At 37.4% G+C, this 115343-nt stretch carries 87 protein-coding genes and 1 tRNA gene (2 of these 88 cut by a window edge); 39 read left to right on the top strand and 49 right to left on the bottom strand.

The genetic code is table 11. The annotated features are described in order from the left end of the window. Nucleotides 1–597: the 3' portion of a LytR/AlgR family response regulator transcription factor gene (locus GD597_RS02795; protein WP_171606289.1), read on the top strand. It extends 123 nt beyond the left edge of the window; the window shows 597 of its 720 coding nt (coding positions 124–720); its start codon lies off the left edge, out of view; the stop codon is at nucleotides 595–597. Between the two features lie 227 nt (nucleotides 598–824). On the opposite strand, the gene GD597_RS02790 is transcribed toward GD597_RS02795, so the two are convergent. Together GD597_RS02790 and GD597_RS02785 are read right to left on the bottom strand one after the other, a co-directional pair. Then, nucleotides 825–3206, bottom strand: a complete 2382-nt coding sequence (locus tag GD597_RS02790) for a glycoside hydrolase family 127 protein (RefSeq protein ID WP_171606288.1) — start codon at nucleotides 3204–3206, stop codon at nucleotides 825–827. Between the two features lie 12 nt (nucleotides 3207–3218). After that, complete coding sequence (locus GD597_RS02785; protein WP_171606287.1) at nucleotides 3219–5597, bottom strand: glycoside hydrolase family 127 protein; 2379 nt, start codon at nucleotides 5595–5597, stop codon at nucleotides 3219–3221. 281 nt (nucleotides 5598–5878) lie between these two features. Between GD597_RS02785 and GD597_RS02780 the strand changes: the two genes are divergently transcribed. After that, nucleotides 5879–6235 carry a hypothetical protein gene (locus GD597_RS02780; RefSeq protein WP_171606286.1) on the top strand — a complete coding sequence of 119 codons (357 nt, stop codon included), beginning with the start codon at nucleotides 5879–5881 and terminating at the stop codon, nucleotides 6233–6235. Nucleotides 6236–6390: 155 nt separating this feature from the next. On the opposite strand, the gene GD597_RS02775 is transcribed toward GD597_RS02780, so the two are convergent. From GD597_RS02775 to GD597_RS02745, 7 genes are all read right to left on the bottom strand, one after another. Further along, the gene (locus tag GD597_RS02775) at nucleotides 6391–8202 is read right to left on the bottom strand and encodes a T9SS type A sorting domain-containing protein (protein WP_171606285.1); all 1812 of its coding nucleotides are present in this window, start codon (nucleotides 8200–8202) and stop codon (nucleotides 6391–6393) included. A 358-nt stretch (nucleotides 8203–8560) separates the two neighbouring features. Further along, the gene (locus GD597_RS02770; RefSeq protein WP_171606284.1) at nucleotides 8561–9193 is read right to left on the bottom strand and encodes a response regulator; all 633 of its coding nucleotides are present in this window, start codon (nucleotides 9191–9193) and stop codon (nucleotides 8561–8563) included. A gap of 43 nt (nucleotides 9194–9236) precedes the next feature. Further along, nucleotides 9237–12380 carry a ligand-binding sensor domain-containing protein gene (locus GD597_RS02765; protein ID WP_171606283.1) on the bottom strand — a complete coding sequence of 1048 codons (3144 nt, stop codon included), beginning with the start codon at nucleotides 12378–12380 and terminating at the stop codon, nucleotides 9237–9239. Nucleotides 12381–12409: 29 nt separating this feature from the next. Beyond that, on the bottom strand, nucleotides 12410–12931 hold the full coding sequence (locus GD597_RS02760) for a hypothetical protein (protein ID WP_171606282.1): 522 nt from the start codon (nucleotides 12929–12931) through the stop codon (nucleotides 12410–12412). A 320-nt stretch (nucleotides 12932–13251) separates the two neighbouring features. Continuing rightward, a complete protein-coding gene (locus GD597_RS02755) occupies nucleotides 13252–14640 on the bottom strand; it encodes a carboxylesterase family protein (RefSeq protein WP_171606281.1) in 1389 nt (462 codons plus the stop codon). Nucleotides 14641–15053: 413 nt separating this feature from the next. Beyond that, on the bottom strand, nucleotides 15054–18572 hold the full coding sequence (locus tag GD597_RS02750; protein WP_171606280.1) for a T9SS type B sorting domain-containing protein: 3519 nt from the start codon (nucleotides 18570–18572) through the stop codon (nucleotides 15054–15056). Nucleotides 18573–18744: 172 nt separating this feature from the next. Continuing rightward, nucleotides 18745–18818, bottom strand: a tRNA-Arg gene (locus GD597_RS02745). A gap of 57 nt (nucleotides 18819–18875) precedes the next feature. Here GD597_RS02745 and ung point away from each other — a divergent pair. The 5 genes from ung (at nucleotide 18876) to recF (ending at nucleotide 26115) form a co-directional block, all read left to right on the top strand. After that, nucleotides 18876–19550: a uracil-DNA glycosylase gene (gene ung, locus GD597_RS02740; RefSeq protein WP_171606279.1), complete on the top strand. Its 675-nt coding sequence runs from the start codon at nucleotides 18876–18878 to the stop codon at nucleotides 19548–19550. Between the two features lie 15 nt (nucleotides 19551–19565). After that, nucleotides 19566–20300, top strand: coding sequence for a lysophospholipid acyltransferase family protein (locus tag GD597_RS02735; protein ID WP_171606278.1), 735 nt, complete (start codon nucleotides 19566–19568; stop codon nucleotides 20298–20300). A 513-nt stretch (nucleotides 20301–20813) separates the two neighbouring features. Then, entirely contained in the window at nucleotides 20814–23444 is a 2631-nt protein-coding gene (gene gyrA, locus GD597_RS02730; RefSeq protein WP_171606277.1) for a DNA gyrase subunit A, read from the top strand. 10 nt (nucleotides 23445–23454) lie between these two features. Continuing rightward, nucleotides 23455–24759 (top strand): hypothetical protein, encoded by a 1305-nt coding sequence (locus tag GD597_RS02725; RefSeq protein WP_171606276.1) that lies wholly within the window; start codon nucleotides 23455–23457, stop codon nucleotides 24757–24759. Nucleotides 24760–25032: 273 nt separating this feature from the next. Beyond that, complete coding sequence (gene recF / locus GD597_RS02720) at nucleotides 25033–26115, top strand: DNA replication/repair protein RecF (RefSeq protein ID WP_171606275.1); 1083 nt, start codon at nucleotides 25033–25035, stop codon at nucleotides 26113–26115. Nucleotides 26116–26136: 21 nt separating this feature from the next. Here the strand turns inward: recF and GD597_RS02715 are convergent, their stop codons facing one another. Further along, on the bottom strand, nucleotides 26137–29349 hold the full coding sequence (locus GD597_RS02715) for a CheR family methyltransferase (RefSeq protein WP_171606274.1): 3213 nt from the start codon (nucleotides 29347–29349) through the stop codon (nucleotides 26137–26139). A gap of 419 nt (nucleotides 29350–29768) precedes the next feature. Further along, nucleotides 29769–31670 (bottom strand): molecular chaperone DnaK, encoded by a 1902-nt coding sequence (gene dnaK / locus GD597_RS02710; protein ID WP_171606273.1) that lies wholly within the window; start codon nucleotides 31668–31670, stop codon nucleotides 29769–29771. A 279-nt stretch (nucleotides 31671–31949) separates the two neighbouring features. Between dnaK and GD597_RS02705 the strand changes: the two genes are divergently transcribed. After that, complete coding sequence (locus tag GD597_RS02705) at nucleotides 31950–32612, top strand: YdeI/OmpD-associated family protein (RefSeq protein WP_171606272.1); 663 nt, start codon at nucleotides 31950–31952, stop codon at nucleotides 32610–32612. Nucleotides 32613–32640: 28 nt separating this feature from the next. Here GD597_RS02705 and GD597_RS02700 read toward each other — a convergent pair whose 3' ends face one another. Together GD597_RS02700 and GD597_RS02695 are read right to left on the bottom strand one after the other, a co-directional pair. Continuing rightward, nucleotides 32641–33144 (bottom strand): DUF4255 domain-containing protein, encoded by a 504-nt coding sequence (locus GD597_RS02700; RefSeq protein ID WP_171606271.1) that lies wholly within the window; start codon nucleotides 33142–33144, stop codon nucleotides 32641–32643. 190 nt (nucleotides 33145–33334) lie between these two features. Continuing rightward, nucleotides 33335–34501, bottom strand: a complete 1167-nt coding sequence (locus GD597_RS02695; RefSeq protein WP_171606270.1) for a glycosyltransferase family 2 protein — start codon at nucleotides 34499–34501, stop codon at nucleotides 33335–33337. A 502-nt stretch (nucleotides 34502–35003) separates the two neighbouring features. Here GD597_RS02695 and GD597_RS02690 point away from each other — a divergent pair. Both GD597_RS02690 and GD597_RS02685 read left to right on the top strand, forming a co-directional pair. Then, nucleotides 35004–35909 carry a glycosyltransferase family 2 protein gene (locus GD597_RS02690; protein ID WP_171606269.1) on the top strand — a complete coding sequence of 302 codons (906 nt, stop codon included), beginning with the start codon at nucleotides 35004–35006 and terminating at the stop codon, nucleotides 35907–35909. A 37-nt stretch (nucleotides 35910–35946) separates the two neighbouring features. Beyond that, on the top strand, nucleotides 35947–37071 hold the full coding sequence (locus tag GD597_RS02685; RefSeq protein WP_171606268.1) for a glycosyltransferase family 4 protein: 1125 nt from the start codon (nucleotides 35947–35949) through the stop codon (nucleotides 37069–37071). A 100-nt stretch (nucleotides 37072–37171) separates the two neighbouring features. On the opposite strand, the gene GD597_RS02680 is transcribed toward GD597_RS02685, so the two are convergent. Both GD597_RS02680 and GD597_RS02675 read right to left on the bottom strand, forming a co-directional pair. Then, nucleotides 37172–38041, bottom strand: coding sequence for an SMP-30/gluconolactonase/LRE family protein (locus tag GD597_RS02680; RefSeq protein WP_171606267.1), 870 nt, complete (start codon nucleotides 38039–38041; stop codon nucleotides 37172–37174). A 187-nt stretch (nucleotides 38042–38228) separates the two neighbouring features. Next, the gene (locus GD597_RS02675) at nucleotides 38229–40046 is read right to left on the bottom strand and encodes a sensor histidine kinase (protein WP_171606266.1); all 1818 of its coding nucleotides are present in this window, start codon (nucleotides 40044–40046) and stop codon (nucleotides 38229–38231) included. A gap of 371 nt (nucleotides 40047–40417) precedes the next feature. Here GD597_RS02675 and GD597_RS02670 point away from each other — a divergent pair, with 371 nt between their 5' ends. Beyond that, entirely contained in the window at nucleotides 40418–41884 is a 1467-nt protein-coding gene (locus GD597_RS02670; protein ID WP_171606265.1) for a CCA tRNA nucleotidyltransferase, read from the top strand. Nucleotides 41885–42043: 159 nt separating this feature from the next. On the opposite strand, the gene GD597_RS02665 is transcribed toward GD597_RS02670, so the two are convergent. Then, on the bottom strand, nucleotides 42044–42799 hold the full coding sequence (locus tag GD597_RS02665; RefSeq protein ID WP_171606264.1) for a C40 family peptidase: 756 nt from the start codon (nucleotides 42797–42799) through the stop codon (nucleotides 42044–42046). A gap of 74 nt (nucleotides 42800–42873) precedes the next feature. Between GD597_RS02665 and GD597_RS02660 the strand changes: the two genes are divergently transcribed. Further along, complete coding sequence (locus GD597_RS02660; protein ID WP_171606263.1) at nucleotides 42874–43440, top strand: RNA polymerase sigma factor; 567 nt, start codon at nucleotides 42874–42876, stop codon at nucleotides 43438–43440. Then, nucleotides 43441–43848 carry a hypothetical protein gene (locus tag GD597_RS02655; protein WP_171606262.1) on the top strand — a complete coding sequence of 136 codons (408 nt, stop codon included), beginning with the start codon at nucleotides 43441–43443 and terminating at the stop codon, nucleotides 43846–43848. Here the strand turns inward: GD597_RS02655 and GD597_RS02650 are convergent. From GD597_RS02650 to GD597_RS02600, 11 genes are all read right to left on the bottom strand, one after another. Then, the gene (locus GD597_RS02650; protein WP_171606261.1) at nucleotides 43835–44338 is read right to left on the bottom strand and encodes a cupin domain-containing protein; all 504 of its coding nucleotides are present in this window, start codon (nucleotides 44336–44338) and stop codon (nucleotides 43835–43837) included. The two genes, GD597_RS02655 and GD597_RS02650, sit on opposite strands and share 14 nt — an antisense overlap. A 140-nt stretch (nucleotides 44339–44478) precedes the next feature. Then, nucleotides 44479–44826: a preprotein translocase subunit YajC gene (gene yajC, locus GD597_RS02645; RefSeq protein ID WP_235954164.1), complete on the bottom strand. Its 348-nt coding sequence runs from the start codon at nucleotides 44824–44826 to the stop codon at nucleotides 44479–44481. Between the two features lie 36 nt (nucleotides 44827–44862). Continuing rightward, nucleotides 44863–45327, bottom strand: a complete 465-nt coding sequence (locus GD597_RS02640; protein WP_171606260.1) for a DUF1573 domain-containing protein — start codon at nucleotides 45325–45327, stop codon at nucleotides 44863–44865. A 43-nt stretch (nucleotides 45328–45370) separates the two neighbouring features. Continuing rightward, nucleotides 45371–46300 (bottom strand): transcription antitermination factor NusB, encoded by a 930-nt coding sequence (nusB, locus tag GD597_RS02635; protein ID WP_171606259.1) that lies wholly within the window; start codon nucleotides 46298–46300, stop codon nucleotides 45371–45373. 213 nt (nucleotides 46301–46513) lie between these two features. Further along, a complete protein-coding gene (gene hisB, locus GD597_RS02630; protein ID WP_171606258.1) occupies nucleotides 46514–47683 on the bottom strand; it encodes a bifunctional histidinol-phosphatase/imidazoleglycerol-phosphate dehydratase HisB in 1170 nt (389 codons plus the stop codon). A gap of 121 nt (nucleotides 47684–47804) precedes the next feature. Further along, entirely contained in the window at nucleotides 47805–48209 is a 405-nt protein-coding gene (locus tag GD597_RS02625) for a c-type cytochrome (RefSeq protein ID WP_171606257.1), read from the bottom strand. Nucleotides 48210–48215: 6 nt separating this feature from the next. Further along, nucleotides 48216–49517: a PQQ-dependent sugar dehydrogenase gene (locus GD597_RS02620; protein WP_171606256.1), complete on the bottom strand. Its 1302-nt coding sequence runs from the start codon at nucleotides 49515–49517 to the stop codon at nucleotides 48216–48218. A 41-nt stretch (nucleotides 49518–49558) separates the two neighbouring features. After that, on the bottom strand, nucleotides 49559–50626 hold the full coding sequence (hisC, locus tag GD597_RS02615; RefSeq protein WP_171606255.1) for a histidinol-phosphate transaminase: 1068 nt from the start codon (nucleotides 50624–50626) through the stop codon (nucleotides 49559–49561). Between the two features lie 93 nt (nucleotides 50627–50719). Further along, complete coding sequence (hisD, locus tag GD597_RS02610) at nucleotides 50720–52021, bottom strand: histidinol dehydrogenase (protein ID WP_171606254.1); 1302 nt, start codon at nucleotides 52019–52021, stop codon at nucleotides 50720–50722. A gap of 18 nt (nucleotides 52022–52039) precedes the next feature. Further along, complete coding sequence (gene hisG, locus GD597_RS02605) at nucleotides 52040–52900, bottom strand: ATP phosphoribosyltransferase (RefSeq protein ID WP_171606253.1); 861 nt, start codon at nucleotides 52898–52900, stop codon at nucleotides 52040–52042. Between the two features lie 437 nt (nucleotides 52901–53337). Then, nucleotides 53338–55332 (bottom strand): hypothetical protein, encoded by a 1995-nt coding sequence (locus tag GD597_RS02600; RefSeq protein ID WP_171606252.1) that lies wholly within the window; start codon nucleotides 55330–55332, stop codon nucleotides 53338–53340. A 278-nt stretch (nucleotides 55333–55610) separates the two neighbouring features. On the opposite strand from GD597_RS02600, the gene GD597_RS02595 reads away from it, so the two are divergent. Beyond that, complete coding sequence (locus GD597_RS02595) at nucleotides 55611–57212, top strand: T9SS type A sorting domain-containing protein (protein ID WP_171606251.1); 1602 nt, start codon at nucleotides 55611–55613, stop codon at nucleotides 57210–57212. 167 nt (nucleotides 57213–57379) lie between these two features. Here GD597_RS02595 and GD597_RS02590 read toward each other — a convergent pair whose 3' ends face one another. Continuing rightward, on the bottom strand, nucleotides 57380–58555 hold the full coding sequence (locus tag GD597_RS02590) for a class I SAM-dependent rRNA methyltransferase (protein WP_171606250.1): 1176 nt from the start codon (nucleotides 58553–58555) through the stop codon (nucleotides 57380–57382). A gap of 244 nt (nucleotides 58556–58799) precedes the next feature. On the opposite strand from GD597_RS02590, the gene GD597_RS02585 reads away from it, so the two are divergent. Both GD597_RS02585 and dnaJ read left to right on the top strand, forming a co-directional pair. Then, nucleotides 58800–59372 (top strand): nucleotide exchange factor GrpE, encoded by a 573-nt coding sequence (locus GD597_RS02585; RefSeq protein WP_171606249.1) that lies wholly within the window; start codon nucleotides 58800–58802, stop codon nucleotides 59370–59372. An 87-nt stretch (nucleotides 59373–59459) separates the two neighbouring features. Further along, on the top strand, nucleotides 59460–60632 hold the full coding sequence (dnaJ, locus tag GD597_RS02580) for a molecular chaperone DnaJ (RefSeq protein ID WP_171606248.1): 1173 nt from the start codon (nucleotides 59460–59462) through the stop codon (nucleotides 60630–60632). Between the two features lie 252 nt (nucleotides 60633–60884). Here the strand turns inward: dnaJ and GD597_RS02575 are convergent, their stop codons facing one another. From GD597_RS02575 to GD597_RS02560, 4 genes are all read right to left on the bottom strand, one after another. Beyond that, on the bottom strand, nucleotides 60885–61892 hold the full coding sequence (locus tag GD597_RS02575; RefSeq protein ID WP_216368500.1) for a glycosyltransferase family 2 protein: 1008 nt from the start codon (nucleotides 61890–61892) through the stop codon (nucleotides 60885–60887). 98 nt (nucleotides 61893–61990) lie between these two features. Continuing rightward, the gene (locus GD597_RS02570) at nucleotides 61991–62707 is read right to left on the bottom strand and encodes a DNRLRE domain-containing protein (protein WP_171606247.1); all 717 of its coding nucleotides are present in this window, start codon (nucleotides 62705–62707) and stop codon (nucleotides 61991–61993) included. 107 nt (nucleotides 62708–62814) lie between these two features. Continuing rightward, nucleotides 62815–63741: a glycosyltransferase family 2 protein gene (locus GD597_RS02565; protein WP_171606246.1), complete on the bottom strand. Its 927-nt coding sequence runs from the start codon at nucleotides 63739–63741 to the stop codon at nucleotides 62815–62817. Between the two features lie 11 nt (nucleotides 63742–63752). After that, nucleotides 63753–64502 (bottom strand): class I SAM-dependent methyltransferase, encoded by a 750-nt coding sequence (locus GD597_RS02560; RefSeq protein WP_171606245.1) that lies wholly within the window; start codon nucleotides 64500–64502, stop codon nucleotides 63753–63755. A 195-nt stretch (nucleotides 64503–64697) separates the two neighbouring features. Between GD597_RS02560 and GD597_RS02555 the strand changes: the two genes are divergently transcribed. The 4 genes from GD597_RS02555 (at nucleotide 64698) to GD597_RS02540 (ending at nucleotide 68231) form a co-directional block, all read left to right on the top strand. Next, nucleotides 64698–65552, top strand: coding sequence for a glycosyltransferase (locus tag GD597_RS02555; RefSeq protein WP_171606244.1), 855 nt, complete (start codon nucleotides 64698–64700; stop codon nucleotides 65550–65552). Nucleotides 65553–65630: 78 nt separating this feature from the next. Then, nucleotides 65631–66374 (top strand): class I SAM-dependent methyltransferase, encoded by a 744-nt coding sequence (locus GD597_RS02550; protein ID WP_171606243.1) that lies wholly within the window; start codon nucleotides 65631–65633, stop codon nucleotides 66372–66374. Nucleotides 66375–66486: 112 nt separating this feature from the next. Continuing rightward, a complete protein-coding gene (locus tag GD597_RS02545; protein WP_171606242.1) occupies nucleotides 66487–67221 on the top strand; it encodes a hypothetical protein in 735 nt (244 codons plus the stop codon). Between the two features lie 92 nt (nucleotides 67222–67313). After that, a complete protein-coding gene (locus GD597_RS02540; RefSeq protein ID WP_171606241.1) occupies nucleotides 67314–68231 on the top strand; it encodes a glycosyltransferase family 2 protein in 918 nt (305 codons plus the stop codon). 109 nt (nucleotides 68232–68340) lie between these two features. Here GD597_RS02540 and GD597_RS02535 read toward each other — a convergent pair whose 3' ends face one another. Together GD597_RS02535 and GD597_RS02530 are read right to left on the bottom strand one after the other, a co-directional pair. Further along, entirely contained in the window at nucleotides 68341–72216 is a 3876-nt protein-coding gene (locus tag GD597_RS02535) for a T9SS type B sorting domain-containing protein (protein ID WP_171606240.1), read from the bottom strand. A 128-nt stretch (nucleotides 72217–72344) separates the two neighbouring features. Beyond that, complete coding sequence (locus tag GD597_RS02530) at nucleotides 72345–73127, bottom strand: menaquinone biosynthetic enzyme MqnA/MqnD family protein (protein WP_235954163.1); 783 nt, start codon at nucleotides 73125–73127, stop codon at nucleotides 72345–72347. A 314-nt stretch (nucleotides 73128–73441) separates the two neighbouring features. Here GD597_RS02530 and purB point away from each other — a divergent pair, with 314 nt between their 5' ends. Then, a complete protein-coding gene (gene purB, locus GD597_RS02525) occupies nucleotides 73442–74788 on the top strand; it encodes an adenylosuccinate lyase (RefSeq protein WP_171606239.1) in 1347 nt (448 codons plus the stop codon). A 140-nt stretch (nucleotides 74789–74928) separates the two neighbouring features. Here the strand turns inward: purB and GD597_RS02520 are convergent, their stop codons facing one another. Continuing rightward, nucleotides 74929–75975, bottom strand: a complete 1047-nt coding sequence (locus tag GD597_RS02520; protein ID WP_171606238.1) for a PorP/SprF family type IX secretion system membrane protein — start codon at nucleotides 75973–75975, stop codon at nucleotides 74929–74931. A gap of 53 nt (nucleotides 75976–76028) precedes the next feature. After that, on the bottom strand, nucleotides 76029–76658 hold the full coding sequence (locus tag GD597_RS02515; protein WP_171606237.1) for a WbqC family protein: 630 nt from the start codon (nucleotides 76656–76658) through the stop codon (nucleotides 76029–76031). 279 nt (nucleotides 76659–76937) lie between these two features. Between GD597_RS02515 and GD597_RS02510 the strand changes: the two genes are divergently transcribed. Further along, nucleotides 76938–77387 carry an LEA type 2 family protein gene (locus GD597_RS02510; RefSeq protein WP_171606236.1) on the top strand — a complete coding sequence of 150 codons (450 nt, stop codon included), beginning with the start codon at nucleotides 76938–76940 and terminating at the stop codon, nucleotides 77385–77387. Between the two features lie 161 nt (nucleotides 77388–77548). On the opposite strand, the gene sat is transcribed toward GD597_RS02510, so the two are convergent. Next, complete coding sequence (gene sat / locus GD597_RS02505) at nucleotides 77549–78700, bottom strand: sulfate adenylyltransferase (RefSeq protein ID WP_171606235.1); 1152 nt, start codon at nucleotides 78698–78700, stop codon at nucleotides 77549–77551. Nucleotides 78701–78736: 36 nt separating this feature from the next. Further along, nucleotides 78737–79345, bottom strand: a complete 609-nt coding sequence (gene cysC, locus GD597_RS02500) for an adenylyl-sulfate kinase (protein WP_171606234.1) — start codon at nucleotides 79343–79345, stop codon at nucleotides 78737–78739. A gap of 1151 nt (nucleotides 79346–80496) precedes the next feature. Here cysC and GD597_RS02495 point away from each other — a divergent pair. Further along, nucleotides 80497–82323, top strand: a complete 1827-nt coding sequence (locus tag GD597_RS02495; RefSeq protein WP_171606233.1) for a hypothetical protein — start codon at nucleotides 80497–80499, stop codon at nucleotides 82321–82323. A gap of 789 nt (nucleotides 82324–83112) precedes the next feature. Here GD597_RS02495 and GD597_RS02490 read toward each other — a convergent pair. Then, on the bottom strand, nucleotides 83113–83541 hold the full coding sequence (locus GD597_RS02490) for a hypothetical protein (RefSeq protein ID WP_171606232.1): 429 nt from the start codon (nucleotides 83539–83541) through the stop codon (nucleotides 83113–83115). Between the two features lie 304 nt (nucleotides 83542–83845). Between GD597_RS02490 and GD597_RS02485 the strand changes: the two genes are divergently transcribed. Beyond that, nucleotides 83846–84292, top strand: a complete 447-nt coding sequence (locus GD597_RS02485; RefSeq protein WP_171606231.1) for a tellurite resistance TerB family protein — start codon at nucleotides 83846–83848, stop codon at nucleotides 84290–84292. A gap of 80 nt (nucleotides 84293–84372) precedes the next feature. Here GD597_RS02485 and GD597_RS02480 read toward each other — a convergent pair whose 3' ends face one another. Beyond that, entirely contained in the window at nucleotides 84373–84663 is a 291-nt protein-coding gene (locus tag GD597_RS02480; protein ID WP_171606230.1) for an isoamylase early set domain-containing protein, read from the bottom strand. 434 nt (nucleotides 84664–85097) lie between these two features. On the opposite strand from GD597_RS02480, the gene GD597_RS02475 reads away from it, so the two are divergent. Then, the gene (locus GD597_RS02475; RefSeq protein WP_171606229.1) at nucleotides 85098–86315 is read left to right on the top strand and encodes a GAF domain-containing sensor histidine kinase; all 1218 of its coding nucleotides are present in this window, start codon (nucleotides 85098–85100) and stop codon (nucleotides 86313–86315) included. A 5-nt stretch (nucleotides 86316–86320) separates the two neighbouring features. Here the strand turns inward: GD597_RS02475 and GD597_RS02470 are convergent, their stop codons facing one another. After that, nucleotides 86321–86707, bottom strand: coding sequence for an SRPBCC domain-containing protein (locus GD597_RS02470; RefSeq protein ID WP_171606228.1), 387 nt, complete (start codon nucleotides 86705–86707; stop codon nucleotides 86321–86323). A gap of 375 nt (nucleotides 86708–87082) precedes the next feature. On the opposite strand from GD597_RS02470, the gene GD597_RS02465 reads away from it, so the two are divergent. Next, nucleotides 87083–87457, top strand: coding sequence for a hypothetical protein (locus tag GD597_RS02465; RefSeq protein ID WP_171606227.1), 375 nt, complete (start codon nucleotides 87083–87085; stop codon nucleotides 87455–87457). Between the two features lie 184 nt (nucleotides 87458–87641). Further along, nucleotides 87642–87866 (top strand): CDGSH iron-sulfur domain-containing protein, encoded by a 225-nt coding sequence (locus tag GD597_RS02460; RefSeq protein WP_171606226.1) that lies wholly within the window; start codon nucleotides 87642–87644, stop codon nucleotides 87864–87866. A gap of 74 nt (nucleotides 87867–87940) precedes the next feature. Here GD597_RS02460 and GD597_RS02455 read toward each other — a convergent pair whose 3' ends face one another. Further along, the gene (locus tag GD597_RS02455; protein ID WP_171606225.1) at nucleotides 87941–89749 is read right to left on the bottom strand and encodes a M61 family metallopeptidase; all 1809 of its coding nucleotides are present in this window, start codon (nucleotides 89747–89749) and stop codon (nucleotides 87941–87943) included. Between the two features lie 318 nt (nucleotides 89750–90067). Continuing rightward, nucleotides 90068–92563: a DUF4114 domain-containing protein gene (locus tag GD597_RS02450; RefSeq protein WP_171606224.1), complete on the bottom strand. Its 2496-nt coding sequence runs from the start codon at nucleotides 92561–92563 to the stop codon at nucleotides 90068–90070. Nucleotides 92564–92900: 337 nt separating this feature from the next. Here GD597_RS02450 and GD597_RS02445 point away from each other — a divergent pair, with 337 nt between their 5' ends. Beyond that, nucleotides 92901–95099: a B12-binding domain-containing radical SAM protein gene (locus GD597_RS02445; protein WP_171606223.1), complete on the top strand. Its 2199-nt coding sequence runs from the start codon at nucleotides 92901–92903 to the stop codon at nucleotides 95097–95099. A 223-nt stretch (nucleotides 95100–95322) separates the two neighbouring features. On the opposite strand, the gene GD597_RS02440 is transcribed toward GD597_RS02445, so the two are convergent. The 4 genes from GD597_RS02440 to GD597_RS02425 are packed head-to-tail and all read right to left on the bottom strand — an operon-like array spanning nucleotide 95323 to nucleotide 97727. Then, on the bottom strand, nucleotides 95323–95889 hold the full coding sequence (locus GD597_RS02440) for an NUDIX hydrolase (RefSeq protein WP_171606222.1): 567 nt from the start codon (nucleotides 95887–95889) through the stop codon (nucleotides 95323–95325). A 33-nt stretch (nucleotides 95890–95922) separates the two neighbouring features. Then, nucleotides 95923–96450 (bottom strand): YfiT family bacillithiol transferase, encoded by a 528-nt coding sequence (locus tag GD597_RS02435; protein WP_171606221.1) that lies wholly within the window; start codon nucleotides 96448–96450, stop codon nucleotides 95923–95925. A 42-nt stretch (nucleotides 96451–96492) separates the two neighbouring features. Continuing rightward, on the bottom strand, nucleotides 96493–97254 hold the full coding sequence (locus GD597_RS02430) for an ABC transporter ATP-binding protein (RefSeq protein ID WP_171606220.1): 762 nt from the start codon (nucleotides 97252–97254) through the stop codon (nucleotides 96493–96495). A gap of 14 nt (nucleotides 97255–97268) precedes the next feature. After that, nucleotides 97269–97727, bottom strand: a complete 459-nt coding sequence (locus GD597_RS02425) for a GNAT family N-acetyltransferase (protein WP_171606219.1) — start codon at nucleotides 97725–97727, stop codon at nucleotides 97269–97271. A 146-nt stretch (nucleotides 97728–97873) separates the two neighbouring features. Between GD597_RS02425 and GD597_RS02420 the strand changes: the two genes are divergently transcribed. The 9 genes from GD597_RS02420 (at nucleotide 97874) to GD597_RS02380 (ending at nucleotide 110745) form a co-directional block, all read left to right on the top strand. Beyond that, the gene (locus GD597_RS02420) at nucleotides 97874–98134 is read left to right on the top strand and encodes a hypothetical protein (RefSeq protein ID WP_171606218.1); all 261 of its coding nucleotides are present in this window, start codon (nucleotides 97874–97876) and stop codon (nucleotides 98132–98134) included. Between the two features lie 221 nt (nucleotides 98135–98355). Next, a complete protein-coding gene (locus GD597_RS02415) occupies nucleotides 98356–100836 on the top strand; it encodes a YfhO family protein (RefSeq protein ID WP_171606217.1) in 2481 nt (826 codons plus the stop codon). A 535-nt stretch (nucleotides 100837–101371) separates the two neighbouring features. Next, nucleotides 101372–102718: a sigma-54-dependent transcriptional regulator gene (locus tag GD597_RS02410; RefSeq protein ID WP_171606216.1), complete on the top strand. Its 1347-nt coding sequence runs from the start codon at nucleotides 101372–101374 to the stop codon at nucleotides 102716–102718. 295 nt (nucleotides 102719–103013) lie between these two features. Continuing rightward, nucleotides 103014–103091 (top strand): potassium-transporting ATPase subunit F, encoded by a 78-nt coding sequence (locus GD597_RS22180; RefSeq protein ID WP_171606509.1) that lies wholly within the window; start codon nucleotides 103014–103016, stop codon nucleotides 103089–103091. 3 nt (nucleotides 103092–103094) lie between these two features. Then, on the top strand, nucleotides 103095–104798 hold the full coding sequence (gene kdpA / locus GD597_RS02400; protein ID WP_171606215.1) for a potassium-transporting ATPase subunit KdpA: 1704 nt from the start codon (nucleotides 103095–103097) through the stop codon (nucleotides 104796–104798). 149 nt (nucleotides 104799–104947) lie between these two features. Then, complete coding sequence (gene kdpB, locus GD597_RS02395; RefSeq protein ID WP_171606214.1) at nucleotides 104948–106993, top strand: potassium-transporting ATPase subunit KdpB; 2046 nt, start codon at nucleotides 104948–104950, stop codon at nucleotides 106991–106993. Nucleotides 106994–107004: 11 nt separating this feature from the next. Further along, nucleotides 107005–107574: a K(+)-transporting ATPase subunit C gene (locus GD597_RS02390; protein ID WP_171606213.1), complete on the top strand. Its 570-nt coding sequence runs from the start codon at nucleotides 107005–107007 to the stop codon at nucleotides 107572–107574. A gap of 309 nt (nucleotides 107575–107883) precedes the next feature. After that, entirely contained in the window at nucleotides 107884–109005 is a 1122-nt protein-coding gene (locus GD597_RS02385; protein WP_171606212.1) for a sensor protein KdpD, read from the top strand. Continuing rightward, complete coding sequence (locus GD597_RS02380; RefSeq protein ID WP_171606211.1) at nucleotides 109006–110745, top strand: ATP-binding protein; 1740 nt, start codon at nucleotides 109006–109008, stop codon at nucleotides 110743–110745. 16 nt (nucleotides 110746–110761) lie between these two features. On the opposite strand, the gene GD597_RS02375 is transcribed toward GD597_RS02380, so the two are convergent. Together GD597_RS02375 and GD597_RS02370 are read right to left on the bottom strand one after the other, a co-directional pair. Beyond that, on the bottom strand, nucleotides 110762–112237 hold the full coding sequence (locus GD597_RS02375) for an ATP-binding cassette domain-containing protein (RefSeq protein ID WP_171606210.1): 1476 nt from the start codon (nucleotides 112235–112237) through the stop codon (nucleotides 110762–110764). Nucleotides 112238–112404: 167 nt separating this feature from the next. Next, on the bottom strand, nucleotides 112405–113328 hold the full coding sequence (locus GD597_RS02370; protein ID WP_171606209.1) for an AraC family transcriptional regulator: 924 nt from the start codon (nucleotides 113326–113328) through the stop codon (nucleotides 112405–112407). Nucleotides 113329–113477: 149 nt separating this feature from the next. Between GD597_RS02370 and GD597_RS02365 the strand changes: the two genes are divergently transcribed. Together GD597_RS02365 and GD597_RS02360 are read left to right on the top strand one after the other, a co-directional pair. Next, a complete protein-coding gene (locus GD597_RS02365; protein ID WP_171606208.1) occupies nucleotides 113478–114983 on the top strand; it encodes an aldehyde dehydrogenase family protein in 1506 nt (501 codons plus the stop codon). A 69-nt stretch (nucleotides 114984–115052) separates the two neighbouring features. Continuing rightward, on the top strand, nucleotides 115053–115343 hold the 5' portion of the coding sequence (locus GD597_RS02360) for a DUF779 domain-containing protein (protein ID WP_171606207.1). 84 nt of this gene lie beyond the right edge of the window; 291 of the gene's 375 nt are visible here — the first part of the coding sequence; it begins with the start codon at nucleotides 115053–115055; its stop codon lies beyond the right edge, outside the window.

Raw genomic sequence — 115343 nt, 5'->3', positions numbered from 1 at the left:
GAGGTTTTAAAACAGGTTAAAATTGATATTCTTTTTATAGATATTCAAATGCCCGGTATTAGTGGGCTACAATTTGTAAAATCTCTGGTACCAAAACCTCTGGTTATTTTTGTTACTGCTTTTGAAAACTATGCATTAAATGCATTTAATGTGGATGCCATTGATTACCTGGTAAAACCAGTGGTATTTGAACGTTTTTTGCAAGCCACCAATAAAGCATTATTATTTTTTGGAGCCAGCAAACCGAGCAATGGATTTGAACGACAAGAAACTGAATTTATTTTTATAAATGTAGAGTACCAACTGGTAAAACTGGTACTGGCAGATTTGTTATATATAGAAGGATTAAAGGATTACATAAAAATTTTTATACGAGGTACAGACAGGCCTTTACTTACCAGACTTACTTTAAAAAGCCTTGAGGATTTACTACCTACCTCCAAATTTATTAGAACACACCGCTCGTATATTGTGCCTATTGCCTCTATCCAAATCATTACCAAGGATTCCCTGATTTTACATAATAACCAGCTGGAATTACCAATTGGTGATGCTTACCGGGATAATATAAATTTATTAGCAGGCCGATACATTTAAGCACAAATATTATATTATTTAAAAAGCTTTTAATACCAGCAACATATCCCTGATTGGGCATTCTTGCGTCGCAATCCTTTCATCTTTTACCTAAATATGAGGCCTTTATTAAACAGTGCCCTTTCAACATTTTATAAAAGGTAATAACCTGTTGCCTCACTATATACAGTACAAGTGTGCGACGCAAGCAGGCTATATGCTTATTCCATAGCCTGGCTAATAACTATTTACTCCACTATCCATTCATGTATTCCAGTTGCATTATCAACCGGCAATTGAACTTCCAGTTTTAAAGCTGTAGTGGTAACTGGTTTAAATTGTACACTATTATAGGCATCTTTTGCAATTTCATAACTGCTTGTGTTGGTAACGGGTATCCATTCGCCATTGCTTTTATAATATATTTTCCAGGCTGCGGGTATACGGCAACCACCCCATGGGCCATCATCGTACCAATACACTTTGCAGGATGATACGGTGTGAGTTGTATCAAAATCGTAAGCCACCCATTCGATGGTATTTTGCTTTGGCCACCAATGAAAATAGGGAATGCTCTGATCTTTAGAATCGGCAGGCTCAAACTGATCGTTCAAAGCCAATATGCTTCTTGATTTGATAGAAGCCGTAACCTTGCTGGTATAGGCAATGGTGGGAGCGGGTTTTGGCCGGGCTGCGGCTTGTGTATATGGAATCCATACTTCCATTTCTCCTGGCCCACGGTTATCCCAGGCATAGTAGGGTATAGCAGTTATGTTTTGTTTGCTGCTTATAAGCGTATTACTGTTTAGCTGGCGTTTGGTACCCTGGCCCTGCATGGTAATTACATTTATACCATTCAGCATGTTTGCCTTATAGCTTACCTGTAAGGGGGCGTTTTTCTCTACCACAATATTTTGAACCATGCTGTCTTTATTGTCCATCCCTTCCAAACAATACATAACCGGGCCATACTGAATGGCAAAACGGCCAATATCAGCTTTTACGTTTTCATTGGCAAAAATACGTTGGGCCTGCATGGGAAATTCGAAAGTTAGTTTATCGGCTTTCTTCCATGTACGGTTAATAACAGCATAGCCCTTTTCAATAGAATAGGTAATTGGTTTACCATTTAAATAGATGATAACTGCTTGTTTTTGCGCATTGGTAGTATACAGTTTACCCGGAACAGGATTGGCATTCACCCATCCGGGAATCCTGATATGTAAGGCAAAAGCACTTGAGTTTTCTGGGTTTATTTGCAATGCTACTTTGCCATTCCAGGGATAATTGGTTGTTTCGGTAACCTGTATTTTCCCTGAGGTTAATTGTATGGTACTGCTATTGCTCATAAACAGGTTTACAAAAAGATCGTTTTTGTTTTGGGCAAACACATAACCTGGAACAGAGGGTAAAAACCTGGTCATATTTGAAATACAGCAAGCACAGGAAAACCAAGGACTGCGGTCGTGCTGACCAACCGAAGCCAATGGATTGGGATAAAAGAAATGTGTTCCATCCAATGCCATTCCCGAAAGTAATCCATTATAAAGTGTTCGTTCCAAAACATCAATATACTTGGCATCGCCATGTAACAGAAACATGCGGTTATTCCAATAAACATTTGCTATGGCAGCGCAGGTTTCAGCATAAGCACTCATGTTGGGCAGTTCGTATGCTTCTCCAAAAGCCTCGCCGGCATTGGTAGCCCCAATACCACCGGTGATATATAATTTTTTAGTTACAACATCCTCCCAAATGGCATCAATAGCTTTTAAATAGGAGGAATCTCCTGTTAGTGCTGCAACATCAGCCATTCCACTGTACATATAGGCAGCACGTACTGCGTGGCCAACGGCTTCGGTTTGGTCAACCACTTTTTTATTTGCCTGATTGTACGATTCTCCTTTGGGGCCACGGATATCCAAAAAGAATTTGGCCAGGTCAAGGTATTTTTTGTTGCCTGTAATACGATATAATTTAGCCAATCCAATTTCTACAATTTGGTGCCCGGGATAAATCTCCACTTTGCCATATCCAAAATCATTACATAACAGGTCAGCATTTTTTAAGGCAATATTTAGCAAATTGGTTTTGCCGGTTGCGTTATAGTGGGCAAACGCAGCTTCAAATAAATGGCCTGCATTATATAATTCATGGCTAAGTACTGAATCGTTAATCCAGCGCTTTTCGCCAACCCATTCATGTTGTACCAGTGGTTTAATGGTTCTAAATGTATACAGGTATCCGTCAGGCTCTTGGGCTGCGGCAATGATATCAATAAGAGAGTCGAGATAGAGTGCAAGCCTGGGATTGGGTTCTACCTGCAAGGCATAGGAGGCACCTTCAATCCATTTATACACATCTGTATCATCAAAAGTAAAATCAGAACAAAGTTTATTTTCCCTTTTACCGGCAGCTGCTAAAAAATTATTAATTCTGCCATGCTGCCTGCACATTTGCAAAATATAAGGAATGGTGATCTCTGCATTGATTTTCATTTTAGGTTTCCAGAAATTATCATTCACAGCTACCTGGGTAAAAGGAACAGGTTGTATAGGATAATCTTTTTGCTGGGCATATAATGACAATGAACTTAATGTCACAGCCGCAATTAAAAATAGTTGCTTCATATTATTGAATACTTATTTTGACGTATTGATTAATTGGCTAAAATCACCCTTAATTATTTTGGCGCCATATACCGGACCCGCAGCATTGTTTTTTCGGGGAACTAATTTTATCCGGATACTGCTTTTAGAATTTGATAATGCCAGGTCAATAGGGTAGGGTATTTCATAAAATTTACTTTCTTTATATTTATTGAGGTCTTCTGTACCAATCAATACATCATTTGCATAAATGTCAAAAGTTCTGCCGCGATTATCCATTCCCCAATAAGTTAGCAACAGGGTGTTTTGCAAATTATTATCCACTTTCATGTTAAAGGCAATAAAACCGCTATCATCTGCAATACGCCAGTTTCTGTTATGTTCGTATCCTGTACTTGTTTTTTCAGCTATCAGGTCATGATCTCTTTCAGGCTGCATTTCTCCTAATCTTAGCACATCAACTGTTTGCAGGTCAAGCAATTTTTGCCTGCTTTTTTCTGCTTCATATAATTTTTGCTGAACCATCCATTGTTCAGGCGTAAAAACATCCCAATACACCGTATAATATTCATCAGCAGTTTTATTAAAAGGTATAAGTGCCATTTGCTTATCCATTACTGTTGATTTGGAAATAAATGAGATGTCCTTTTTTCCAGTTGCATTTTCAAGCCATTTGTTTGGATTGGCTTCATTGGTAACAAATACAGGTATATCAATCGGGTTTGGTTCTTTATCTCCAAATAATCCTGCCAATAACACAGGACCATAATAAATTGCCTTTCGCCCATCATTATCAGGCATGGATTGAGAATATAAATCAAGTGCAGTTTGTAATTCTATTTTATCATTATTGGCCCATTGTCTGCTTAATATCAGGTACCCTGTACTATCCAAAATGGGTTGTTGAAGCTTACCATTTACTTTTAATGTCACTGTTTTTGCCCAGGCTGGCTTACGAATACGTAAAGGAAATTTAATAGCTTTTTTTGTGTTTATAGTTATAGTTGTAAAATCATTAAGCGGTAATGAGGTTTCCATTTTAAGGGTAATATCCTGCTCTTTCCAGGTTAGTATCGATGGTATAAACAGGTTTATAAATAAACTGCCATCATTACCCCGTGCATAAATATTAGAGCCATATTTCACGTGGTTTTCCATTCCTGTGCCTACACAGCAGGTAAACGTATTGTATTCGTCACTATATTCTTTTTTCCCACCCATTCTCAATGATACAAAATAGGTTGTCATACCAGTTTGGTGGTTCTGAGATGCAAGAATATGATTATACAAGGCTTTTTCATAGTAGTCCATCAATGTTGCAGATGGTGCCGTAGCAAACAATTCGCCTGTTAACTTTAGCATATTGTAAGTATTACAGGTTTCAGTAGTATTGTCTGTTAGCTTATTGTTTAATTTATCGGGTTCACTTAAGTACTCGTAGTTACTATTACCACCAGTAGCATAAGAATGATGTTGTACAATAGTTTGCCAGAAAAATTGGGCAATATTATTGTCTTTTACATCTCCTGTTAACTGGTAACGTCGGGCACTGCCTATTACTTTAGGAATTTGGGTATTTGAATGTTTCCCTGGTAAAATGTCTTTTTGAATGGCCAATGAATCCATAATTACCCTATCATAAAATTTATACGAAAGATCGAGGTATTTCTTTTCACCTGTTATGGCATAGGTATTCACCAGTGCATCGTTCATTCCTCCATATTCAGTGATTAACATTTTTTGAAACAAAGAATCGTTCAGCTTTCGGGTAATATGGGCTGTCCAATCAGCAATTCCCATATTTATTGCCAAAGCCTTTTCGTTATGCGCGTATAAATAAGCATCTAATAGTCCACCCATAATTTTATGTACGGTGTACCAGGGTGACCAAGCGCCATTTAAATCAAAACCACGGGATTTAATAAAGCCATTTTCTACGCTCTGCCAAAGACTATCTTCATTGGGAATAGCCCCAATATAGCCAGTTTTTCTTGCTTTCTGACATTCGTCCAATTCGGATACTATATAGTTTATCCTGCTTAAAAAATCTTTATTGCCTGATGCAGCATAATGCAACGATAAGGCTGATAAATAATGCCCCAGTGTATGCCCCGCCAAACCAGATGATTCCCATCCACCATACCTTTCGCCCTTTGCAATTAAGCCAGCATGTGTTCTAAAATCAGCCAATAACCGGTCTGGATCTATCTTTAATAAATATTGTACATCCGCTTTTTCAGCCTCGGTAAATAAACTGGGTAATAAGTTAACATCCTTCAATCTAAAAGCATAGGCTTTTATTGCAGTCACCGGTTTTACTTTCATTCTGCTATCATTCCATTCAGGGGTATAAGTTTGTGCCTCAACCACACAAAAACATATGCTACATAACACCAACAGTATGATTCTCATTTATTCCAATTTATTTTATTTACAGGTATTACAGTAAGTGCATAAAGTTGCTCAATTATTTTTGAATTACCTGTTTGTTACCACAAAAAATATAGTTATTTATCTAAGAATAATAGCGGCTGTTAGTAAAGTCAATAAAAAAATCCTGTAGATATTTTACTACACCAATCCCATATTTTTAACTGCTTAAATAATAGCATATTACTATAAGCCGGCTTATATCTCGGCATTAATTTTACAAGGTTAATGGTGAAATGCCATCTACCCTAAAATCCTAACCTATGTATACCCTTATTATTCACGACAAGGATGCTATGATCGACAATCCTTCCTTTCCACATGATTTGAATGAAAAAACCGAAACGGTTATCAGTGCAGCTAATTTAGCCGAAGCGGAAGAGCTATGCAAAGCTATCAGGTTCGATAAAGTTTTCTTTTGTTACGATATCCCCAATAAAGAAGCCATTGAAATTATCTATAAAGAATTTCAATTAAACTATAAAGTAAAAGTGTATTCACTGGCTGGCATTATACGCCACCATAAACCCAAGGTAGAAGAGAAAATGCAGGAGCCCAAACTACACGCAGTATTTCTTAAAGAAACCAAAGACAATAACAGTAAGCTTTTCCTTAATTAAATTTATTAGCCAGACTTCAATTAAATAGCAACTTTACTTGCGTCGCACACTTGTACACCTACACAACAGGCAACAAAAAAACAGCATTAAACCTTCCACAAATAAAAACTGCCTGTAAAAACAGGCAGTCTTCATTTAAAGTGTTCTCAAGGTTGTTATTGTTTCACTACTTTTTTCGTTATTATATTTTCTCCATTTTTTATTTGTAATAAATATATTCCAGTTGGTAAGGTTGCCACATCAATGGTTGAAATTGAAAAACCATTGTTATATACTTTATTCTTTTGCAATACAATCTTTCCTTCTGTGTTTACCAAAGTAAAATTATATTCTCCCGCCAACTGATTATTAAATTCCAGCGTTACAATACTTCTTGCCGGGTTGGGGTACAATTTAATATCCCTGTTATTATTTAGAACTTTACTACTTATATTTTCACTATTAGGAGCAGCAGCTACTATACCATTACAGATAATTGCAGCATCATTACAGGTATTACTATTGCTGTAATTAAATGAGGCCCAAACTAATGGTAAAGCTGTACCAGTTGGGTTGTTTCTGTTATTACGAATGGCCTGACTAAGAAATATCGGCGTATTAGAAGGTAATATACCTGGGCAAATATTGCATGTACGGCCATTATAATCGGTTCTCATCATATGAGAATCACTAAAAGTGGGGTTTAAAGAATCTCTTTCAGATGAAAAATAGGCTAGCCCATCACCTGGAATTAAATCCTGATTATCAATACCAAAGCCTACATTATAATTCATTCGGTTATACCTATACCAATTAAGTCCAAGACCTGCCTGTGTAGTTCTGTACATCATTTCATAAATGCCATTGTTGATAACAACCGGGCCAGCAAGATAATATTGGTTGCCGGGTACCTGAACAAGATCGTAACATCTGCTGCTATATATATTTGCACCATTTACTGCCCTAAGTATATTTTGAGAAATAACTGCACCATTTGCTATGTTTAATTGTGCAAACAGCATATGAGAAGTTACTGGAGCAACTGCTGCAAAATTGGTAAAACCACCAATAGCCAGGGTACCAGTTGCAGAAAATCTTACTGCCTGAAATTCATCATCGGTAAAAGCATTATAAGTGCTACTCCAAATTACACCTCCATTTTGTGTTAATGCAAAAGCAAGTCCATCAATACCATTAGCTCCCACTGGGTTATCCTGCATGGTACCTACTACATATATCAATCCGGTAGGGCCTTCGCATAACTGTTTTGCTATACATACCGCAGAATTAAACTGGCCACCACCCGGGTCAAAATTATAACGGCGTGCCCATAAAATAGTACCATCTACCAGCACCCTGGCAACAAAACAATCCGTAAACGCATTACCCCGTTGAGATTGGCCACACATAATCCATGTGGGTTGGCCATTTACTACTACTACAGATTTACGAATGCACCAGGCAATATCGGTAGATTGATCCAGATCTATACGACGGGCACTGATGACATTGCCCAAATCATCTAAGCGGGTAAACAAAATATCGCTGGTACCCGCAATACCTGTTGCTTCTGTTAATGGGTTATTTGTTACTGCACCTACAGCTACATATCCGCCAGTGCCTTGTTTGTTATCTACCTCTGCAATACTGTTACCACTGGCATTATACCACCTGTTACCAATGCTTGCAAATTGATGTGCCACATTGCTAAATAATGTTAAGCCCAAAGTGCCAATACTTGTAAAACGCAGCCTGTCGCAGGTATTGTCTGGCACAGGCAAGGCAGGGTTGTTATAAGAAGTGCCAATACCCACATTGTAAAAATTTTGAGAAAAGTTAATATAATTAACCCTGGAAATTAGTCCGCTGTTAAAGCGCTCATCACGCAGTTTTGGCACTGCATAATTTAGGTTATAACGTTGCTGAAAGTATTGTGCCTGTAATGCATTTAAAAAAAACAGGCAGCAAATTGTAAGTAATTTTTTCATAATTAAACATTTTAAAGTAGTGAATGATTTTATACCACAAATGTCTCCTGTAATACAAGGGGCTGCAATACCACTTTAATGTGTTTAAATATCCCATTTTCAATATTTTGTACCATAATCATGGTACAAGCACCAATTTGGGCAATAATTCTTGAACCAGCTGTCCATTAATGCCCGGCCTGGTTGTGTCACTCACTTGTACTGCAACGGCATGGCAACTGATAGTTTGATATAGCCTGGTGTGTTTAAAAATCTTATAATAATTGATTTGTATTTGGAAAGCTGCAATTGGTTATACAGCACAAGAGTGCGACGCAAGCGGTGCTGCACTACCTACCTGAGCCGGGTTAATAATGAATTACAAACTGCGGTTTGGGTAAATTTTTGCAATTGCCTCCTGAGCAGAATGAACATGGAGTTTCTCGTAGATGCGCTTTATATGTGTGCGAACGGTTTCTATAGAAATGGTGAGTTCTGCGGCAATCATTTTGTAACTAAAACCCTGCATTAATAGTTGCAGAATTTGCTGCTCGCGGCTGGCGAGTTTATCAATATCGTTACTTCGGGCAGGTGTTTTGGGGAATAAAGCCAAAATTTTACGGGCAACTGCAGGGGTAATAGGAGCCCCACCTTCGTGTACTTCTTTTATGGCTTCTATAACTTTAGCAGGTGGCGATTTTTTTAATAGATATCCATTGGCCCCGTTACAAATGGCCTGAAAAATATTTTCATTATCATCAAAAACGGTAAACATAAGTACCTGCGTATTAGGGCTGTTGCCGCGTATAATGCGCAAGCCTTCTAACCCATTGGTGCCGGGCATATTAATATCCATTATCACTACATCTGGCTGAAATTTGGTAAGGTGGGTGGCAATTTGGTTGCAATTTTCAAATGCACCAAGCAAGTTATACTCCTCGGTGCCATTTATTAAAATACACAGGGTTTCCCTGAAAGCAAAATCGTCTTCGTATATCAGAACATTTATCATGCAGGTTGTAAAGATAATATACCCCGCCAAAATTTTATGCTGTTTATGCCATACCAATGGTAAGTATCACCTGGGTGCCTTTGCCAATGCCCGTTTTATATTCAAGTCTACCCTTTAAACTGGTAGCCCTTGCCTGCATATTACGCAATCCATTACCAGAAGTTATGATGTCCGGATTAAATCCATTACCATTATCTGCTACTGTTGTAATAATGTTACGGCCATTACGCTCAATGGTAATAGCGGCCTGCGTGCAATTGGCATATTTGGTTAAATTGTTGATGGCTTCTTTGTATATAAGAAAATAATCTTTGCGCATTTGCATGGGCAATCTAAGGTCACCTATATCTTCGGCTACCTTGAATGTAAATGCAATATCTTTTATCTCCAGCATTTCAACGGCATATTCCCTCATACGGATCAGCATATTATTAAAGCGGTCGTTATCAGGATTTACCGACCAAACGATATCATCCATCAAATCAATCATTCTTTTAGAAGTGTCGCCAATACGGGAAAATATTTCATCAGGTTTTAGATGAGCTGTTGTTTTTCCATCCTGGGCAATATTGCTAAGCATGGCAATACTGCTTAATGCAGAGCCAACATCGTCGTGAAGATCTTTTGCAATACTGCTTCGTAATTTATATAACTGTAATACCTGCTTTAATCTAACCCTATAAATTATGTAAGCCAGTAAACAGCATGTAATGCTGCAAAGGGCATAAAACCACCAGGTTTGCCACCATGGTGGTGAAATTATCACCTCAATAGTTGTTAATCTATTATTCCACAGCCCATCATTATTGGCACCCTTAACTTTAAAAGTATAATGGCCTGGCTTAATATCCGTATAGCTTGCAATACGCAGATTGCCAGAATAATTCCAGCTATGATCTACACCTTCCAGCATATAAGCATACTGGTTATTGGAAGTATTTGTATAATTAAGCGCAGCAAATTCAAAAGAGAAAAAATTTTGATTATAAGGCAGTATTAATTGTTGCTTTTGCTGGTAATTTGAAACTATTGAAGTATCTCCCAGTTCCTCAATGTTTTTATTGAATACTTTAACCTGAGTTATTACTACCGGTGGTATATAGGTATTTGGCCGAATGGCAGCCGGGTTAAAATAAACCAAACCATTATTGGTGCCAAAATATAGTATACCCTTGCTATCTGATGCTACACTATTAGTAACAAACTGATCAGTAACAAGTCCATCTTTTGCTGTATACACATAAAAATGCTTTTGAGTGGGATTGTATTTGGTTAATCCATGATTGGTAGCAATCCAAATTTTACCAGCAAGGTCTTCTATCACACTTCTAATGCCGTCATCAGACAGACCATTTCTGGTTGAAAAACGAACAACACTATCTCTACCCCCAAAAAAACAGTTTAATCCTTCTTTGGTACCCACCCAAATATTTCCTCTGCTGTCTTTTAGCATAGAAGTAATATTATAATTGCTTAATCCGGTAACTGCGTTATAGGTAGTATAGGATTTGACAATTTGTTTATGGTGTATAACCTGTATGCCATTATCGGTACCACACCAAATACTGCCATCAGGATTTGAAATTATTGATCTGATGGTATACTCAGGTAAAATAGCAGCAGAATTGTTTATATACAAGGGTTCTAAAAGATTGTTCTGCCTATTATACCTGCAAAGCCCTTTGTAGGTGCCAATTAAAATATTGCCCCTATTATCTTCACCAAAAGCATATACATTATTGCTGGGTAAGGAAGTATATTTTGCTTGATTAATACAAATCCAACCCGATTTATACTGCATTTTGGCAGATGCAGGTACCACAAAAAAACCACCCGACATAGTGCCAATATACAAATCGCCACTTTTACTTGTAAACATGGTATTTATCTGATCAAATCCACTTGAAGCCAATACGGGAGAAATGATTTGTTGTGACCAGTTATTGTTTTGGTCGCAGTTTAATACATTAAGAGTATCTGTATCTGAGGCTAGCCATAGCCTGTTTTGGTTGTCAGTGGCAATAGCAAGAATAAACCTGTTTGCGGTAATAAAATGCGATAAAGCATAGCTATCATTAAATATTTCTTTTGCAGGTATATATTTAGATACCCCTTTTGATGTGCCAATCCAGATTAACCCAGCCCTATCCTGGTACAGGCAATAAACATTGGAAGATGCCAGACTACCCGTATTTTGGGAAGCATGCACATATGTGGTTGTTTGAAAAGTGTTTTTATTGTTAATAGGGGCGCATTTAACCAACCCCAAATCATTTAAAGCCAGCCAGCAATTGCCCTTAATATCTGTTATGGCATCATTTATTATCCATTCTTCTTTGGCATTGTTGGAAACGAAAGGCAATAAATGCTTTACAGTGATTTTTTTGGTTGCCGGATTATAATTTACTTTATCCAACATCGCATAACCAGCTATCAAAACAGCACCATCTTTGCCAACAGATATGCGGTTTACATTGTTATTGCTGATACTGTTTGCATCTGTATTACTATGGATAAACCTATAAAAATTCCCAATTTGGGGGTCTAATATATTTAAGCCATTTGTGGTACCTATCCATCCAAAACCCTGCTTATCAAACACAATTGAAAAAACCTCATTGGCAGCAATACTACTGGTATCGGATGCTGCATTTTGGAAATGGATAAAGGTATATTTTCCATTATTTATCTCCAGCTTATCTAGTCCACCCCCATAAGTACCTATCCAAAGTTGGCCCTTAGTGTCTTTTGCCAGAGCAAAAATCTGATTGGAGGAAATAGAATTAATATTGGTACTATCATGTAAAAAAACATCAAAGCGGTTATTAACCGCATTGTAACGGCAAAGTCCATTATTGGTACCAACCCAAATATCACCGTTTACATCCGAACAAAGTGCATATACTGCATTGCCGGCAAGAGAATGGTTATCCCCGGTTTGGTGCCTGTAAACATGGCAATTATATCCATCGTATCGCGTAAGACCTTCTTCTGATCCAAACCACATAAAACCTTTGCTATCCTGCGTTATAGCGTTTACAACCCTATCGGGTAAACCCTGTTCATATGTAATATTCTCAAACTTAAAAATTGAAGATTGTGCTGTTGCATTAATACAACAAAACAAGCCAAACAAGTAAAAAACTAGTAATGGTAATTGGCGCTGCAGGTTTGAAATAAAATTCAATGTGAACCTAATTTTAATGCTTCAATTATTTATTCCTCGGCAAATGCAATTGCCCCATCTGCAGAAGTAAAACCCGAACTGGTATATGGAATATAATCAACAAAACGCCTGTTTGTATTTATTACACAAAACTTTTTTGGACAACAGGCACGTAGCGGACAAGGGTAGCAATATCCGGCTGCATACCAATTTACAAACCCAACACTTGCACTGGATGGAGAGGCTAAGGCCAAACCCGTACCTCTTGCCACATCGCAACCCAGCATTCCATTTAATAGGTACACCGTATCACTGGTAAAACTATTCAACACCCTTAACAGGTCCTGTTTCGAATACATACCACCTTCGTAGTTTTTGGTACCAAGAGAATCTATCATAAATTTCTTAAGGTTACTAAGACTGATGGAGTAACCTGTACTGCTTGCAGCAGCGGTGCTATTGGCAATAGCAGTTTCATTTGGATTATTCATGCTGCCAAAAAAAATAAATGCACTAATTGCCAGTATTGCAACAAAATTTTGTTGAAGGCCTTTGTAAAATTGCTTTTTCATACAGTTTTTTTATAAAAATATAGATAATTATTTCAACTATAAACACTTATGAAGTAATTAAACAATTTAAGATAAGCCACTTATGCCCAATTATTTACAAAAGCAATGTATGGGTTTACCCAACAAATCATTTCATGGCCTCCTGCTTGCGTCGTACACTTGTACTTCCGGTACCTGTAGCAGCAATATTATCTACCCGAATTTGCTGCCATGAAAGTGGAACCCTGAACCGAGCGTGGCAAGTAAAGCTTATTAGTATTTTAAAAGTTGGGTACATAAACCAAATTGTATTGATTAATGCCTGCTTTATAATGACCCAACTAGTTTTTTACCAATTTCAAATTTCGGATATCCTTACCGGTATTTAATTCTATCATATAAACGCCACTTATATAATTACCCATATCTAACTGCAGTGAATTTACGCCAGTTACAACAATTCCATCCAGCTTCCCTACAATTACACCCGAAGCATTGGTAATACTTATTTGGAACTTATTGCCTGCAACACTGCTATTAAAATAAAGATTGGTAATTTGTTGTGCAGGGTTTGGGATTATATAAAAGCTTTTTAAACTAATTGTAACATCTGCCTTATTGGCGTGGACCATCACTGCTGAGTGATTTACAAAAGTTGTATTTAGGTTATGCATGATGGCTGTATTGCTTTGTTGCAATTTGGTATTGTTATAAATAACCTGTTTGCAATCATTGCATAGTGTGCTTTTATAGAAGTGAGAAAGCCTGTTATAAAAAAATGAATCAAGCCCCTCATATACTTCACCATGGCTAATGCCTGGTTGATAATCCAATTCATAGCAACCACCCAAATGATCTAACCTTTTGGTAATATCTGAAGAGCCTGAGGTTGGAGCAAAATATACACATCCATAGGGATTACCGGTAGCAAATGGAATTACATCATCCAAAGTTCCCTGAAACATGGCCACCGGAATAATGTTCTCAGCCGAAATAAAACTGGTATCTGTTACCCCACCAGCCACAGAGCCAATAGATTTAATTGAAAATGTATTGGTAAGATTATTTGAACTGCGTGTTAAACTACCTAGTCTGGCAGTAGTGCCAGGGAAAGTTTGATTAAATGCTGCTTCGCTAACAAACTGTGTAAATAAACATATAATGGCTCCAGCACTTCTGCCATACATAAATATGTTGTTTTTATCAATTTTATAGGTATTGGCATTATTTACCAGGTACCTTATAGCGGCATGCGTATCCTGTAAACTTCTATAGGCGGCATCTGGTAAACTGTTATTATCCGGCGTACAGGTTTGCTCCCAACCAAGACGGTAGTTTATACTGGCACAAACAAAACCTTTTCGGGCAAAATATTGGGCTTCTGTTTGCATAGAAACCGCTGTTCCACCAACAAAACCACCACCATGTACCAACACAATTAAGGGACGTTTTTTAAATGGATCAGCTGCATTGTCAGGATAATAAACTGTAAGGTTTAAATTACCAGTAACACCATTCCAGTCAGTGTTTCGGCCATAATTCACATTTGCTGTTCTAATCTGATTGTCCTGAAAAAAATCAGTCGTATCAAACCTAAGTGTATTACAATATTTTGCTTTGGCTATATCCTGTGCCAAAGCGTTCACCTGAAGCAGTAACATTACCAATAACAAGTATATAAAAACAGAAATTTTTTTATTGGCATATGCCAATAGTTTAAGGGTAAACATGATGGTTGGTTTATTAAATTAAAAAACTAAATGATTGGATAGAAAATCGGTTTAGAAAATAAGTGGAAAACCTGAATGAGTTAGGGGGGATGATAATCTTTCACAGTTCTACAGCACATGCAAGGTACTATTAATAAAAACAGTGTTGTATTATATTATGGTCTTTAAAGGGTATTTACCTGCTTTATTTTTTTAGCCAGGCAATGCTTCATTGTGGCGGCATTTCTTGCGTCGCACTCTTGTACTTCCGGAATATGTATCAGCTGTTTTTTATGGTAATAATTTGCTGCCATAAAAGTGGAACCCTGAACCGAGCGTGGCAAGTAAAGCTTAATTATTAATACGCTGCCCGTACAATAGCATGTATTTTAATTCCGGATCAGTTGCACTGTAGAATAACTTTAGGGAGCATTTTATCGTAAGATAGTAATAGTACCTTTTCGGGTATAGTTTGTACCCTTGAAAACAAATTTTGCAAACCAGACATAAGTGGCTGCGCTTTGCGGTTCTTTACCAAATACGGTACCATCCCATTTAGTTCCAGGAGTTTTGCTTTGAAATACCAGTTTGCCAAACCGGTTATACACATTCATCTCATAATTACTGATGGCATTTATATTCCCGATAGGGCCAAAATTGTCGTTCAATCCGTCATGATTTGGCGTGAATCCAGAGGGGAAATAAATATCACCACAATCGGCTACAATATTTATGGAAGCATTTGCAGTACAGCCATTTTGGTCGGTTACATTTACTGTATAAAGCCCTTCGGTAATAGCAGAAAATGAAGGGGATATTGAATTATCCTGCCACAAATAGCTGATAAAACTGCCTGGATAAAGATGAATAATATCTCCTGAACAAATGGTAGTATCATTCCCCAATGTGATACTGAGTGTGTTTGTTTTTGAAATAGTTTCGGATGCATTTGCCATACAGTTATTTGCATCATTTACAGTAAGCTGATAAGTACCAGCAGCCAGATTATTAAGGTTAGGGGAGTTGCTATTTATAGGTAACCACTGGTATTGGTATGGCTGGGTGCCACCAGTAATATTGCTAATAATACTACCATCCTGCGCATCGCAATTTTCGGCCGTAGAAATTAAATTTATACCAATGGGTAAAGGTTCATTTATGGTAATACTTTGTTGTACTGTACAATTGTCTGCATCGTTAATATGAATGGTATAAATACCTGCAGAAAGATTGGTAATGGTATTGCCACTAAAATTTTCTCCTAGATTATTATCCCAATTTACCAAATATGGTAGATTACCTCCGGATATAACTGCATTCGCTGTGCCAGTTTTGGTAGCTGCACAAAGCGCATCGGTTGCAGATAGTTGTACTGTAATTCCCTGTGAAGGGGCTATATCAATAGAATCATTTTTAGTACAGCCATTCTGATCTGTAATTAACACAATATATTTCCCTGCTGCCAACGCGGTTAGTGTATTTGAATTAACATTACCTGGCGTCCATTGATATTGATATGGAGCCAAACCACCTTGTACATCGAGTTGAATAGTGCCATTATTATTCCCACAACTGGTAGCAGTTCCGGTAATGGTACTGGTAATAGTAGCGGAGGCGGTAACGATCGCATTGGAATTGGAAACACAACCATTTCCGTCTAAAACAGTCAGCGTATAATTTCCGGCTGAAAGGTTTAATTCAGTTGCGTTCTTCCCCCCGGAAGGTGACCATGAGTAACTATAAGGAGCAGTTCCCCCACCTACAGTTGCGATAGCTGAACCATTGCCCTTATTGCAGGTTTCCGGTGTGGTGGTTATACCAATATTTATTGCAGCAGGCTGAATAATTGAAATAGAATCAATTGCGCTGCAAATACTGGCATCCTGCACCTGGATAATATATTTTCCTGCTGGCAGGTTGGTGATATTGTTGCCTGAAAAAGTAGACACACCATTTGACCATTGAATGGTATAGGGTTGTACTCCGCCTGTTATTACAGCCTGTGCGGCACCGGTATTGTTTTCAAAACAGCTTAAATCTGTTTTCGATAATTGTATGCTCACACCAGAAGTTCCTGAAACAATGGCTGAATCAATTTTTGTGCATCCGTTTGCATCAGTAACCAACACTATATATTTACCTGCCACCAAATTATTGATAGTTGGTGTTGTAAAATTACCCGGTGTCCATAAATACTGATAGTTACCTGTACCACCACTTACACTAACTGATGCACTACCCTGATTGGTTCCACAAGGTGTATTTTGAATATTTAAGTTTGTTTGTAATGGTAATGGTTCTGTTAAGGTAAACTGCGTACTGTCTTTACACCCGGTTTGATCTGTTGCAATTACTTTATAATTACCCGCAACAAGGCTACTGGCAGTGTTGCCAGCTCCACCAAAAGGTAACCAATCATAGATATAAGGTGTAGTACCACCAGTTACATTTACGGTAGCAGATCCATTATTACCACCAGCACAAGTTATATTACTGAGGTTAGTAACCGTAATGGCAAGAGTACCTGGATTATTTGCAACAGTAGTATTAATTGTTTTTTGGCAATTATTATTATCTGTTACCAAAATGGTATAATCGCCTGCAAATAAATGATCCGCAATATTAGAGGTACTTACATTCGGTGACCATTGATAGGTATAAGGAAACACCCCTCCACTCACATCAAGTGTAATACTACCATTATTGCTGCCGCAACTGGCATTACTGTTTACCACAGTATAACTTACAGGCAATGGTTCTGTTAAGGTAATATTGGCATTGGCAGCACATCCACTTAATCCAGACACAGTAACTATATAATTCCCAGCCCCTAAATTTCTGGCTGTATCTGTGTTTTGTACCGGACTTGTATTCCAGCTATAGATAAATTGTGAGCCACCTCCGCTAAAACTTACATAGGCCGCACCAGTTTTATCAGCATTACATAATACCGGCTGCAAAATTTTAGCGGTAATACTGTTGATTATTTCAAAGTTGGTTTCTATATAGGTAGAGGAGCCGTTATCTGGCCCGGTTACCGTTAAACTCACAAAATAATCACCCGCCAATGCATAGGTGTGAGAAGGATTAGGCAGGGTAGAGGTATTACTTGAGCCAGATGAAGGATCACCAAAATTCCACAAATAACTAACCGGGCAAGGTGTAGAGGTGCTTGTAAAATTAATGGTATTATTGTTTACACAGGAATAGGTAAAAGATGCATCATTAGATGGTGCTTCACCAATAGTAAAATCATCAATGGCAAATCCATCAAAACTGTTGCATGATGAGCCTGAAGCAAATACAAATCTAAAGCTAACACTGGTTTTACCTGCCAATAATGGCAATGTGTGCTGGGCCAATACCCATTTACCACTGCCGTTCCCAACCACACAACCACCACTGCCACTTTGATTGGTGCCCGACCATGCATTGGCATCATTCAAAAATTTTATTGAACTGGCATTATACCAGTTCTCGTTAAGACAATTTTTAGTATCACTTAAGCTTCCTAATAATTGCCAGGAAGTACCATTATTGATAGAATATTCAATATTTGCGCCATCGTATTGGCCTTCGGTATCCCAAAAAACATAAAATTTTATATAAGGGTGTTGAATATTGGAGAGATTAAAGCAAGGCGTTTTTAGCCAACTGTTTTGTCCACTGTTATATGCCACTTTGTTAAGTCCGCCCGTAATCCAGCATTTAGACCCGGTAGCAGCTTTATTAATGGTAGATTTTATTGGTATTCCCCAAGCCCAATCACTGTTGGTTCCCCCGGATGTCCATCCGCCATTGGAACTTTCAAATCCTTCATTGTACGGAAAACTATTAATGGTGGAGGAACATTGAGCATGAATTTGTAATGGGCAAATGGCAAAAAATACCAAAACAGCTATAATACTTTTAAAAATGTATGTTCTTAATATAGATGGTAAAGTAAGCTTCATGGTTTCTCTACGCAATATTAAATTAGAATGCTTAAACCATTATGATTTAGTAAATGAATTTTAAAACATCTCTACAACATTTTATACGCAAATAATATTGGGATGTTAATACAACGCAGTGCTTCGGAGAATAGTATAAAAAAAGATAGTCTCTATAAGGAGACTATCTTTGTGACCCGGATTGGATTCAAACCAATGACCCACAGCTTAGAAGGCTGTTGCTCTATTCAACTGAGCTACCGGGCCTCTGAGGCGGCAAATGTAAATTTTAATTAGTTTGCACCCAAACAGAACTTTAAAAATATGGATGTAAAAATAGAATCTGAATGGAAACAAGTACTTTCTGATGAGTTTTCCAAACCATATTTTAAACAAATTGCCCATTATTTAAAGACTGAAAAAGCACAAAAGAAAATTATTTACCCGCCGGGTAACTTCATTTTTAATGCATTTGACAAAACCCCGTTTAGTAAAATTAAAGTAGTTATTCTTGGGCAAGATCCCTATCATGGTGCCGGGCAGGCACATGGATTATCCTTTTCTGTTCAGGATGGAATTGCTTTGCCGCCATCTTTACAAAACATTTTTAAAGAGCTGCAATCCGATACCGGCATACCAATATCTCCGGTTGGAAATCTGACCAAATGGGCAAATCAAGGGGTGTTTTTATTAAATGCATCCTTATCTGTAAGGGCATCAGAACCAATGAGCCATGCAAAAATTGGTTGGGCTGAATTTACAGATGCTGTTATAAAAGCAATTTCACAGCATAAAAAAGGGATTATATTTTTACTTTGGGGCAAATTTGCTCAGGAAAAGCAATATTTAATAGATGCCAGTAAACATTTTATACTTAAAGCAGCGCATCCATCGCCTTTAAGTGCGCATAATGGCTTTTTTGGTTGCAGGCATTTTAGTAAAACAAATGAATTACTTATTAAACAGGGTACACATCCAATAGATTGGAATCCACAATAAGAAAACAGGTATTACATGAAACTATTTAAAGAAATTTTTGGTAGAATTTGGGCTTTATATGGGCTATTGTTATTTGTAAGCACAATGATTATTGCAGATCTTTTCTACCTTATTTGTTATATTCTAAAAGAACCCTATAAAGCCAGGTTTCACAGGCAAATTTCAAGGGTATGGATGACTTTTTATCTTTATATGATTGCCAGTCCGGTAAAAGTTAAGGGTGCGGAACATTTTGCAAAAGACAGAAATTTTGTGGTGGTATGTAACCATAATAGCCTGATGGATATTCCATTAACTACCCCTTTTATGCCCCGGCCAAACAAAACCATTGGTAAAACCAGTTTTGCATACATCCCGTTGGTAAATGTATTTTATATAATTGGCAGCATTCTGGTAGATAGAAAAAGCACCAAAAGCCGTTTAGAAAGTTATATAAAAATGAAAAAAGTACTTTCCAGCGGTTTTGATATGGTCATTTACCCGGAAGGCACCCGCAACAGATCGGATGATCCGCTTAAACCTTTTTATGACGGAGCTTTTAAACTAGCCATTGATACTGGCAAAGCCGTGATACCAGCCTTGCTTTTTAATACCAAAAAAGTATTACCCATCAACAAACCATTTTATTTATATCCGCATAAAATGGAAATGCATTTTTTACCACCTGTAGAAAGCGATGGTTTAACCGCCAAAGAATTAAAAGAAAAGGTATTTAACATTATGTGGAATTACTATGCAGCCAATAGTTAAATCCAATTTTTAGATATTTTTTATGTATCAAGCTGTATATCTTTTGGTAATCGCCGCTTGCCACGCTCGGTTCAGGGTTCCACATCTATGGCATCTAAAACACAATCATATGGGTTTAACCTAATTATTAAAAACAAAATATAGACCTTATAGTATTGAATACCAATATCTTGCATTTTTATTCAGCTACCTATTTATTCAGCTGCTGCCAGGCTGCGGGATTGCAGCGGAAAGCCCACAGCGAACGATAGTGAGCGAGGACTTGCAGCGTAAAGCCCGGGCAAATGCAGCATAAATTGTCTACAGCCTAAAGCCCCCTGTTTAAATCAATCTAACCATTTCCATACATAATTAAAAGCTTTTGAACCTCAATAGGGTAATACCTATAAAAGCTTGTTAACACTGTGGATAAAAGCCTGTAAAAAACAGATGTTTTTTGCTGTATTTCAAGCCTAAAAAGGTAAATTTGCCACCCTTGCCAAAAACGAGATTAGAGGATCATTTAATAATTTTATGGAAGAAAATTTAATACCGGAGCAAACCAGTGACAACGATAGGATAATTCAGGTAAATATTGAGGAGCAAATGAAAACCGCTTATATAGATTACTCTATGAGCGTAATTGTTGGACGAGCACTACCTGACGTTAGAGACGGCTTTAAACCAGTACACAGGCGTGTATTGTTTGGAATGCGGGAATTAGCAAACTACAGTAACAGAGCTTATAAAAAATCGGCCCGTATTGTTGGTGAAGTAATGGGTAAATATCACCCGCATGGCGATGCCAGTATTTACGATACACTGGTACGTATGGCGCAGGATTGGAATATGCGTTATACAATGGTAGACGGACAGGGTAATTTTGGTAACCAGGATGGTGACCCACCGGCAGCCATGCGTTATACGGAGGTAAGGCTGCAGAAGTTTTCTGAAGCCATGTTGGAAGATATTGAAAAAGAAACCGTTGATTTTCAGCTGAATTTTGACGATTCTTTGGAAGAACCTACAGTTTTGCCAACTAGAATTCCCCAGCTATTGGTAAATGGAAGTAGTGGTATTGCTGTTGGTATGGCAACTAATATGATGCCCCACAACTTAAGCGAGGTTATCGATGGCTGTGTGGCATATATTGAGGATAAAGAAATAACAATTGACGATCTTATAAAGTATGTAAAAGCACCGGATTTCCCTACAGGTGGAATTATTTTTGGGATGGAAGGTGTTAAACAAGGTTTGCTAACGGGAAGGGGAAGAGTGGTTTTACGTGGTAAATGCCATATTGATACCAAGCCTAGCGGTAGAGAACAAATCATTATTACCGAGGTGCCCTATCAGGTTAACCGCGATATGTTAACAGATAAGATTGGGCAATTGGTAAATGATAAGGTAATTGAAGGTATTGCTCATGTGAACAACGAAAGTAACCAGCGCGAAGGTACCCGAATTGTAATTGACCTTAAGCGTGATGGTGTTGCCAATGTATTGGTTAACCAATTATATAAATACACCGAATTACAAACCAGCTACGGCATCAACAATGTAGCATTAGTAAAAGGCCGTCCCCGTATCTTAAATGTGCGGGATTTAATTGTTGAATTTGTTGATTTTAGAATGGAAGTGGTAACAAGAAGAGCCATTTTTGAGTTAAAGAAAGCAAAAGAAAAGGCCCATATTTTAGAAGGTTATCTTATTGCATTAGACCATTTGGATGAAGTAATTAGATTAATTAGAAATTCAGCAACCCCTGATATAGCAAAAGAAAGCCTGATAAATGCTGGCTGGGGTATTGATGAAATACAAGCCAAAGCCATTCTGGAATTAAGGTTGCAGCGCCTTACCGGAATGGAACGTGATAAAATTAAAGCTGAGTTTGATGAATTAATGAAACTAATTACGCATTTACAGGAACTGCTTGATAGCGAGCCTTTGCGTTATGAGTTGATTAAGACCGAGTTACTGGAAATAAAAGAAAAATTTGGCGATGTAAGGAAAACTGAAATTCAATACATGGCCAATGAAATGCGTATTGAAGATCTTATTGAAGAAGAAGATGTTATCATTACTATTTCACATTTAGGGTATATTAAAAGAACTTCGGCAACTGAATATCGCCAGCAAAGAAGAGGTGGAAGAGGAGCAATTGGTAGTAAAACAAGGGAAGAAGATTATGTAGAACATTTATTTGTAGCTTCTACCCACGATTCTATGATGTTCTTTACCCAACAGGGTCGTTGCTACTGGTTAAAAGTGCATGAAATACCTGAAGGGGATAAGCAAAGTAAGGGTCGTGCCATTCAAAATTTGATTCAATTGCCTGGTGACGATAAAGTAAGGGCAATTATAGATGTAAAGAAATTAGATGATAAAGAGTATATCAATAGTCATTATATCATCTTATGTACAAAGAAAGGAACCATCAAAAAAACCTTGCTGGAAGAATTTAGTCGACCAAGAGCCAATGGTGTAAATGCCATAAATATTGTAGAAGGGGATGAGTTGCTGGAAGCAAGAATGACAGATGGTAATTGCGAGATTATGTTGGCCATTAAAAGCGGAAGAGCCATCAGATTCCCTGAAGATAAGGTGCGTCCAACAGGCCGAGGTGCCATAGGTGTTTCGGGTATTGAAGTTGATGGGGAAAATGATGAAGTAATTGGCATGATATGTGTTAAAAAAGATGATGCTGAAAAAACTGTATTAGTAGTTAGTGAAAAAGGATATGGCAAAAGAACCCTGGTGGAAGATTACCGGATTACCAACAGGGGAGGAAAAGGAGTAAAAACCATTAATGTTACAGATAAGACAGGTAATTTGATTGGCTTACTGGATGTGGATGGCAAAGAAGATCTGATTATTACCTGCAAATCTGGTATTACCCTTAGAACTGCGGTTTCCAGTATTAAAGAAGCGGGCAGAGCAACACAGGGTGTAAGACTAATAAGACTTGATGAAACGGATGAAATTGCGGCAATATCAAAAATTCAGGAACAGGAAGAAGACCTGATTGAAGCTGAAAACACAGAAGAAAACAGTAATATTGAAGCACAAAGTACTGATACAACAACTTCTTCAACTGAAGCCGGAGACGCTGCTGAAGATAATAATGATCAGGATATTACAGATCCAACAAATAACCAATTATAAATTGCACATCATGAAAAAAGTATGCCTGGCCATTTTACTTTCTGCAGTATGTTTATTCTCTAAGGCGCAGAACTACAATGCATTAGTGATCGATTACAGCACTGGTAAATTTGACGATGCTAAGAAAGAAGTAGATAAACTATTAACTGAAGGCAAATTAAAAGACAAAGCTGAAACCTATTTGTGGAAGGTTAAAGTTTACGCCGAAATTTATGCAGATAGTGCTTTAACCAAAAAATATACTACTGCAGGAACCGATGCTTTAGCAGCTTTGGACGTATATGTTACTAAAGAACCAGATTTGAAATTGCTTAAAGAAGATGGCTCCAGGGCAATTAGCCTTTTATATGGCATTTCTTTTAATAATGGAAGAAGCTATTTTCAGGCAAGCGACTGGAATAATGCATACGCTAGTTTTAGCTTTTGCCAGAATGTAAGTGAATTTATAGGTAAAAATGGATTAAGTGCTACAGGAAAATATACCATTGACACTACTGTGGTTCTCTATACTGCCTATGCTGCTCAAAATGCAGGTAAACAAGATGATGCAGTAAAAAGATATAAAGCACTTGCCGATTGGAAAATTAATGACGCGGATTATATTGACATTTATAAATTCATTCTGAATTATGAAACAGATAAAAAGAATGAAGCAGAATTTAATAAATACCTGGCCGTTGCAAGAGAAGCGCATCCTAAACAATTATCCTTGTGGAATCAATTTGCTATGAATTATCAAACTACCAATTCCAGTTTAATGGAAATTGTAGCGAAATATAAAGCAGATGATGCCGCAGGTAAATTAAAGGAAGATGATTATGTAACTTTTGCTGAGTCATTTGCATCTCCAGACAAGGCCCAACAAAATGCGCTGGATAGCACACAGCAAGTAAATTTAAAAATGGCTGCTGCTGATGCTTTTGCAAAAGCATTTAATTTAAATAATGCAGAAGGACTTTATGCTTTTAATACCGGCGTATTATACTATAGTACTTTTACAACCTTAGATGACAGGTTTTATAATTATACTGGTCAGTCGGCTGAATTAAAGGCAAAGCGTGATGCCATTGTTAAAGAACAACAAGAAATAGCTGCAAAATCTATCGAGTGGTTAGAGAAGGGATACTCTGTTTTAAAAGCAAAAACAGATAGAAATAAAGCTGAAAGTAATAGCTTAAACAGATCGGTAGATTATCTGGCTAATATATTTGCCTGGAAACGAGAAAAAAGTAAAGGTGTAAATCCTAAAGATTTTGATGCATTTGATGCTAAATACAAATTATACGACAGCGAACACGATAAATATAAGAACTAAGGAATCTATTTATATTCTAAAACCGTTGCTGACTTAACAGCAACGGTTTTTTTATTTAGATATAGAATGGAATGAGGTACTTGGGTTTAAATAAAAGAGTTTCTAAATACCTACTTAACATAATGTTAATTATAGGCTAATAATATTCTTTTAATTTAGGTAGCCATAAATACATTATTAATTAGGCTCCGCTTGCCACGCTCGGTTCAGGGTTCCACATTTCTGGCATCAGAAAATCAATTCTAAATTTGTGTATCATATCTTGCACACTTAATGATCAGCTTACAAAACATAACGGTTACACAGTTTAGAAACTATTTATATAACTCATTTACATTTAATGAACGAATAATCGGTATCTATGGTAACAATGGTACAGGTAAAACCAATTTATTAGACGCCATTCACTATTTATGTTTTACAAAAAGCTATTTCTCAAAGCCAGATACCCAAAGTACATTTCAACAATTGAAAGGATTTAGAATTGAAGGTTCCTTTACTAAGCACGAAGAAAGCAGGAACGTAATCTGCATTTTACGTGAAAATAACCGAAAAGAATTGCAGATCAATGATGAAGTATATAAGAAATTCTCCAGCCATATTGGGCAGTATCCGGTAGTATTTGTGGCTCCAGACGATATTCAACTTATAACCGAAGGCAGTGAAGCCAGAAGGAATTTTATCGATACAATTCTTTCACAATTATTTCCAGATTATCTGCAATATTTAATTGCCTACAGAAAAATACTTGATCAAAGAAATAGCCTGCTAAAAACAGCCGCTGAAAGAAATTATCTAGACGAAACACTGATGAGCATTTTAGATGATCAGTTAATTGCTTCTGGCAACGAAATATTTGATTATCGTAAAACCTTTATGGCCAGTTTTATTCCACTCATTATCAAAGAATATCAACATATAACAAATGATGATGATGCTATAAGTATAGAATACATAAGTCCGCTTCAGCAAAAAGCTTTCACAGAAATACTTTCCGAAAACAAACAGAAAGATCTTTATCTCCAAAGAACCAGTAGCGGTATACACAAGGATGATATTGAAATACAAATGCACCAATTGCCATTTAAAACTATGGCCTCCCAGGGGCAGCGTAAAAGCTTATTATTTGCATTGAAATTGGCAGAATATAGCTACTTGAAATCCAAAAAAGGTTTTGCTCCTCTCCTGTTATTGGATGATGTTTTTGAAAAGCTGGATGCACAACGTATGTTTAATCTGATGCACCGTGTTTGTGTAACCGAAAATGGCCAGGTCTTTATAACTGACACGCATCAGGAAAGATTATCCGGTACATTTAAATCGTTAAATATACCATATCAATTAATTGGTTTATAATACTTTATATAGATTATTACACTATAATTTAAAATAAATATGAAATATACTGCCTTTGCCTACTTCACTCTCCGCATCAACCTTTCCTCCAGTTGCATCTACTATTTTTTTAATTAGGTATAATCCTAAACCCTGGCCCTCAATATCCTGATGAATTCGCTTATACATGGTAAATACATTGCCTATTTGTTCTTTGGGTATACCAAGACCATTATCACTAATACTTAGCAGTACAAAGCCATCTTTAATTAGGGTACTAATTTCAATTTGTATAGTACGTTCAGCTGATCTGAATTTTATAGCGTTATTAATCAGATTGTATAATATACTTCTCAGGTTCTTTCTGGAGAACCTGATAGCATCAACATCAAAATGGGTAGTTATAATGGCATTAGAATTGTTTATGGTACTTTGAATGCTCAATTTTATTTCATCTATTAATTGTAACAAATTGATTGGCAACGAATCTATTCCCTGACTTTCAATTTTACCAACTACAGCCAAATCACGGATTAATGATTTAAATTTCACCACTGAAGTCTGCATTAAGGCATGATATTGATTTATTTCGGGGGTAAAAGCGGCTTTATGTTCATCCAGCATTGAAATAATCTGTTCAATATTATTTAATGGTCCTAATAAATCATGAGAAGCTGTATATACAAAATTGTCCAAATCGGCATTTATAGTAGTAAGTGTTTTATTTGTATTATCTAATTCTTTTTGAACATGCTTTAACTGAGTAATATCGTTAAATGTTATTATGGCACCATCAATAGAATTGTTCTTTTCTCTTATATACGGCATAGTTTTCATTTGGTACCAATTGCCATTTATGGCTTCAACCTCTTTGGTAATGGTATTACCTTTCTCTATAACTTCCTTTGCATCTGCTTCTAGTGTTTGATTCGTTAAATTGGAAGAAATATTGGTGATTGGCCTGCCCAAATCAGTATCTAACAAATTAAAATGCTTTACAGCACTAGGTGAAAATTTTATGAGTGCTAATTTTTTGCTTAGAAAAAGTTGACCATTTTCATTGCTCCTGAAATAATTATTTAAATCATCATTTAACTCAGATAGCTCGTTAATTTTTGATTGATACTCTGCGTTTATAGAATGTAATTCTTCATTTACAGATTGCATTTCCTCGCTAGTACTCTGCATTTCCTGATTGGTAGAAAGCAACTCTTCATTAAAAGATTGCATGTTTTCATTGGTAGCATCTAATTTTTCATAAGCATTCTGTAAATTAATCCTGGTTTGGTTTAATTCCTCCTCCAGGTTATTTATGTGCTCACTTGCGTACAATTTTTCATCAAAGGCCTGACCTTCATTCTTAAATGCTTCATTTAAAGAACTGTCATTAAAAAGAACAAGTTTTAAATCAAGTTCATTCCTTTCATCTTTAAATGGAATTACAGTTATATTAACCAGCGTTTCATCATTATTAAACGGAATGGAAATGCCATTAATTTCTACTTTTTTATTTGTTTTTACAACCTGTCTGCAGGCATTTTTATAAGCAAGGGACAGGTTTTTCGGCAACAATTCAATAAGATCAAAATTGAACATTTTAGGTAATAAATATTTTGACGTGTCTCCAAAAGATTGTACTACCCGGTTATCTTCATCAACACAAACTCCTACATTGCCCATTTCATGCATCAGGGCATCATTTAAAACCTTATTTAACCCATCATTCCTTTTTTTACCAGTTTTTTGTTTAATCAACTCTGCAGGAATCACAGAATTGCCGGACAATACTGGCGGTGAAAAAACATCAAAGTTCACATTGCGTTGCGCTTCCAGCATTTTATAAATTTTCCACTTCTTATTTACTTCTTCAATAAATGGGCTTTGTTCAACAATATTTTCACTGGGTCCAAGCAACAAATAGCCATCTTTTTTAAGTCCAAATTGAAGCATAGTCAACAATTTTTTTTGCAGGTTTTGGTTTAAATAAATTAGCAGGTTTCTACAACTTATTAAATCCATATTGCAATATGGCGGATTTTTTACCAAATCATGGTTAGCAAAAATGAGCATTTTACGTATGACTTCACTTATCTTATAACCATTTTCCTGCTTTGTAAAAAAACTGTTTAGCCTTTCAGTTGACACATTTTTACTAATACTATTCTCGTAGAATCCAGTTTTAGCAAAAGAAAGTGCATTATTATCAAGGTCTGTTGCAAATATTTTAATGTCGGTAGTCTTGTTTGCTTTATCCAATGCTTCCTTAAATAATATTGCCATAGAGTAAGCTTCTTCACCGGTAGCGCAACCGGCTATCCAAATTTTTATTTCATCATCATTTGTTTTGTCTTTTATAATATCTGGTATCACTGATGATTCCACAAAATCAAATGCTTCCTTGTCTCTAAAGAAGGCTGTTACACTAATTAAAAAATCCTGCGTTAAAGCCTTAACCTCTGTGTCATCTGCTTTTAATAAATCAAGATAGGATTCCAAATTTTTTAAGCTTTTAGTTGCAGCTCGCCTTTTGATTCTGCGCAAAATGGTAGATGGCTTATAATCGGAAAAATCAATAGGATAATGCTCTTTTATAAAATCAACGATGTCTTTTCTTATCTTTTCTTCAGCTTCATTTATTGTAATATTTTCCTTTAAGTTTTCTTTTCGCCTCACATATTCTTCAATAATTGCAGGCATTTTTGCTGGCTCAACAATATAGTCTACCAAACCAGTTTTAATGGCATTGGCAGGCATTTCGCTGTATTCAGCAGTTGCCGGGTCGCTTACCAACACCATACCACCTTCCAGTTTTATTGTTTCAATTCCCTTGGTACCATCTGTCCCTGTACCAGAAAGAAGCACCCCAATAGCTTTATTTCCCATATCATCCGCCAAGGAATTAAAAAACGTATTGATGGTAAGATGAGGAGTTCCGGTTTTTTGCTTTTCAGTTAACAATAACCTTCCATTGTTTATTGTCATGTAATTGGTGCTTGGAATCACATATACCTTGTTTACTTCCACCACCATATTTTCTGTTGCTTCTAAAACCTGTAACTTACTGTGATTGGTGACCAAATTTGCCATTACACTTTTATAGTCAGCCGATAAATGTTGGATAATTACGTAAGAAACCCCATCCAAAGGTGTGTGGTCAAAAAAAGAATTAATTTCCTGAAGGCCTCCCGCAGAAGCACCTATCGCAATTATAAACTGTGATGGTATGGGCACAACATTAGTTCCATTATTAATCATTGGTTGGGTTCATCATAGGTTTAAATCGCGGTAAAGAGAGTATTTAATCTCTGGGGGGTATATTAAAGGTAGATTTTAATTATTAGTAATGGCGTGTTTATGTGTATTATGTAACAATTGCAATTATTAGCCTTGCAGTAATACTACTATTATACATTCTTGCGTCGCACACTTGTACGCCAGTAATACTATTCAGCCAATAGATACTATTCTACGTTTCTTTATCAGTTTTTATTGGCGCTTTTATGCCAAGTTATTTGCTACAGTACAAGTGTGCGACGCAAGTAAAGCTGCCATACAATAAAGTAGCTTGGCTCCACACCAAATACAACATTCTCTTCCAAGCGCATTTCATATATAATGTAAAAAGCCCTTGCAAAAATTGCAAGGGCTTTTACTATTTAAAATTCATCAACAAATTATTTCACTTCTTCAAACTCAGCATCAGTAACTGTTTCAGAACCGGCATCAGTACTTGCGCCAGCATCAGCGGCACCTGGTTGTGCACCACCCGCAGCAGCCTGTGCCTTGTAAATTTCTTCACTGGCCGCTGTCCATGCAGTATTCATTGCTTCCATCGCTACATCAACGGCAGCTACATCCTGGCTCTTATGCGCTTCTTTTAAATTGTTTAGCGCAGTTTCGATTGGTGCTTTTTTGTCAGCAGGTATTTTATCGCCAAACTCTTTAAATTGCTTTTCTGTCTGGAAAATCATACTATCAGCCTGGTTAAGCTTTTCAACTTTTTCACGGGCCAGTTTATCCTCTGCTTCATGTGCTTTGGCTTCGGCCTTCATTTTCTCTACTTCTTCCTTGCTTAAGCCACTGCCTGCTTCAATTCGAATTTTTTGTTCTTTGCCGGTGCCTTTGTCTTTAGCACTTACATGTATCATACCATTGGCATCAATATCAAAAGTTACTTCAATTTGTGGTACGCCACGTGGTGCCGGCGGTATGCCATCCAGGTTAAACACACCCAAACTTTTATTTTGATTAGCCATTGGTCTTTCGCCCTGCAATACGTGAATTTGTACGCCTGGCTGGTTATCGCTGGCGGTAGAATACACTTCTGTTTTTTTGGTTGGAATGGTAGTATTTGATTGTATCATGGTTGTCATAATACCACCCATTGTTTCTATACCTAAACCTAATGGGGTAACATCCAGTAACAACACATCTTTTACCTCACCTGTTAAAACGCCACCTTGTATACCTGCACCAATTGCTACCACTTCATCAGGGTTAACGCTCTTGTTTGGTTTTTTACCAAAGAATTTTTCAACAATCTCCTGCACCTTTGGTATACGTGAAGAACCACCTACCAATATAACTTCATCAATTTGAGAAGTGCTGTAACCTGCATCTTTCAATGCTATTTCGCAAGGTTTTAAACACCTGGCAAAAAGTTTATCTGCCAATGCTTCAAATTTTGCTCTTGTTAATTTTAAAACAAGGTGTTTAGGAACACCATCAATAGCAGTGATATATGGCAGGTTTATTTCAGTTTCGCTGGAAGAACTTAATTCTACTTTAGCTTTTTCTGCAGCTTCTTTTAAACGCTGTAAAGCCATTGGGTCTTTACGCAGGTCTACATTTTCCTGTTGCTTAAATTCATCTGCCAACCAGTCCATAATTACTTTATCAAAGTCATCACCACCAAGATGGGTGTCACCATTGGTAGATTTTACTTCAAAAACACCATCCCCAAGGTCCAGTATAGATATATCAAATGTACCGCCACCAAGGTCAAATACAGCGATTTTTTGATCGGCATGTTTTTTATCCAAACCATAAGCCAATGCAGCAGCAGTAGGCTCGTTCACAATACGACGTACGGTTAAACCGGCAATTTCACCGGCTTCTTTAGTAGCCTGACGTTGCGCATCATTAAAATAAGCAGGTACAGTAATAACTGCTTCGGTAACTTCCTGGCCCAAATAATCTTCAGCTGTTTTTTTCATTTTCTGCAAAATCATTGCAGAAATTTCTTGTGGTGTATATAAACGGCCATCAATATCAACACGAACGGTATTATTGTCACCTTTGGCTACTTTATAGCTCCAATGGCTTATTTCTTCAGTTACTTCATCAAACCTGCGGCCCATAAAGCGTTTTACGCTGGATATGGTATTTTGTGAGTTGGTAATGGCCTGGCGTTTAGCCGGATCACCTACTTTACGTTCGCCATTTTTAAGAAACGCTACCACAGATGGCGTAGTACGACGTCCTTCATCATTGGCAATTACTACCGGCTCATTGCCTTCCATTACAGATACGCAACTGTTGGTAGTTCCAAGATCAATTCCTATTATCTTTCCCATAGTATTTATTTTCTTTAATGGTTAGTATTCAAAATTTTACAAGTTTCCTTGTTCAATCATTATGCCATGACAGGAAAAGGTGAAAAATTGTCATAATAGCAAAATTTCACCTGTTTTAGTGGTACTTTTTAGCAGTTATTAGCCGGCATTTGTGTTATCATGGCATCGCCTCTTGTGTCACTCACTTCAAATTTCTTCTTTCATGGCAGCAAAATTTGCTATTGCGGATGGGATTAAATGATACTTATCATCTAATTGCTTAGTATTTTTAAAAGAAAAATGGCCTTATCAACCGCTCAGAAATTAAAGATCAAAGCAGGTGAAACCATTCTCTGCCTGAATGCACCAGCAGATTTTAAACAAAAACTGTCCCCTTTACCTGAAACGGTGCTTGTTACAGATGATAGAGGTAAAAAATATAATCAGGTACATTGGTTTGTTTTAAACAAAGCCGCTTTTGATAAGGAATTGGAATACGTATTGACATTAGTAAACCAGCATATAGTTTGTTGGATATATTACCCAAAGGGAAGTTCTAAATTGCAAACCGATTTAACGCGGGATAAAGGCTGGGATAATTTATTAAAGCATGAAAATACCTTAACCTGGCTCAGCCTTATTTCTTTTGACGAAACCTGGAGTGCCTTTGGTTTTAGGAGAAAAAATGCAGATGATGCTATAAAACAGACAGCACCCAAACAAAGGGAAATTGAACATTATATTGATGCAGCTACAAAAACTATAACACCGCCCCAGGATCTGTTGGATTTATTAAATAAAAACAAAAGTGCAGCAACATTTTTTAATACGCTATCATTTACCAACAAAAAAGAATATGTAGAGTGGATTGTTACTGCCAAAAAAGCGGAAACGCGTTATGAGCGATTAAATGAAACTATAAAGCGCTTACAATTACAATGGAAAAATCCCAGAAATATTTAATGTTCACAAGCATTTTGCCAGTTTTGGTTTAGCTCAAATTTGGTATCGCTTTTACCCTTACTCTATACAGTACAGAAGGTTTGTATGGTACTCCAATGGTACTCCATAAATGATGCTGTTGCTCTAAATTTAATGAGTAATGTTCAACAATTATTTGTTGAAGTGTGTCTGGTATATTTGGGTTTGTTTCCCGGCTAAATATGGGTTGATGCTGAAAAAAGCTTACGCTAGATCCTAAACATTTAAGTGCATCACCATATGCTGGTTGGTGGAAGGATAGTAATACATACAAATTGAGATTGGTTGCTACACCATTATTATTTTCCGGGTTATTACTGGTTTGAAGGGTAGGCAATTTTTCCTCGCCAATATTTACCAAAGTTAGTTGGCCGAAATTATTGTGTGCATTGCTTTCGGCAGCCGAAGCAACCTGGCCAATTTTAATTGAAACAGGTATTTCTGTATTGTTGGTTATGTGATGAATATATTTTTCTATTTCTTTTGCAAGAAATTCTACTGTTTCAAAAATCATATTTTACCTTTTAAACATGTAATTAAAAATCCAACCTGATGCATTAGCTCCATAAAGTTATACAGTACAAGAGTGCGACGCAAGTAAAGCCAACTATTTGTTCTAGTGCAAGGCTACCAGTTATTGGTATTAATAAAAAAGCCGCATATAGGTTACGCAGCTTTTTAGGTAAAACTGTTTACGATTGTTTTTATTTTCTTTTTGCTTTTTCCCAGGTTACTTTTTGCTCGGCAAATGCATATCGCTTTATTCCTGCCAACACAGCATAATTCATTACGCAAAAATAATAGGGTATAAACAAGGCTTTAATGCGGATATTTCTTTTTTCAAAAGTAAGCCCAATTATTGCCAGGGCATAAAATAGTATTTGTCCTGCCAGTAAAACCATGTATAACCACTCGCCTGTTTGCCAAACAATTATTGCATTGATAATAACGGCGGCAATCATTAAAAATGGGGTGATTGTCCACCTTAACACGCGGTGACTGATATATTGAAATGTAAGCACAAAATTATGAAATGGATTTAGCAGACTTTTTAACCTTACTACAGATTGTATGCCGCCGGCAGCAATTCTAATTTTTCGTTTTAGTTCTTCAGAAATGCTGGCAGAGGATGTTTCCAAGGCAAATGCATCAGGCTCGTACACGATGCGGTACCCTTTTTCGGCAATACGCAGGGAAATCATAAAATCGTCTAACACGGTATCGGGCGGTACAGGTATATATAAATCGCGGCGGATACTAAATAGTTCACCCGCAGCTCCAACAACGGAATACAATTCTGAATCCCATTTTTTCAAAGCAGATTCGTATTTCCAGTAAAAACCTTCACCTGCAGTAGCATCGGCAGTTTCATCTATTTGTACTCGTTTTTCACCAGCCACTGCTCCAACTGTTCTATCCTGATAATGCCGGGCAATATTAATAAGGGCTTCTTTGTTTAAAAAGGTATTGGCATCGGTAAAAATTACAATTTCGGTATGCACTTCATTCATAGCGCGGTGCATTGCATGAATTTTACCCCTGCGTTCGGGTGAATGCATCAATGAAATGCCTTCGTGTTTTTTAATTATTTCAGGCGATTCATCGGTAGAACCATCGGTTACAAAAAGGAAATTGATTTTCCCATCGGGGTAAACAAGTTCTTTTGTATTTTTTATTTTTTCCTCCAGGATGGATGCTTCATTAAATACAGCAATGATTAGCGTACAGGTAGGAAGATTGGTTAAATCAAAATTGCTATTTCGTTTTCCTTTAATTATTCTTCTTATTCTAACCAGGGCATATAAAAAAATGCCATAGCCAACATAAGTATAAAAAATAATAAACAGGAAAATCCAGAATGTAATTTTCATATTGTACAGATTTAAAGGATGAAACGGTTTTTGGGATGGTAGGTTATGGATTAAATTTTTAGTAACATAAAACTAAATAATTTTTGTGTATGAACTTAATTTATAGGTAATTATTTATAAAAAAAATGCATTATTTTATTGATTGTCAGCATTTTGTAGAATTAATTCTATATAAAAACTTTCATGATACTACAGTTTAAATACAATAGCTGGTTTTTACTTTTACATATTAAAACAAGCGGCCTATTTTATTAAATAAAATGAGTAATATCATGATGTTTATCGTTTAAACGCATTAATTTTAGAATAATAATCAGTACCAATAAATCCATTACCTATGCCACATTATTATAATTCAACTTCAATTCAACAATTATTTTGCAATTGCTATATATGCAGTAATGGCATTAATTTACGATAAGCTAATAGTGTAGGCCATAATAAGGCCCATTGTTGAGAAGCAACAATACTATAATAATTTATTTTCATCCAAATACCCGTCATGACAAACATTCCACCAAAAGTTTCTATTATAACCATCAACTTTAATGGCACTGCAGTAACGGCAGCATTATTGGCTTCACTGCAAAAAATAAGCTATCCTTCCATTGAAGTAATAGTGGTTGATAATAGTAACAAAGAACCCGGCTACCAGTTACCCATAGATTATCCCTGGATAAAATATATAAATACAGGTGAGAATCTTGGTTTTGCAGGTGGTAATAATAAAGGTATTGAAGCCGCTACCGGCGATTATTTGTTTTTACTAAATAACGATACGGAAGTAGCACCAGATTTTCTTGAACCCCTGGTTAACAGAATGGAATCAGATAAGCAAATTGGCGTTATCTGCCCTAAAATTCTTTATTATGATGAGCCTGATACCATTCAATTTGCAGGCTTTTCTCCTATAAGTCCCATAACCGGCCGTGGGTTTTCCATTGGCTATTTAGAAAAAGATAAAGGGCAACATGATACTGCCATGCCTACTTCCAGAGCGCATGGTGCAGCCATGATGTTTTCACGTGCTGCTTTTGATAAAGTAGGCTTAATGGCAGAGTTATTCTTTCTTTATTATGAAGAAATGGATTACTGCGAAAGATTTAAAAGAGCTGGTTATACAATATGGTACGAACCTGCCAGTAAAGTTTGGCATAAAGAATCTATTAGCACCGGCAAAGGTTCTACACTTAAAACCTATTATTATAGCCGTAACAGATTACTGTATTTAAGAAGAAATACATTTGGTATACAAAAGCTACTGATGTATCTGTATTATTTCTGTATTGCCGTTCCCAAAAACTTGATTGGCTATATATTAAAAGCAGATTGGAATCACCTGAAAGCTTTTTGGAAAGGGCTTATCTGGAATTTTAGTAACACCAGTAAAGACAAGCACGATAAATAAATAGTACAAATTTTATTTACCTTAAAAATCCTCCTTTATGAAAATCGGTATAGAAGCGCAACGTATTTACAGGAAAAAAAAGCACGGAATGGATATTGTAATTCTGGAAGTACTGCGCCACTTACAGCAAATGCAAACCCCGCATGATTATTATGTGTATGTACAACCCGATGAAGATAGTAATGCACTTGTGAATAGCAGCCATATGCATATTCAGGTAAAAGGGCCGGCCTCCTACCCTGTTTGGGAACAAAATATGCTTCCAAAAGCCTGCAAAGAAGATAAAGTTAATCTATTGCATTGCACCAGTAATACTGCTCCCATATCAACTAAATTGCCCTTGGTAGTTACCATTCATGATATTATTTATTTGGAAAAATGGATGATTAAAGAAGGTACCTATTATCAACGTTTTGGTAACCTTTATCGCAGGTGGAATGTGCCACGTATTGCCAAAAAAGCGCAAACCATTATCACTGTAAGCGATTATGAACGTCAGCGGATTATTGAAGGTTTACATATTCCTGAAAACAGGGTTAAAACAGTATATAATGCCTGTGGCAGCCATTTTACACCAGAAAAAAATGAGGCTGAATTGCTTGCATTTAAGCAAAAAATGAATTTGCCCGACCGCTTTGTTCTTTTTTTAGGCAATACCGACCCTAAAAAAAATCTCCCTAACGTGATGAAAGCTTTGGGCTTACTGCATGCAAAAGGGCAACTTGATTTTACGCTGGTAATGCCAGATTTTGGCAGAGATCATTTATTGGCCATGTTAAAAGCGCAGAATAACGAGCACCTCATCAACCATATCATGCTAACAGGGTATATTCCAAATAAGGAATTACCAAATCTATACCGACTGGCGCAAATGTTTTTATACCCTTCTTTAAGAGAAAGTTTTGGTATTCCAATCCTGGAGGCCATGGCTTGCGGTATACCTGTCATCACCAGCAATACTTCGGCAATGCCAGAAGTGGCTGGCGAAGGCGCCTTATTGATAGACCCCACACAACCTGATGATATTGCCGCAACCATATTAAATGTATTACAAAACGAATCGTTGCGCAATCAAACTATAGCTTATGGCATTAACCGGGCGGCTATGTTTTCCTGGCAAAAAACGGCACAGCAGGTACTTGATATTTATGAAGCTGTTTAAACCCATTTTTTAGGTCAGCAGCATAACAATTAACAAGCTTCGTTGTGTCACTCACTTGTACACCAGTAATGCTATGCAGCAAATTGGTTTGAAACTGGCATTATGGTGTAAAGTAAAATGGTCCCACACCTTTTACACCAGGCTGGCATATAAAGCAATTACCACTTAGGGGATATTTCTCCATTATATCAGCCGATAAACCAACGCTTGCTGTAGTAATAAAAAGGGCATCGAGATTTTCACCTCCAAAAGCACATGAAGTAACCTGTGGTGCAGGCACATCAATGGTTTGGAGCAATTCTCCTGTATTTGGATTGTATCGTTTAACGGCATATCCACCCCATTGTGCAACCCATAACATGCCTTCATTGTCAATACACATTCCATCCGGAGATCCTTCATTAGCTGGTATATGTATTACTGTCCTATCAAATTTAATGGTGCCATTTGCTGCATTAAATTTAAAAGCGTCTACTCTTTGTGTAGGAGAATCAATAAAATAAAACCTACTGTCATCTGCAGTCCAATCCATACCATTTGATATGCCTAAACCGGTAAGTTGTTTTGTAATATTTTTACCCTCCAGCACAAACAAACTACCCACCGGCTGATTACCATATATATGCATGGTGCCCACCCATAATCGGCCTTTACTATCGCACTTGCCATCATTTGCGCGGTTCATTTTGTTTTCGGCATCGAGAGGAGCGATTGTTTTAAATGTTCCGTTTGATAGATTAAATAAAACAATTGACCCGTGTAGGGCAATTACCAGTTCCTCATTATTAATTATAGCGATAGTACCAATACGTACGGGCATTTGCCAGTTTTGCACGTTTTGGGTTAAAATATTATATTCCTGTAATAACTGCCCTTCAATATCCACCCAAAAAAAACTGTTCCGGCCTTTATGCCATACGGGCCCCTCGCCTAAAAAATTATTACATGCCACAGCCATCTCAGCATTCATAAAACTATTCTAATTGGTTATAAAATAAATGTAATTGCTTTTGCTTACAATTTTGTTTTGGAGCTAAGAAAAGATGATAAATTACTTGTTTGCCGCTGTTAGTGCTGCCGTACAAGTGTGCGACGCAAGTAAAGCTGAATAGCAGACTTCAGTTTGGTTAATAATAATAGTTTTGACTTTTTGCAGATTATTTAAACAAATAATAATCATCACTGATGGTTTCATTTTCCATTGCAGGGAAAGCCAATTCGGGAGTGGCATTGTTAATGGTAAAATAAAAATTACTGCCTGTACCCAACTTGCTTTCTACCCAAATTTTACCATTATTCTTCTCAATAAAATCTTTGCAGATTACCAGGCCTAATCCTGTGCCCTGTTCGCCCATTGTACCTTTGGTAGTAAAAACGGTTGTTTTAAAAAGATTGCGCAGGTTTTCTTCTTTTATACCGGCACCAGTATCGGCCACACAAATTGTGGTGTTTGATGCATCAATTACCGCACTGATGGTAATGGAATCACCATTTTTGCAGAATTTAATAGCATTACCAATCAGGTTTCTTAATACAAAATCAATCATATCCTTATCGGCAGATACGGTTGTTTGGTCGTTTATTTTATTGATAAGGTTGATGCCTTTTTCTTCGGCTTGTTTTTCAAAAAGATTAAGCTTATCTAATATAATGGCATGCAGGTTAAAGTTGATACGGTTAATGGTTTCCCCCTGCATTTGGGTTCTTGACCAGTATAAAAGATTTTCGAGCAATCCGGATACATAACCAATATTCTTGGATAAAACCGGAAGCATTATTTTCAGGTCATCATCAGAAAGTATACCCGTATCGTTCATATTCAGCACTTTCATTAAATTGGAAACGGGGCTTCTTAGATCGTGTGAAATGATAGAGAAGAGTTTATCTTTTAATTTATTGAGGGCAATTAATTCATCAGCCTGTTTCTTTAATTTTTCAGCAGCCAATCTATGTTCGGTAATATCTCTGAACAAAAGGATAACACCGGTATAGAGGTAATTTTTCTCAAAAAGTTGTGTGATACTTACTTCAAAATATTTGGTTTCGTTATTGTCCTTAAGAGCCATTTCAATTTTATCGTTAATCATACTGTTAACCGATTTAACCAAATTTGGCTGGTTCGGAAACAGTTGAGAAAATACCATTCCAACTACCTGCGAAGACCGTCCGGATAACATTTTCTTCATTTCGGTATTTACATCCACCACCCTTAAATGAGCATCTAAAACCAATAATCCCTCCTGCATGGAATTAATTACTTTTTCTCTGGCAAATGGCGCTATATCAAATAACCGGTACCTCAATAAGCCCAAACAAATAACAAAAGCTGTAATAATAAATCCAAATGGAGTAATATCAATGGAATCAACTGGTAAAACCCTCAGGTGGTATAATATATTGGCAATCCAGGGGGCCATTACTGCTATAAACAAAATCATACTTTGATGTTTATAAATAGCGTCAGCCTTTTTATAATTATCAAACAAAAAATAGATACCTAAAGCCAGCAAAGCGTAAAAGTAAACCGTGTGTACTATATACCATGGTCCAGGCTCCGCTTTAAAAAGAGGAAACCTAAAGCTGCTGTCTAATTCATTTCCTGAATAAAAAAATTGGTGATATTTGTTTGTCCAAACCATTATAAGTGTAACAAACGGCACAATAAAAATGGCACCCAACCTGCTTTTATTTAGCCATAGATTTCTTCCTGTATATTTTAAAATAAAAATAATCCAGGTGGCAGGTAAAAAAGCAATACCAATATACTCCAGGCTATTCCAGAAAACCATTAATTTAAGGTCTTGACAACTTAACTCCATGCCATAACATAAAGCCCAAATGGCAATTGAAAGCAGCAGATAGCTAAACCATTTTACAGCAGAACCTTTTCTTTTAAGAATTAATGCAGCCATCAGGGCTGTACCAAACCCTGAAATAAGCAGTATATTAGAGAAAATGTTGAATTGATAATTCATATCAAATTGTGGGCATTAATGCCAAAAAATCCGGTACAGCTTTTTTTAATAGTTAAATGGCTTATTTAAAACCGGCATTCCATTAACCGGTCTATTCTATTTATAACATAAAATACAAGAATTTTATTTTAAAAATTACACCTGAATTATACCAGTTAAAGCTTTGAAATAAAGCATTAAATTTGAATAATCCAAATGTAAGAACCGTTTTACCATCCTCCAAACTCCTTTATCCACCTGTTTTACAGATAAAAATCAATTCATATAAATCTCCTTATTTCTTAAATGTTTGGTGAAAAATTGTTTTGTTTGTTTATGCGCTTATGCTTTGTTGTTTCTTAACAAAACCTCCAACGCTTATCTTTGTTAAAATGGACATCAATTGCACTACATATGAACTGGAGGTATTACACAAAATAGCCGATGCGGCAGATGCACTTAAACTTCCTTGTTACCTTATTGGCGGCTTTGTACGTGATAAAATTATTGGCAGACCAACTAAGGATGCCGATATCGTTTGCATTGGAGATGGTATTGAATTGGCCCATAAAGTAGCTTCATCTTTTAGTCCAAAACCTTATGTGGCATTTTTTAAAAATTTTGGAACAGCCCAAATTAAAATACCCACCCCATCATCAGAAGGTAGCGATACGTTAAACCATCTGCAATTATTCGAAATTGAGTTTGTTGGTGCCCGTAAAGAAAGTTATCAGCAAACCAGCCGCAAGCCAATGGTAGCGCCGGGTAACCTTACCGATGACCAAAACCGCCGCGATTTTACTATCAATGCCTTGGCAATAAGTTTAAATAAACATGATTTTGGCCAACTTCTAGATCCCTTTAATGGTTTAAAAGCCATTCAGAAAGGTATTATAGAAACGCCACTGGCACCCGATGAAACCTTTAGCGATGATCCTTTACGCATGATGCGGGCCATACGCTTTGCCGCGCAACTTAATTTTACCATTACCCCGGCAACATTCGAAGCCATTAAGGCAAACGCTAATCGTATTAAAATCGTTTCTCAGGAAAGAATTACCGATGAACTCAATAAAATTGTATTAAGTACCAAACCTTCCATCGGGTTTGATTTGCTTAGTAAAAGTGGATTATTGCAACTTATTTTTCCTCAAATGATGTTGTTACATGGCGCCGAAAATGTAGAAGGCATGGGCCATAAAGATAATTTTTACCATACCCTACAGGTACTGGATAATATTGCCGCCCACACCAACGATCTATGGTTGCGCTGGGCAGCCATATTGCACGATATTGCCAAACCCCAAACCAAAAAATTTGAACAGGGGCATGGCTTTACCTTTCATGGCCACGAAGTTGTTGGTGCCAGAATGGTGCCTAAAATATTTTCCCGTTTAAAATTACCCTTGAACGAAAAAATGCGGCTGGTGCAAAAATTGGTTGAACTGCATTTGCGTCCAATAAGTCTTACTAAGGAAAATATTACCGATAGTGCAGTAAGGCGTTTATTATTCGATGCAGGTGAAAACATTGATGATCTCATGTTGCTTTGCCATGCTGATATTACCAGCAAAAACAAACACAAAGTAAAAAAATACCAACAAAATTTCGAGCTGGTACGTATGCGTATGGCCGAAGTAGAAGCTAAAGATCATTTGCGTAACTGGCAGCCCCCAATTACCGGCGAACTTATTATGGCAACCTTTAACCTTACCCCCAGCCGGGAAGTAGGTATTATAAAAGATGCCATTCGCGAAGCCATATTAGATGGCATTATTCCCAATCATTTTGATGCTGCCCACACTTTTATGTTGCAAAAAGCAGCAATGCTTAACCTCTACCCTGTGCAACAGCCATAAAATACAAATTTGTTAGTCAGCACCAAATGATATGGCATCACCTCTTGCCACGCTCGGTTCAGGGTTCCGTTTTTATGGCGGCAAAATATAACTTATCAAAAAACAACCAAAACTGGTTTGCATACCAAAATAAGTTGCCTGCATTATTGTTTGCTTTTGCTAAAAAAGCCTTTTAATAATCCTTAACTGGTGTGTGCGATTGCCGGTGATGGTACTTACAATGCCCAACGTATCTATTAAATCGGTATGTACAAAGCCTGACGCATGAATAATCTGCTGGCTGCTTAATAATATACCTACATGGATAATTTCCCCCTGTTCGTTATCAAAAAAAGCCAAATCTCCAGGTTGTGCCTGTTGCAAAAAATCAACTGGCTTTCCCTCATTTACCTGAGCCCTGGCGGCTCTGGGTAAAAAAATGCCCATTAATTTAAATACCTGTTGTACAAAACCACTGCAATCTGCCCCAAAATTGCTTTTGCCGCCCCATAAATAAGGCGTATTTATATACGCCAATACTATTTGTACTGCGCGGGTAACAGTAGCTTCCATTTCATTAATGGGGCAATAATGCGTTTGGCTGTAATTGAAAACAATATTATCCAATCCAAAATCCTGATATACCGGCGAGCCTATAGGTAAGGGCACAACCGTACTATTTAAAATGGCAACAGCATTAGCATTTACAGTAAAGCCTTTTAAAATGGGCATATCATTTTCAGGCATAACCAACACCTGATTTTGCATACACCATCCTTCATAACCATCATTTTCACATTTAACCAAAAAGAAATCCCTGGTAGTTTCCAGAATGGTTGCCTGCTCACCAAATAATAGCTGGCTGGTCATTTCCGATTTGTAGGATGGGCTAGCCCATAGCGGACAAACAGCTGCTATGCTAATAATTTTTTGCATATACAAATGTGAGGATTAGTTATGGAATTTAGAAAATCCTGCATCCTGATAAAGTAAAATATTTACTTTACAGCGTGAAGAAAAACTCATATTCACATATTAGCGATAGCGAACTGTTGGAAAAATTCTATGCAGAACATAATAACCAGTGGCTGGGTGTTTTGCTGGAACGCTATACCTTGCTTTTGCTGGGTGTGTGTATGAAATATTTAAAAAATGAAGAGCTGGCAAAAGATGCCGTACAGCAAATATTTTTGAAGGTTATTGCAGAACTGCAGAAGTATAAGGTAGAATATTTTAAAAGCTGGGTATACATGGTAGCCCGTAACCATTGCTTTATGCAGTTGCGTGATAAAACCAGGAAGTTTACCCGTGAAATTACCGATGCTGTGCAATTAGCGGATGAAACCATTCACACCAGCCTGCATATTGAGCAAGACCATTTATTAGCACAGGTGTCAAACTCGCTGGATGAACTGAATAATGAACAAAAAACATGTGTAACTTTATTTTACCTGCAACATAAAAGCTACCAGGAAATTACAGACGCTACGGGTTATAGTTTATTGCAGGTTAAAAGTTATATTCAAAATGGTAAACGTAACCTGAAAATGCTTGTTGAAAAAAAGATGAAACACTAAATGGAAGACCTGACCAATATATTACATGAGGATGATGAACTGAATGAGGAGCAGTTAATGAAATATCTTACCGGCGATATTTCAAATGAAGAATTACATGCCATAGAAAAGCAAATGGCTGATTCTGATTTTATAAACGATGCGGTGGAAGGCTTACAGGCTTTCTCATCTGGCCGGAACCTGGATGATACAGTTAGCCAATTAAATAAGACCCTACAAAAACAATTGGATCAACAAAAATCGAAAAAAGATAAACGGGCAATAAAAAATCTTTCATGGATTATTATTGCTGTAATAATTATACTGGTGCTTTGTGTGCTGGCTTTTACAATTATTAAGTTACAACAGGAAGTCCAACAAAAGCAAAAAAATACGGTTTGGCAATCTACCCAATCTACTGTCGGGTAAGGCGCTGAATTATTGTGGCGTGTTGTGGAAATTCCGCTGAAAGCGTTTCGCATTTTGCTAATTCAAAATCTTCGAAATTAAAACCGGGTGCAACGGTACATCCTGCCAAACTAAATGAAGTTGTGGCAGCCGGTTCACTGGCAAACCAACAACCTGCCGGTACAACAAATTGAAATGTTTCGCCTTGCTGTATGTTTTTACCCAGTTGTATTGTTTCTAATGTACCAGTTGTGTGTAATACATGCACCAATAAGGTTTGACCTTCATAAAAATGCCAGCATTCATCACTTTTAATGCGGTGGAATGCTGAGAAATTGCCTTGCTCTAACAAAAAATAAATAGCTGTGGAGAAAAACCTATTACCTGTAAACCTTGCGGGTAATGCCTGCTGTTGTATTTCTTCGGCAGCACAGTAGGTTTGGCTGTAGTAACCACCTTCGGGGTGTATTTTAAATTGATAATGTTGAATATAATCGGCAGCACTAAGCATGGTATTATTTGGCTGTTTTGCTGAGTAGTATTACTATAGTACAAGAGTGCGACGCAAGCGGTGTTGCCATAAAAACGAGCGCCGGGTACATAAAAAAAACGAGGAAATTGGTATTTCCCCGTTTTCATATGATTTTACATTTATTTTTTATCGGCAGTGGCTGCTTTGTTGGCAGTTTGGCTCCACTCTAAACTAATGGCTGATTTTTCCAGTTTTATATAACTACCCGGACTTACTTCCAGGTTAATAGTACCATCATCGTTTACTTTGTTTACAATACCGTGAATACCGGCAATGGTTACCACTTTATCGCCTTTGGCCAGATCTTCAATATATTTCTTTTGGTCTTTTGCCTTTTTTGCCTGAGGACGAATCATAAATAACCAGAATACCAATATAATGGCTCCCATCATAATAAAAGTAGGTATTGGCGATTGCTCTCCACCTTGAGGAGGTGCCATTAAAAAAAATGTGTTCATCAGATTCATATTGTTTTGTTTTATAAAAATGTGCAGATTTGATTGTTAACCCTTTTTTGCAGTAGTGTCTCTGGCCAGCGACGGATCTAATACCGTACCGGTAAAAAACAATTGCGGTGAAGGATTGGTTGTATTGGTTTGAACAGTGATTGATTTTCTAATTTGCCCAACAATGCCATGGTTGCTATCGTAAGAAGCATCTATCTCGCCGCTGCCACCAGGTGCAATAGCTTCCTTGGTATACTCAGCAACAGTGCAGCCACAGCCGGGGCGTACATAATAAATAAACATGGGCTTGGTGCCAGTGTTTTTGCATTTAAACACTATATGTACTTTCTGGCCTTTGGTTATGGTACCAAAATCTATTAAAGTATCTGTCCATTGTACCTGTGTAAAATTGGCAGAATCTATACCCACATTGGCTGAAGGCGTATTGCTCGTATTAGTTTCATCACAAGAAGCCAGTGAAAAAACAGCGATTACCGAAAACAACAAAATGAGCTTTTGCATTATGTTAGATTTTTTGGGAATGTGCAAATGTAATAGTTTCCGTTTATGCTTTTCTTTTGAACTCAATTTTATGAATCTTGTTCTCAGCAAGCAGTTCTTTATGCAGGCTATCTAAAATACCATTTACAAACTGGCCACTTTGCGGCGTACTGTATTCTTTAGCAAGATCAATATATTCGTTAATAGTAACTTTTGGTGGTATGGTTTCGAAATATAATAATTCGCAAACACCCATTTGCATTAGAATCATATCCAATACAGCGATACGCTCACTATCCCAGTTTTTTAGTTTGGGTTTAATTAATTCAATAGCATATTCGCCTTTATTGGTAACCGTTAACAAAAGGTCTTTGGCAAATTTTGTTTTTTCATCTCCAATAAGATCTTGTAAATTATAGCCACCGGGTTTTTGCAGGTAATGCAGCATTAACTGATCCATCATTTCACTGTCGTCATCCCAGTTAGAAAAATGTTCTTCAAGGTGCTCAATAAAATTTTCGTCGGGCAGCATCAGGTCGGTAAAAATATATTGTAATAAGGCTTTTTCTTCCTTTTTATCGCGACTTTGTTCAGCAATATATTGTTTATATAAATCTGTTTCAACCAGTTTATTATACACTTTCTTCACCTGCTCTTTGGTATCTTCAAAGGGTATGGTTCTGGCGGATTTTTCTCTTTTAAAAGAATCGCTTTCTAAAATAGCCCATAGTAGCTGGTTACCAGCCAGTTTGGTATTAACATTCTTGTCCGCATCCGAAGGCAGGTTTTTATTGGCCCTAAGTATGGCATCTGTTTCTGCGTAACGGGCTACTTCTGTAATAAAATAAAGCAGGTATACAAATAAATTACTGCATTGGTCTAATAGCTTATGTAAATTCTTAACCGGATCAACCATGGCCGGCGTACCTTCTAAAGTTTGTTGTGCATACAGCTCCTGCATCACTTTAACACGAATATTTCTTCTACTAATCATTGCGGGAAAGAACTTTTTTTGAGGCTGCGAAGATAGGGGTAAAACCCATACCAGCCTTTCATAAAATTGCAATAAAGCTGTTAATAGCTATATAAGAATTATGTATCAGACTGTGGATTAATGATTCAACTGGTGTTGTGTCACTCACTTGTACGCCAACAATCCTAATCATCAAACTTAATTAGGCATTGCATACAAGGTAACAAGTAACAACTATAAAACCCCCTTTGTACTCGGCAAATAATTACTTAGCGGATCTCTTTTTACAGCCATGCGTATCGCCTTGGCAAATGCTTTGAATATAGCTTCAATTTTATGGTGCTCATTATCGCCCCGGCATTCTATATTAATATTGCATTTGGCTGCATCACTAAACGATTTAAAGAAGTGATAAAACATTTCGGTGGGCATTTCACCAATTTTTTCGCGTTTAAATTCGGCATTCCAAAACAGCCAGTTACGGCCACCAAAATCAATCACCACTTTGGCATCTGCTTCATCCATTGGTAATGCAAAACCATAGCGCTCCATACCGCGTTTATCTATCAGTACCTTGGCAAATGCTTCACCTAATGCAATGCCTGTATCTTCAATGGTATGGTGTTCATCAATATGTAAATCGCCTTTTGCGTTAATGGTTAAATCCATTTTACCGTGGCGGGCTATCTGATCTAACATATGATCAAAAAAGCCAAGCCCGGTATGTATATTGGCTTTACCGCTGCCATCAATGTTTAGGTCTATTTTTATCTGGGTTTCGTTGGTATTGCGTTCGTGTACTACTGTACGTAAACCCAGTTTTAAAAAGCTATATATATCACTCCATTGGGTAGTTTCCAGTGCTACAGTATCGGCACGCAATTCGGTTGCTTTATCTTTTATTTCACCACCACCCAAAGAAGGGTCATTATTTAGCCAAATGCCTTTACAACCCAGGTTTTTGGCCAGTTGTATATCTGTAATTCTATCTCCAATTACAAAGGAGTTTTGCAAATCATAATCAGGATTATTGATAAACTTTGTTAGCATGCCTGTATTTGGTTTACGGGTGGGTGCATTGTCTATGGCAAATGTTTTATCAATATATACTTCTTTAAAATAAATGCCCTCCCCTTCCAAACTACGCATTACCAGGTTGTGCAATGGCCAGAAAGTATCTTCGGGAAAAGCACTTGTACCCAAACCATCCTGATTGGTCACCATAATTAATTCGTAATCCAGTTCACGGGCAATTTTGCTCATGAACTCAAACATATTTGGGTAAAAGCTAAGTTTGGCAAAATCATCTAACTGATAGGTAGGTGGCGCTTCGTTTATGAGCGTTCCATCACGGTCGATAAATAAAACACGTTTTGCTGCGTAGTTGGTTGCTTGATTGCTCATGCCGGTTGTTGGTTATTGTTGGTATGGTTTTGCCGGTTATTGTTAGCTGCCACACCAGACAACCGCACAAGTGTGCGACGCAAGTGAAGCATAATAGTTGCACAACAGCCGGGCTAATAATTTATTTGATGCCAGCCCTGATGGCTTTAACATCTGCGGGGCTGATGGCGCTATATTTATTGCCAAAGCTTCCCCGGATAAAAGTTAATACATCTGCTATTTGCTGATCGGTTAAATAATTTTGTGCAGGCATATTGTTTGAATAGAATTTGCCATCAATTTCTATTTTATCGGTTGTGCCCTGTAATACCCAGCTTATAATTTTTTTCTTATCTCCACTTACAAAAGAAGAATTGATAAGTGAGGGATTTAATTTGGGTACGCCAGCCCCATCGTCCTGATGGCAGGTTAGGCAATAATCGGTATAAAGTTGTTTACCCCTGGTAAAAGACGGCCCATTGTTTTGGGCTGTAACACAATAGGTGGCAGCAGTTACCACCAAAGCGAAAATGAGTTTTTTTATCATAAAGGGCTATTGTGCCTTGTAAGTTATTTTATAAATGGTGCCGCCAGAATCGTCGCATACGTACAAGGCGCCATCGGGGCCTTGTGCCAAACCACATGGACGATGTTTGGCTTTACCCGGAGAAATATATGCCGGGCCGCCTGCAAAATTATCAGCAAAAATTTCCCAATTATCAGTTGGTTTACCATCTTTAAATGGTACAAAAGCTACCAGATAGCCTTTTTGTGGTTCAGGTGACCTGTTCCATGAACCATGAAAGGCAATAAAAGCACCGTTTTTATATTTTTCGGGGAACATGCTGCCAGTATAAAACAATAAATCGTTTGGTGCCATATGTGCCGGAAAAGCAGCAGCTGGTGCTTTGTAGTTTTCTGTTGGCTCCTTTTTGCCATCGCCGCCATACTCCGGAGAAAGAATTTTTTTCTTTTGGAATGGATCGTAATACATGTATGGCCAACCGCAGTTATCTCCTTGTTTTAACTCGTACATACATTCGGCGGGTAACTCAGCGCTTTGTTTGGTATCATACATATCCGGATAAAGATCGTGTAATCCGTCGCGGCCATGTTGCATTACAAAAAGGCTGTTGGTATTGGTATTCCATCTTAAACCCACTACATTTCTTAAACCGGTGGCATAACGGGTACCATCTGAATAAGTTTGATTGAGTTTATTGGCACTAAATTTCCAGATACCACCTGCAGAATCCAGAATTGGGCAAGGCATCATGCCTTTTGATCCTTTTGTTCTGTCTTTCTCCTGACAAGAATTGGAGTAGGCTCCAATATTTACATAAATATTGCCTTCATTATCAAAAGTAAATGACTTTGCCTCGTGCTGATGGCGGTTAATTAAACCGAAAATTACGGTTTCTGGTTCTTTGGGATTGAGTACATTACCAGCTGCATCAACCTTAAACCGAAATACATCGTTATCGGAGGAAGCATATAAGTAGCCATTGTGTAAGCCAATCCCCGTTCCTGTAAATGCACCAAAACCTGTTTTTATTTCTGCCCTGCCATCTCCATTGGCATCAGTTAATTCATAAATGGCGGCACCTTTTAATTGAGCAGATAATTTTACATATACTTTTCCGGATGGCGCTACAATAAGGTGGCGGGCTTCGCCCAAACTATCTGCAAACCTTACTGCAGTAAAACCAACCGGCAATACGATTGAAGCATCCTCATTAGCTGTTACTGGTGCCGCATTTTTGTTTTCCAGGGTATCATTGCAATTTGCCAGCAAGTTAGCACTGAAGCAAAATGTAAGAATGAAGCACAGAATTGACGGTTGTTTAAGTTTCATACACTGCGATTTTTAAATAAATGTAATTTATAACAATAAGATTAAGCACTTGTTGTAATATTTAACCATTGGGCTATGGCATCTACCAGATCTGTATTTTCCTGCTCGGTGCCAATGGTAATTCGCAGGCATTCTTCGCACAATTTTACATTGCTACGGTCTCTTACCACTATACCTTTGGTTAACAGAAAATCGTATAATTTTCGGGCATCTTTTATTTTAACCAATAAAAAATTGGCATCAGAAGGAAATACTTTTTCTACGGTGGGTATGGTGGATAACACTTCTGCCAGTGCAATGCGCATATCTACCAATTCAGTGATCATATCATTTACTTGGCCAACTTCTTCCAGTGCCTTCAATGCAAGCTCCTGCGTGGCCTGATTGATATTGTAAGGCGGTTTTACCTTGTTTAAAATTTCGATGATGGCTGCTGAAGCAAATGCCATTCCCAAACGTAAACCTGCCAAACCCCAGGCTTTACTAAAAGTTTGCAGTACTACCAGATTGGGATAATCTACCAGCTCCTGAATAAATGTTTTTTGACGGGCAAAATTGATATAAGCTTCATCTATTACCACAATACCTTTGAAATTATTGAGCACCATTTCAATATCGGCCCGGTTGAATGAATTACCTGTCGGATTATTGGGTGAGCAAATCCAAATGAGCTTTGTATTGGCATCGGCCAATTGTTCTATATGGATGAGGTCCAGTTCAAAATTTTCAAGCAATGGGGCTTTTCTAATGGCTATATCGTTAATATTGGCGCTTACTTCATACATGCCATAAGTTGGCGGACAAATAATAACATTGTCTTTACCTGGATTACAAAAACTGCGGAACAGCAGGTCAATACATTCATCGCTGCCATTGCCTAAGAATATATGTTCTGGTGCGATGCCTTTGATGGTGCTTAACACCTGTTTTATTTGTTGTTGATGCGGATCGGGATACCGGTTATACCATTTGGTGAGTGGAGAACCCAGGCTATTCTCATTCGCATCAAGAAATACTTTGGCGTCTCCGCTAAACTCGTCACGTGCTGATGAATATGGCACCAGCTTTTTTATATTTTCTCTAACCAGATTATCAATATTAAAGCTCATAAATTCTATTTATTCGGCGTTATACTTTATGTTTTAAAGCTGCCCCTTAACCTGCAGCACAAGTGTGCGACGCAAGTAAAGCCAATTATGTGATTAACTGCCGGGCTCATTATTTTCTATTTCCTGCAAACGCAGTGTTACAGCATTGGCATGTGCCTGCAGCCCCTCGGCATTGGCCATTAATTCTACAGTTGCACCTATTTGCTGTAAACCTTGCCTGCTAAGTTTTTGATAAGTGATTTTTTTAGTAAAACTATCTACACTTACGCCACTATAAGCCCGGGCAAATCCATTGGTTGGCAAGGTATGATTGGTACCACTGGCATAATCGCCCACACTTTCGGGTGAGTAGTTACCTAAAAAAACAGAACCTGCATTAATAATTTCCTCTCCAATTTCTTCAGCATTATTACAGGAAATAATAAGGTGTTCTGCCGCATAAGCATTTACCATATCGATAGCTTCGGCAATAGTAGGTACCAGTATGGCTTTACTATTGGCCAATGCCTGTTCGGCAATTTGCTTACGTGGTAAAACAGCTAATTGACTGTTTAACTGGCTTTCCACCTCCTGAATTAGTCTTTCTGAAACTGAAACCAGTAAAACCTGGCTATCAATACCATGCTCGGCCTGAGATAATAAATCAGCCGCCACAAATGCGGCATTGGCTGTATCATCGGCCAACACACAAACTTCACTTGGGCCGGCTGGCATATCTATGGCAATACCCTGCTGTTGTATTAATTGTTTGGCACAGGTTACATATTGATTGCCCGGGCCAAATATTTTATAAACCTGAGGTATAGTTGCGGTACCATAAGCCATGGCCCCAATGGCTTGTACACCACCAATTTTACATATTTGCGTTACCCCTACCAATTTTGCCGCATACAAAATGGCGGGATGCAGTTTGCCCTCTTTATCCGGCGGGGAACATAAAATAATATCGCGGCAACCTGCCAGTTGTGCAGGAATACCCAGCATTAGAATGGTGGAAAATAAAGGAGCCGTGCCACCAGGTATATACAATCCCACTTTTTCTATGCCTACTGATTTACGCCAGCATTCAATACCGGGCATGGTTTCTACCTTTGTTGGTGCTGATAATTGCTGGCGGTGAAATAGCCGAATATTATCAGCAGCCAATTGAATGGCCTGTTTTAACTGCGGAGATAATAATTGTGCAGCTGTTTCCATTTCGGCTTTACTAACTATATTGTTGGGCAGGTTAATGCCATCAAACAAGTGGGTATAGTGTTGAACGGCAACATCCCCTTGTTGTTTAATATCAGTCAAAACAGCTTTTACTTTTTCCTGCAAGGCAACTGCATTAAAAGAAGGGCGCTCTAAAAGACCTGGCCATGTTTCTTTCAACGGATATTTTATCAGTTTCATATGCGGCTACTCACTAGGTTAAATAATCATTTTTTCAATAGGCACTACCAAAATGCCCTGGGCACCGGCCAGCTTTAGCTTTTCAATAATTTCCCAAAATTCATTTTCATTTAATACACTGTGTACACTGCTCCAACCTGCTTCTGCCAAAGGCAGTACGGTGGGGCTCTTCATACCGGGTAATAATGAAATGATTTCTTCCAGATGATCGTTTGGTGCATTTAGCAAAATATATTTATTGTTTTTTGCTTTTTTAACTGCCTTTATTCTAAACAGTAATTTATCCAGTAGCACTTGTTGGTCGCTACCCAGTACTTTGTTTTTTATAAGCACAGCCTGCGATTGTAGAATGGTTTCTGCCTCTACCAAACCATTCATAAATAAAGTAGAGCCGCTGCTTACCAAATCACATATGGCATCTGCCAAACCAATTCCGGGGGCAATTTCAACGCTGCCGCTAATCTCATGAATTTCTGCCTGTATACCCTGCTTATCCAGGAATTGCTGTAAAATAACCGGGTAGCTGGTGGCTATTTTTTTGCCTTGTAAAAAACGGGCATCTTCGTATTTTTCATGGCGCCGGGTAGCCAGTGATAAACGGCATTTACCAAAACCTAAATGCTCTACTACTTCGGCTTTTTTATTTTTTTCGTATACCACATTTTCACCAACAAAACCAATATGTGCAACCCCATCTTCTACATATTGTGGAATATCATCATCACGTAAAAAATATACTTCCATAGGGAAATTGCTGGCTTCGCTTTTTAGTTTGTTAACGCCATTGCTAATATCAATACCACACTCTTTTAGTAACTTAATAGAATCATCGTGTAACCTGCCCGATTTTTGAATAGCTACTTTTAATTTTTGTTCCATATCCTTTGTTTGTAGAAGCAGTTTACTTCTGTTAGTGCAAAAAAAAAGACTTACAAGTGTAAGCCTTTAAATGTTTTTATGATTGAATGCACAAAACAACACCGGCCTACCAGTTAGGTAAGTAAAGATGATGATGTATGTGCATTGTTATTTTCATGTCGCAAAAGTAAGCGATGAAATTATTCTACCAAATTTTTATTCCTGTTATTCTTCAAATGCTTTTGGGCCAGGCTGAATTCCATTGGTTTGGCTTTACTTGCGTCGCACTCTTGTACGCCTGAATATATATGCTGCTTTTAAAAGCCAATTGCTAATACATAATGTTGCAAAACATTGTGCAGTACAAGTGTGCGACGCAAGAATGATGACTAGTGTTAGAAATGCCGGGCACAAAAAAAGGGCCACTTTAGCAGCCCTTTATGTTTTAAAAAGTAGTACTAATGCACCATTAACATGGGTTTGTACATTAATTGATTGCGGATGCTAAAAATGCTGCCACACGATTGGGAAAGAAAATCGTTCAGGTCTTCGGCCCTGCGTAGCAAATCGTTGTACACATATAATTTTGGATTAGATGATGGTCTTAGTGCCGGGTCTTTTACCGTCATGCTATCATTGTTGTTGTTATAATCAAAATCAATGGCATCAAGACCTTTGGTGCCGGTTAAAAATCCGGATAGTGTAGTTTCCTTACCATAAAATACCGGATTTAGGTGCCAAAACCGGGTTTGCGTTTCCCCTGCATGGCAACCCGAACAGGCATTTAAGCTAATTACATGACGTGCCTCTGCATTTCTTATATATGCAGGTGAATTACGATCATCAGGTACGCCATCCCAATGAAAAGGGTAAGGCGGCTCTCCTACCGGAATGCCACCAATAATTTTGGTTTTGCCACCCAGCATTGGGGAATCCAGATAAGTAACCGGTATTTTAAGGTTATTATTGATGATATCCTTTTGGTTATTGTTTACATAATCAGCAAATCTTCTTACATCCGCATTATCCACTTTAACATTATACCTGTCCGCAGCAGCATTCTCTACCGGTGCTAAAACAAAAGTGTGGGTAACCGGACTAAGTACAAATTGCCTGAACTCACCAACAATTGGGGTTAGGTTAGATGTTAAAGCCTGATCGTTACTACGCAAATGTTTTAAACTGCTTTGGTTTACATTATTGCGGTTGGTGCCACAAAAGGTAAACTGGTTGGTAATTTTTTCCAAAGCTGCATTGTAGGCTGTGCTTCCCACCGTATAGTTTTTAAGATCGTACCATTGTTGTGCCCATGCATGTAGAGAATCGCAATTATTTGGCTTATTGATGATGTATTCAAAGGAAAGGGTATAATCCTTACTATCAGTACAATCACTTCTTAATAATGTAAAAACAAAACGGGCTTCTCCGGCAGGTTGTCCATTTTCTATTGAACGCTGGTCAAAACGGTTTACAATGCCCAATAATTTAAAGGGAGCAGAACTAAGGTCTAACTGTCCTTTGGGATATCCTGCGGCTACGCTTCTCTCTAACCAGGGATTGGTTAAAACCCTTGCCAGCAATGGCCTGGCAGCAATGGTATCGCCATTAACTACCTGTGGAACAGACCAATTATCCAGCCATTTTAAAATAAAATCTGAGGTTTGCTTATCTGTAGCAGGTTTTTTAGGATTGGTAGTGGCCAATTGCCGCATAAGTTGTTGAAATGTCCAGGCACCATTGGGATTACCTACTTTATGACAGGGGTCCCAGGTGCGAGTGGGGTCCTCTACCACAGAAAGTGCAGTTAGAAAAAGACTATGCGATTTAATATCATCAATAACACTTGTTTCGGCAGCATTAAGACCGGCAATAGATACTTTTTGAAATGCATCAAACTTTTTCAGGTCAAAACCCCTGATATCATCTGCACCATCTACAATCGACCTATTTTTAAATTGTACATATTTAAAGGATGACTGTTGTATTTCTTTATCCAGACCAATGGCCGTTTCTCTGAAAGAAGGCACATCTGTACTTATTTTAGCCGTAAATAATCCATCTCCAGCAATTGCGTCTTCAGCAATTCCATCATCTTTTAATAAAATATCTATCCCATTTTGATGCAGCGTAATAAAAGGAGCTTGATACATTTCTTTATTGTAAAAAGCCATTAATAGTAAATGACTGTTATCTCCTGCAATTTTTTGCACAAGTACATCCTCTGCAGCGGGTAAGTTTTTGTTGCCATAAGGGCCAAAACCAAGTGGAACATTATCCATTAATAAAGCAGCAAACTGGTCTTCGGTATAAACATTGGAAAGTTTGTCTTCATTTATCAACTGTACTTTATTTAATGAGGTGCCGGGATGTTTTATCAGCTTATCCCAGGATACCAAAAGCAAGGAGGATACAAAAAATGATAGAACGATGAGGTGATTTCTAGTTAGTTTCATTGAGGTTGATTTGAGGTACTTATATAAATAAATATAGAAATATAAAATGTGAGTGGCACCAAATAGCTGGTGACTATTTAAAAAATTAAGGCATTTTAAATACAAGGGCTTTTTGAAGATTTTAAGCATAAAATATATCGTATTGACATTCAATAAGAAGCACCAAATTGTGTAACTGATATTGAGAATTTATTAAAGCAAGCTTAAACAAAATAGGAGATTATGTACGAAAGCAATAAATATTTTATATTCAGCAGGCACTAGAAAAGCATCACAAAATGAAAATCATCCATTTTATTCTTGCCCTTTTTACCAGTACTTTTTTCTTTGGTGCGGTTAATGCACAAGTCTCAATTACCAGTCAACAAACTGTTGGTGGCAATGCAGATGATAAATTGTCGTGCCTGTTGTTTACCAATGATGGAGGCACTTTGGCAGCAGGCTTTTCATCCTCAGGCATATCAGGGGAAAAGACTGAAAACAGCAGAGGTAGTGCAGATTATTGGGTAGTAAAAAGAAGTAAAACAGGTCTTATTCAATGGGATAAAACTATTGGCGGCAGCCTTTCTGATCAACTTATTACCGCCATACAAACCTTAGATAGCGGATACTTGCTAGCCGGTGTTAGTCAGTCTGGTAAAACGGGTGATAAAACCGATACTTCCCGCGGAGGTACAGATTTTTGGATTATTAAACTTAGAAAAAATGGCAATATAGCCTGGCAAAAAACCTTTGGAGGTAAGGAGGATGACGAATGCCGGTCCGTACAACAAACCGCTGATGGCGGTTATATTTTGGGCGGTCATTCCCGGTCGGATATATCCGGTGATAAATCTGAAAACAGCAAAGGCGGTTCAGATTTCTGGCTAATAAAAACAGATAAAAATGGCAATAAAATTTGGGATAGAACCTTTGGAGGCAATGATTACGATGGCATAAGTTCCCTGCAACAAACAGGAGATGGTGGGTATATTTTAGGTGGCAAATCCGATTCAAATATTTCGGGCGAAAAATCCCAAAATAGCAAAGGCGGTTTTGATTATTGGTTAGTAAAAGTGAACAACAATGGCAACATAATATGGGATAAAACCATTGGCGGTAATGCTGCAGATAATTTTAAATATCTGCAAATAACAAAAGACAAAGGCTATATATTAGGTGGTTTTTCTGCTTCCAATATTTCCGGTGATAAAACAGAGAATAGCAGGGGTGCCAATGATTATTGGGTGGTAAAATTAGATAGCCTTGCAAACATACAATGGGATAAGACTATCGGAGGAAACGCAGATGAGCAATTTTATGCCTTACAGCAAACACTCGATCTTGGGTATATCCTGGCCGGCTATTCCCGCTCACCCATCTCCGGCGAAAAATCGGAATCAGGTAAGGGTCTGGATGATTATTGGCTAGTAAAATTAGACCGTAATGGTAATTTTAATTGGGATAAAACCATTGGAGGTTCACTCAACGATGATCTTACATCGGTAAAAGAAATAAAAAGAAATCAGTTTATTCTCGGCGGATTTTCAGGCTCCGGCATTTCATTTGATAAAACTGAAAGCTCAAGGGGTTTAACTGATTATTGGATAGTAAATATCCTTTATACCAGCCCTGCTGCAAGCAATACCATCAGCCAAATGCCAATCAACATACAAGTAAACAACGAAATGCAGATTTACCCCAATCCGGCAAAAAACCAGTTGTTCATTTCCTCAAAAACCGCAGCCGCATTTACGCTTTATTCCAATATGGGTAAAGCTTTACAAACAAATAAATCAGCCCGGCAACAGGTATTTAATGTAAATACCTACCCTAATGGCATTTATTATATTAAAAAAAATCAAACCGGGGCAACAAAAACATTTATCATTCAGCGGTAATGGTTTTCAATTTTCACTGGGTTACCAATGGTGAGGTGTATTATTTGGTCAGCTAAGCCTATTAATGAAGCATTCTTGCGTCGCACTCTTGTACATTGGTAATCCTATTCAGCAAAAAAAGCCAATCATCAGATTAACTTTTGTCCTTCTGATAATAATACCAATAGCTATCTGTCTGTTACTTCCAAAATTAAAAATTTCAGGTAATTGGTATTTTCAAGTCCCCAAACAATAGGATGATCGCTGGCCTGTGCTTTAAAAACAACCTGCTTAATTTTTTTACGGGCATCTTTGGCAGCCATATCAATCATTTGCAAAAACGCATCGGGCTGTACCAGATTAGTGCAGCTCGAGGTAACCAAAAAGCCGCCATTTCTAAGCAGTTTCATTCCACGCAAATTAATTTCTTTATAGCCCGTAATTGCTTTTTGAATATGTTCACGGCTTTTGGTAAATGCCGGTGGATCTAACATTACCATATCGTATTGGCGTCCTTCCTTACTCCAGTTTTTAAGTGCATCAAAAGCATTCATAGCTTCAAAATGGCAAATATGATCCAGCTTATTTAGTTGTGCATTTCTATTGGCCTGCGCCACTGCATTTTCAGAAATATCCAAACCCAATACCGATTTGGCACCATAATGTGCCGCATGAATTTCAAAAGTACCGGTATAGGTAAATGCGCCCAATACTTCTGCCCCTTTTGCGATGGATGCTATTGCTCTTCTGTTATCTCTTTGGTCCAGAAAATACCCCGTTTTTTGCCCATTTACAATGTCTACATGAAATTGTAATCCATTTTCATTAATGATGATATTTGTATCAAATGGTGCCGACAGAAATCCTTTTTGTTGTTGCATGCCTTCCAGCTCACGTACGGGCACATCGTTGCGCTCATATATGCCTTTGGGAGAAAATATCTGCTCCAATGCTTTTACAATGGCGGGTTTCCAAACATCCATGCCCAATGCCATGGTTTGTATTACAAAATAATCGTTGAACTTATCAATAATCAATGAGGGCATATCATCTGCCTCTCCAAATATCAGTCGGCAATTTTCTGTGTAACCAATTTTTTGCCGGTAGGCCCAGGCTTGTTGAATGCGGTTATAAAAAAAGGCATCGTTAATTTCTTCCTTTTTACGGGTAAGCAGGCGAACGGCAATTTGCGATTTTGGATTGTAATAACCCCTGCCTGCAAATTTATTGTCGTGATAATAAACATCTACAATTTCGCCAGGTGCAGCTTCACCTTCAATACGGTTTATTTCGTTTCCAAATACCCATGGATGGCCATTGGCAATACGTTGTGCAATTTTACGATTCAGCAACACTTTTGTCATGCTGCAAAGATAATGGGCTCAATTGCTTAGTTGCCCATAATTTACTTGTTGTAAAAGAGGAGGTATCTCACCGGAATTTGTTGCCATATTTGTTGCAGTACAAGAGTGCGACGCAAGGATGCTACATTATTTGGGAAAGTTTGGCTCAAAAGGAAATACCTAATTTGAATTGGGCGACTGCCAATTTTTCCTTTTACTTTGCCTTGGCAGTAAATTTGCCCACAAAGGATTATAATTTTTTACCATGGAAAATAAAGAAATGAACAGCCAGGAACAAGAGCAAACTGTAGAAACGGCTGAATATTCAATAAATGCTGACGAAAGTGCAGCAGGCACCACGCATTTAAATGAGCCCGTTCAAACCGAAAACGAAATGGAAAAGTTACAGGAAGAGCTGAACGAGCAAAAGGATAAGTTTATACGCTTGTATGCAGAGTTTGACAATTTTCGCCGCCGTACGGCCAAAGAAAGGCTGGAACTTAGCCAAACTGCAGGCAAAGAAGTTATTAGTGCTTTACTGGATGTTTTGGATGATTGTGAACGTGCTGAGAAAACATTACCCAATGCTACAGACCTTGAACAGGTTAAAGCGGGTAGTCAATTAATATTCAACAAGTTTCGTAACACATTGCAATCCAAAGGTTTAAAAGCTATGGAAAGTATTTCGAAAGAATTTGATGTAGAAAAACACGAAGCCATTACCGAAGTACCAGCCCCAACCCCGGAAATGGTAGGCAAGGTAATTGACGAAGTACAAAAAGGATATTATTTAAACGATAAGTTGATTCGTTTTGCAAAAGTAGTGGTGGGTAAATAATAGCTGCTATCCACTTCAAGCCGGTTGCTGCACACTGGCCAGAAGCAAAATTTATGGCAGCAAAAGCTAAAGAGAAGAAAAAGCAATATGGCAAAAAGAGATTATTATGAAATTTTAGGCGTAAGCAAATCATCAACGGCCGATGAAATTAAAAAAGCATACCGCAAAGTAGCTATGCAATTTCACCCCGACCGTAACCCTGGTGATAAAGCTGCCGAAGATAAATTTAAAGAAGCTGCTGAAGCTTACGAAGTGTTAAGCGATGCAGATAAACGTGCCAAATACGACCGTTACGGGCATCAGGCATTTGGTCCGGGCACCAGTGGCGGTGGATTTCACCCGGGCAATGGCAATATGGAAGACATATTTAGCCAGTTTGGTGATATTTTTGGGGATGATGTTTTTGGTAATTTCTTTGGCGGTGGTGGTGGCGGCAGGCGTAGCAGTGGTGGTAGCCGCAGCCGTGGGGTACGTGGCAGTAATTTGCGTATTAAACTCAAGCTTAGCTTTGAAGAAGCTGCCCGTGGTGTAAGTAAAACCATTAAGGTAAAAAAATATGTGGGCTGTACTACCTGTGGTGGTAATGGCGCTAAAGATAAAAGTAGTATACAAACCTGTGGTACCTGTGGTGGCAGTGGACAGGTAAGAAAGGTTACCAATACTTTTTTGGGCCAAATGCAAACTGTGAGCGCCTGCCCTACCTGTAATGGGGAAGGTACAACCGTTACCAGTAAGTGTACTTCTTGTAAAGGGGAAGGTCGGGTATATGGTGAGGAAATGGTAACTGTAGATATACCTGCAGGTGTACAGGAAGGCATGCAGTTAAGCCTTAGCGGCAAGGGTAATGCCGGCGAACGAGGCGGTGCCCCTGGCGATTTAATTATACTGGTGGAGGAAGAAGCACATAAGGAATTACAAAGAGAAGGTCTAAATGTAGCCTACGAACTACACCTCTCCTTCCCTGATGCGGTATTTGGTACATCGGTAGAAGTGCCAACTATTGATGGAAGGGCTAAAATTAAAATACCACCAGGTACACAAAGCGGTAAAATATTCAGGTTAAAAGGCAAGGGTTTCCCTGATGTAAATGGGTATGCCAAAGGTGATCAATTGATACATGTAAGTATTTGGACACCACAGCATGTTACAGCAGAAGAAAAGGAAACATTGGAGAAACTAAATAATAGCGCCAATTTTAAACCGCAACCCGGCAAGAGTGAGAAATCGTTTTTTGAAAGGGTAAAGGAGGTTTTTAATTAACAGTACCAGCTTTAAAAGTAAGAAATAAGGCCCTGCAATTTTGCAGGGCTTTTTTATGTACCCAACTGTACACCAATATTGTTGCTTTACTTGCGTCGCACTCTTGTACAGCAAATAGTATTGCAACAAAACATGTACTTGCTGAATAGTATATCCGAACGTACAAGTGAGTGACACAACATTAGCTTAATAATGTACTACTGCCGGTATAAAAGCATTAATAGTTAAATAGGCTTTAGACAACGTATTACCCTAAAACATTTTATAAAAATGAGGTGTATTGGCAACAATTACAGGGCTTAGTTGCCATAAGATAAATACATTTTTAGTGTATTGTTTGATAAGTTGCCATTGTGAAAGCGGATTTTTTAACCGCAACAGGTGATGGAAAAAACTGCAAACAAAAAACAATGGAATTTCGAAAGTAAAAACAAGTAGGTGCACTAAAAACCAGCCAACGCCAAACTGTTTACGAATGCGCACATGGTTTGATACCATTAATTGCAAGCCTTTTTTATCGTAGAGGTTAAAGTAACCTTTATCGGCACTATTGGTAGCGCTATTTATAGATTCACCTTGCAGGTGGGTGGTAAATAAATCGCCAAATACCATTAATATACCGTATTTACCCAGGCGGCTGCACCATTCTATTTCTTCTGCATAGAGAAAAAAGTCTTCATCCAATAAACCAGCTTTGTCAATAGCAGTTTGTTTTACCATTAAAAAAGCGCCATTTATCCAATCGGCCTTTTCTGCAATACCGGCCCGTTGCACATTGGTTTTTTTAACATTTGCTGCAAAGGCAATTTTTCGTAAAAAAGCACCTAAATATGGTAATGGTAAAAGATGATTTAGTCCACCTTTCATAAAAAAATTACCGGTAATCTGTGGACTGCCATCGGGATTTAATAACTGAACGGCTGCTGCAATACATTCTTGGTTTTGCTGCATGCGTAGCATGCAATTTTCAATGGCATCGTCAATAATTAAGGTATCTGGATTTAATAACAATACCATTGAAGTCTTTGCCTGGCGGATACCCTGATTATTAGCACGGGCAAAACCGGCATTATATCCCATATCAATCCAATGCACCATCGGAAATTGAGCTGTAATCAATTGTCTGCTATGATCCTGTGAGTGATTATCCACAATAATCCATTCATATTGTTGCGCTGAAGCAAACTTAAATGCACTGCTTAGACAATCAATAATATAATTGGCGCTGCGATAATTTACTATGACAATGGATAATTGCAAAATGAACTTATCTGTTTAATAGATATTAGAATGTTCAAATATAAACGAGAATGGCCGTTTTTTAAAAACGGCCATTTATAATGGAAAGAGATTTACGTCTATTTATATTTAATTACCAGTTTAGGCCTTAGAGCCGGATTGGTTGCTTCTGATGTGGAAAATTCAAGAATTCTGTAAGCTGTTTCATCAACCAGTCGTATACAAAACCCATAATTGTTACCAGTTTGAACCATGGTTTGTACCAATTTTGTTACATCTACTGAAGTATTATAATTCCATTGACTGGTAGATGGGGGAATGGTATCTTGATTCTTTTCAGTTATAGCTGGTTTATTATTCCAGGTGATGTTAGATTGATTCCAATTACCTCCTACTACTCTTTGTATCAAACAAGCATTCTCAGGATTTGAAGAACCGGGAAAATAAGAATTGCCTGCTGGAAAAGACAAAGAGCTTGATTCACCATATAAATAAAGAATAGCAGATGTAATTTTTGAGGTGGCAGGTACTTTATTTAGGCTATCAAACTTTATATAAGATCGTTGTGTGGCTAATTGGCCGAAGTAATAAAATTTAGAACTTATTAATTCATGCAGATAATTCAAATTGCCATTACCATCATTGGGGTCATTATCAATCTTACTTACATAGGTATCCTGACCGTCAGTTACACCCGGCTTAAGGGTTAGCTTATTTGCACCTGCAACCATTTCAAGTAAAACAGATGATTCCTCATTTACAGCACTAACACTAGTAGCATAATTTTCTGCCGCCTCCTTTTTACAACTATTTAGCAATGCAACCAGGATGCTCACAAAAACTAGCAAACTAAAATATGTGGAATTTTTTTTCATCATTAAAGTTTTAGTAAAGGTAAAAATGATAATTCAAAAGCACTATTAAGCCTAGGTTATAATCTTTCTTAACCTAAAATGAATCTTATATAAGAAATACCCATAGCTAATTTAGACAAAACCCCAGTTTTCAAAACAAAGTCCGGCATGCTGTTTAAATCAGCCACCATTTTTATAATTACAGTTGGCCAGGGTTTATCTACCTCGCTGGTTAATTGGGCAGTTTGGCGAATATGCATATTTCTTAAAAGCCGCCACCAGGCATCATATACCCAAATATTTTTAAGTCGCTGACTGCCATATTTTTCTAATAACAAATACCCTTCGGGTAATTCTACCGCAGGGTTTTGAAAACAATAATTGGTAACCTGGGTTTCGCTGATGCCTACATTTACCAGCACTTTATCTATATAGCAAAAATTCTTTTCCTGCAACAACAGCCTTACATAAAAATCCATATCCACCCGCCATTTCATGCGTTCATCGTATTGTTCGGTTATACTCCTGTGTAATAGAGTTACACTCGGCGGGCCCACCACATTATAGGCCAGCAGGGTCATGGGCTCCTTAATGATTCTTTTCTTCCAGCTATGCTGTAAATGCATTACTTGTGCATGCGATTTTTCGTTAACTCTGTTGGCATAAGCGCTAAAAATAAAATGCTTGCCGGTGGCAATATGATTAACAAATACCTGTAAACTATTCTCTTCTGCAAACCAATCATCATCATGTATCAGTTTAATCCATTCTCCTTTGGCTTTGGAAATACCTACATTCCAGTTAGCAGGGGTGCCTTTGGCAGGTTGGTTTTTAAAATATACAATGGGCAGTATGGCTGAATAGGTAAGTAGCAATTGTTCAACGCTATCATCGGGGCTATCATCGGTAACTACTACTTCAAAGTCCCGAAAAGTTTGCATTGTAATAGAATCCAATAACCTTTTCAGGTAATCAACTCTTTTATAGGCCGGTATACAAATAGATATTAAGGGCATAAACTGCTGAATTACTTTCTGGCAACCAATACCAGGTGGTGCGGTGTTGCTATTTGTGAATGTACTACGGTAAATGCTAAGTGTTGCACCATTTGTGACAAAACTTCAATACTATATACATGGTGGTGTACGCATCTGTTGGTAAAATTATCTACTGTTCTTGCTTTTAATTCAGCTAAACTTTGCACTCCATTGTCCATGCTCAAATCATGCAAAGCATACACTTCCTCAAAATGGGTGGTGTCGTGTTCATCTATTTGTTGGGCATAATCATTTAGAATATGTTCAAAGCTGGTATAGGGCCTTTTATGGTCAAAAGTGTGGTTTTTATCGGGCAATACAAGTATCAACAATCCGCCTGGCTTTATTACCCGATACCATCCCTCTAATGCCAACAATGGGTTAGCTACATGTTCCAAACTATGACAGCTAAGTAAAAAATCATATTTATCATTTGCAATAGCATCCAGATTGCTGGCTTCGGCAATGTATTGAAACCCTTTTTTATCCGGTGTATAGGCATAATTCAATCCTTGTTTAATGGAACCTTCCCAAACAGTTTCGTTACTAAAATTTACGCCATCTATCTGTTTGGCAAATAAATACACCGGGCAATAACTTTTCAGTGCAAAAAAGCCGCTGGGTCCGCCAATTTCCAGCCCTGTTTTCCCTTTTAAAGTATTGGCAATACGTACTAAGGCACGTTTTTGTGGCTTAATAATAAAAGAGATAACAGTGGTTATTAACGCTGAAATATTCATATCATTGCGAAAATTAAGTGTGCAAAAGTAACTTTATCTGTTATGGAAATATAATTTTTTGTACCCGGCATTTATTCTGTTTTCAACACCGCTTGCGTCGCACTCTTGTGCTGCAACAAGTGTAGCAGCAAAAAAGCAGGCAAATAACACAAAAATTAATAAAGCCACCTAAAAAAAGCAAACCATATTTAAGTAATGAAGATAGCGGGCATCGTAATATTATATCATCCTGAAGCCACAGTAATACAATATGTACAAACCTATCTATCCATTGTAGACGTTTTATATATAAGCGATAACACTCCCGAAATAAATCCACAACTGGCAAATGCCCTGCAGCAAATCCCCAAAGTGCAATACCTGCACGATGGCAACAATATGGGTATTGCTTATCGTTTAAACCAGGCTGCCAAGCTGGCTATTGCAGCAGGTTACGAATGGCTGTTAACAATGGATCAGGATTCCTATTTTGAGCCCAATGTGGCGGAACAATATATGCATTGTGTTGCAGGCAATATACAAAAGAATTCCACCGCCATGTTTGGCATAACTATGTTGGAAAAGCCAAAACAATCAATTGATTGTATGCCCCGGCAGGTAACAGAACTTATCACATCGGGTAGTTTGGTAAACCTGCCAATATGTATTGCAAACGGTGGTTTTGATGAACAACTGTTTATAGATCTGGTAGATCATGAGTATTGCTACCGCTGCAAAAGCAAGGGTTATGGTATAATCCAGTTTGACAATATTTTTTTATGCCATTCTATTGGTGTTGCCATAGCAGCAAGATCTGTAGCAACCGGGCAACGAAGCACCAGAAGTCTACATTCCCCCGTGCGTTTATATTATATGCTGCGTAATTACTGGTATGTACACAAAAAATACCCGACAGGTTTTGATAAGGAATTAAGCCAGCAGAAAAAAAGTATTCAGGTGCGCATTAAAAATTATTTTCTTTATGGCAAACAAAAAGCACAATTAGCCAGCTACCTTTTAAAGGCTTATATAGATTATAGAAAGGGAAGAATGGGGAAAATAAATAAATAGGATAGATTTTTGAATAAACTTTAAAGATAAGTTTGCAGTTATAACAAAAGCAATAGAAACAATATAACAAAATAGTTAATGGAATCACTTAGAGACATATTTGAAAGCCTTGATGACAAATTGATACATAAATGGGATCACTATATAGAAGTTTATGAAACCTATTTTGAGAAATACCGCAATAAAGAAGTACATGTACTTGAAATTGGTGTTTCACAAGGCGGTTCAATTGAACTTTGGAAAAGATATTTTGGTGATAAATTACATTTATACGGTGTAGATATTAACCCAAGATGCAAAGAATTAGAAGAAGATGGTGTAAAAATTTTCATAGGAGAACAGGAAGACAAGAATTTTTTATCAGAACTTAAATCCAGTATTCCTAAACTGGATATCTTAATTGATGATGGCGGGCATACAATGATTCAACAAATTGTAACTTTTGAGGAAATGTATGAGCATGTTAAGGAAGATGGCATTTATTTATGCGAAGACACACATACTTCTTATATGTATGCTTACCATGGAGGAATTAAAAAAAGTTCATCTTTTATCGAGTACAGCAAGAATTTTATTGATTTTATCCACGCATGGCATTCTGAAAGTAAAAGTGTTTTTGATATAAATTATTTTACCAAATCTGCTTATGCTGTTCACTTTTATACCGGAATTGTAGTGGTGGAGAAAAAGCCAATGCAGGCTCCAAAAGATATACAAAGAGGAAATTTAACTGTTGGATATGTTGAATATCATGCGCAAAAAAAGCAAACTCTTTGGTTTAAAATTCAATGGAAATTAAAAAAGATATTCAATAAAGAATAAAAGACTGGTTTAACATTTTTAAAATAATCCCTAATTATATTTTTCTTAATTCGAAATACTCAATTAATAATAAGGTTTAGATTACTATTTTCGTATTCTAAACCAAAAAATCATGAAATTATTCTTCAAACCCGCTCTGGCAATTATTGCCCTAACAACTCTATTCGCCTGTAATAAAGAAGTTATTAATCAAAATTCAGCTATTGCAAGTTTATCACAAGATGATGCCCGGTCTTGTGTAAATGGAACATGGCTAGGAAATTACGCAACACCTGGTTTGCCTTTTTTATCAATTACTGACTCAGTTTTTATTAATGATGGTGTTGCAAAATTAACCACTTCTCCATGGAGCTATTTTTACTCAGCTATTGAGTTACCGATTTCAAAATGTCATCAATTTAGTGGCGATAGTGCTAAACTGGTTGTTTACTTAAAAAACCCAACCGGCACTTCGCTTTCTGTTTACCCCTTTGATGTAACATTGAGATTATATGGTTCTAAAGATACTGCCGAAGTATATTTTCTTGGTGATTTGCAGCAATATACAAGCCTGCATGTTGGTAATATAGGTATTACAAACAGTCCGCAATTGATACACACTTTTGAAGATTGGACAGAAGTTACCTTAGAAGCAAAAAATAAAAGGTTGACTGTTTATCTAAATGGGGTTCCTGTACAACAGGTTGTTTATAAAGGCAATAAAATCGGACTTCTTAAAAGTATCAATATAGGATTTAAGGGTGCAGGTACAGTAGATTGGGTTAAACTATACAATAGTAATACCAACACTCAATTGATGCAGGAAGATTTCAATGTGAATATGCAATCTTCAGTAAATTGGTTTTAAGAACTTAATTATTTTTTATAAGCTGTAATCAAAAGATTACAGCTTTTTTTATGTAATTAACTGGAATTTCTTTTACAAATGCGCAATTTTGTATGATGAAGACTATCAGCATTATTATTATTTCATACAACAGGCTGAATGATACAATTGATTTATTAAATGATATAGCAGTTCTAAATAATCCGGAATTGCTGAGTGAGGTAATTATATTGAATAATAAATCCAGCGATGATTATAGTGCGATTAATTCTTTTATAGAACGGTATCCTAAGGCGCCGTTTAAATTAATTGAAGCACCCGAAAACCTTGGTGTTTCCCGAGGTAGAAATTATGCATCTGGTTTTGCAACAGGTGATATTTATTTTTATATAGACGATGATGTTTGCCTAAAAGATATAAATACACTTTCCAAAATCATAACTGCATTTAATTCAAATAGTAAGCAGGAAAGACCTACGGGTGTTGTTAGTTTTAAAGTTAGATATTTTGACACCTTGGCCATTCAAGTTACTGCATTTCCTCACAAGCAGTATGAAAAATATAAAGATAAGCATCGTTTTTTTACCTCCTATTACGCTGGATGTGCACATGCTAAAACAAAGGAAGCATGGTTAAAAGCAGGCCCCTATCCTACTGATTTTTTTTACGGAATGGAAGAATATGATTTTAGTTATAGGGTATTGGATGCTGGTTTTAGTATAGAATATAATGACACATTTGAAGTATTGCATAAAGAATCGCCCTTAGGTAGGAATACCAAATTGGAAAAGTTGAGTATGATGTGGTTAAATAAAAGCAAAGTTGCCTGGAGATATTTGCCTACTGTATATTTTTATTCAACGGCCTTTATGTGGAGCCTGGAATTTCTTAAAAAATCTGGCTTCAATTGGAATACCTATTTCAGAACCTTGAAAAAGATTATTTCAATACCAGGCAATGAAAAGCGATACACTATTCAAGAGTCTACACTAACCTATTTAAAAGATGTGGAGGCCAGACTTTGGTTTTAATTCATATCTTCTTTAAATGAGTCTTTCAAAGATGCCATGAAAGAAGAACCCTGAACCGAGCGTGGCAAGAGCAGATGCATTAATGTTATGGTGCCGGCCACCAAATGAATTACTTGATTAAAATGATGGAACCTTTTCTGTAAATATCACCACAAATGCTGGTGGCTTTTATTTGATATACAAATGTTCCGGCCGGCTGTGGAACTCCTTTATAGGTTCCATCCCAACAATTGCTTGCATTGGTACTATGAAATAATAATTGTCCCCAACGATTATAAATATTCATTTCCAGCCGGCTAAGATTGCCCCAGCTTTTTACACCAAAACAATCATTAAGTCCATCGCCATTTGGTGTAAAGGCCGTTGGCAACAAATAACCATTTTGCACATTGCCGATGATTACTTTTACCTGAATAGAATCTGTGATTACACAACCATTGGCACCGGTTAACTGCAAATAATAAGTAGTGGTTTGAGAAGGTGTGGCCACCGGATTGGCGATAGTGGAATTACTTAATGTGGCTGCCGGACTCCAGTTATACAAAGCACCACCAGTAGCATTTAGCCTGGATTGGCCAACTATGCAATCCACATCGTTTGATTTTGTGATAGTATATACCGGTTTGGGACTAGTTGTAATATTAGTAAATACTGAGTCGGTTACATTACAGGTTGTATTGGTTATAATTACTTTATACAAAGTTGGCTGAGAAGGGAAAACCATGGTTTGCGCACTGCCGGGTGTAAGGGCTGAGGCTGTAGGGAACCAATTGTATATATCTCCTCCAGATGCGGAAAGCAAAACACTATCACCTATACAGAGGTTTGCATTTGCGGGATTTACAGCAAATACAGGTTTTGGTAAAACGCTTATTAAGACACTGTCTGTATTATTACAGCCATTTATACCGGTAACCGTTAAATGGTACAAGGTAGTTTGTAAAGGCGATGCTACAGGATTGGCAATTTGGGCATTGTTAAGTGAGCCTGCAGGTAACCAGCTAAAACTATTTGCCTGTGGCGCCAGGGCATTTAGGGTTACTGAGTTTCCATTACAGGTGGTTGTGTCGTTAGATACCTGAATGGTTGGTAATGGATTTATATTGATATTAACTGTATCTGTAGCTGAACATTTGGCATTATTTAAGGTGGTAACAATATATTTTGTATTAGCAATTGGTGAGGCTAATGGGTTGGCGATATTTGGGTTAGACAAACCGGTAGAAGGGCTCCACTGATAGGTATTTCCTGTACCATTGGCCAATAAGGAGATGGTGGTACCAAAACAAATGGCTGTATCGCCAATTGTTGTTAGTGTTGGCAAAGGTGCCAGGTTTACAAAAAAAGTATCCGTATCGGTACAGCCATGAATGTCAGTAACTTTTATAGTATAGAAACTGGTATCCAGGGGAAATGATACAGGATTGGAAATATTGTTGGCAGAAAGTGTTTGGGATGATTCCCAGTTATAAATATTTATATTATTACCAGTTGCATGTAACTGTATACTGCTACCTGCGCAAATAGTAGTATCGTTATTAATAGTAAGGTTAATTGCAGGAAATGCATTGATTTGGATGGTATCTTTTGCCACACAGCCATTTGAATTAGTTACCAATACGGTATAGGTTTTGCCCGCAGCGGCATTGTAAAACTGGTTATTATTACCATCCTGCCAATTAAAATCAGCCCCTGCATTTTCTGCATTTAATAAAATACTGTCTGTTTCACAAAGGGTAGTATCATTGCCCAAATTAACTGTAGGTGATGCAATACTATTTACCTGTATGCTATCCCGGCTTGTGCAACCATAATTGCTATTATCAACCCAGTATAACCCGGGGGTTTTAATGATAATATTGCTGGCTGTACTTCCTGTATTCCAAACATGAGAAGCGGCAGCGTTAGCAGTGATTTGAATACTATCACCCACACAAAAAGCTGTATCTATAATAGCTGCTTTTGCAGGAGGGCCTATCACAACAATACTTTTGCAAATAGAAGTTTGGGTTGGCAAACCTTCATTTACCATTAGGTTAATATTATAGGTACCCGGGCTTGAATATTGCACCTGAGGTGGCAATGAATCAGTTGAATTTGCAATACTGGCATTGGTACAGCCTGGAAATTTGAGTCTGGTAATAGTATTATTACTGGCATTGGTTATAAAACTATACAGGTCTGCACCTACCCTGAATAATTTAGAAATGGAATGAGGAAAACTCAAATTTCCGATATTTCCTAATGAGGTAAGCGTTGGTGCAGAAGAAAGATTATTATGAAAATCCAGTTGCACAATATCGTTGTAGGCACTGTTACCATTAACAGCAAAACCGATTATCTGATCACAGAATTGCATAATAGTAATATCTCTGGGGCTTTTTAACGAACCATTTAAAATGCCCAAATTATTTGCAACGGGACTGTTAAGTAAAGAGGCGCCAAAATCCAACCTTGTAATGGTACCATTATCATTTGTTATAAAAAGGTACCAATTGCCCTGATTATTAATAGCGTAAATACCCGTTGGATATTGCAAATCACCCAAATTACCCAAATTTTGGGCAGTTGGTGTATTTTCAAAACTATTGGAAAAATTAAATCGGGTGATGGTATTGTTTTCAGCATTGGTAGTAAACCCATACCAAATATCATTATCTTTAAAAACATGTAAATCAATTGGTTGTGACATATCTCCAAGATTACCCCAATCTCTTGCAATCGGTGAGTTATTGGTAATATCTGTGCCAAAAGCAATTTTCAGAATTCTGGGGGTACTGCCCGACTGCTGCCAACCACCCACAATGATTGCATACCAGTTACCTTCATTTTGCACTACCTGAATACCCTCAGCCCCAGTTGTAACCGGAATAATACCGCCAAAATTGCCAAGATCTACAGTTGTTGGAATATTTAGTAAGCTATTACCAAAGTCCAGCCGTATAAGTTTACCGGGATTATGATTAATCAAAAAGCCATAATAGTTATTATTTACCAAAACATAGTCCATAAAAACGGGAGTAGATAATAGCCCGTCTATATTACCCAAGTTAGTACCCTCGGGTATTTGCTTAATATCTGCCGTACAGAAATTCCAAAAGAAACTATTTCCACCCGTAGTGGTATTATTAATTGTTATAGGTGTATTAATACATACGGTATCCGGAATTGTAAATTCTGCGGTTACAGTGGTGTCAGGTTGAATAATAGTTCCGCAGGAGTCAAGTATAAAACTTACACATTCAGGATTATTTTTATTGATGGTTGCAAAATTATTTAATTGTCCATCCCATTGACTGTTACCTTGTTTATTCTTCAAATCATCAAACACATAGTATGCAAGTAATCCATTCTGAGTTGTTGGATTGGGAAGGGAGCTATTAGCATATTGTTTTATTTGATTTTGGCTACGAGCTTTATTCCAGATTCTTACTTCATTAATAAATCCGGTAAAATCTACTGGCAAATTATTAGGTGGATATGCTGTTGTTCCAAATGTTGTAGGCCAATCATTTGTTATCATGTTACCAGTACAAGGTGTTTCGCTCATTAAAAATCCATTCCTATAGAATTTCAGTTTCTTTCCATTATAAACTAAAGCAACATGATAGGTTTTATTTAAGTCAATATCACAAATATCTGGAGTTCGAAAATAGCCATCTGTTGTAGTAATTTCTGCTGTATTTGGCCTTAATAAGTAATTTACATCTTTGGGATCAAGATGTTTAGAAACAATATCACCTGCATATATTTCATTAGGTGTAGTATATGGAATAGTTCTATTAAATAAGGCTTCTATAGTAACCTCATTTCCCGTAATATCTAAATCACCAATAGTAACACTACTTTTTGTACCATTTAAATAAAGCCAATTATTAATACAACCCGATAATGTACTTTCATTAACAGAATCCTTCGAGCTTGAATTAATATTTAATTGTTTAATAGTTGATTTAGTTAGCTGCGCATGCAGGCTTAAGTTCAAAACTCCAAAAAAAATTAGCAGGAAGGCTTTTGTTATCTTTTGGCACATAGGTTTAACGGGCATTAAGTTTTTACAATATTACTTAACGGCCCATTAAATTGAGCATACTACAAAAAATTTAATGCAGATTATAACTTCCCCAACATCTCCAAAAACAAATCCAGTCCTTTTAGCTTTTCAGGTGTTAACCGGTACGAAATATTTTGGGTAAAATAGGTACGCACATCGTACAATGGGTAGTTAATTTCTTTTATTACAGCGTCAATCTCCGCCATCCCTAAAGCATTGGCGCTGTTAAAAGCCTCGATAAAAGTATCAGGCAGTGGTTTATTGGCTACCCAGGCGGCAAACACAAATGGCAAACCTGTCATGGCTTTCCAGCTGCCAGCCAAATCATACATATAACGGGTTTTATTGCGGTGCGCCAATGCCCTGTCGCCAATAATTATAGCAGCAGTTGTACCCTTTATTTGAGCAATAAAATCTGTACCGGCCGGGGTAAAAATGGGGTTTAGTTTCCAGTATTGTTGCAATAAAATGCGGGCCAGGTTAACTGATGTGCGGCTTTGATAATCCAAAATCACCTCCTCAATTTCTTCTACCGGCACATCGCTAAATAAACCAACACTGGCTACATTGCCTTCGGCACCAATGCAAAAATCGCTTATAATTTGGGCGTTGTTTATTTTGGGTATAATGGCTACAGGTACCAAACCAATATCGATCCTGCCATCCATCAACATATTGGCAATATTGGCCGGGTAATCTTCAATCAGTTCAATCTGTTGCATTAATATGGCCGATTGGCGTATACCATATAATAAAGGCCGGGTATTTAAATAACTAACGGCGCCAACTTTTATTTGCTCCAACATCCATTCTTCGTTTAAATTATGCCATAAATGCAGCAAAAAGCCTATAAAATTGCAAGATTATGTCTTACTCAGGTTGGTTTCTACTACTTTTGCGTGCAAAGAAAATGGATTTTTTTTGAACCCGGCTTAAAGTGTTTTATGGCAGCTGTACTTGCGTCGCACACTTGTACAACAGAATAAAATTGGGCAAAAGGCAATGGCAACAATAAATGGGGTAACTAAATTATCATTCCCATTCTATTTAGCCGCCATAAAAGAGGAACTTTGAACCGAGCGTGGCAAGTAAAGCATCATTATTGATCTTTTGCCTGGTACAAAAAAACAATATCAAATTAACCAACTAATAAACAATGGAGCTTAACAGTTTATCTGCTATTTCACCCATCGACGGAAGGTACCGCAAACAGGTAGCGCAATTAGACGAATTCTTTTCAGAATATGCGTTAATGAAATACCGTGTTATTGTAGAAGTGTCGTATTTTTTGTTCTTAAACGAAAAACGTTTTTTTAAATTAAGTGCCAAAGCCCGGCAACAACTGCAACAGGTGGCCGAGAACTTTAGCATTGATAATGCAAAGCAAATAAAAACCATTGAAGCCACTACCAACCACGATGTTAAGGCAGTGGAATATTTTTTAAAACAGGAACTGGAAAAAGCAGGCGCCGTTGATGCTAAAGAATGGATACACTTTGGATTAACCTCTCAGGATATAAATAATACAGCCATACCACTTAGCTGGAAACATTGTATGGAACATGAATACCTGCCAGCATTAATGAACCTGCAATTAAAACTACAGCAATTGGCAAACGACTGGAAAGCCATACCAATGCTGGCCCGTACACATGGTCAACCGGCATCGCCAACTAAACTGGGTAAAGAAATAATGGTATTTGTTGAGCGTTTAGAAAATCAGGTACAACTGTTTTCCTTTATACCATATGCCGCCAAATTTGGCGGAGCTACCGGTAATTTTAATGCCCATCATGTTGCTTTTCCAAAGAAAGACTGGATAAGTTTGGCTAATGAATTTGTAGATAATGTGCTTGGTTTACAACGGTTACAGTTTACTACGCAAATTGAACATTACGATAATATTGCTGCGCATTTTGATGCCATAAAACGCATCAATAATATTCTAATAAATCTATGCCGCGATATTTGGACATATATAAGCATGGATTATTTTAAACAAAAAACCCGTAAGGGCGAAGTGGGTAGCAGTGCCATGCCACATAAGGTAAACCCGATTGATTTTGAAAATGCAGAAGGTAACCTGGGAATGGCCAATGCCTTGCTGGAACATTTATCGTCTAAATTACCGGTAAGCCGTTTACAGAGAGACCTTACTGATTCTACCGTATTAAGAAACCTGGGTGTACCTGTGGCACATACTTTAATTGCCTTAAAATCTTTAGAAAAAGGCTTAGGTAAACTGGTATTAAACGAAGCCAAATTAAAACAGGATTTGGAAGATAACTGGGCGGTGGTTGCAGAAGCAATTCAAACTATTTTAAGAAGGGAAAATTATCCCAACCCATACGAAGCATTAAAGGATTTAACCCGAGGCAAAAATGTAATTACCAAAGCCGATATCCATCAGTTTATAACAGGTTTAAAAATAAGTGCCGTTTTGAAAAAGGAGTTAAAAGCCATTACACCCCATAATTATACAGGTATTAGTCCGCTGGTATAATATTTACATATCTTAATTCCAACAGGTTTAGGGCATTAGCTGCTAAACCTGTTATATTTTTATGGGTTAGGTGAATTACTTCATCGTACCAAAGCGGTACTACCGGCAGTGGATTCAATGTATTTAAAGTCTAGAAAAGATTACCAAACATTTTTGGGGCACCAGTCGCCATAGTTATTACCTAACAAAAAGCCAATTAGAAATTCGTGTGTACCATTACTAACCGTATTTAATCTTGAATTGGTGATATCGTATGAATAGCCAATATTAATGCTATTGCTGATATTTACACCAATCATAGCGGCAAATCCGTCCTTGGGGCGAATAGACCCACCTACCCATAATAAATCCCGGTATTGAAATTTTGCGTTTACATCTACACTCAAAGGAACCGGGTTTACATATTTTGCCGTAATGGAAGGTAAAAAACTGATATCCTCTCCTAACATAAATTTATAACCTGCCTGCAGGAAAATATGTGGTACCAATTTTCCTCCAATTACTGTAATACTGTCGCCACCCAATTTTCCTGTGTTAAAACCCACTTTCTCTGGTACAATTTGCTGCAACGACAAGCCAGTAAACCATCTGGCATTATACACCCAAACACCCAGACTTATATCAGGCCTAATGGTATTTATTAAGGAGTTGCTACCAACCACCGGATCTACCGGATAAGCAGTACCAAAATCCAATTCGGTGGTTTTAAGACTAAGATTTTGAATTCCAATAGAAGCACCGGCGCTGATACTGGTGCGCTCATTTAATGGCAAATGATAAGCATATGTTCCGGTTAGGGCGAATCTATTTAGCGGTCCGGTTCTATCATTCAAAAATGTAAGGCCAATGCCATGATGGGGGTCGGTTGATTGATAACCTTCCATATAAGTACGACCCCTTGGGTTTTCTCCTTCTGGCCTAATGCTGGTAGCATTTTCCCTTGACATAGTATTTTTAGATAGCGGCCCCTGAATAGTAAGATAGCTGGTAACAGGTGCACCATCAAGACCAACCCATTGTTCCCTATGACTGGCTTTTACATCCCAATAATTTTCTATTCCCGCTATGGCAGGATTGATGATGAAGTTATTTAAAATATACTGGGTATAATATGGTCTTTGCTGTGCAAAGGAATAAGTTATACAAGAAATAAATAAATATGTGAGGGCAAACGCTCTGAATTTCATTGTGCTAAAATTAGTATTTACCCGTTAAATGGAATAAATTTTATTGGCTTGTTTTATAAACGGGAATGAATAGTGCTTTGTTGCATATAGTTTGCACTTGAGGGCCCAAGATTAAATATCATATCCAAAATTGACAGATTTGGTTGAAAACCAATTTTATCGATAAAAACCTGTGGGTAGATAATAGGCGACTCATCAGCCTGAAAATTTTTTGGCAACCAACGGTCTGTAAAATTAACAGCTTCAATCTCATTTTCATCGCTGTTGTTTATTACATGAATTTGAGATTCCATTTTCAGTATCCCTTTTAACCATGACAATACAGCCAGGTTAAATTCGAAAAGATAATCGTACCGGTTTGTAAAAAATGGCTCCAGCTGATATTGGTAATACTCAAAATATGGCGACCTGTTGTAACAGGAAGTTATGGTGCGCCAGTGGTTTTGTTGCCAGTTTTCACGATAACTGATTTTTACCTCCTTAAAAGGGGTTCGTTGGTTTCTGCCTTTTTCAACAGGTACCGATAAAGAAATTATGCCATTACTGCCAGCAACAACATATCTATTACGAAAACTCATTTTTTTATACTCATCACATGAATATAAAGTTATATATGAATATTGAAACGAATATTTAAACCAATTAATCATTGGAAATAATTGATTTTCAATTATTAATGTCATTTTATATTTTTTAATCAGTTTCTATTTTGATATGAAGAATTATGGCAATTTAATTACAAATATTAGGTATTTTATTTGATCATATTATGTTCATTAAATACTGTATTTAATTATATATCAATCATTTAAATAACTTTAGTAATTACTAAAGTTAGTAGCTTCATATTGTTGGCTACTTGAAAACTAAAATCTAAAATTTATAGCAATAAAATTAAGCCAATAAACAATAAGATGCTTAAGCTTATTTCTAAACTTCTTATTTTGCAATAAAATGTGTTTATGAAAATAATTACCCCTGTCCTACTGCTAATGCTATTAACCTTAAGTTGTAAAAAGCCTCAAAGTTTTGAATACAGGGATTTGAAGAATTTTAAAATTGACAGTCTGGGGTTTGCCAAATCAAATATTAGTATGGATCTGGTATACTTTAACCCGAATAATTTTGGTGTTGATTTAAGGCATGTTGATTGTGATATATATATTGATCATAACTATTTAGGCAAATATGTTTTGGATACAACCATGCATATTACTAAAAAGTCAGAGTTTGCTATTCCTTCAAAAATGCAAATTGACATGAAGAACTTATTTAAGAACACGTTTAATACGCTTATTTCGAATGAAGTGCTGCTGGAGGCAAAAGGAAATACCCGGGTTGGTAAAGGCGGGATTTTTATAACGGTGCCATTTTCATATTCGGGCAGGCACTCTTTTAGTATGTTCAAATAAAAGACTATCCGCCCCAATTTAGGCAGTGTAAGAGCCGCTTATAGTTGTTGTAGTGCAAGTGTGCGACGCAAGTAAAGCTTTCTTAATAATCTACAGTTGGGCTACAAATAAAAATGCAGGTCTATAAAAGACCTGCATTTTTTATACCTAATAGATTAAAACTATTTTTTTGCAGTAGCCCACTCAATAAGAATGTCTGCTACTTCAGGTCTTGAGAATTCAGCTGGTGGACGTTCGCCATTACCCAGCATTTCACGCACTTTAGTACCGCTTAAGGAAACCTGAGTTGCATTTTCAGGAGCAGTTTTGCTGCTGGCCATACCATTGGTTTCTTTACAGAAGAAAGTGTTTTCGAATTTCAGGATTTGCATTCCCATTGCCGGGCCTACTTTATCCATAATAACCTGTGCATCGTAAGTACCATAATAAGTACCAACACCAGCATGGTCGCGACCAATGATCATATGTGTACAACCATAATTCTTGCGAATTAAAGTGTGGTTAATGGCTTCACGTGGTCCTGCATAACGCATAGCAGTAGGCAATACGCTTAATTTGGTATTTTTTGGATTAAAATAACCAGCAATTAGGGCCTCGTAGCAACGCATACGGGTATCTGCCGGAATATCATCGCTTTTGGTTTCACCAACAATTGGGTGAATTAAAGCACCATCCACTATTTCCTGTGCACATTTAATTAAATATTCGTGTGCACGGTGTATTGGGTTACGTGTTTGGAAAGCTACGATGGTATTCCAGCCACGCTTTTCAAATTCAGCACGGGTTTCGGATGGATCTAAGAAATACTTAGCATCAATATCATCGTGACGAACCGGGCGGTTAACCATTTCCAATGGTCCGGCAATAAACCTGTTACCGCCACGCATAATAGCTGCAACACCTGGGTGTTTATCTTCGGTGGTACCAAAACATTTTTGCGCAAAATTAGAAAGATCCAGTTCAAATTTTTCATCTACGGTCATAATAGCCAATACATGTCCTTCTTTGTTAAGAAGTGCAATTTCCTGACCTTCAGACAAATTATCATATTGATCACCAGCTGGCAAAGGAATGGGAATACCCCAGGCAAGGCCATTGGTTAATGTCATATTTTCAATAGCAGATTCACAATCAGCTTTACCCATAAAGCCGGTGATTGGGCTAAATGCGCCAACTGCAATCATTTCAATATCAGCACCATAACGATCTTCGATAGTAAGGTTAAAAATGCTTTTTGCTTTTGCTTCCAGTTCATCTTTGCGGGCACCGGTTGCAATTCTGTTTATCAATACACCACCATGAGGTTGAATCATTGTAATAAATTTTATTAAGTTGAGTATTTAAATGAATTAGGCTTTTGTAATATAACCATGCTCTTCCAGGTAGCTTAAAACTACTTCAGCACTTTCGTCCAGTGTTTGGCCACCGGTATCTACTGATAATTCAGCTTTTTCAGGTGCTTCATAAGGATCGCTGATACCAGTAAAATTTTTAATTTCACCAGCACGGGCTTTTTTGTATAAACCTTTTGTATCGCGGGTTTCGCACACTTCAAGAGAAGCAGCTACATATATTTCAACAAATTCACCTTCTTTCATAATAGAGCGAACCATTTCGCGGTCTTCGCGGTAAGGAGAAACAAAAGCTGTAGAAACCAGAACACCGGCATCAACAAATAATTTTGCTACTTCCCCAATTCTGCGGATATTTTCTTTACGGTCATCAGCGGTAAAGCCTAAACCTTTATTTAAACCCATACGCACGTTATCTCCATCCAGAACGTAGGTATTATATCCACGCTCAAACAATTTCTCTTCAACTTTATTGGCCAGGGTAGATTTACCTGCACCAGAAAGTCCTGTGTACCATAAAATTGCACTCTTATGGCCATTTTTACGATGGCGGTCTTCTTTGGTTATTGTAGCATTATGCCACACGATGTTCTTAACAACTTCCATAATTGGTATTTGTTTGGTTACTAAATTTTGGACGAAGATACTTTAACTTTTTTTAAAATTTTGGCCTAAATTAACAATTACCTTTAAATCTATATTATTTATGGGAATTTTAATATCCGATAGGAATTAGTCAAGTTTTTTTCTATAACCATATGTTTATCAAATACATAACACAACTCATCGTCTGTTGTGTCACTCACTTGTAGGTTCTTCTTTTATGGCAACATATTATAATGTAACAATTTAAGGCATCCAGCTTTAAGCACTTTCTACCATTTAATTTTACCACATTTATTAGAACATACCTTTACTACAGGGTAAAAAACGCAAACTTATATTATGTGATCAGCATAAAAACTAACACTAGTAAGCAGAAAATCAATAGTTTATGCTAACTAAAATAAAAACTTCAGTAACCAATATTACCTATTTAGTGTTGAATTTTACTGAATGGCCGAGATTGTGATAAAACAGCTGAATAAATTAAATAGCTTGCTAATCATTACTCAAACATGTATTAAAAATTGCCAGTATGACTACATTAACATTTAGCATGCAAAATGAAGAGATTTCCATTTTGCAGCAATTCGAACAAAAAAGGCTGCTTAAGTCTGTACATAATTCAAGGTATTTCCGCAACAAAACACGTCGTAATTTACTTTTCTTTGTTTTTTCGTATTTTACTTTTGTTGGTTTAATTGCTTATTTTCTCTTGCAGTAATTATAAAATTGTCAGCCGTTTGCAAGCCTAAATCTTTTGCCACAAAAGGCAATACTCTCCCCTTAAAAACATTCATCCAATATTTAACCCTTTATTTTTTTCTTGACTTGAAAATGCTATTTCTGCAGATTTACTTTGCTGCTATATATGTTTGCGTACAAGAGTGCGACGCAAGTAAAGCCGCCATTTTTGTAAAGCCGGGCCAAAAAATATAGCCCTGCTTGTTGGGTATTAAACATTATCGCAGTTACCACTTGGCTTAAATTCCTCTGATTCACCCACCTGGAGTTGTATAAAATATATTTTTTGTAATATAAAACAGATACTGGTTAGCTGGCTGTATGACTATTGTCATGTTTTTAAAAGGGGCTTTCCTAGAACTTTACCGCTCACATATTACTATCTAATATTAAATTATTATTTGCGCAGCATGAGTACAGCAACACACCACAGTTTTCATATTCCAGTTATGGGCCTAGGTTTTACGATTGATACACCTTTAAAAGTAGCCCGATTTGGTATTTCATCAGTAGTTTCTATTGTAGAGGATGAACTGATTGAACAAATGAGAGAATTACATGCCAATAGAAATAATATTGCTTTTACACCAATACCTGCCACCGAAGACGATTATAGAGCTAAAAGAATAAAATCCTATTTAGATTTATTAAACCTGCTGGTAAAAAGGCAAGTAACTATTTTACAGGAAGAATTATTTACTGCCAATTCAGAAATTACAAAATATTTTGAGTTATTACCCGAAACCAGTAGTATAAAGCAAGATTACCTTCAAATGCTGGAAACAGAAGATGGTAATGAGAAAATATTGATGCAAAATGAGCTTAGACAAGAAATAAAAGCTGGCTCTATTGATGTTAATATTATGAGTAAGCTTGATAAAAATAATTATACAAAAGATGGTGAAATGTTACCCAAAGAGTACTCTGATGCATTGGCGGCATTAAGAGGCTTTGCAACCAGCACACTGGAATCATCTGTTGTATTTTCTGCAGGGTACAATCCCAGGTTGTATGCTTATGCTGAACAATTTGAAGATTTTTTCCCTGACCGAAATAATTATTTGAAGAAAAAGATCATTTTAAAAGTTAGTGATTACAGGTCGGCATTAACACAAGGCAAAATTTTGGCTAAAAAAGGATTATGGGTATCAGAATTTAGAATAGAATCCGGACTTAATTGTGGTGGCCATGCATTTGCGACAGATGGTTTATTACTGGGCCCTATTTTGGAGGAATTTAAACAAAACCGGGATGCCTTAGCCAGCGAATTGATGCAACTTTGCAATGCAGCTTTAGTTGCAAAGGAAAGGCCATCATTTACCACACAACCCAAATTAAGGGTAACAGTACAAGGTGGTATTGGCACTGCAGATGAAAACACATTTTTACTGAACTATTATAATGCAGATTCAACAGGTTGGGGTAGCCCATTTTTACTGGTGCCTGAAGCAACAAACCTGGATAATACCACTTTGCATGAACTGGCCAATGCAAAAAAAGAAGATTATTATATCAGTCATGCTTCTCCCTTAGGTGTTCCGTTTAATAATTTTAGAAAAAGTTCTTCTCATTTACAGGTGGCAGAAAGAATTGAAAAAGGCCGACCAGGCAGCCCCTGCTATAAAAAATACCTGGTTAGCAATACAGAATTTACTGAAATACCTATTTGTACTGCGTCAAGGCAATACCTGCACCTAAAAATAAAACAACTGGAAGCAGAACAATTACCGGCAGACATGTACAAGCAGCAATTAGATTCCTTAACAGAAAAAGATTGTTTGTGTGAAGGTTTAGGCGCTCCTGCCCTGCTTAAAGAGAATGTGATGCCAATGCATAAACTTACAGCAGTATTGGTTTGCCCCGGCCCGAACCTGGCCTATTTTTCAGGCGTTTTTTCTTTGAGACAAATGATAGATCACATATATGGCAGGGTTAATTTATTAAATGCTGAAAAACGGTCAAATATGTTTGTAAACGAATTGCAGCTATACATTGATTATTTTACCAAAGAAATTAATACCTGTTCCGAAAATATAAATGCTGCTAAAAGCCGCTATTTTAAAACCTTTCAATCTAACCTGTTGCAGGGTATTGAATATTATAAAAAACTTACTCCTTTTGTTAAGGAAAATGCAGAAAAATATATGCAGCAATTAAAAACAGAGTTAAATGCCATGGAGCAAACCATTATGTGTTTAACTATTCCTGCTCCAGCTGTTGCTGCCGTGCCTGCATAGGTATTTGAATTAGCTGCATTACCGTTTGCAGAATAGGTATTGTAAAATCGGCTAATGGTGGCAGATGCTGCGAAAACAAAGGCATTTATCTGGAAGAGTTACAGCAAAGGCTAATTCTTTTTCCGCTCAATATTTCAACAACTTTTGAAGGCGGAGTTGTCGATCCATCCACTGTGGCAGGTGGCGAATACCTGTATCCTTTTATGGCGAGTATGGCTATTCAGGTTTTTTCGATGCTACAAATGATGATGGCGTAATAGAAAAAACGGACAATGCATTAGCATTGCCCGAATAAAGTTATCAGACTGGATAAGCCGGAAGGGAAAGCACATCATTGATATGGCCATGATTTTAGCGCCGCCTACATTAGCATAGGTAATCCAATTGAAACTTTACAAATTCCAATGCAAGAAGTTGGCGTTCCGGCCTTTTCAGCAAAAGCCGGGTATTTTTGGCGGACATCAGTTAGCTGGAATACCTGTTTACAGTGCTGCAAACCAACATTACTTAAGCAGGCCTGTCCATATTTTATGGTACCCATCCATGCAGCCATTGCATACGGCAGAAGATATTGCCAATAAAAATACCTGTCTGCGTTTAGGTAAAAAAACAAGGCTATTTGAAAAAACATTGTACCTGCCAAGGATGAATACTACTTTGTACATATTATCGAGTTTACAAAATAGCCTGTTTTTAAATGAATTTTTTTAGCCTGGCTGCACATCAATGGTATGCTTTTCTTGCGTCGCACTATTGTACTTCAAACCAATGGGCAACAATTAATGGCTATTAAAACAAGCCTACTTCCCCATCGGCAGTAACTTCCAAAATAATTCTAATGCCATTATTATGCATTCCAAGGTAATAGCAAATTGTGCCATCGGCATTTATTATTTTAATACAATCTACCAATTTGTACTCGGGAAAAGTATAGTTAGTGGTAATAGTTTTAATGGCATTCTTGGGTAGTTTGTCGAAAGCAAAGTTTTTACTGGTAGCAAGGTATTCACCATCGGCGGAGTAAAAATGCTCAATCAGTTCGCCTTTTGAAATAACAACCTGTTTAATTACATTCATATTCCTGCCAATGTGCACCAATCCATTATCGTTACTTTTAGTAGTAATTTTGGCTTTACTGTTATCGTCTTTGGTGTTTTTGGCATAAACGGCGGTAGCTATACACATTAACATTACGGGTAATAAAATGATCTTTTTCATACAGTTGATTTTTTAAATTATTTTAAAATTTGTTACTAATGCATATTGCAATTCAGTGCCAAAAAAAATAATATTGTAAATCAATCTTTTAGAGAAAACCAACCCATAATAAGTGTACGATTTTAGAACACTCACTGTACAAAATTGTAACAGATGATGTAAATTTGCAGTACTACTTTATTATAAACAGAATTGCAACAATTAGTTTGGTTTATTTTTTAAAAAAACACAAAATAGGCTATGCAATAAATTTAATTTTTATACAATTTCTTAAAAACTCAACTTTAAAAATCAACGGTACCTTATGAAATTATTTGATGAATTATTCAAACCTGCTGAAACGCATATTGCTTCGTATTCCCCATTTACAGTTCAGGAAGCATATATGGCCATTTTTTATTCTATTTTACATGCAGATGAAGACTGGGGTGAAAAAGAATTTAAAGCGCTGGATGCTATCCTGATGCGCTTACGCGTATTTGAAGACGAAAACATAAACTTTTACATTGCAGAAGTAAAAGAGCAATACCTCAAATATGGCGCAATTCCGCTAATTAACGGTGGTTTACATCTGATAAGTCAGCGATTAAAGCCTCAATTATTTTGTCTTTGTGCTGAACTGGTATTGGCAAATGAAAGTATTACCCACAAAGAACAAAAAATATTGGAATACCTGGCTGATGCGTCCAATATTTCTGAGGAGCTTGCTCAAAAAATAATAGAAGTTACCCTATTACGCATGATGAATTAGAAAAACAATTCAGGTACAAAACGGACAAAAAAAAGCAATCATACAATGATTGCTTTTTTTATTAGTTTATTAAAGGAGAATTAAATATTTATTACACTGTTTTCTGTTCCAAACTCGTTGATGGCTTTTGCATCAGCTTCTGGTTCATTTATCCAGAGTGTTTCATTTACACGGTATTTAAATTCGTGGCTGGTGTTTTTAGGAAGTGAAACATCACAACTAAAACTGCCATCTTTTTTCTTACTCATTACTATTGAGTTTTGCCAATCACTGTTTAAACCAAGTATTTCAACAGTTTCTGCATTTTCAACTTCAAAAGTGAATTTTACTTTGCAATAGTCTTTTGTTTTGTAGTAAGTTTTTTGTATCATTTGTAAAGATTAAAATTAATATACGGTTATTAATACCGGATTTCGTAAAAGGTAACCCTTGGCCTTGATGTAACGGTGTCCAAGCATTATTCATACCCCCTTGTTTTAGGGTAGTAATAATGAAATAATTCTACAATAGGCTTCGTGTTTGAAGCTTAATTTTGCAGGCGCCAAAAAAATATCTTTACGCGTATAGAAGATGCCTTTACAACAGAACCCTGAAGTGTGCGACGCAAGTGAAGATGAAAAAAGATATTTGGCCCGGCATATAAAAATATTAACAGCATATTGGCTATAAACAACTGATTACAAGCACTTAATTGTATTTAATGGCTATTTAAACATCTGTTACAATCTACGTTAACGCAAATACTACGATATAAATATTGTAACTTGCTAATAGATGAAATGAAGAAGGTTTAATTTTTTGAGAAATGGAAAATACGGATTTACTTACCGAAGAAAAATTGCTAAACGGGCAGTTACAACTTTCAGAATATGATGTTGATTATTCTGTATCAAATACCTATCTGCAAAATCTTTCCAAACTGGCAGCAAGTATCGCCGGCACTGAAATTTCATTTATTAATTTATTAGACTCCTATACGCAATGGACAATTTCTAATTATGGATTTCCATTAACCCAAATGCCCGTAGAAGATTCTGTTTGTCAGTATACCATAAGGCAGGAACAACTGGAAGTAAAAAACCTGGCGCTGGATGATAGATTTAGTAATAAAGATTATGTAACTGGTTACCCCAAACTTAAATATTATTTTGGCATACCATTACAAACGGAGGAAGGCAATAATATTGGCGCCTTGTGTGTATTAGATAAAGGAGATGTGGAATTAACCAACGAAAAAGTTCTTCAGCTAAAAGCTATAGCCAATGAAATAGTAAGTCGTTTGAAAATTGAACATCAAATGAGCTTATTAAAAGACAAAATTACCACTTCAGAAAAAGTACAAAAAAAGCTGGCGCATGATATTCGTGGCCCTATTGGCGGCGTAATTGGATTATCTCAATTAATTTTAAGAAAAGCAGAAAATATAACCCGGGAACAAATTACCCAATATGTAAGTTTAATAGAAAAAAGCAGTACATCACTTATAGATTTGGTAAATGAAATTCTTAATACTGATAATAATGTAATTAAAATTGCGACTACAGATGAATTGAATGTTTTTAATTTATCCATTTTAAGGGAAAAGCTATTAAGGTTGTATACCCCACAGGCTATTTTAAAAAACATTGAATATCATGTTCAAATAACCGATGGTAATGCAGAAGCAGGATTTAGTAAAAGCAAAGTACTTCAAATTGCGGGCAATGTAATTTCCAATGCTATTAAATTTACCCCGCATTTTGGTAAAGTACTGGTTGAGTTACAATTACAGGATGAGCCTCATTTTAATGTTTTACAAATTAATATAACCGATTCCGGTGTTGGACTTACAAAAGATAATATAAAGGAATTAATGGAAGGAGCATCTGTTAGCCAAACAGGAACCAGTGGCGAAAAGGGTTTTGGGCTTGGGCTGAATATTGTAAAACATCTCATAGACTCGCTGCATGGCACCATTAACATCAATTCAACCCCAGGAAAAGGAACAGCGTTCGAAATTAAACTACCCCAGAAAAAGTTGTAGTAATATTATTCCTCCTCTTTGTAAAATTCAATTAAACCACCCATATAAGCTTCATTCCAGCCTTCCACAATATCATCAAACGCCTCATCGGGTATATTGGTATGTAATAATTCCAGGGAAGTGCCCTTTTTATTTTCATGTAATATAATGGTTACAATAGATTCTTCCGGCTGATCACCAAAATACCATTGCTGCACAATTTTTTTATTTTCTTCAAAAGAAATGTTTTTCCCTTCAATGCTGTCTTCCCACAAAGCAAATTCACTACCGGGTATGGTACTCATAATTGCCTTTTCACCAGTCCACAATTGAATGGTGGCTGCATTGGTTAAAGCCTGATAAACCAAAACTGGTTCAGCGGGTATTTGAAAATATTTCTTAAAATTTTTCATATTATATCACTTTCAATAATTGGTAATTAAGGCGCAATTTTTTAAAATATTTGGAGCCTGGCCTGAAACAATAATTAAGCTTACTTGCGTCGCACTCTTGTACTGCAACAATGCTATTCAACAAAACAGTGCAAATACAAAATGTAAACAGGTGCAATGTACAAATCATTTACCCTTCTACTACATATTGCCCCTAAACAGCACTAAAAAACAAGCATTTAGACATAAAGTGCTGTACCATAGCTTTCAAATTCTGTAGAACTTGTACTACAAATAAATTATAGAAACTGCTACTTATAATGTGTAGTTGTTTTTTTTACTTTACTGTGTTCAAGGATTTGTTCGCTGTATGTCTTAATCCACAACCCCAAGAGTATGAATATTCTGATTATTGAAAACGAGTTTCAAACCACCAGAGGAGATGTAGACAAACTATTACAACTCAATAATGGCGACGATTATATTAAACTAGCCGGCCTTTACGAAGGTATTAATCTGGTAAAAATCATCAAGTTCGATCTTATTGTATTTAATTTTTTTCTAACTGATGATGAGGCAAATGATATCGTAAATGAAATGTACAAAATTCCTTATGAAGCATCCGTTTTCTCTTTAAACAGTTTATCTCAGGATAATAGTTTACCCAATATTTTACACAATCTGTACAAAACACATGTTATAGACGAAAAACCAACCCAATCCTATTTTTCAGACATCTATTTTACTGGCAATATTGTGTTAACTAATTAAATATTCCAATTCCTATAAAAAGCCTTGCTAACCCATTATTATTCTAACCACTCATTACATAATAATTTGTTTATTAATAAATGAGAAATTGCTAACCTGGAAAAACACCATTTTTCCCTTTCCTTTTAAAACAAAACTGTTCTTATCAGCCATTGTATTATTTTAGCACCAAATAATACAGCAAATGGCAACTAAAATTACCGTAAACAATAATGGTTCGCTTAAAATAGATGGCGATTTCGAAATTGTAGATAAGAATGGAAATACGTATGATTTGGCTGGAAGAACCATTGTATCTCTTTGCAGATGCGGCCTTTCAAAAAACAAACCTTTCTGCGATGGCGCACACAAAGGAAATTTTGATCATGAAGCCATTGCATTTGGTTTACCACCCAAAAAAACCGAATAAATCGTAAAAAACACATCCACCCATAAAAAAGTACCTTCAAAAAAGGTACTTTTTTTTATTTGGTGTGGCTGGTATTATTCTGTTGGGAAAATCGACTTGCGGATACTATCATCCAGCACATTCAACTGACTATTCTTTTTAATAATAAACTTCTTCTCGGTTCTGTTTTCTGCAATAATATTAATTTGCTTTTTACCATATCCATTTTCAAGTACCAAACTAATACTATCTCCACGGTGTTTATTTTTTAAAATATTACTAAACTCCAGGCCATTAACATGTATGCCATCTGCAGTAACTATTGTATCGTTTGTGCTAACACCCAATCTCCATGCTGGTGAATTGGCTGCCACTCCTGTTACATATAACTTGTTTTCCTTTTCCTGTAATGTTATACCTGTATATAAATTTTCAGGATATTTTGGTTCGATGCTTAACGATAGGCCAGCATAGGCAAAGTACTTTTTATAATCTGGTTGCTTTACTGTGGCTGCATATTCAAAAACCTCGTTCAGGCTGCTACCGGCAGTGGCTTCGCACACCTGTTTAAATTCATCATCAGTAAACCCTCTTTTTAGCTGTTGATAATATTTCTGGTATAATGTAGTCATAACATCATCCAACGATCGTTTATTGCCACTGGAATGCCTTATAGCAGCATCTAACATAAAACCAAGTACACAACCTTTATCGTAATAGGAAATTTGTGTATTATTGGCATTATCACCACGCGCAAAAAACTGTATCCAGGTATCAAAGCTGGCTTGTGTAGCAGATTGTATTAAATGACCCGGCACATTTTCATAGGCTTCCAAATTCCTGGTAATCTGGTCTAAGCAATCGCTCATATTTAATAACCCGCAGCGATTTAACACCAGGTATTCATAGTAAACTGTAATTCCTTCTGATACCCATAGCATGTTGGTATAATTCTCCTTATCATAATCAAATGGCCCTAATGCAATTGGTCTAATACATTTTATGTTGTACAAATGAAAGTATTCATGAGCCAAAAAACTCATCCAGCGCTTATACCCTTCCGTATCATTTGGATTATACACTGTACCACTGGAAAATACAGCAGTAGAATTACGGTGCTCCAGACCACCACGGCCATCACCCATAATTAAAAAAGTATAATGTTTATAGGGAATATCATGCACCACATCAGATGCGGCAGATACCATGGCTGTAAGGTCTTTTAAAAAGCTTTCCTTTGAAAACTTCTCGGGTTGCATTAATGCCACTTCATGGGTAATACCTTTAACTGTAAATGACCATACCGTATGATTACCTGCTAAAATGGGACAATCGTACAATTCATCAAAATTGTTGGCATAAAAGGTATTGGCTTTATTTTTTACCGGCTCTAAGCCTGTAGAAATACTTTTCCAACCATTAGCAGGTTGTATTTCTACAATGGCATTCTGTTGTAGTTGTTTATCAATATACATCAGTAAACCAGCTGGTGGAATATAAGCATGGGCTTCATCCAAATAAGGATCTGCAACAGAGTGGTTAAAGGCATACATATCATAACTTACCACAATGCCAGCAGTTGTATTACCGGTAACATTCCAGCTGTTCTTACTCGTTTTTTTCCATGCCAGGCTTTTGCCATTTGCATCAAATGCTTTAAAGTTAACCAGGTTTTTTGCATAGTTCTCCAACCAGTAATAGCCGGGCGTCCACGATGGTAATTTAAACAAGGTATTGGACTGCTTCAGGTTATTAACTTTAAATTCCACATGAAAATAATGGGTAGTTGGTTGTGGCATAGAAACCAAAAAATGCATATTGCTTTGTTGCGCAATAGCACCAAAATGCCAACAAAAAACTGTTACCAACACAATTAGCAGGGCCTTACACAAAGATTTTTTCATAGTAAATAAGTTGCAGTATAAAGAGTTGCACAAATGTAAAAGATTTGTGTATGCTGCTGTAAACTATGTTCCCGGCAATATAATTACTATGAGGCTTTACTTGCGTCGCACTCTTGTACTGTAAAGCTTTATGCAGCTATGAATACACAGTTTCTATATAATTAATCTTAAATACAAGAACACTAAAAGCTGCCAATGGCCCCGAACGTACAAGAGTGCGACGCAAGTTCAGCTGCCATAATTGTTAGCGTTTGGCTCAAAATAAAAAAGGGTTAACCCAAACTACCGGGTTAACCCTATCACATAAAAACAACTAAACTATTGTATTACTACTGTTGATGCCATTTTTGTGGCAGCGCCTTTTAATTGCAGGTAATAAGTACCCGGACGTAATCCAGGTTTTGAAATATTGATACAGTTACTGCCGGAGGTTCCGGTAAACTTGCCAGATAAAATGGTTTGTCCGTTAAGCGTTAACAGGTTATAGGTTAAATTATCTGACTGGTTTAACTGAAAGCAAAATTTAAATAATCCGTTTGATGGGTTTGGTGCTACCAATATTTTGCCTGACTGCAAATTAGTAACCAATGGGTTTTCTTCCTTACTAAAATATAGATTACTAAGCGCTAAATCAAAACCTTGCAAACTTACCCCATCTTTTGACTGGATAGTAAAGAAAATAGAAGTAAGATCATCTGGTTTAAAGGCTGTTTTATCTGTATTGGTAAACTCGTTTAAACTAAGTATGTACTCTGTTTGATCAGGAGAAATGGTGATTAATTTTCTATACTGGTTATCAAATTCTTTAATACCATTTTTTATCAGCGCCACTTCTACTACTTCGTTTCCTTTGGCGTTAAAGCGCAGGGTTTTAAAAGCACTAAGATCAACAGGCATTGCACTGCCTCGTAAGAATTTAAAGGCGCTTACATAGTAATTGGTTGAGCCTTTTAAATCTATATTACGCATCACCTTATAATCGGCAGCATTAACATTTGACAGGTCTCCACTTTGGATATCAAACTTATTAATGGTTGCTCGGTCATGATCGTATTCCAGTCCCCAGGCACCATCTGCCAGATATACAATATCTTCAATATTATCATTAACAGATAATACCAGCGTAGCGTCATATGCATCTGCAATAGGTACAGTAATAGCACTTATGGCATTGGGTGCAATGGTATAATTTAAATAGGATGTTGCTGGCACAGCATCTTCTGTAGCTGTTTTTATAAACCTTACAGCACAGGAACTGGCATTTGTATTATTTAAAACATTAAGCGTTATGTTTCCATTGTTTACTGTGCCTCTGGTAAAATAGGCTTTAGGGCTTCTAAGGCTGTTATTTAATTGTTCAACCGGATAGGTATTATTCAGGTTATTTATGATATCTTCTACCAACTGCTGGGTATAGTAAGTATTGTTAGACCATACCTGAAAATTATAGAACTTATCATCTGGTGCATATTGCTCGGGCAGCCATTGGGTTTGTAAGGAGAACACATTGCGTTCGCTATTAATGCTTGCAGAAAATACAACCGCATATTCCAAAGCACCATCATCCTGTTTTAAAAGGAACCTGTTAAATTTATAACCATTGTATTCCACACTATCAATACGTAAAATGCTGGCGCCTTTAAGTCTGTCGCAAATGGCTTTTGTATGATCATAAGCCCTTTCATTTGTTTCCAATGCCAGTACCACAGCTTTTGTTTCTGTTTCCTGTACAAAGTCTACGGATACAACATTAACCGCATTGGTAATTGTTTCCAGGTCTGTTGGAGAGGTTGCATAACCAGTAACACCATCGGCAAGTGCTACAGGTACAAACTGATCAAGACTAATGGTTTTCACACCACCTGGCCCAGGTATTATATTGTTATTCTTTTGCTTATTGGCAAATAAGGGCAAATGCGAATAATCACTTAAGTCGGGTCTCAGGTTTTTAATTTTTTGAGCATTTCTGGCAGCCACTTTTTCGGCAATGCCGCGTTTGCTTTCCAGGCCTCCATCGCCGCCACCGCTAACACTGGTATCAGGCGGTGCAATGATGATGATGCTATCACTTTTAACTGCTTCAAATGGGGTAACCTGTACTTTAAATATTACATCATTAAAATCATGATCGCAATTAACAAGGTCTCTTTTTACATCTTCAAAGCCTAGGGCAAAAGCTTTTTCGGCAGTATCTTTTAAGATTATGGTATGCCTTTTTAATGAGGAGTCTGCTTCAGGGTTAAAATTGGGGTTTGAGTATAATCTCCACAAACCATTCACCACTGTACTATTAGTGGCATTAAAACCATTGGCTATTAAAAACCAGGCAATACCGGTACCCGCTTTAAAACGTCCCAGGTAAACCTTATCACCGGCAACCAATCCGCCACCAAAACCAATTTTAGATACATTGGGGAAAATAATAGTGATATTACTTGCTGCTGGTGCAGTTTTAGGAGGGGTATTCATGTCGTAAGTATAAAAACCCAGTACATTTTTATAACCAGCCCCCTCATCAATAAAAGATACCCATACATCAGCATCTTTAACCAATTTAATTTCTGTTTCTGTGCCCTTATTGATGTAATCAGGATGATATTTTGGTACGGGATAAGACTCAGGAAGAGAGTTTTTTACACTTTTTAGAAAAGAGGGAGTAAATACATCACCTGTTTTTTCCAGATAATTGGGTACACCATCACTGTTAAAAGTGCCGAGGTAAGTATATTGCGCTTTTGCATTATTATTACACAACAACATGCATAAAATAATGGCAAAACCAAATAAAACCCCGTGGGTAAAATTTGTTTTCATGATAGGATAGTTTATTTTTTATGTGGTTACTCTCCTTGCGAAGAATATACCTGTAAAAATACCTATACATGAAAAAATAATAAATAGTATACTGTATGTTTAAGGTGTAGTAACTATTCTACAATGCTTACTACACTTATGTTTCAAACCCTAAAACATCCAAAAGCCAGATTAAACCAATTGGCAATTTATCGGTATTTTTTTGCTGCCATACATTCCCGGCGTACAAGAGTGCGACGCAAGTAAAGCCAAACTACTGTATCAATTGCCTGGCTAATAAATGCATTTGCTTACACTGAAGCTTTAACGCTTATTTTTGCTTGATAAATATTTTCATTTGAGCGATACAGTATTTTTATTTACGCCACCTTTTACGCAACTTAATACGCCATACCCTGCTACGGCTTATTTAAAGGGCTTTCTTAATACCAAAAACATTAAAGCCTACCAGGCCGATCTTGGAATAGAAGTAACACTGGCTTTGTTTTGCAAAGAAGGCTTAATCAATTTGTTTGCTCAATTAGGCAATAACACCAGTCATTTTAGTGAAAATATTCAACGCATTATTGCGTTGCAAAACGATTATATTCAAAGCATTGATGCCGTCATGCTTTTTTTGCAGGGCAAAAATCCTACCCTTGCCCACCTGATTTGCAAACGTAGTTTTTTGCCTGAAGCCAGTCGTTTTAAACAGCTGGATGATCTGGTTTGGGCTTTTGGAACCATGGGAACGCAGGATAAAGCCAAACACCTGGCCACCATGTATCTGGAAGACCTGAGCGATTTGATTATGGAAACGGTTGACCCGCATTTTGGGTTTAGCCGTTATGCAGAAAAACTGGCCCGCAGCGCCAATAGTTTTGACGAGCTGTATAATACCCTGCAACAGGGCAAAACCTATATAGATGGTTTATTGCTGACAATACTGGAACAACGTATGCAAATGGTGCAGCCTATATTGGTGGCCATTTCGGTTCCTTTCCCCGGTAATGTGTATGCCGCACTACGTTGCGGACAATGGATAAAGCAACGCTACCCAAACACCAAAGTGGCATTGGGTGGTGGTTTTGCCAATACTGAACTGCGGTCTCTACAGGATAAAAGGGTATTTGAATTTGTAGATTTTATTACCCTGGATGACGGAGAAGCACCCATAGAAAATCTGGTGCATTATATTCAAGGCACTAAAAATATTGAGGAGCTAAAACGCACATTTACTTTATTAAATGGTGTGGTAACCTATATAAACAATGCCTCCTGCACCGATTATAAACAAGGGCAGGTGGGCACGCCAGACTACAGTGATTTTTTATTGGATAAATATATATCTGCCATTGAGATTATTAACCCCATGCATAGCTTATGGAGCGATGGCCGCTGGAATAAGTTAACTATGGCACATGGGTGTTATTGGGGCAAATGTACCTTCTGTGATATTTCGTTGGATTATATAAAACTCTATGAACCGGTAGCTGCAAATCTTTTATGCAACCGCATGGAAGAAATGATGGCGCAAACAGGCCAAAATGGTTTTCACTTTGTGGATGAAGCCGCTCCACCGGCATTAATGCGGGCACTGGCCATTGAAATTATTCGCCGAAAATTGGTGGTAAGCTGGTGGACGAATATTCGTTTTGAAAAAAGCTTTACACGTGATCTTTGCTTTTTACTTAAAGCTGCTGGTTGCATTGGGGTATCAGGTGGTTTAGAAGTAGCTTCAGACCGTTTGCTTGAACTAATACAAAAAGGCATTACTGTTGCGCAAGTGGCAAGGGTAAACAAACATTTTACCCAGGCTGGAATTATGGTGCACGCCTATTTAATGTATGGCTTCCCCACTCAAACAGCACAGGAAACCATTGACTCGCTTGAAATGGTAAGGCAAATGTTTAAGGCTGGCATTTTACAATCTGCTTTTTGGCACCTGTTTACCATGACAGCGCATAGCCCTGTAGGTTTGGCACCAGAAAAATACAAGGTAAAAAAATTACAAAACGCTATTGGTAGTTTTGCTAATAATGATATTCCCCATGAAGACCCCGGTGGTGCAGATCATGAAAGCTTTGCTTTTGGGCTTAAAAAATCTTTGCTAAATTTTATGCACGGGGCTTTTTTAGACGAGCCCTTACATAAATGGTTTGAACATAAAGTGCCTAAAACCAGCATTGCGCCAGATTATATTGTACAAGCCATAGAAGAGGAAATATATAGCCAGCCCAACACAGGCACCAAAATAGTTTTTATTGGCCATCCCCCGCATCTATTGCCTTTTACCAAAAGTAAAAAAGGCCAAAGCTGGCCTATGATGGAACTATTGTTTACAACCAAACAGGAAACTTTATCAATAAAAGTAAGTGAGGAACAAGGCCTTTGGCTGGCGCAAATATTGGAACGCGTCTCCATAAAAAACCCACAATTATTAACCTGGCAGGAAGTAAAAACCAGTTACGAAAAGACCGGCATGGAAGACTTTGAATTATTCTGGGATAACAAACCCATAAACACACTCTATAAAGCCGGGCTATTACAATTATAAGAATGTCTTTTGTACCAGTCAGCAGATTAAATAATGAAGCTGCTCTTGCGTCGCACTCTTGTACGTTTAGAACAATGGTGAGCAAATGTTGGGCAAATCACTTTAGATTTTACCATTTTGCTGCAATACATGAGGAACGTTGAATTGAGGTATTTGCGCGGCAATGCAACAAATACGCAACAAGCGGCGATGCCATAAAAATCATTTGACGGCTACCAAAAAATTATCCGGGTATATATGCCAGTCTACCCAATTTACGCAGGGCATATAAAATGGTAGTTACATGCATGGATTGTACAATTTTTTGTTCATCCAGCAACTGCAATAATTCTCCCATGGTAACTTCAAATACCTGAATTTCTTCATTGGCATCCAGTTGTTGCTCAGCCACTTTTTTTCCACCTGTTGCCAGATACATATGCATTAGATTGTTGTTGGTAGATGGGTTTGGAGAAGTTTCACCAAGGTGAATTACATTATCAAAAACATAACCCGTTTCTTCTAATAATTCGCGCCGCATTCCAGCTTCGGGTGATGCATCTGAATCATCAATACAACCGCCGGGAAGTTCAATACAGGTAACGCCCAGTGCATGGCGATACTGTTTTACCAATATTATTTTACCATCTTCGGTAATAGGTAAAGCAGTGGCCCATTCCGGAAATTCAAACACATAATAAGGGTATACTTCATTCCCATCGGGTTTTGTACAACGGTCTTTACGTACCGTAAGCCAGGTTTCCTGATACAAATATTCTTTGGAAACGGTTTTCCAGCTTAAGTTGCTCATAAGGTATAATTTGGATATTGTTTAAACAAAGCACTACCAACTATTTCTTTCTCTCAAATGCAGGATATGTTTTACATGGTGTTTACCATGCCAGGCATACATGCCCAACAGGTGCCATAAGCTCATATTTATTTTATGCTCGGGATGAAAAACGGTACGCTCCCACTGTTCCTCGCTAAGATCTTTAATAGCAATTACCCAACGCTGGTGTAATGCATGTAAAATAGTTAGCGATATATTGATGGGTAATTGTTCAACATCTGGCAGGTTGGCCCAGGCCTTTTCATCATAAGGTTTTATGGCGGGGTTTATTTCGGTAATACCCAATTTAAACCTTATATAGGCATTCATATGGCTATCAGCTACGTGATGCACTAATTGTTTTACTGTCCACCCACCATCGCGGTAAGGTGTTTGCAACTGGTGTTCATCCAGGTTTTGGATCGCCATTTCCAGATCTTCGGGCAGAAATTTTATATCCAGCAACCATTTCTCTTTTTGTTCGTGCGAAAAAGGCAATGGGGCATATTTGCCAATCGGGTAACGTAAATCATCTGTCATTGCAATACTATTTTGGGTAATAATAAATCGGTTAAAACCATTTTAATCATCTCTCCATTCCTTACCGGTAAGGTGAATAAAAACATCTTCCAGGCTGGCATTTTTCAGCTGCTTGGGTCGTTCAAAACCGGTAGCCACCAGGTCATCAATTAATTTATCGGGCGATGCCATGGAGATAATTTTACCGCTGTCCATTATAGCTACCCTATCGCAAAGTATTTCTGCCTCATCCATATAATGGGTGGTAATTATTACAGTTGCGCCACGCTGGCGCAGGCCTTTTATCAAATCCCACAAATTTCTCCTTGCCTGAGGATCAAGGCCGGTAGTGGGTTCATCCAGAAAAATAATTTTTGGGTTATTGATTAAAGTAGTGGCAATGGAAAAACGCTGTCTTTGTCCGCCACTTAACTCTTTTACCTTGCTATTAGCCTTATCCCGCAAATTCACTGAATCGAGTAATTCCATTGCATCCACCGTTCTATTATAAAGGCCTGAGAACAGTTGAATTAGTTCAGTTAGTTTTAAATTGGGATAATAGCCGGAGGTTTGTAATTGCACCCCAATAATTTTTTTAATATCGTTAGGGTTTTTATCCAAATCTAAACCATCCACTATAATAGTTCCGCTGGTTTTCTCCCTAAGAGTTTCTATAATTTCCAGGGTGGTAGATTTGCCTGCACCATTTGGGCCAAGTAAACCAAAAATCTCCCCTTCCATTACATCAAAGCTGATATTTTTAACTGCTTCAAAACTGCCATAGCTTTTCACCAAATTATTAACTGATATAATTACCTTGCTCATAATGCTGAATAAGATTATAAAGATAGTTCCATTTTAATATCGGCTGTTTCAAAATGAGAATCAGTTACCGGAATATGCATAAAACCATACCGCTCATATAATCCAATTGCCGTGGTAAGTTTACTATTAGAGAACAATATTATCTTTTTTGTGCCGATGTTTTTTGCGGCTGCAATACACCTGTCAATCAATAACCGGCTAATTCCCCTTCCCCTAAAAGCAGGAATAACCGTCATTTTAACCAACTCCACACAGTCCTCACCCTCTTTTACAATTGCCGCTGTGCCCACAACAGTGTCATTTTCCATAGCTAAAAAAATAGCACCGCCTTTATCTATGATCATGGTACCTGGGTTTTCCAAAACGGCAATATCATGCGATTCCAGTAACCCATATTCATTGAGCCAGCTGGTATTAATATCCCTAAAAGCATCATGAAATGCTTCAGTATAAGGTCTAATTGAAATCTCCATAGCTTTTATGCTGATTTACCTACATTATTTCCCCGTAAAACTACAACCTGTCAGTTATATATATCAATAAATTATAGTGTGTAAAACAAGTAGGTTAATTAGTACAAAAGCATAATACAGAATATATATCTTTAAAAAAAAAATACATGCAGGTTATACTTTCTGTAAACTTTACATCATTATTAAATACCAGTTTTCAAATTATTAATCCCCCTGTTTTACCTGTAGAAGGCGATGTATTCGATTGCGAATGGAAAGACTTTATAGAAGATACTTCCATAGTGCAAACCCTGGAAGACAATGCAGATTGTATTTGGATAGTAAATGTTATTAGTAAACACTATTATAAAGACAAGGTAATTCTCACTATTACACTAGTAGAATCTTCCAATTACAAACAGCGGTAGTGTAAAGCATTTTTTGACCTATAATATACACCAAATAGCAAATCAATTTTTATAAACCCGGCTTAAGCGCACTGATGAAGCATCCTTGCGTCGCATTACGTTCATCTGCTGTAACTATTATTGAGCTAAAAAATGCCCTTAAGTAAGCTGGTTGTTAAAAATTGCTCAACGGGTTTTGCGTTATAAAAGACTTCATGTAGGTTTGCCGCAATATAAACTGTATGAAGAAAATTAACTGGGCAAAAATATACCCCCACCTTATTGCCATTGCCGTTTTCCTAATTATTGCCGTAATATATTGTAAGCCTGCATTGGAAGGCAAAGTATTGCAACAAAGTGATATGCTACACTGGAAAGGTATGGCCCAATCATCTTTCGAGTACAAAGAAAAACATGGTGATTTCCCCTTGTGGATTAATAGCATGTTTGGTGGTATGCCTGGCTATACAGTCGCCATTGGTGGCGGTACTCCCATTGCATTAGGTTATTTGCACTATATATGTACCTTGTTTTTACCTGCTCCATTTAGTTATTTCTTCCTCTTATGCATTTCATTTTATTTTCTTACACAGGTATTTAGGGTAGATTACCGTATTGGTATACTGGCCGCACTGGGTTATGCGTATGCTTCTTTTAGTCCTATAATTGTAGCAGTGGGCCATGTTACACAGGTACTGGCTTTGGGATATGTGCCAGCTGTATTAGGTGCTTATTTTTTAGTATTTCAAAAAAAGTATTGGGCCGGCGCTGCATTAAGTGCCGTATTTACCACCCTGCTTATAGGAATGAACCACCCTCAAATTACTTATTACTTTATTATAGTAACAATTTTTGCAGTAATAGCTTATACCATTCAATGGCTTAAGCAAAAAGACTTTAAGCATATTTTTTTAACCGCGGGCATATTATTGTTTGCAGGCATGGTGGGTGTATTCTGCAATATGGTGCCTCTGGCTACCACCTACGACTATTCTAAAGCTACTTTAAGGGGTGGTACAGCATTAGATACTACTACCAGCAACCTTAAACCAAGCGATGGATTGGATATTAATTATGCATTTGGCTGGAGCTATGGTAAAGCCGAAACCTTTTCGTTGCTGGTTCCCAATATTTATGGCGGCGTTTCCGGTGGTGGCGCATTTGGAGCAAATTCTAATCTGGCAAAAACCTTTGTGGCCAAAGGTGGCCCCGAAGACCAGGCTGCTCAGTTTGCCGCACAATTCCCGGGCTATTGGGGCGATCAGCCTTTTACCTCAGGTCCGGTATACCTGGGCGCGGTAATTTGTTTGCTGTTTATTCTAGGCCTGGTTTACTTAAAAGGTATTGATAAATGGTGGATAGCCGCTGTATGCTTCCTCGCAATTTTAATGGCCTGGGGTAAAAACCTGGAAGCTTTTAATAGTTTCCTGTTTAATTATCTTCCATTATATAATAAGTTCAGGGTACCAACCATGACATTGGTAATTCCCCAATTATTATTCCCATTATTAGCCGGCATTACATTACAACAACTGCTGTTTAACGAGACAAATAAAACAGTTGCACAGGAAAAATTAAAGATAGGCGGCTACGCAGTATTAGGTGTTTTTGCAGTAGTTGGTATCCTGTATATCAGTATGGATTACAAAGGCGCCAACGATGAGAATCTGAATAACATGCTTAACCAAATGACAGGAGGTAATGCTGACGCTACTAAAAGTTTTTATAACGCTGTGCTGGCAGACAGACAATCTCTCTTTGGCAGCGATATATTGCGTACCCTGTTTTTTGCAGGTGCGGCTTATTTGCTATTATGGGTATTTTTAAAGAATAAACTAAAAACAGTTTATGTTCTTACAGGTATATTATTACTAAGTTCTATCGATTTATTGGCCGAAGGAAGACGGTACTTAAATAACGACAGTTTCTTCGAATCATCAGAAGTGGATGAAAGTTATTTCACTCCCACCCAGGCCGATCTTGAAATTAAAAAAGATACCGGTTATTATCGTGTATTCAACTTAACCCAGGATTATTTTAACGATGCGCTTACCTCCTACTTCCATAATTCAGTGGGTGGTTATAGCCCGGCAAAATTAAGTATTGTAGAAGATCTGCTTAATTTCCAGCTTAGAAAACAGCCGTTAAATATCCAGGTATTAAACATGCTAAATACCAGGTATGTAATTGTACCTGGTCAGCAGCAAAATGGCCCGCCCATGGTACAACAAAACCCTGGTGCATTGGGCGCCTGTTGGTTTGTAAAAGTTATTAACTTTAAACAAACCCCATTAGAAGCCATGAAGGCGCTGGATACATTAAACCCAAAGGATACAGCCATAGTAGAAACTGCCTATAAAGCTGCAGTGCCATTTATGCCGGTAGCAGATTCTACTGCCACCATTAGTCTTATTAAAAACGATAATGATATTGTTACTTATAAAAGCACATCAGCCGCAAATCAGTTTGCTGTGTTTAGCGAAATTTTTTACGATCGGGGCTGGAAAGCTTATATAGATGATAAGGAAACGCCCATCGTAAAAACCAATTATGTGCTAAGAGGTTTGGCTGTGCCAGCGGGTACCCACAATATTCGTTTCGAATTTAAGCCAGACTCCTTTTACCAAAGTGAAAAATTTGCAGTGATTGGCTCTGCACTTGGATGGCTGGTTATTATATTGGCCCTTGTACAATGGTATAGAAAAAAACCTGCTACGGTATAAATCTTTTTTCAATTCTTATAAAAAAGCTGTCTGTAAAGGCAGCTTTTTTTTGTTACCGGCTACCGTTCAATTATTGAGCTGCACTTGCCACGCTCGGTTCGGGGTTCCCCTTTCATGGCAGCAATAAAAAAAATAGAATAGTGTCAATACCTAAAGGTTAGCATATTTTTTATTACTAGTTTCAGGTAGTTGAATTTGATATTTGTTGCTCTAACAATGCTTAGCCATTAATAAATATCTGAGAAGCACTTTAAACACCTTAACCATTTAATTCACTAACATTTAAATAGTATCAGTACCAGCAACATCCACATTAAGTAATCAGGATTTTGTGGCTCCAAAATAATTTTATACTGGTTATTTATCTGCTGTTATGGCTGTTTAATGCAGCATTTAGTATCTGCCGTACAAGTGTGCGACGCAAGTAAAGCTTCATAGTTATTGATTTGCCGGGCTTCAAAAAAATGCATTTACAATATTTGGTTTTACACAGTATCACTTTTTTATTGACTTACATTTGTATAAACATCTACTAGTGAAAAAAGTGCTGATTATTGATGATGAAGAAAAACTGAGAACCCTTTTAAGCAGGATTATTGGTTTGGAAGGTTTTGAAGTAGTACAGGCACAGGATTGCAAAACTGCCCTAAAAAAACTGGAGCAACATGATATTGATATTGCCTTATGTGATGTTAAACTACCCGATGGCAATGGCGTTGAACTGGTAGCTACCATTAAAAAGAAATTCCCGGCTGTTGAGGTAATATTATTAACTGCTTATGGCAATATTCCTGATGGAGTGCAAGCCATTAAAAACGGCGCATTTGATTATATAACCAAAGGCGATGATAATAACCGAATAATTCCATTGCTAAACCGGGCATTGGAAAAAGCCTCGTTGGCTAAACGGGTACAGCAATTGGAAAAACAATTAATTCATAAATACTCGTTTAATAATATTATTGGCAACTCAAAACAAATAAAGCAAGCCATAGAACTGGCCCGCAAAGTGGCAGCTACTGATACAACTGTATTATTAACCGGTGAGACCGGCACCGGCAAAGAAGTTTTTGCGCAAGCCATTCATCTGGAAAGCAATAGGGCAAACAACCATTTTGTTGCCATTAACTGTGCCGCCTTTAGCAAAGACCTGTTAGAAAGTGAATTATTTGGCCATAAAGCCGGTGCTTTTACCAGTGCAGTAAAAGACCAGAAAGGCTTATTTGAAGAAGCCAATAAAGGCACGCTATTTCTTGATGAAATAGGCGAAATGGCACCCGACCTGCAAACCAAATTATTAAGGGTACTGGAAACAGGCACTTTTTTGCAGGTGGGTGATACCAAACCCACTAAAGTAGATGTGCGCATTATTGCTGCCACCAATAGGGATCTTAAACAGGAAATTGCCGCAGGCCATTTTAGGGAAGATTTGTTTTACCGCATATCTGTTTTTGCCATTCAGCTGCCGGCATTGCGGGAAAGAATAGTAGACATACCGTTACTGGTAAATTATTTTGTTGCCAGCTATGCCCTAAAAGCCAATAAAAAAATTGAAATAATTGAGCCAACATTTATACAATTATTGCAACAGCATCACTGGAATGGCAATATCAGGGAACTAAAAAATGTTATTGAAAGGAGCATCATTTTATGTAACAGCAATACACTTAGTGTGGATTTGCTGCCAGGCGAAATGCAACAATACAATTTGGGTGAAACCAACAACAAACAACTTTCTGCCTTTGATCTTGCCAGCGCCGAAAAACTACATATTCTAAAAGTATTAAACCATACCAGGGGCAACAAAACCGAAACTGCCAAATTGCTCAATATTGCTTTAACAACCTTATATCGTAAGCTGGAAGAATATAAAATACAATAACCCTTTTAAAACGCTATGGTGCACCCTTTCAAAATGAAAGGGTTTTTTATTGCCCCTAAAAACCCAAAAAACCTGAAACCCAATACAGATAAGCTTCTTACCCCTACAGGCCTTAATTGGTGCACTTATTGAAACCACCAGATATTACCAATTCATTACAATGAAAAAGCAAACTGAAGCTGTTTACTACTTCTTAAAACCATTTATATGATGCTGATACTACTAATCACCGCAGGTATAGCCTGCTTTATACTGTTTTACCGGGCCATTAGCTACTTCGAAAAAATATAACACTATGCTTATTTTATTCATCATCGCCATTGCAGTATTTGCTTACATGTGCTATGTACTGCTGCACCCAGAAAAGTTTTAAACCATGAACACAGAATTAACCGGAATTATTTTAATGTATTTGCTGCTGCTGGTAACAGCTATTCCATTAGGCTGGTACATTGGTAAAGTATTCAGCAATGAAAAAACATGGCTGGATGGTATTTTTAATCCGCTTGACAAATTATTCTTTAAGGTAGGCGGCATCAACACAACCAAAGAAATGAACTGGAAACAACATTTACTGGCTTTACTTACCATTAATTTGTTTTGGTTTCTAATAGCCATGTTTGTATTAACCAATATGAGTTGGCTGCCTTTAAACCCAGATGCCAATCCCTCTATGAGTGCCGACCTTGCCTTTAATACAACGGTAAGTTTTATTTCAAATACCAATCTGCAGCACTATTCAGGTGAAACCGGCATGTCGTACCTGGGGCAATTGGTGTTAATGCTATTTCAGTTTATTAGTGCAGGTTGCGGTATGGCTATTTGTGCCATGGTATTTTTTGCCATGAAGGATAAATCCACCGGCAATCCTGTCAATTTCTATGTATTGTTTGTAAAAAGCTGTACCCGAATATTATTTCCATTGGCGTTATTGCTGGCGCTTGTATTTGTACTAAATGGTATGCCAATGACTTTTGAAGGAAAAGATACCATTACCACTTTACAAGGCGATACGGTGCATGTAAGCCGGGGCCCGGTTGCCGCATTTGTAGCCATTAAACAAATTGGCACCAATGGTGGCGGTTTCTTTGGTCCCAATTCCGCACACCCGTTTGAGAATCCCAGTTATTTCACCAATATCATTGAAACGGTGTCTATTTTACTAATCCCAATTGCTATGATATTTGCCCTGGGATATATTTTAAAAAGAAAACGGTTGGCATATACCATATTTGGTGTTATGACGATTGGCTTTTTTCTTTTGCTAATCCCAACCATTTTCAATGAAATAAAAGGCAATCCGGCCATTATGCAAATGGGTATAAACCAAAACCTGGGGAGTATGGAGGGTAAAGAAATCAGGTTTGGTTCGGCGGCTTCTGCATATTGGGCCATTAACACCACAGTTACCAGCAATGGTTCTGTAAATGCTATGCACGATAGCTTAACGCCACTCTCCGGCATGTTTGCCATGTTGGGAATGATGGTAAACGCCTTTTTTGGCGGTGTGGGCGTAGGCTTTTTAAATTTCTATATTTTCATTATTCTGGCTGTATTTATAAGTGGATTAATGGTTGGGCGTACACCAGAATTTTTAGGCAAAAAAATTGAAGCCCGTGAAATGAAAATTGCCATGATCATTGCATTGCTGCATCCCTTACTTATTTTAACGGGTACAGCAATTAGCAGTTTCCTGTATGCAGGCAACCCTACTGCCTATGCGGGATGGTTAAATAATCCAGGCTATCACGGCTTTAGCGAAATGTTGTACGAGTTTAGCTCTTCCAGCGCCAATAACGGCAGTGGTTTTGAAGGCCTTGGCGATAATTCCCCATTCTGGAATATTGCCTGCGGAATAGTAATGTTGCTGGCCCGTTACCTGCCAATTATAGGCCCGGTAGCCATTGCGGGTATTTTATCAAACAAAAAATACATCCCCGAAAGCGCTGGCACACTTAAAACAGATACCGCAACTTTTGGATTAATGGTATTTGCTGTAATTGCAATTGTGGCTGCATTATCCTTTTTCCCTGCCTTGGCATTGGGGCCAATAGCAGAGCATTTTATGTTAAAACCATAATACTTATTATTAGCCGGGCAACCAATATACAATCGGGCTTTACTTGCGTCGCACACTTGTACGGCAATAAATAATTCACCAATAAACAGCCCAAAACAAACCTGTTTGTTTACTGCTAAATACCAATTAGCAATCAAAAAAGCAATATCATGTCAACAAAATCAAACAATAATAAACTCTTCGACGGCACCTTAATACAACAGGCCCTACGCGAATCATTTATTAAACTCAATCCCAAAAAAATGGTCCGTAATCCGGTAATGTTTACCGTTTGGGTTGGCACCCTGGTAATGGCAGGCGTATGTATTTGGATATTAACCGGCGAAAAAAGCCAGGGCAGTATTGCCTACAACCTTATTGTAACCGCGGTACTTTTTATAACGCTTTTATTTGCCAATTTTGCCGAAGCCATCGCAGAGGCAAGAGGCAAAGCACAGGCTGATAGTTTACGAAAAACCAGAGAAGACACACCAGCCAAATTAATACAGCCAGTTGGGGAAATGTTTGTAAATGAGGTAAAAATCATCTCCTCATCCCAACTTAAAAAAGGGGATATATTTTTGTGCGAAGCCGGCGATATTATCCCATCAGACGGTGAAATTGTAGAAGGCCTTGCCACCATAGATGAAAGCGCAATTACCGGCGAAAGTGCTCCCGTGATAAGAGAATCAGGCGGCGATAAAAGTAGTGTTACAGGCGGCACCAAAGTATTATCAGATAAAATAAAAGTAATTGTAACTACCGAACAGGGCGAAAGCTTTTTAGATAAAATGATTGCCCTTGTAGAAGGAGCCAGCCGCCAAAAAACACCCAACGAAATTGCTTTAACTATTCTGCTGGCTGGTTTTACCTTGGTATTTATAATAGTTACCGTTACCCTAAAACCTTTTGCTGATTATGCCCAAACACCCATTACTATTGCCGCCTTTATTTCTTTATTTGTGTGTTTAATTCCAACCACAATTGGTGGTTTGCTTTCTGCTATTGGTATCGCTGGTATGGATAGGGCATTGCGTGCCAATGTAATTACCAAAAGTGGTAAAGCAGTTGAAACTGCAGGTGATATAGATGTATTGTTGTTAGATAAAACCGGAACTATTACCATTGGTAACAGAAAAGCTACTAATTTTTATGCGGCCAACGGGGTGGATGAAAAGCATTTTATACAATGCACCGTACTTAGTTCTATGGCTGATGATACCCCCGAAGGAAAATCGATTATTGAACTGGCTGGCATTAACCCTTTAAGTTTTACTATTAATCATCCAAGATTCATCAAATTCACTGCAGAAACAAGAAGCTCGGGTATTGATTTTGATACTACCCGTATACGCAAAGGCGCAGCAGACGCCATTCGCAGGCTGGCAGAGCGGGAAGGAAATATATTCCCATCTGAAATTGATGAAAGGGTAAAACTTATCTCAAGCAATGGTGGCACCCCGTTGGTAGTAGCAGAAAACGAAAAAGTTATTGGTGTAATAGAATTACAGGATATCATTAAACCTGGTATTAGTGAGCGTTTTGAACGCCTTAGAAAAATGGGTATTAAAACCGTAATGGTAACGGGCGACAACCCGTTAACAGCCAAATACATTGCTGCCAAAGCAGGTGTAGACGATTTTATTGCCGAAGCTAAACCGGAAGATAAAATGAATTATATACGCAAAGAACAATCAGAAGGCAAACTGGTAGCCATGATGGGTGATGGTACGAACGATGCCCCTGCACTGGCCCAGGCCGATGTTGGTGTAGCCATGAACAGTGGCACACAGGCTGCCAAAGAAGCTGGCAATATGGTTGACCTGGATAATGATCCCACCAAACTAATTGAAGTGGTAGAAATAGGCAAACAGCTACTAATGACAAGAGGTACGCTCACTACTTTTAGCATTGCCAACGATGTGGCTAAATATTTTGCTATTGTACCGGCCCTGTTTATTACTTCCATACCAGCATTGCAGGGTATGAATATTATGCAGCTGCACAGTCCGGAAAGTGCTATACTCTCAGCCGTTATTTTTAATGCCATTATTATTCCTTTATTAATACCATTGGCATTAAAGGGTGTAGCTTATAAACCAATTGGAGCTTCTGCATTATTACGCCGCAATTTGCTTATTTATGGCTTGGGTGGTGTACTTATTCCTTTTATTGGTATTAAATTAATTGATTTGTTTGTTTCTATATTTTTCTAAATTTCTATAACATGAAAACGCATATTTTTCCAGCCATCAGGCTTACGGCTATCTGTTTTATTTTTTTCTGCGGCTTGTATACGCTTATTGTGTGGGGCTTTGCTCAATTAGTTCCCAATAAGGGTAAGGGGGAAACGTTTACCGCAAACAATAAAACTTACTATACCAATATTGCACAAAAGTTTAATCAGGATAAATATTTCTGGTCAAGACCTTCTGCGGTAGATTATAATGCAGCCGGTGCAGGCGGTAGTAATAAAGGCCCGTCTAACCCTGATTATCTGGCACAGGTACAGGCAAGAATTGATAGTTTTATGGTACATAATCCTGGCATTAAAAAAGCAGATATTCCGGCGGATATTGTTACGGCAAGCGGTAGTGGTTTAGACCCGGATATTTCTATACAGGCCGCAAAAGCACAAGCGCAAAGAATTGCTTCCATAAGGCAAATACCTGTAACTGCAATTGAGGAGGTAATTACTAAAAATACCAAACAACCTTTACTGGGTTTATTTGGTCCGGCGAGTATAAATGTTTTGCAGTTAAACCTGGCATTAGATGCATTGGCTAACAATAAATAGTATATTCTTTGGGGCCAAACAATTGCACATTAATGTAGCATTCTTGCGTCGCACTCTTGTACGTTCTGTTCCTTATGCAGCAGCCAATGTTTGTTTGTAGCGCAACAGAAATGTAGGCCTTATTTTTTGTTAGAGGTTTTAAAGAAGAAGCAATGAAATGGTACGTATTTGTTTTAAAGCTGAATGTGTATGTTGCCATATAATCCAACAGCACAAGAGTGCGACGCAAGCGGCGATGCCATAGCATAACTGCAGTCGGGCTCATAAAAAGGCCAATATAAAAGCAATAAATCATATTAATGCATCCCAATGGATAAGGATCAAACAGCACAAAAATTTCTGGACCTGATAAAAAAATCGAGGCGCGGAAAATTTAAGATCTATATAGGCATGAGTGCGGGTGTGGGTAAAACCTATCGCATGCTGCAGGAAGCACATGCGCTGTTGCGTAATGGTATAGATATTAAGATTGGCTATATTGAAACCCATAACCGCAAAGAAACACATGCCCTATTAGATGGTTTGCCTGTAATACCGAGGAGACATTTGTTTTACAAGGGAAAATCATTAGACGAATTGGACGTACCCGCCGTAATAAATTTAAGACCCGAAGTGGTGATTATAGATGAGCTGGCACATACCAATATTGAAGGCAGCAAAAACGAAAAGCGCTGGCAGGATGTAATGGAAATTTTAGAAGCTGGTATTAATGTGATTAGTGCGGTTAACATTCAGCATATTGAAAGCCTTAACCAGGAAGTAAAAAACATAACCGGTATAGAAGTAAAGGAACGAATTCCTGATAGCGTAATAGCACAAGCGGATGAAGTGGTAAATATAGATCTTACGGCAGATGAACTGATTACCAGGCTTAAAGAAGGCCATATTTACGATGCTGCCAAAATAGAAATGGCGCTGCAAAATTTTTTTAAAAGCGATCATATTCTGCAACTACGAGAGCTGGCGCTAAAAGAAGTAGCCTCGCAGGTAGTGCGAAAAGTAGAAACAGAAATTACCAAAATACATGCAGTAAAGCACGAACATTTTTTAGCCTGTATAAGCTCTAATGACGCCACAGCAAAAACAGTAATAAGAAAAACTGCCAGGCTTGCTAATTATTATAACAGTAACTGGTATGTGTTATATGTACAAACACCTGATGAGAGCAGCGATAAAATTGCATTGGATAAACAAAGGCACCTGATTAATAACTTTAAACTGGCCACACAGCTGGGTGCAGAAATAATTAAAGTAGCCAATAAACGTGTAGCCAAAGCCATTATTGAACAGGCTGAGTTGAAGAATATAACTACAATATGTGTTGGGAAACCGCATTTAAACCTCTTCAACATAATATTGGCAACCAATGTATTTAAAGAATTACTTAAAAAACTATCTTCAAGTCATATTGATCTTGTAATACTTTCTTAAATGAACATCAAAGCAAAATTAAACCTGGGAATTGGTGTATTGTTTAGCCTGATACTTATATTGGGTATTGTTAGTACCGCCTATATTAATGCATTAAAGGCAGACACGGAAAACATACTTACTGCCAATTATAACTCAATGGAGTATTGCAGAAATATGCTGATAAACCTGGAAGATAAAACCGATAGTTTGCACAAACCTTTTATTGATAATCTTTACAAACAACAACACAATATTACCGAGAAAGGAGAAAAAGAAATAACTGATCAGCTTAGTAATTCATTTGCCGAATGGCTTTCCAATCAACAAGACAGTGCCATGCTGCCCTTTATACGTTCGTCTATTTTTACCTTAATAGATATGAATATGCAGGCATTGCAACTTAAAAGTGAAATGGCCAAACACACAGCAGAAACAGCTACTTTCTGGATTGCTCTTTGCGGCTGTATTTGCTTCTTAATTGCATTTACGCTGCTTATAAACCTACCTGCTACCATAGCCAATCCCATTAAAGAACTCACAGAAAGCATAAAGCAAATTGCAGCCGGAAATTATTCAAGCCGCGTACATTTTGAAACACATGACGAATTTGGCGACCTGGCATTATCGTTTAATACAATGGCACAAAAGCTGGAAGAATACAATCACAGCAATCTGGCCATATTAATGATGGAGAAAAAACGCATTGAAACCTTGATTAATAATATGCACGACCCTGTTGTTGGTTTAGATGAAAACAAAAAAATGATTTTTGCAAATGAGGAAGCTGCAAAAATAATAGGGTTAAGGCAACAGCAAATTATTGGCAAATCGGCTGTAGAATTATCGGTAAGTAACGACCTGATAAGATCCCTTATCCAAGACCTTATGCCTGTTGCGGGAAACAGGGAAAATACCTTACCGCAAAAGCCAACCATATCCATTTATGCCGATGGCAAGGAAAGTTATTTTGAAAAAGAAACCCATACTATTAGTATAATACCAACGGGCGAATCAATGCTTAAAAGCATGGGTACAGTAATTATTTTAAGAAATGTAACCAGTTACAAAGAGCTGGATTTTGCAAAGACAAAATTTATAGCCACAGTTTCTCATGAATTTAAAACACCTATTGCTTCTATAAAAATGAGCCTGCAGTTATTGGAAAATGATCAAATTGGTCATTTAAATGAGGAACAAAAACATTTGGTAAACAGTATAACCGATGACACCAACCGGTTATTAAAAATCACAGGTGAGCTCTTGCATATGACTCAGGCGGAAACAGGTAATATTCAACTATCAGTTGAGCCGGCCATAGCAACAAACATTGTGCAATATGCCATTGATGCCAATAAAATGCAGGCTGAACAAAAAAAAATTTCCATACAACTAAATGCAAAACACAATCTGCCAAAAGTTTTGGCAGATACAGATAAAACCACCTGGGTATTAACCAATCTTATTTCAAATGCCATCCGGTATTCCTATGAAAATGCCGTTATTAATATTGACATTTCTGTAGTAAATAAATGGGTACATTTTGCCGTAAAAGATACCGGGAATGGTATACCACCGCAATACCTGGAAAAATTATTTGACCGGTATTTTCAGGTACCGGGAAGTAAGAAAGGAGGTACCGGTTTAGGTTTGGCTATTTGCAAAGAATTTATAGAAGCACAGGGTGGACAAATTCTCGTTGAAAGCGATTATGGGGCAGGTAGTACATTTACAGTAATACTTCAAATGGCAGCTGAGTAATTGTATACCCAATTGTTTATTGCTTACCGGTGATGGCTGTATTTACTATACGCCCATGTTCCAGTTGAAGCACATGGGTAATACATTCAGGTAATTCATGCTGATAATGACTTACATAAATAAGCGTTTTATTATACTTTAAACAAATATCGTTTACCAATTGAATATAGGTTTGCGCAGTGGCACTGTCAATTCCCTGGCAGGGTTCATCTAATATAAGTAGTGGTGGATTTTTTATTAGCGCCCTTATTAATAATATTAGTCTTTGCTGGCCATTTGATAAAAACCCAAATAATTTATTCTGCAAGTAGGTTAATCCTGTTATTTCAAACCATTGTTGTACCAAATGAGTTTGCGTTTCCTCCAATTTTCTAAACAAGCCAATGGTATCAAAAATACCTGAAGCAACCACCTGAAAACAAGTGAGATCGTAGGCAAAATATTGATGCATTTCAGGAGATACATAACCCGTTTTTTGTTTTATTTCCCAGATGGTCTCTCCCCTGCCCTTTCGCTTATCGAATAAATAAATTTCATTCGCAAATGCCTGCGGATTATCTCCATTGATTAAACTGATTAGAGTTGATTTTCCCGAACCATTGGGCCCGCTTATTTGCCAGCATTCGCCCTTATTTACCTGGCAGTTAATTTGTTGCAGTATGGGCTTGTGATGATAACTGATATTGACATTCACCATTTTAACCGCAATTTCAAAATCTGCTGTTGGGCTTTTATACACATCGGGCAAATGTTGCCATTGAAAACGATTAATTTGATTTGATTGTAAAGTATCAGATAATTGCTCTTTTGTAATATCTTCCTTTAATACCGGTGTTGCTAGTATGCCATTTTTTAAAAATGCTACGTGGGTAATGCAATCCGGCCATTCGCTGTTACTACAGGCATAAATAATACCGGTACCCTGTTGACTTAATTGTAAAAGAATGGTATTTAGTACCTGTCTTGCTGTAGTGTCTAATCCGGTAAAAGGACTATCCAATAAAAGCCAGTTTGCTTTTCGCAAAAGCGCTTCAGCTAATTGTAGTTTTTTATGTTCACCATTGGATAATTGTATTAAGCGGGTATTTAATAATGATTGTAAACCCAGTTGCGATGCAATTGTTGAAATAGCACCTGAATCTGTAGTTATTTGCTGTAATGCCTCGAGTAGGGTTATGGCATCATCGGAATGTTCGGAATTAAATCGTTGCTGATAATAAAAAGTATCAGTATTAGAAAGATTTTTAAACTTATGTTGTGCGGCTAAATATACAATGTTTGGCTGCTGATGGTTTACTGGTGTAAAGCTGATATTGCCCTGGTGTACCAATTTACCTGCAAGGGCCTGCAACAGCGTTGTCTTGCCACTGCCACCTGCACCCACAATAGCAACACATTGCTGCGGGTAAACATTAAAAGAAACCTTATTGAGTATTGTTTGCCCTGCCAGTTGTATAGAAACATTACTAACTTCTAAAACAGGTTCTTGCATATGCCGGATTTTGACGATGAAAATTGAAACATTTTGAGTGGCAATGTAATAACAAAAGCCAGTAAATCTATTGTTATTCTTATAAAGCTATGCTGCCATAAAAACAGAAAGCACAAGAGTGCGACGCAAGCGGCGATACCATTTGCTAAACAGCCGGGTACATACAATTAAAACTGCTGTGGCAAATTATTTAACTGGTATTGTTTGGGGGTTATACCTTCTATAGACTTAAACATCCGTACAAAATAATTTAGATCGCTAAAACCACATTCATAGCATACTGCGGTAACGCTCATATATGGGTTTTTAAGCAGGTTTTTGGCTTTTTTTATGCGTTCCTGCGCAATATATTCCAAAGGACTGATGCCATATTCTCTTTTAAACATGCGGTAAAAAGTGGCTTTGCTCATACAAGCCTGTGCACTTAAATGGGCTACTTCTATTTTCTCGTTGATATTGGCTTTTATATAACCCGTAATAAATGAAAGCGGGTTATTGGAATTTATATCGGCTTCATCGGCTAGGCTAAGGTGTTGGGTTTGTATAATCCGAACAATAAGTTCCTGCAAAGCCAGATCGGCAAGGATATCTTTCCCAATGCCAGAATCGCTACAAATAGAAGTGAGTTTATTGATTGTTTGGGCCAGTTCAATATTGTTTAAAAAATGATAATGGTTGCTATGAAATTGCCAGTATTCAGTGGAACTTCTGGGATAGCGCTCATTTAAAAACTGTAAGGTTTGCTGTATTTTATTATTATCTATAGTTAGTGCAATGCATTGGGTAGGTGTTTGTGCAGAGGCTTCGGGGAAGTCAATTTGCATGGTTACATAAGCCGGCACCAAAACTGTTTCGCCGGGTATGTAATCAAAACCTGGCTTATCAAAAAGATGCATAATTTTTTTCCCGCGCAGCATGCTGGTAACCACAAAATCGGTAAAGGTAAGTGGCACCAATGTAGAGTGCTGGTGGGTTTCATAAATATTTAGTTCGCAATTAGCCAGTGTATAGGCATTGCGGTTTTCCACCAATGTTTTTAATGATTTCTCCGGAGAGATGGCAAAAGTATTTAAAGGATACCTTTTTGGCATGCAATGGCAATTATTCGTTAAGGAATGAAATTAGCACAAATACCTATAACTAAAATGAGAATATTATGCTATTAATTGAGTCGATTCTGCTATTATTTCTTCCAAAATCATTCAAACTTGTTGCTCTTATTTACAAACAAATAAAAAACATGACAACGATTGCACAAAGGCCGTCTTTTAAAGACAAGTACGACAATTTTATTGGTGGCAAATTTGTACCACCTGTAAAGGGTGAATATTTTGATAACCTCTCCCCCATTGATGGCAAAGTATTTACCAAAGCCGCCCGTTCGGGCAAAGAAGACATTGAGCTGGCATTAGATGCCGCTTATGCCGCTTTTCCTTCATGGAGTAATTCCTCTGCTGCTTTTCGTAGCAATATCCTGTTAAGAATTGCACAGGTAATTGAGGATAACCTGGAATACCTGGCCATTGTAGAAACTATTGACAATGGTAAAGCCATCCGCGAAACACGTGCAGCAGATTTACCTTTATGTGTTGACCATTTCCGCTATTTTGCTGGTGTTATACGCGCAGATGAAAGTACGGTTTCTGAGCTGGATGCCAATACCGTTAGTATTAACCTGCAAGAGCCATTAGGTGTTGTTGGGCAAATTATTCCATGGAATTTTCCATTATTAATGGCTACCTGGAAAATAGCACCGGCATTGGCCGCAGGCTGCTGTACCGTGGTAAAACCAGCTGAACAAACCCCTACTTCTATCATTTGCCTGATGGAGTTAATTGCTGATATTTTACCTGCGGGTGTATTAAATGTGGTAACAGGTTTTGGCCCCGAAGCAGGCAAGCCACTGGCCACCTCATCACGGGTAGCTAAAGTAGCATTCACCGGTGAAACTACTACCGGCCGGTTAATTATGCAATATGCCTCAGAAAACCTGATACCTGTTACTATGGAGTTGGGTGGTAAATCGCCAAATATCTTCTTTGAATCAGTGGGTGCGGAAGATGATGCATTTTTTGACAAAGCAGTTGAAGGCGCTGTATTGTTTGCCTTAAACCAGGGTGAGGTTTGTACCTGTCCATCCCGTTTATTGGTACACGAAAACATTTACGATAAATTTATTGAGCGTGTTATTGAGCGCACCAAAGCCATTAAAATGGGCCACCCACTTGATGGCAACACCATGATGGGCGCACAGGCATCAAACGACCAATACGAGAAAATATTATCGTATATTGATATTGGCAGACAGGAAGGTGCAGAAGTATTGTGCGGTGGCGGTGTTTCTACCATGGAAGGCGAAGTAGAAAAGGGTTACTATATTCAACCAACCATTATTAAGGGCCATAATAAAATGCGTGTATTTCAGGAAGAAATTTTTGGCCCGGTAGTTTGCGTTACCACATTTAAAACTACCGAAGAAGCCATTGCCATTGCCAACGACACACTTTATGGTTTAGGTGCCGGTGTTTGGACAAGGGATGCACATGAATTATATCAGGTACCACGTGCTATAAAAGCCGGCCGTGTTTGGGTAAATTCTTACCATGCTTACCCTGCACATGCTCCATTTGGCGGGTATAAAAAATCTGGTTTTGGACGTGAAACACATAAAATGATGTTGAGTCATTACCGCCAAACCAAAAACATGCTTATTTCTTACGACAAGAACAAACTGGGTTTCTTTTAACCCGCAATTGTATACATACACTTCAAAACCTTCGTACATTAGTGCGAAGGTTTTTTAACTTTTTTACATATGATACCCAGAGTAGTTATCACCCCGGCAGCGGCCGATGTTGTGGCGCAATTAAAACAACGTTTTGGCCCATTAATGTTTCACCAAAGTGGCGGTTGTTGCGATGGTTCGCAACCCATGTGTTTTGAAAAAGGCGACTTTAAAACCGGCGGCAGCGATGTGTGTATTGGCGAGGTTGAAGATTGTAGTTTTTATATGGCCAAAGATCAGTTTGCTTATTGGCAATACTGCCAGCTAACGCTTGATATTACCAAAGGGCGGGGCTCCAGTTTTTCTTTAGAAATCCCCATG

This window comes from Limnovirga soli, from assembly GCF_013106755.1.
Lineage (GTDB): Bacteria > Bacteroidota > Bacteroidia > Chitinophagales > Chitinophagaceae > Limnovirga > Limnovirga soli.
The sequence above is the reverse complement of the archived record's forward strand: the minus strand, read 5'-3'. Positions and strand labels throughout refer to the sequence as shown.

Bases quoted from the DNA above. Each gene is read 5' to 3' on its own strand.
- GD597_RS02435 (WP_171606221.1), bottom strand. From the start codon at position 96,450: ATGACAGATGATTTACGTTACCCGATTGGCAAATATGCCCCATTGCCT.
- GD597_RS02490 (WP_171606232.1), bottom strand. From the start codon at position 83,541: ATGAAAAAGATCATTTTATTACCCGTAATGTTAATGTGTATAGCTACC.
- GD597_RS02375 (WP_171606210.1), bottom strand. From the start codon at position 112,237: ATGCAAGAACCTGTTTTAGAAGTTAGTAATGTTTCTATACAACTGGCA.
- GD597_RS02680 (WP_171606267.1), bottom strand. From the start codon at position 38,041: ATGAATGCTGAGATGGCTGTGGCATGTAATAATTTTTTAGGCGAGGGG.
- GD597_RS02465 (WP_171606227.1), top strand. From the start codon at position 87,083: ATGAATATTCTGATTATTGAAAACGAGTTTCAAACCACCAGAGGAGAT.
- nusB (WP_171606259.1), bottom strand. From the start codon at position 46,300: ATGATTAGTAGAAGAAATATTCGTGTTAAAGTGATGCAGGAGCTGTAT.
- GD597_RS02600 (WP_171606252.1), bottom strand. From the start codon at position 55,332: ATGAAACTAACTAGAAATCACCTCATCGTTCTATCATTTTTTGTATCC.
- GD597_RS02565 (WP_171606246.1), bottom strand. From the start codon at position 63,741: ATGCCCTTAATATCTATTTGTATACCGGCCTATAAAAGAGTTGATTAC.
- GD597_RS02370 (WP_171606209.1), bottom strand. From the start codon at position 113,328: ATGCCAAAAAGGTATCCTTTAAATACTTTTGCCATCTCTCCGGAGAAA.
- GD597_RS02700 (WP_171606271.1), bottom strand. From the start codon at position 33,144: ATGATTTTTGAAACAGTAGAATTTCTTGCAAAAGAAATAGAAAAATAT.
- GD597_RS02515 (WP_171606237.1), bottom strand. From the start codon at position 76,658: ATGACATTAATAATTGAAAATCAATTATTTCCAATGATTAATTGGTTT.
- GD597_RS02460 (WP_171606226.1), top strand. From the start codon at position 87,642: ATGGCAACTAAAATTACCGTAAACAATAATGGTTCGCTTAAAATAGAT.
- GD597_RS02640 (WP_171606260.1), bottom strand. From the start codon at position 45,327: ATGCAAAAGCTCATTTTGTTGTTTTCGGTAATCGCTGTTTTTTCACTG.
- GD597_RS02560 (WP_171606245.1), bottom strand. From the start codon at position 64,502: ATGAATATTTCAGCGTTAATAACCACTGTTATCTCTTTTATTATTAAG.
- dnaJ (WP_171606248.1), top strand. From the start codon at position 59,460: ATGGCAAAAAGAGATTATTATGAAATTTTAGGCGTAAGCAAATCATCA.
- GD597_RS02620 (WP_171606256.1), bottom strand. From the start codon at position 49,517: ATGAAACTTAAACAACCGTCAATTCTGTGCTTCATTCTTACATTTTGC.
- GD597_RS02705 (WP_171606272.1), top strand. From the start codon at position 31,950: ATGGCCTTATCAACCGCTCAGAAATTAAAGATCAAAGCAGGTGAAACC.
- GD597_RS02425 (WP_171606219.1), bottom strand. From the start codon at position 97,727: ATGGAGATTTCAATTAGACCTTATACTGAAGCATTTCATGATGCTTTT.
- GD597_RS02595 (WP_171606251.1), top strand. From the start codon at position 55,611: ATGAAAATCATCCATTTTATTCTTGCCCTTTTTACCAGTACTTTTTTC.
- kdpB (WP_171606214.1), top strand. From the start codon at position 104,948: ATGTCAACAAAATCAAACAATAATAAACTCTTCGACGGCACCTTAATA.
- GD597_RS02590 (WP_171606250.1), bottom strand. From the start codon at position 58,555: ATGACAAAAGTGTTGCTGAATCGTAAAATTGCACAACGTATTGCCAAT.
- hisC (WP_171606255.1), bottom strand. From the start codon at position 50,626: ATGAGCTTTAATATTGATAATCTGGTTAGAGAAAATATAAAAAAGCTG.
- GD597_RS02510 (WP_171606236.1), top strand. From the start codon at position 76,938: ATGAAAATAATTACCCCTGTCCTACTGCTAATGCTATTAACCTTAAGT.
- GD597_RS02685 (WP_171606268.1), top strand. From the start codon at position 35,947: ATGAAAATCGGTATAGAAGCGCAACGTATTTACAGGAAAAAAAAGCAC.
- GD597_RS02480 (WP_171606230.1), bottom strand. From the start codon at position 84,663: ATGATACAAAAAACTTACTACAAAACAAAAGACTATTGCAAAGTAAAA.
- hisB (WP_171606258.1), bottom strand. From the start codon at position 47,683: ATGAGCAATCAAGCAACCAACTACGCAGCAAAACGTGTTTTATTTATC.
- dnaK (WP_171606273.1), bottom strand. From the start codon at position 31,670: ATGGGAAAGATAATAGGAATTGATCTTGGAACTACCAACAGTTGCGTA.
- GD597_RS02665 (WP_171606264.1), bottom strand. From the start codon at position 42,799: ATGCAAAAAATTATTAGCATAGCAGCTGTTTGTCCGCTATGGGCTAGC.
- GD597_RS22180 (WP_171606509.1), top strand. From the start codon at position 103,014: ATGCTTATTTTATTCATCATCGCCATTGCAGTATTTGCTTACATGTGC.
- GD597_RS02625 (WP_171606257.1), bottom strand. From the start codon at position 48,209: ATGATAAAAAAACTCATTTTCGCTTTGGTGGTAACTGCTGCCACCTAT.
- GD597_RS02495 (WP_171606233.1), top strand. From the start codon at position 80,497: ATGAGTACAGCAACACACCACAGTTTTCATATTCCAGTTATGGGCCTA.
- GD597_RS02670 (WP_171606265.1), top strand. From the start codon at position 40,418: ATGGACATCAATTGCACTACATATGAACTGGAGGTATTACACAAAATA.
- GD597_RS02440 (WP_171606222.1), bottom strand. From the start codon at position 95,889: ATGAGCAACTTAAGCTGGAAAACCGTTTCCAAAGAATATTTGTATCAG.
- GD597_RS02755 (WP_171606281.1), bottom strand. From the start codon at position 14,640: ATGTTTACCCTTAAACTATTGGCATATGCCAATAAAAAAATTTCTGTT.
- GD597_RS02690 (WP_171606269.1), top strand. From the start codon at position 35,004: ATGACAAACATTCCACCAAAAGTTTCTATTATAACCATCAACTTTAAT.
- sat (WP_171606235.1), bottom strand. From the start codon at position 78,700: ATGATTCAACCTCATGGTGGTGTATTGATAAACAGAATTGCAACCGGT.
- GD597_RS02415 (WP_171606217.1), top strand. From the start codon at position 98,356: ATGAAGAAAATTAACTGGGCAAAAATATACCCCCACCTTATTGCCATT.
- GD597_RS02390 (WP_171606213.1), top strand. From the start codon at position 107,005: ATGAAAACGCATATTTTTCCAGCCATCAGGCTTACGGCTATCTGTTTT.
- recF (WP_171606275.1), top strand. From the start codon at position 25,033: ATGATCAGCTTACAAAACATAACGGTTACACAGTTTAGAAACTATTTA.
- GD597_RS02540 (WP_171606241.1), top strand. From the start codon at position 67,314: ATGATGAAGACTATCAGCATTATTATTATTTCATACAACAGGCTGAAT.
- GD597_RS02780 (WP_171606286.1), top strand. From the start codon at position 5,879: ATGTATACCCTTATTATTCACGACAAGGATGCTATGATCGACAATCCT.
- GD597_RS02775 (WP_171606285.1), bottom strand. From the start codon at position 8,202: ATGAAAAAATTACTTACAATTTGCTGCCTGTTTTTTTTAAATGCATTA.
- GD597_RS02380 (WP_171606211.1), top strand. From the start codon at position 109,006: ATGAACATCAAAGCAAAATTAAACCTGGGAATTGGTGTATTGTTTAGC.
- GD597_RS02555 (WP_171606244.1), top strand. From the start codon at position 64,698: ATGAAGATAGCGGGCATCGTAATATTATATCATCCTGAAGCCACAGTA.
- GD597_RS02470 (WP_171606228.1), bottom strand. From the start codon at position 86,707: ATGAAAAATTTTAAGAAATATTTTCAAATACCCGCTGAACCAGTTTTG.
- GD597_RS02650 (WP_171606261.1), bottom strand. From the start codon at position 44,338: ATGCTTAGTGCTGCCGATTATATTCAACATTATCAATTTAAAATACAC.
- ung (WP_171606279.1), top strand. From the start codon at position 18,876: ATGGATGTAAAAATAGAATCTGAATGGAAACAAGTACTTTCTGATGAG.
- GD597_RS02420 (WP_171606218.1), top strand. From the start codon at position 97,874: ATGCAGGTTATACTTTCTGTAAACTTTACATCATTATTAAATACCAGT.
- GD597_RS02785 (WP_171606287.1), bottom strand. From the start codon at position 5,597: ATGAGAATCATACTGTTGGTGTTATGTAGCATATGTTTTTGTGTGGTT.
- GD597_RS02485 (WP_171606231.1), top strand. From the start codon at position 83,846: ATGAAATTATTTGATGAATTATTCAAACCTGCTGAAACGCATATTGCT.
- GD597_RS02725 (WP_171606276.1), top strand. From the start codon at position 23,455: ATGAAAAAAGTATGCCTGGCCATTTTACTTTCTGCAGTATGTTTATTC.
- GD597_RS02550 (WP_171606243.1), top strand. From the start codon at position 65,631: ATGGAATCACTTAGAGACATATTTGAAAGCCTTGATGACAAATTGATA.
- GD597_RS02450 (WP_171606224.1), bottom strand. From the start codon at position 92,563: ATGAAAACAAATTTTACCCACGGGGTTTTATTTGGTTTTGCCATTATT.
- yajC (WP_235954164.1), bottom strand. From the start codon at position 44,826: ATGAATCTGATGAACACATTTTTTTTAATGGCACCTCCTCAAGGTGGA.
- hisD (WP_171606254.1), bottom strand. From the start codon at position 52,021: ATGAAACTGATAAAATATCCGTTGAAAGAAACATGGCCAGGTCTTTTA.
- gyrA (WP_171606277.1), top strand. From the start codon at position 20,814: ATGGAAGAAAATTTAATACCGGAGCAAACCAGTGACAACGATAGGATA.
- GD597_RS02750 (WP_171606280.1), bottom strand. From the start codon at position 18,572: ATGAAGCTTACTTTACCATCTATATTAAGAACATACATTTTTAAAAGT.
- GD597_RS02385 (WP_171606212.1), top strand. From the start codon at position 107,884: ATGGATAAGGATCAAACAGCACAAAAATTTCTGGACCTGATAAAAAAA.
- hisG (WP_171606253.1), bottom strand. From the start codon at position 52,900: ATGGAACAAAAATTAAAAGTAGCTATTCAAAAATCGGGCAGGTTACAC.
- GD597_RS02545 (WP_171606242.1), top strand. From the start codon at position 66,487: ATGAAATTATTCTTCAAACCCGCTCTGGCAATTATTGCCCTAACAACT.
- GD597_RS02675 (WP_171606266.1), bottom strand. From the start codon at position 40,046: ATGAATTATCAATTCAACATTTTCTCTAATATACTGCTTATTTCAGGG.
- GD597_RS02520 (WP_171606238.1), bottom strand. From the start codon at position 75,975: ATGAAATTCAGAGCGTTTGCCCTCACATATTTATTTATTTCTTGTATA.
- GD597_RS02455 (WP_171606225.1), bottom strand. From the start codon at position 89,749: ATGAAAAAATCTTTGTGTAAGGCCCTGCTAATTGTGTTGGTAACAGTT.
- GD597_RS02790 (WP_171606288.1), bottom strand. From the start codon at position 3,206: ATGAAGCAACTATTTTTAATTGCGGCTGTGACATTAAGTTCATTGTCA.
- GD597_RS02715 (WP_171606274.1), bottom strand. From the start codon at position 29,349: ATGATTAATAATGGAACTAATGTTGTGCCCATACCATCACAGTTTATA.
- kdpA (WP_171606215.1), top strand. From the start codon at position 103,095: ATGAACACAGAATTAACCGGAATTATTTTAATGTATTTGCTGCTGCTG.
- GD597_RS02585 (WP_171606249.1), top strand. From the start codon at position 58,800: ATGGAAAATAAAGAAATGAACAGCCAGGAACAAGAGCAAACTGTAGAA.
- GD597_RS02365 (WP_171606208.1), top strand. From the start codon at position 113,478: ATGACAACGATTGCACAAAGGCCGTCTTTTAAAGACAAGTACGACAAT.
- GD597_RS02760 (WP_171606282.1), bottom strand. From the start codon at position 12,931: ATGAAAAAGCAATTTTACAAAGGCCTTCAACAAAATTTTGTTGCAATA.
- GD597_RS02475 (WP_171606229.1), top strand. From the start codon at position 85,098: ATGGAAAATACGGATTTACTTACCGAAGAAAAATTGCTAAACGGGCAG.
- GD597_RS02655 (WP_171606262.1), top strand. From the start codon at position 43,441: ATGGAAGACCTGACCAATATATTACATGAGGATGATGAACTGAATGAG.
- GD597_RS02735 (WP_171606278.1), top strand. From the start codon at position 19,566: ATGAAACTATTTAAAGAAATTTTTGGTAGAATTTGGGCTTTATATGGG.
- GD597_RS02770 (WP_171606284.1), bottom strand. From the start codon at position 9,193: ATGATAAATGTTCTGATATACGAAGACGATTTTGCTTTCAGGGAAACC.
- GD597_RS02695 (WP_171606270.1), bottom strand. From the start codon at position 34,501: ATGAAAATTACATTCTGGATTTTCCTGTTTATTATTTTTTATACTTAT.
- purB (WP_171606239.1), top strand. From the start codon at position 73,442: ATGGAGCTTAACAGTTTATCTGCTATTTCACCCATCGACGGAAGGTAC.
- cysC (WP_171606234.1), bottom strand. From the start codon at position 79,345: ATGGAAGTTGTTAAGAACATCGTGTGGCATAATGCTACAATAACCAAA.
- GD597_RS02430 (WP_171606220.1), bottom strand. From the start codon at position 97,254: ATGAGCAAGGTAATTATATCAGTTAATAATTTGGTGAAAAGCTATGGC.